At 73.8% G+C, this 107,612-nt stretch carries 82 protein-coding genes and 3 pseudogenes (1 of these 85 running past the window's edge); 47 read left to right on the top strand and 38 right to left on the bottom strand.

Features of this window, described 5'->3' with window-relative positions; all coding sequences use genetic code 11:
- Together ACIQIB_RS06800 and ACIQIB_RS06795 are read right to left on the bottom strand one after the other, a co-directional pair.
- Positions 1–562 (bottom strand): DNA/RNA non-specific endonuclease (locus ACIQIB_RS06800; RefSeq protein WP_400757063.1); only part of this gene is annotated, 562 nt, incomplete at its 3' end.
- 509 nt (positions 563–1,071) lie between these two features.
- Positions 1,072–1,542 carry an SUKH-3 domain-containing protein gene (locus tag ACIQIB_RS06795; RefSeq protein WP_400757062.1) on the bottom strand — a complete coding sequence of 157 codons (471 nt, stop codon included), beginning with the start codon at positions 1,540–1,542 and terminating at the stop codon, positions 1,072–1,074.
- A gap of 158 nt (positions 1,543–1,700) precedes the next feature.
- On the opposite strand from ACIQIB_RS06795, the gene ACIQIB_RS06790 reads away from it, so the two are divergent.
- Entirely contained in the window at positions 1,701–2,060 is a 360-nt protein-coding gene (locus ACIQIB_RS06790; RefSeq protein WP_400757060.1) for a hypothetical protein, read from the top strand.
- Positions 2,061–2,394: 334 nt separating this feature from the next.
- Positions 2,395–6,228, top strand: coding sequence for a phosphodiester glycosidase family protein (locus ACIQIB_RS06785; RefSeq protein ID WP_400757058.1), 3,834 nt, complete (start codon positions 2,395–2,397; stop codon positions 6,226–6,228).
- A gap of 149 nt (positions 6,229–6,377) precedes the next feature.
- Here the strand turns inward: ACIQIB_RS06785 and merB are convergent, their stop codons facing one another.
- Complete coding sequence (gene merB, locus ACIQIB_RS06780; RefSeq protein ID WP_363606118.1) at positions 6,378–7,037, bottom strand: organomercurial lyase; 660 nt, start codon at positions 7,035–7,037, stop codon at positions 6,378–6,380.
- A 989-nt stretch (positions 7,038–8,026) separates the two neighbouring features.
- Between merB and ACIQIB_RS06775 the strand changes: the two genes are divergently transcribed.
- The 4 genes from ACIQIB_RS06775 to ACIQIB_RS06760 all read left to right on the top strand — a co-directional run bounded on the left by ACIQIB_RS06775 (position 8,027) and on the right by ACIQIB_RS06760 (position 14,073).
- On the top strand, positions 8,027–9,799 hold the full coding sequence (locus ACIQIB_RS06775; RefSeq protein WP_400757056.1) for a trypsin-like serine protease: 1,773 nt from the start codon (positions 8,027–8,029) through the stop codon (positions 9,797–9,799).
- 91 nt (positions 9,800–9,890) lie between these two features.
- Positions 9,891–11,564 (top strand): trypsin-like serine protease, encoded by a 1,674-nt coding sequence (locus ACIQIB_RS06770; protein WP_400757054.1) that lies wholly within the window; start codon positions 9,891–9,893, stop codon positions 11,562–11,564.
- 537 nt (positions 11,565–12,101) lie between these two features.
- The gene (locus ACIQIB_RS06765; RefSeq protein ID WP_400757052.1) at positions 12,102–12,722 is read left to right on the top strand and encodes a choice-of-anchor C family protein; all 621 of its coding nucleotides are present in this window, start codon (positions 12,102–12,104) and stop codon (positions 12,720–12,722) included.
- A gap of 214 nt (positions 12,723–12,936) precedes the next feature.
- Entirely contained in the window at positions 12,937–14,073 is a 1,137-nt protein-coding gene (locus tag ACIQIB_RS06760) for a peptidoglycan recognition family protein (protein WP_400757050.1), read from the top strand.
- Positions 14,074–14,128: 55 nt separating this feature from the next.
- Here the strand turns inward: ACIQIB_RS06760 and ACIQIB_RS06755 are convergent, their stop codons facing one another.
- The gene (locus ACIQIB_RS06755) at positions 14,129–15,352 is read right to left on the bottom strand and encodes an alpha/beta hydrolase family protein (protein ID WP_400757048.1); all 1,224 of its coding nucleotides are present in this window, start codon (positions 15,350–15,352) and stop codon (positions 14,129–14,131) included.
- A gap of 295 nt (positions 15,353–15,647) precedes the next feature.
- A complete protein-coding gene (locus ACIQIB_RS06750; RefSeq protein ID WP_400757047.1) occupies positions 15,648–16,004 on the bottom strand; it encodes an ArsR/SmtB family transcription factor in 357 nt (118 codons plus the stop codon).
- Between the two features lie 139 nt (positions 16,005–16,143).
- Here ACIQIB_RS06750 and ACIQIB_RS06745 point away from each other — a divergent pair, with 139 nt between their 5' ends.
- From ACIQIB_RS06745 to ccsB, 3 genes are all read left to right on the top strand, one after another.
- Complete coding sequence (locus ACIQIB_RS06745; protein ID WP_363608185.1) at positions 16,144–17,343, top strand: MFS transporter; 1,200 nt, start codon at positions 16,144–16,146, stop codon at positions 17,341–17,343.
- A 209-nt stretch (positions 17,344–17,552) separates the two neighbouring features.
- Positions 17,553–17,957, top strand: coding sequence for a MarR family winged helix-turn-helix transcriptional regulator (locus tag ACIQIB_RS06740; RefSeq protein WP_400757076.1), 405 nt, complete (start codon positions 17,553–17,555; stop codon positions 17,955–17,957).
- A gap of 498 nt (positions 17,958–18,455) precedes the next feature.
- Positions 18,456–19,589 (top strand): c-type cytochrome biogenesis protein CcsB, encoded by a 1,134-nt coding sequence (ccsB, locus tag ACIQIB_RS06735; protein WP_400757075.1) that lies wholly within the window; start codon positions 18,456–18,458, stop codon positions 19,587–19,589.
- A 450-nt stretch (positions 19,590–20,039) separates the two neighbouring features.
- Here the strand turns inward: ccsB and ACIQIB_RS06730 are convergent, their stop codons facing one another.
- From ACIQIB_RS06730 to ACIQIB_RS06695, 8 genes are all read right to left on the bottom strand, one after another.
- Positions 20,040–20,612 carry a hypothetical protein gene (locus ACIQIB_RS06730; protein ID WP_400757045.1) on the bottom strand — a complete coding sequence of 191 codons (573 nt, stop codon included), beginning with the start codon at positions 20,610–20,612 and terminating at the stop codon, positions 20,040–20,042.
- Positions 20,609–22,003: a hypothetical protein gene (locus tag ACIQIB_RS06725; protein ID WP_400757044.1), complete on the bottom strand. Its 1,395-nt coding sequence runs from the start codon at positions 22,001–22,003 to the stop codon at positions 20,609–20,611. Before ACIQIB_RS06725 ends, ACIQIB_RS06730 begins: the two co-directional genes overlap by 4 nt.
- On the bottom strand, positions 22,000–22,809 hold the full coding sequence (locus ACIQIB_RS06720) for an ABC transporter ATP-binding protein (RefSeq protein ID WP_363608188.1): 810 nt from the start codon (positions 22,807–22,809) through the stop codon (positions 22,000–22,002). The genes ACIQIB_RS06725 and ACIQIB_RS06720 overlap by 4 nt, the downstream gene beginning before the upstream one ends.
- A gap of 32 nt (positions 22,810–22,841) precedes the next feature.
- The gene (locus ACIQIB_RS06715) at positions 22,842–23,666 is read right to left on the bottom strand and encodes a zf-HC2 domain-containing protein (protein WP_400652615.1); all 825 of its coding nucleotides are present in this window, start codon (positions 23,664–23,666) and stop codon (positions 22,842–22,844) included.
- A complete protein-coding gene (locus ACIQIB_RS06710; RefSeq protein WP_400652747.1) occupies positions 23,663–24,166 on the bottom strand; it encodes an RNA polymerase sigma factor in 504 nt (167 codons plus the stop codon). The genes ACIQIB_RS06715 and ACIQIB_RS06710 overlap by 4 nt, the downstream gene beginning before the upstream one ends.
- Positions 24,167–24,667: 501 nt before the next feature.
- The gene (gene pgm, locus ACIQIB_RS06705) at positions 24,668–26,317 is read right to left on the bottom strand and encodes a phosphoglucomutase (alpha-D-glucose-1,6-bisphosphate-dependent) (protein ID WP_400757043.1); all 1,650 of its coding nucleotides are present in this window, start codon (positions 26,315–26,317) and stop codon (positions 24,668–24,670) included.
- 182 nt (positions 26,318–26,499) lie between these two features.
- Entirely contained in the window at positions 26,500–26,799 is a 300-nt protein-coding gene (locus ACIQIB_RS06700; protein ID WP_400757041.1) for a YciI family protein, read from the bottom strand.
- A 240-nt stretch (positions 26,800–27,039) separates the two neighbouring features.
- Positions 27,040–28,092, bottom strand: coding sequence for a serine hydrolase domain-containing protein (locus tag ACIQIB_RS06695; protein ID WP_363608193.1), 1,053 nt, complete (start codon positions 28,090–28,092; stop codon positions 27,040–27,042).
- 895 nt (positions 28,093–28,987) lie between these two features.
- Here ACIQIB_RS06695 and ACIQIB_RS06690 point away from each other — a divergent pair.
- Entirely contained in the window at positions 28,988–30,523 is a 1,536-nt protein-coding gene (locus ACIQIB_RS06690; protein WP_400757039.1) for an FAD-binding protein, read from the top strand.
- Positions 30,524–30,758: 235 nt separating this feature from the next.
- Here the strand turns inward: ACIQIB_RS06690 and ACIQIB_RS06685 are convergent.
- The 3 genes and pseudogenes from ACIQIB_RS06685 to ACIQIB_RS06675 form a co-directional block, all read right to left on the bottom strand.
- Positions 30,759–31,042: pseudogene (locus tag ACIQIB_RS06685) on the bottom strand (transposase); the annotation flags it as partial.
- A 222-nt stretch (positions 31,043–31,264) separates the two neighbouring features.
- Positions 31,265–32,329: a substrate-binding domain-containing protein gene (locus tag ACIQIB_RS06680; RefSeq protein WP_400757038.1), complete on the bottom strand. Its 1,065-nt coding sequence runs from the start codon at positions 32,327–32,329 to the stop codon at positions 31,265–31,267.
- 122 nt (positions 32,330–32,451) lie between these two features.
- The gene (locus ACIQIB_RS06675; RefSeq protein ID WP_400757036.1) at positions 32,452–34,242 is read right to left on the bottom strand and encodes a beta-galactosidase family protein; all 1,791 of its coding nucleotides are present in this window, start codon (positions 34,240–34,242) and stop codon (positions 32,452–32,454) included.
- A gap of 281 nt (positions 34,243–34,523) precedes the next feature.
- Between ACIQIB_RS06675 and ACIQIB_RS06670 the strand changes: the two genes are divergently transcribed.
- Positions 34,524–35,639 (top strand): substrate-binding domain-containing protein, encoded by a 1,116-nt coding sequence (locus ACIQIB_RS06670; protein WP_363608198.1) that lies wholly within the window; start codon positions 34,524–34,526, stop codon positions 35,637–35,639.
- A gap of 99 nt (positions 35,640–35,738) precedes the next feature.
- Here ACIQIB_RS06670 and ACIQIB_RS06665 read toward each other — a convergent pair whose 3' ends face one another.
- Together ACIQIB_RS06665 and ACIQIB_RS06660 are read right to left on the bottom strand one after the other, a co-directional pair.
- Positions 35,739–36,521 (bottom strand): sugar phosphate isomerase/epimerase family protein, encoded by a 783-nt coding sequence (locus ACIQIB_RS06665; protein ID WP_400757035.1) that lies wholly within the window; start codon positions 36,519–36,521, stop codon positions 35,739–35,741.
- 6 nt (positions 36,522–36,527) lie between these two features.
- Positions 36,528–38,489: a DUF2264 domain-containing protein gene (locus ACIQIB_RS06660; RefSeq protein ID WP_400757034.1), complete on the bottom strand. Its 1,962-nt coding sequence runs from the start codon at positions 38,487–38,489 to the stop codon at positions 36,528–36,530.
- Positions 38,490–38,815: 326 nt separating this feature from the next.
- Here ACIQIB_RS06660 and ACIQIB_RS06655 point away from each other — a divergent pair, with 326 nt between their 5' ends.
- The 5 genes from ACIQIB_RS06655 to ACIQIB_RS06635 all read left to right on the top strand — a co-directional run bounded on the left by ACIQIB_RS06655 (position 38,816) and on the right by ACIQIB_RS06635 (position 44,376).
- A complete protein-coding gene (locus ACIQIB_RS06655; RefSeq protein WP_363608201.1) occupies positions 38,816–40,162 on the top strand; it encodes a sugar ABC transporter substrate-binding protein in 1,347 nt (448 codons plus the stop codon).
- The gene (locus ACIQIB_RS06650; protein WP_400652634.1) at positions 40,159–41,100 is read left to right on the top strand and encodes a carbohydrate ABC transporter permease; all 942 of its coding nucleotides are present in this window, start codon (positions 40,159–40,161) and stop codon (positions 41,098–41,100) included. The genes ACIQIB_RS06655 and ACIQIB_RS06650 overlap by 4 nt, the downstream gene beginning before the upstream one ends.
- Complete coding sequence (locus ACIQIB_RS06645) at positions 41,097–42,002, top strand: carbohydrate ABC transporter permease (RefSeq protein ID WP_363608202.1); 906 nt, start codon at positions 41,097–41,099, stop codon at positions 42,000–42,002. The genes ACIQIB_RS06650 and ACIQIB_RS06645 overlap by 4 nt, the downstream gene beginning before the upstream one ends.
- A gap of 152 nt (positions 42,003–42,154) precedes the next feature.
- On the top strand, positions 42,155–43,135 hold the full coding sequence (locus tag ACIQIB_RS06640; RefSeq protein WP_363608313.1) for a hydroxyacid dehydrogenase: 981 nt from the start codon (positions 42,155–42,157) through the stop codon (positions 43,133–43,135).
- 89 nt (positions 43,136–43,224) lie between these two features.
- Positions 43,225–44,376: a Gfo/Idh/MocA family protein gene (locus tag ACIQIB_RS06635; protein ID WP_400757031.1), complete on the top strand. Its 1,152-nt coding sequence runs from the start codon at positions 43,225–43,227 to the stop codon at positions 44,374–44,376.
- Between the two features lie 136 nt (positions 44,377–44,512).
- Here ACIQIB_RS06635 and ACIQIB_RS06630 read toward each other — a convergent pair whose 3' ends face one another.
- Positions 44,513–45,142, bottom strand: a complete 630-nt coding sequence (locus tag ACIQIB_RS06630) for an RNA-guided endonuclease TnpB family protein (protein ID WP_400757030.1) — start codon at positions 45,140–45,142, stop codon at positions 44,513–44,515.
- Between ACIQIB_RS06630 and ACIQIB_RS06625 the strand changes: the two genes are divergently transcribed.
- Genes ACIQIB_RS06625 through ACIQIB_RS06615 form a run of 3 tightly spaced genes read left to right on the top strand, consistent with a single transcriptional unit; the run spans position 45,025 to position 48,070 of the window.
- Positions 45,025–46,140 carry a dihydrodipicolinate synthase family protein gene (locus ACIQIB_RS06625; protein ID WP_400757074.1) on the top strand — a complete coding sequence of 372 codons (1,116 nt, stop codon included), beginning with the start codon at positions 45,025–45,027 and terminating at the stop codon, positions 46,138–46,140. The two genes, ACIQIB_RS06630 and ACIQIB_RS06625, sit on opposite strands and share 118 nt — an antisense overlap.
- A complete protein-coding gene (locus tag ACIQIB_RS06620; RefSeq protein ID WP_400757029.1) occupies positions 46,137–46,991 on the top strand; it encodes a sugar phosphate isomerase/epimerase family protein in 855 nt (284 codons plus the stop codon). The genes ACIQIB_RS06625 and ACIQIB_RS06620 overlap by 4 nt, the downstream gene beginning before the upstream one ends.
- Positions 46,988–48,070 (top strand): glycerate kinase, encoded by a 1,083-nt coding sequence (locus ACIQIB_RS06615; protein WP_400757027.1) that lies wholly within the window; start codon positions 46,988–46,990, stop codon positions 48,068–48,070. Before ACIQIB_RS06620 ends, ACIQIB_RS06615 begins: the two co-directional genes overlap by 4 nt.
- A 487-nt stretch (positions 48,071–48,557) precedes the next feature.
- Here the strand turns inward: ACIQIB_RS06615 and ACIQIB_RS06610 are convergent, their stop codons facing one another.
- A complete protein-coding gene (locus ACIQIB_RS06610) occupies positions 48,558–49,316 on the bottom strand; it encodes an MFS transporter (RefSeq protein WP_400757025.1) in 759 nt (252 codons plus the stop codon).
- A gap of 52 nt (positions 49,317–49,368) precedes the next feature.
- Between ACIQIB_RS06610 and ACIQIB_RS06605 the strand changes: the two genes are divergently transcribed.
- The gene (locus tag ACIQIB_RS06605) at positions 49,369–49,893 is read left to right on the top strand and encodes a winged helix-turn-helix domain-containing protein (RefSeq protein WP_400757023.1); all 525 of its coding nucleotides are present in this window, start codon (positions 49,369–49,371) and stop codon (positions 49,891–49,893) included.
- Between the two features lie 55 nt (positions 49,894–49,948).
- Here ACIQIB_RS06605 and ACIQIB_RS06600 read toward each other — a convergent pair whose 3' ends face one another.
- Complete coding sequence (locus tag ACIQIB_RS06600; protein WP_363608209.1) at positions 49,949–50,260, bottom strand: hypothetical protein; 312 nt, start codon at positions 50,258–50,260, stop codon at positions 49,949–49,951.
- Positions 50,261–50,797: 537 nt separating this feature from the next.
- Here ACIQIB_RS06600 and ACIQIB_RS06595 point away from each other — a divergent pair.
- Positions 50,798–53,989 carry a discoidin domain-containing protein gene (locus ACIQIB_RS06595; RefSeq protein WP_400652651.1) on the top strand — a complete coding sequence of 1,064 codons (3,192 nt, stop codon included), beginning with the start codon at positions 50,798–50,800 and terminating at the stop codon, positions 53,987–53,989.
- Between the two features lie 53 nt (positions 53,990–54,042).
- Here ACIQIB_RS06595 and ACIQIB_RS06590 read toward each other — a convergent pair whose 3' ends face one another.
- Both ACIQIB_RS06590 and ACIQIB_RS06585 read right to left on the bottom strand, forming a co-directional pair.
- Entirely contained in the window at positions 54,043–54,216 is a 174-nt protein-coding gene (locus ACIQIB_RS06590; RefSeq protein ID WP_363608211.1) for a hypothetical protein, read from the bottom strand.
- 83 nt (positions 54,217–54,299) lie between these two features.
- Complete coding sequence (locus tag ACIQIB_RS06585) at positions 54,300–56,117, bottom strand: hypothetical protein (RefSeq protein ID WP_400757022.1); 1,818 nt, start codon at positions 56,115–56,117, stop codon at positions 54,300–54,302.
- Between the two features lie 362 nt (positions 56,118–56,479).
- On the opposite strand from ACIQIB_RS06585, the gene ACIQIB_RS06580 reads away from it, so the two are divergent.
- Entirely contained in the window at positions 56,480–56,884 is a 405-nt protein-coding gene (locus tag ACIQIB_RS06580; RefSeq protein ID WP_400757021.1) for a hypothetical protein, read from the top strand.
- A gap of 129 nt (positions 56,885–57,013) precedes the next feature.
- Here ACIQIB_RS06580 and ACIQIB_RS06575 read toward each other — a convergent pair whose 3' ends face one another.
- Positions 57,014–57,955, bottom strand: coding sequence for a helix-turn-helix domain-containing protein (locus ACIQIB_RS06575; protein WP_363608213.1), 942 nt, complete (start codon positions 57,953–57,955; stop codon positions 57,014–57,016).
- A gap of 71 nt (positions 57,956–58,026) precedes the next feature.
- On the opposite strand from ACIQIB_RS06575, the gene ACIQIB_RS06570 reads away from it, so the two are divergent.
- A complete protein-coding gene (locus tag ACIQIB_RS06570; protein ID WP_363608214.1) occupies positions 58,027–58,659 on the top strand; it encodes an HD domain-containing protein in 633 nt (210 codons plus the stop codon).
- Between the two features lie 96 nt (positions 58,660–58,755).
- On the opposite strand, the gene ACIQIB_RS06565 is transcribed toward ACIQIB_RS06570, so the two are convergent.
- Positions 58,756–59,400: an MFS transporter gene (locus ACIQIB_RS06565; RefSeq protein ID WP_400757019.1), complete on the bottom strand. Its 645-nt coding sequence runs from the start codon at positions 59,398–59,400 to the stop codon at positions 58,756–58,758.
- Positions 59,401–59,653: 253 nt separating this feature from the next.
- Here ACIQIB_RS06565 and ACIQIB_RS06560 point away from each other — a divergent pair, with 253 nt between their 5' ends.
- Complete coding sequence (locus ACIQIB_RS06560) at positions 59,654–60,028, top strand: hypothetical protein (RefSeq protein ID WP_400652657.1); 375 nt, start codon at positions 59,654–59,656, stop codon at positions 60,026–60,028.
- Between the two features lie 147 nt (positions 60,029–60,175).
- Here the strand turns inward: ACIQIB_RS06560 and ACIQIB_RS06555 are convergent, their stop codons facing one another.
- Entirely contained in the window at positions 60,176–60,595 is a 420-nt protein-coding gene (locus ACIQIB_RS06555; protein ID WP_400757017.1) for a GNAT family N-acetyltransferase, read from the bottom strand.
- Between the two features lie 65 nt (positions 60,596–60,660).
- Here ACIQIB_RS06555 and ACIQIB_RS06550 point away from each other — a divergent pair, with 65 nt between their 5' ends.
- The 13 genes and pseudogenes from ACIQIB_RS06550 to ACIQIB_RS06490 all read left to right on the top strand — a co-directional run bounded on the left by ACIQIB_RS06550 (position 60,661) and on the right by ACIQIB_RS06490 (position 75,592).
- Positions 60,661–61,014, top strand: a complete 354-nt coding sequence (locus tag ACIQIB_RS06550; RefSeq protein WP_400757015.1) for an ArsR/SmtB family transcription factor — start codon at positions 60,661–60,663, stop codon at positions 61,012–61,014.
- A 481-nt stretch (positions 61,015–61,495) separates the two neighbouring features.
- A pseudogene (locus ACIQIB_RS06545) lies at positions 61,496–62,536 on the top strand (polyketide synthase); the annotation flags it as partial.
- Entirely contained in the window at positions 62,472–62,843 is a 372-nt protein-coding gene (locus ACIQIB_RS06540) for a phosphopantetheine-binding protein (protein ID WP_400757073.1), read from the top strand. The pseudogene ACIQIB_RS06545 and the gene ACIQIB_RS06540, both read left to right, overlap by 65 nt.
- A 51-nt stretch (positions 62,844–62,894) precedes the next feature.
- Positions 62,895–63,122 (top strand): annotated as a pseudogene (locus ACIQIB_RS06535) (alpha/beta hydrolase); the annotation flags it as partial.
- Positions 63,123–63,148: 26 nt separating this feature from the next.
- Positions 63,149–63,292, top strand: coding sequence for a hypothetical protein (locus ACIQIB_RS06530; RefSeq protein WP_363608325.1), 144 nt, complete (start codon positions 63,149–63,151; stop codon positions 63,290–63,292).
- A gap of 28 nt (positions 63,293–63,320) precedes the next feature.
- A complete protein-coding gene (locus tag ACIQIB_RS06525) occupies positions 63,321–64,370 on the top strand; it encodes a ketoacyl-ACP synthase III family protein (protein WP_363608225.1) in 1,050 nt (349 codons plus the stop codon).
- A 210-nt stretch (positions 64,371–64,580) separates the two neighbouring features.
- Positions 64,581–66,470, top strand: a complete 1,890-nt coding sequence (locus ACIQIB_RS06520; RefSeq protein ID WP_400757013.1) for a hypothetical protein — start codon at positions 64,581–64,583, stop codon at positions 66,468–66,470.
- Positions 66,463–68,253: a SagB family peptide dehydrogenase gene (locus ACIQIB_RS06515; protein ID WP_400757012.1), complete on the top strand. Its 1,791-nt coding sequence runs from the start codon at positions 66,463–66,465 to the stop codon at positions 68,251–68,253. Before ACIQIB_RS06520 ends, ACIQIB_RS06515 begins: the two co-directional genes overlap by 8 nt.
- Before the next feature lie 159 nt (positions 68,254–68,412).
- Positions 68,413–68,595 carry a hypothetical protein gene (locus ACIQIB_RS06510; protein ID WP_363608231.1) on the top strand — a complete coding sequence of 61 codons (183 nt, stop codon included), beginning with the start codon at positions 68,413–68,415 and terminating at the stop codon, positions 68,593–68,595.
- A gap of 90 nt (positions 68,596–68,685) precedes the next feature.
- Positions 68,686–70,746 carry a TOMM precursor leader peptide-binding protein gene (locus ACIQIB_RS06505; protein ID WP_400757010.1) on the top strand — a complete coding sequence of 687 codons (2,061 nt, stop codon included), beginning with the start codon at positions 68,686–68,688 and terminating at the stop codon, positions 70,744–70,746.
- A 13-nt stretch (positions 70,747–70,759) separates the two neighbouring features.
- Positions 70,760–73,423 (top strand): lantibiotic dehydratase, encoded by a 2,664-nt coding sequence (locus ACIQIB_RS06500; RefSeq protein ID WP_400757009.1) that lies wholly within the window; start codon positions 70,760–70,762, stop codon positions 73,421–73,423.
- Positions 73,410–74,426, top strand: a complete 1,017-nt coding sequence (locus ACIQIB_RS06495) for a lantibiotic dehydratase C-terminal domain-containing protein (protein ID WP_400757008.1) — start codon at positions 73,410–73,412, stop codon at positions 74,424–74,426. Before ACIQIB_RS06500 ends, ACIQIB_RS06495 begins: the two co-directional genes overlap by 14 nt.
- The gene (locus ACIQIB_RS06490; RefSeq protein ID WP_400757006.1) at positions 74,423–75,592 is read left to right on the top strand and encodes a thiopeptide maturation pyridine synthase; all 1,170 of its coding nucleotides are present in this window, start codon (positions 74,423–74,425) and stop codon (positions 75,590–75,592) included. The genes ACIQIB_RS06495 and ACIQIB_RS06490 overlap by 4 nt, the downstream gene beginning before the upstream one ends.
- A gap of 16 nt (positions 75,593–75,608) precedes the next feature.
- On the opposite strand, the gene ACIQIB_RS06485 is transcribed toward ACIQIB_RS06490, so the two are convergent.
- Together ACIQIB_RS06485 and ACIQIB_RS06480 are read right to left on the bottom strand one after the other, a co-directional pair.
- On the bottom strand, positions 75,609–78,407 hold the full coding sequence (locus ACIQIB_RS06485) for an AAA family ATPase (RefSeq protein WP_400757004.1): 2,799 nt from the start codon (positions 78,405–78,407) through the stop codon (positions 75,609–75,611).
- A 161-nt stretch (positions 78,408–78,568) separates the two neighbouring features.
- On the bottom strand, positions 78,569–80,128 hold the full coding sequence (locus ACIQIB_RS06480; RefSeq protein ID WP_400757002.1) for a hypothetical protein: 1,560 nt from the start codon (positions 80,126–80,128) through the stop codon (positions 78,569–78,571).
- A 341-nt stretch (positions 80,129–80,469) separates the two neighbouring features.
- On the opposite strand from ACIQIB_RS06480, the gene ACIQIB_RS06475 reads away from it, so the two are divergent.
- The 3 genes from ACIQIB_RS06475 (at position 80,470) to ACIQIB_RS06465 (ending at position 83,135) form a co-directional block, all read left to right on the top strand.
- Positions 80,470–81,753, top strand: a complete 1,284-nt coding sequence (locus ACIQIB_RS06475; RefSeq protein WP_400757000.1) for an ABC1 kinase family protein — start codon at positions 80,470–80,472, stop codon at positions 81,751–81,753.
- Between the two features lie 154 nt (positions 81,754–81,907).
- On the top strand, positions 81,908–82,498 hold the full coding sequence (locus ACIQIB_RS06470; protein ID WP_363608247.1) for a hypothetical protein: 591 nt from the start codon (positions 81,908–81,910) through the stop codon (positions 82,496–82,498).
- The gene (locus tag ACIQIB_RS06465; RefSeq protein WP_363608249.1) at positions 82,491–83,135 is read left to right on the top strand and encodes a copper resistance CopC family protein; all 645 of its coding nucleotides are present in this window, start codon (positions 82,491–82,493) and stop codon (positions 83,133–83,135) included. Before ACIQIB_RS06470 ends, ACIQIB_RS06465 begins: the two co-directional genes overlap by 8 nt.
- 56 nt (positions 83,136–83,191) lie before the next feature.
- On the opposite strand, the gene ACIQIB_RS06460 is transcribed toward ACIQIB_RS06465, so the two are convergent.
- On the bottom strand, positions 83,192–84,034 hold the full coding sequence (locus ACIQIB_RS06460; protein ID WP_363608251.1) for a helix-turn-helix transcriptional regulator: 843 nt from the start codon (positions 84,032–84,034) through the stop codon (positions 83,192–83,194).
- A 101-nt stretch (positions 84,035–84,135) separates the two neighbouring features.
- On the opposite strand from ACIQIB_RS06460, the gene ACIQIB_RS06455 reads away from it, so the two are divergent.
- Positions 84,136–85,551 carry an MFS transporter gene (locus tag ACIQIB_RS06455; protein WP_363608253.1) on the top strand — a complete coding sequence of 472 codons (1,416 nt, stop codon included), beginning with the start codon at positions 84,136–84,138 and terminating at the stop codon, positions 85,549–85,551.
- Between the two features lie 189 nt (positions 85,552–85,740).
- Positions 85,741–86,622, top strand: coding sequence for an alpha/beta hydrolase (locus ACIQIB_RS06450; protein WP_363608255.1), 882 nt, complete (start codon positions 85,741–85,743; stop codon positions 86,620–86,622).
- A 75-nt stretch (positions 86,623–86,697) separates the two neighbouring features.
- Here the strand turns inward: ACIQIB_RS06450 and ACIQIB_RS06445 are convergent, their stop codons facing one another.
- A complete protein-coding gene (locus ACIQIB_RS06445) occupies positions 86,698–87,399 on the bottom strand; it encodes a DUF899 domain-containing protein (RefSeq protein ID WP_363608257.1) in 702 nt (233 codons plus the stop codon).
- Positions 87,400–87,649: 250 nt separating this feature from the next.
- Between ACIQIB_RS06445 and ACIQIB_RS06440 the strand changes: the two genes are divergently transcribed.
- Entirely contained in the window at positions 87,650–88,831 is a 1,182-nt protein-coding gene (locus tag ACIQIB_RS06440) for an acyl-CoA dehydrogenase family protein (RefSeq protein ID WP_400652699.1), read from the top strand.
- Positions 88,832–88,914: 83 nt separating this feature from the next.
- Here ACIQIB_RS06440 and ACIQIB_RS06435 read toward each other — a convergent pair whose 3' ends face one another.
- Positions 88,915–89,760, bottom strand: coding sequence for an SDR family NAD(P)-dependent oxidoreductase (locus ACIQIB_RS06435; protein ID WP_400756998.1), 846 nt, complete (start codon positions 89,758–89,760; stop codon positions 88,915–88,917).
- 247 nt (positions 89,761–90,007) lie between these two features.
- Positions 90,008–91,357 carry a carotenoid oxygenase family protein gene (locus ACIQIB_RS06430; RefSeq protein ID WP_363608263.1) on the bottom strand — a complete coding sequence of 450 codons (1,350 nt, stop codon included), beginning with the start codon at positions 91,355–91,357 and terminating at the stop codon, positions 90,008–90,010.
- Positions 91,358–91,436: 79 nt separating this feature from the next.
- On the opposite strand from ACIQIB_RS06430, the gene ACIQIB_RS06425 reads away from it, so the two are divergent.
- Positions 91,437–92,078, top strand: a complete 642-nt coding sequence (locus tag ACIQIB_RS06425) for a TetR/AcrR family transcriptional regulator (protein WP_363608265.1) — start codon at positions 91,437–91,439, stop codon at positions 92,076–92,078.
- Positions 92,079–92,151: 73 nt separating this feature from the next.
- On the opposite strand, the gene ACIQIB_RS06420 is transcribed toward ACIQIB_RS06425, so the two are convergent.
- Positions 92,152–93,114, bottom strand: a complete 963-nt coding sequence (locus ACIQIB_RS06420) for a hypothetical protein (RefSeq protein WP_363608267.1) — start codon at positions 93,112–93,114, stop codon at positions 92,152–92,154.
- Between the two features lie 195 nt (positions 93,115–93,309).
- Here ACIQIB_RS06420 and ACIQIB_RS06415 point away from each other — a divergent pair, with 195 nt between their 5' ends.
- A complete protein-coding gene (locus tag ACIQIB_RS06415; RefSeq protein WP_363608269.1) occupies positions 93,310–94,290 on the top strand; it encodes a DUF1702 family protein in 981 nt (326 codons plus the stop codon).
- The gene (locus ACIQIB_RS06410; RefSeq protein ID WP_400756996.1) at positions 94,287–95,645 is read left to right on the top strand and encodes a cytochrome P450; all 1,359 of its coding nucleotides are present in this window, start codon (positions 94,287–94,289) and stop codon (positions 95,643–95,645) included. Before ACIQIB_RS06415 ends, ACIQIB_RS06410 begins: the two co-directional genes overlap by 4 nt.
- 192 nt (positions 95,646–95,837) lie before the next feature.
- Here ACIQIB_RS06410 and ACIQIB_RS06405 read toward each other — a convergent pair whose 3' ends face one another.
- The 5 genes from ACIQIB_RS06405 to ACIQIB_RS06385 form a co-directional block, all read right to left on the bottom strand.
- A complete protein-coding gene (locus ACIQIB_RS06405; RefSeq protein WP_363608317.1) occupies positions 95,838–96,350 on the bottom strand; it encodes a flavin reductase family protein in 513 nt (170 codons plus the stop codon).
- Between the two features lie 144 nt (positions 96,351–96,494).
- Positions 96,495–96,980 carry an acyl-CoA thioesterase gene (locus ACIQIB_RS06400; RefSeq protein WP_363608273.1) on the bottom strand — a complete coding sequence of 162 codons (486 nt, stop codon included), beginning with the start codon at positions 96,978–96,980 and terminating at the stop codon, positions 96,495–96,497.
- Positions 96,977–102,853, bottom strand: a complete 5,877-nt coding sequence (locus ACIQIB_RS06395; protein ID WP_400756994.1) for an SDR family NAD(P)-dependent oxidoreductase — start codon at positions 102,851–102,853, stop codon at positions 96,977–96,979. Before ACIQIB_RS06395 ends, ACIQIB_RS06400 begins: the two co-directional genes overlap by 4 nt.
- The gene (locus ACIQIB_RS06390; RefSeq protein WP_363608277.1) at positions 102,850–103,878 is read right to left on the bottom strand and encodes a hypothetical protein; all 1,029 of its coding nucleotides are present in this window, start codon (positions 103,876–103,878) and stop codon (positions 102,850–102,852) included. The genes ACIQIB_RS06395 and ACIQIB_RS06390 overlap by 4 nt, the downstream gene beginning before the upstream one ends.
- Positions 103,875–105,854 carry a CRTAC1 family protein gene (locus ACIQIB_RS06385; RefSeq protein ID WP_400756992.1) on the bottom strand — a complete coding sequence of 660 codons (1,980 nt, stop codon included), beginning with the start codon at positions 105,852–105,854 and terminating at the stop codon, positions 103,875–103,877. The genes ACIQIB_RS06390 and ACIQIB_RS06385 overlap by 4 nt, the downstream gene beginning before the upstream one ends.
- A 283-nt stretch (positions 105,855–106,137) precedes the next feature.
- Between ACIQIB_RS06385 and ACIQIB_RS06380 the strand changes: the two genes are divergently transcribed.
- Positions 106,138–107,612 carry the 5' portion of a GMC family oxidoreductase N-terminal domain-containing protein gene (locus ACIQIB_RS06380; RefSeq protein WP_363608281.1) on the top strand. Its footprint extends 79 nt past the window's final position, so the window shows 1,475 of its 1,554 coding nt (coding positions 1–1,475); its start codon is at positions 106,138–106,140; its stop codon lies beyond the right edge, outside the window.

The raw sequence follows: 107,612 nt of genomic DNA, 5'->3' as shown, positions 1-107,612 counted from the left end.
GCCCCTCAAACGCGCCCAACACCGCAACTGGCCACCACCCCAACCAGCCACCGTCACGATCACCAAGCGAGACACGAATTAAGTCACCGGCATTGGGGCTAGACCATGAGTCAACATCAATCATTTCGCGAAAATAAACCCGTCTCATCTCACCATCCCAAGCTACAGGAACCACAGACAGGTTTACTTTTTCCTTTGGTTCGTTATTATTCATCACCAGACAGTCCACATTGAGACCGAGCATGCCGTGCGCCTCAATATGAATAGATTTGGGTACTCCCGACTTCTTCCCGTCATAGATGGCCAGGACTTCATATTTCACTTCCTGTCCACCCTCCTTAATCACTCCGGCCACATCCATCTCGACACCCTTCATGACGTCGCGGTTGGCGATCGCCCAGAGCGGCACCAGATTGCGCAGATTATCACCCGAACCACCATACTGCCTGCCCATCAGGTGGCCACGAGCTCGCCGCCCTTCGGGCAGTGTCCAAAAATCCGGAGGAGCCACCATAGGCCTCTGCGGAAGATTTCTCCACGCCGCGCCTGTATCGTCCTCCATATCTTGCGCTCCCGAAAAGTAGCCTACTGCGCCAGTCGCCCTGCACCCATCAAGACCAGGCCTGAAGCGCTCCCTGGGAAAATAAGTGATATTCCCATGCGCATTTTGAGCGGTGTCTCTCGGGCCATCGTCGCAACGATCCTCAGAGCCCGGCTACTGGGGCCAACAGCCGGAACCTCCTGATCCTCGGCCTCCACATCGGGAGTGGCATTCTGATCCGAACTCGTCGCGATCAGGGAACTGCCGAGCCACGCCCACATCAGCGTCACCGCCACGGTGTACGCCCACGTCCGCCTCCGCCTCCGGCGCCAAGCCATCGACCTCCTCGGCCGCGCACTCGGCAAGCCCGCGCAGGCTGCCACAGACCCTGCCGACGGTGACGGCCCGCCTGCTTGTGCAGCTCCCGTCCGCTGACGTTGCCGTCAGCTACTGCCGTCAGACGCCACAGAGGCCCCGCGGGAAATAAATCCAGCGGGGCCTCTGTCAATCCTTCATGAAGCTAACAATCCCTATAGTTCCCAGGCTCCTACAAGCTGTGGCCTGGATCCATCGACGAGCTTCGCAAAGAATTCGTCGGCACAGCCCGAATATGCGAATACCGAAGAATCCATTCCGGCAAAGAACTTGCCGGAAGGCGACATGTAGATAGTGAAGTGAAACCCATCAATTCCCAATGGGCACAGCGATCCACCGGCCACCCTTGAGCATAGGGTTGCAATTCTCGCATCGCGCTCAGTGCATACCCGCATCGGATCGAATTCGGTCCAGCAGAATATGTCTTTGCCGTCTATGTTGATGCTTGGCAGATGCTCGATCCGCAGGCGCCAGAACACTTCTAGGAACCTATGCGCTGCAGTTGATACGTCGAAGCCAACGCGTCTCATCTCATGGATAAGTCCAGAGATGTCGACCGCGCGCTCCGGGCTCCAGCCTGCTGCTTCAGCCAGGCTGCGACCTCGACCGCGGACAGCGAAGTCCATGCTCACCCTCTCGATAGGTCGGTCGCGCCACGCCGCACAAGCGCGCTCTGACAGGATAGGCATGCTGGCTCTGGTGCGCCAGTAGAGCTTCTGACCGTCAGAAATTCGATGTCACTGAGTTGTAGCGGGCGCCCGAACGCTTCCTCGAAATCTGCTGCATGATTAGCAAAAAGGGCACTGCACGCGCGCATCTCCGCGCAGTTTGCCGCGTCGCCCCCGAACATCTGCCCGCCGTCGGCGGCGGCCTCCTCGATCTCAGGCTCAAGAAAAGCAGGACGAGAGGAGGGTCCGGAGTAGCCGGGTTCGGTGATGTTCGTGTTCCTCCACAGGCCGACGCCGGACAGATCACCGCCAACTACGCCGAACGGGAACCGGAATACGGCATCCAGACACACCGTGCCGAAGTCAGCACCCGCTTCTCACACTGGCTCAGCAACCAAGCCCGCCGGCACGCCCTGCCCGTAATCGACTGCCGCCCCTGGGACAACCTGCCCAACCGCCTCCACACCGCCGGCTGAAGCCTGCGGGCTGAAACTGCCGGGTGAAGCCACCGAGTAGGGCCGCCAGGTGAAGCCGTGGCCGAAGCGGTGCTCCGGAACGCGGCGCCCGGAAGCCGGTGACCGGAACGCGCCGGCTGCGGCCCGTTGGCGCGGGGTCCGGGGGTTTTGTTCGCGGGGGTGAACGCGAGGGTTCACCGTCCGGTGGCGCGGAGGCCTTTCGTGGGCGATTGGCTTCGGTCGGCCCGGTGATCATGGACCCGGGCCCCGCCGTTCGCGGCGGCCACCGGGTGCGCCCTGCGCGCGTGCCCGGCGGCCGCCGCACCCGCAACCGTCCGAGGAGCTGAACCCCCCGATGCCACCCCCCGTCACCGGCACGCCCCGGTCCCGCCGTCCCGCCGCCGTGCTCGCGCTGGGCGCGCTCCTGGTCGCGGGCCTGCCCGCGCTCGTCCCCGCCACCGCGCACGCGGCGCCCGCCGTCTCGGCGGGCACCCCGGAGCTGGTCCTGGACCGGCCGGGCGAGTCCGTCGTCACCCGGCGCGAGGTCACCCCGGTCGCGCCGGGCCTGACCATGACCTCCTTCGACCGGCTCGGGGCCGGCGGCTGGATCCGCGGCAAGGTGCTGGTCGCCGACCTCACCACCCAGGGCCTGAGCGTGGACTACCTGTCCTCCGGCAAGGTGACGACCCGCCAGGGCGTGACCGAGATGGCCAGGAACGCCGGCGCGGTCGCCGCGATCAACGGCGACTACTTCGACATGAACGCCTCCGAGGCGCCGCTGGGCGTCGGCGTCTCACGCGAGGGCGGCCTGATCCACGCACCCGTCGAGGGCTGGAACCAGGCCGTCACCGTCGGCACCGACGGCCTGGCCCGGATGGCCGAGGTGTTCCTGGCGGGCCACGCGAACCTGCCCGGCGGCCGCGAGGTGACGCTGGCCGGCGTCAACACCTACGGCCTGCCCGCCGACGGCGTCGGCCTGTTCACCCCCGCCTGGGGCAACGCCTCGCGCGCGAACTCCACCGGCGGCTCCGGCGAGGTCGCCGAGGTGGAACTGCGCGAGGGCAAGGTCACCGAGGTCCGCGACCACGTGGGCGCCGCGGTGCCCGAGGGCGCCACCGTCCTGGTGGGCCGCGAGGCCGGCGCCCGGGCGCTGCGCGACCTGAGGCCCGGCGACCGGGTCGACGTCGGCTACCGCCCGCGCGCCTCCTTCGGCGAGGTCGCCGTCGCCATCGGCGGCTACCAGGTGCTGGTGGCCGACGGCGTCGCCCGCCGCCCCGGCGACAACGACGGCAACGAGCTCAACGCCCGCACCGCGGTCGGCTTCTCCGCCGACAACAAGCGCATGTACCTGGTCACCGTCGACGGCCGCCAGGCCGACAGCCCGGGCATCAGCCTGCCCGACCTCGCCGTGCTGATGCGGGACATGGGCGCCCACAACGCGCTCAACATGGACGGCGGCGGCTCGGCCGCGATGGCCGCCCGCCTGCCCGGCACCGAGCGGGCCGGCACCGTCAGCAGCCCCTCCGACAACGGCGGGGAGCGGGCGGTGGCCAACGGGCTCGGCCTGTTCAGCGCCCCCGGCTCCGGGCAGGCCCGCGGCCTGCGGCTGCGCCCGGCCGAGGCCGTGTCCACCGCCACCCGGGTCTTCCCCGGCCTGCACCGCACGGTGCGCGCCCTGCCCCACGACGAGACCTACGGCCCCGTCACCGGCGCGGCGCCCGCCGTGCGGTGGTCCACCCCCGACGGCGCCAGGGCCGCCGTCGACGGCCGGGGCACCGACGCGGTGGTCACCGGCCGCGCCTGCGGTCCGGTGACCGTCACCGCGAGCGCCGACGGCGCCGAGCCGGCCGCCCTGGCGCTGACCGTGCTCGGCACCCCGGTGCGGATCACCGCCGGCACCGACCCGGTCGCCCTGGAGGCCCCCGGCGCCACCGCCTCCGTCGCGGTCACCGGCTTCGACGCCCAGGGCCACGAGGCGCCCGTCGAGGCCGCGGACCTGACCGTCACCGGCGGCGAGGGCGTCGTCGAGGCCACCCCCGCGCCCGACGGCACGCTCACCCTCAAGGCGCTCGCCGACGGGAGGTCGGCCACGCTCAAACTGACCGCCGCCGGTCTGGAGACCGCCGTCGCCGTCACCGTCGGCATGGCCGAGAAGCCGTTCGCCGACTTCTCCGACGCCGCCGCCTGGACCTCCGGCAACGACCGCGCCCCCGGCGGCGGCGTCGCCCCGGCCCTGGGCCACGACGGCACCGCCGGCCTGCGGATGACCTACGACTTCACCCAGTCCACCGGCACCCGCGGCCAGTACGCCATCGCCCCGCAGGGCATCACCCTGCCCGGCCAGCCGCGCTCGCTCACGATGTGGATCGAGGGCGACGGCAACGGCGCCTGGCCGCGCATCCAGTACCGCACCGCCGCCGGCGTCACCGCCAACCTGGACGCCCCGATGGTCACCTGGACCGGCTGGCGCAAGGTCGAGTTCCCCGTCCCGGCGGGCGTGCAGTACCCGCTGACCTTCCAGCGCTTCCGGCTGATGGAGACCGGCGCCGGCCGCTCCTACACCGGCGCCCTCACCCTGTCCGACCTGCGCGTCAAGGTCGCCCCCGACGTCGAGCTGCCCGCGCGCCCGTACGTCACCGACCCGGTCGTGCTCACCAGCGGCACCGTGGACCACAGCCCGCTGCGGGTGGCCGTCATGTCGGACGCCCAGTTCATCGCCCGCAGCCCCGACAGCGACATCGTCCAGGCCACCCGCCGCACCCTGCGCGACATCGCCGCCGCCAAACCCGAACTCCTCGTCATCGACGGCGACTTCGTCGACGAGGCGGCCCCGGCCGACTTCGCCCTGGCCCGCACCCTGCTCGACGAGTTCGACCAGCTGACCGGCCACAGCGTCCCCTGGCACTACGTGCCCGGCAACCACGAGGTGATGGGCCCCGGCACCATCGACAACTTCAAGGCCGCCTTCGGCGACACCAAGCAGGTCTTCGACGTCAAGGGCACCCGCTTCGTCACCCTGAACAGCTCGCTCGGCAGCCTGCGCGCCGGCGGCTTCGACCAGGTCGCCGGCCTGCGCTCGGCCCTGGACGACGCCGCGAAGGACCCGGACGTCACCGGCCTGCTGCTGTTCGAGCACCACCCGACCCGCGACCCGCTGCCCGACCAGGGCAGCCAGCTCGGCGACCGCAAGGAGGCCGCCCTCGTCGAGCAGTGGCTGGGCGACTTCCGGGCCGCCGGCAAGTCCGCCGCCATGGTCACCGGCCACGTCGGGGCCTTCCACGCGAGCAGCGTCGACGGCGTGCCCTACCTGATCAACGGCAACGCGGGCAAGGGCCCGGCCTCCGAGCCCGGACGCGGCGGCTTCACCGGCTGGACCATGCTCGGCGTCAACCCCGCCGCCGGCAAGGTCACCGACCCCTACGCCGTGCCCGACGACGCCTCCGCGTGGCTGCGCGCCGAGGTCAGGGCCCGCGCGGACGCCGTCGCCCTCCAGGCGCCCGCCGCGCTCGGCCTGCTCGACAGCGCGCCCGTCACCGCGACCCTCACCCAGGACGGCGACCGCACCGTGCCGGTGGCCTGGCCGGTCACCGCCCAGTGGGGCGGCGAGCGCGTACACATCGGCCCCGCCGCCGGCGCCCCGCGCACCGCCGTCGCCGCCTACGACCCGGCCGCCCGCACCCTGACCGGGCTGCGGCCGGGCACCGCGACGCTGACCGTCACCGTCGGCGGCATCACCGCCCGCCAGGACGTCACCGTCGGCACCGCGCCCGTCTGCACCACCACCGTGCGCGGCACCCGCAGCAAGCCGCTCGCCGTCACCTCCGGCGTCACCTGCCTGGACAGCGCCACCGTCACCGGCCCCGTGCTCGTCCAGCCCGGCGCCGCCCTGGTGGCCACCGGCTCCACCGTCGAGGGCCCGCTGTCGGCCCGCGGCGCGGCCGCCGTCGTGCTGAGCGACACCCGCATCACCGGACCGGTCTCGGTCAGCGGCAGCACCGGACCGGTCGCCGTCCTGTGGTCCACCGTCACCGGACCGGCCCACCTGGCCCTCAACCAGGGCACCACCCTGCTCGCCGGCACCACCGTGAACGGACCGCTCGACTGCTCCGGCAACACCCCCGCCCCCACCGACGGCGGACACCCCAACACCGTGCACGGCCCCGTCTCCGGCCAGTGCGCGGCACGGTGACACCACCCGCGGCCGGCTGAGAACGGCCCGCCACCACCGAGGCCCGTGCGGGCGCCGTCCCCCGGCACCCGCACGGGCCCCGACCGTTCGGGCCCCGCGTTCAGGCCCCGCCCGTTCGGGCGACGGCCCCGGCGCGAAGGGAGCGGGGGTCACAGACCCCAGAAGGAACCGGTCAGCCCGACCGAACGCAGGTAGCCGGCCGCGGCGGCGGGTTCACGGCGCACGTACGGGCTGTGGAGGCGGCCCTCGTACCAGTGCGAGGCCAGACGCCACAAGGTGGGCAGGTTCAGGACGTAGCCGCGGTCGCGGCCGGTGGCGGCCAGCCAGCTGTCGACGCAGTCGGTGGAGCAGAAGAGACGCTGGTGGGCGCAGGTGTGCCGGACGTCGTCCCACATCCGGGTGGTGGGGACGAGGAAGTGGGCGACCTGGTCGCCGGCGGGCGGGGCCTCGCGGGTGACGGTCCAGGCATGGGGCCGGTCACAGGCCGGACAGGTGGTGGCGACCAGGGCCGGGGAGGCGCCGCGGACCAGGTGCGGCAGCGCGAAGGCGTCCCACGCGCAGCCGCCCCACCACAGGGTGGAGCCGCTCATGACGGAGAAGGCCGTCGGGACCGCCGAGAACGGGTGGGCCATCACGATCTCGTCGCGCTCGTCGATCACCAGGTGCCGGGTGAGGGCGAGTTGGCGCAGCCCGTTGCGCAGGGTCGATGAGTTCAGCCCGAGGGTCCTCACCAGTTGGTCGGGCTGCGGAGGGCGCCCGGTCTCGGCGAAGGTTCGATAGATGCTCTGGCGCAGCCGTTCCAGTTCCACGGCGCCAGCATGCCACAGGCGTGGCAGGCGTGGTGACAGTTCGTCAGAGTGTGTGGTCTCCGGCGGGGTGGACATCGGTACGGGTGGGTGTCTGCGCGAACGTGCTTGGGTGGGCGGGTGGTTGAGGCGGGGCGCCTCGGGTCTCCGGGGTCCTGGCGGGCGGGTGTCGGAGCCGGAGGTCCGGGCCTGCTGTCCCCCTGTCCCCCGCCGGTGGCGGTGGCCGCTGCCTCCTTCGACACCGGTCCCGTGCATCCCGATCGTTCGCAGGACCCCCTGTGCGCACAAAACGGCTGCGCCGTGTATCGGCGCGGCAAGCATAACGGGAACTGGTTAGCAGGCGGAAGGGTTCTCATCAGAATCCTTGTATTCCAATCCAGTTGACCGATCGGGGGGCACCTGGACGGCATCAGGCACTTCACCGCAATGCCCGATATTGACCGATGATCCCCCTTGCTCCGATTGTGGATCTTTGACCGCCGGCCAGGACAAAGTGACTCTCCTTCACATCCGTTGGGGGGCTTGCCAGGTGATCTAGACTTTGGCCCGGCATTACCGACTTGATGGATCAGGCCGACCGGAAGGGCAGGAAGGTGCTGGAGAGTTCGCTTCACCATGCCCGTCGGACCGGTTTCCACAAGGCGGGAATCGGCCGTTTCCAGCCCCCGCCCTCTCCGACCCTCGTCAAGCCGAACCGGAGGGATATGTTTGATGAACAGTCGTATACGCAGGTGTGTGGCGACCGGGTGGGCCGGCAGTTCCCGCGGCCGCAGCCGCGCTCAGTGTGTCGGCCTTCGTATCCGCCGGTACCGTGCCCGTGGGCGACACCGCCACCCGGGCCCCGGACGTGCCCCGTGGGCGGCTTCCCGGAGCGTCGGTAAGAGCCCCGGAAATGCCCCGGCCGCCGTCGTCGGACGCGGTGTCACCGGCTGGCCGAAATCCTTCCTTCATCATCTGACTTCGTAGTCACTCTGTTTCTAGGAACTGAACTCATGCTTCGTAAGACCTCATCCCGCACCTGGCGGGCGGGCATACTGGCCGCCGCCGTCGGCGCCGGTGCCCTGACCACCTTCTCCGCCGCTCCGGCCGGTGCCGTCACCGGCACCCCCGCCGCCGACGGCGCCTACGCCTACACCGCCCGCCTGGACATCGGCAACAACGTCCGTGCCTGCACCGGCGCGCTGATCGACCCGTACTGGATCATCACCGCCGCTTCCTGCTTCGCCGACAACCCGGCCCAGCCCACCGCCCTGGCGGCCGGCGCGCCGAAGTGGAAGACCACCGCCACCGTCGGCCGCACCGACCTCACCACCACCGGGGCCGGCAAGACCGTCGAGGTGACGGAACTGGTGCCGCGTCAGGACCGTGACCTGGTCATGGCCCGCCTGGCCACCCCGGTCGACGGCATAGCCCCGCTCGCCCTCGCCACCACCGCCCCGGCGACGGGCGAGAGCCTGCGGGTGGCCGGCTACGGCCGCACCACCACCGACTGGGCGCCGGTCAAGCTGCACTCCGGCCTGTTCACCCTCAACACCGTCAAGCCGACCGCCGTCGACACCACCGGGGTCAACGGCGCGGCCGTGTGCAAGGGCGACACCGGCGCCCCCACCATCCGCGAGGTGAACGGCAGGGCGGAGCTGGTGGCCGTCGCCTCCCTGTCCTGGCAGGGCGGCTGCCTCGGCACCCCCGCCACCGAGACCCGCACCGGCGCCACCAGCACCCGCACCGACGACCTGGGCGCGTGGATCAACAAGACCCGCCACACCACGCCGTCCGGCACGGTCGTCACCGGCACGCCGTTCACGATCGCCGACCCCGCCGACGGGCACCTGGTCACCTACCTCCAGGACAGCAAGAACCACCTGTGGTCCGTCGACCCCAACGACGAGGGCTGGACCGACCTCGGCGTCTACGCCGCGTCCTCGCCCACCGCCGTCGTCAACCCGGCCGACAACCACGTCGTGGTCTACGTCAACGGCCCGGACAACAAGCTGTACTCGTACGACACCCGGACCGGGCAGTGGACCCCGTTCGTCCTCACCACCTCCGGTACCGCCCTGGCGCCCGACGCGGTGCCGCGCACCGTCGTCGACCCCGCCGACGGGCACCTCGTCACCTACGTCCGCGACACCGCCCACCACCTGTGGTCCGTCGACCCGCAGGGCGAGGGCTGGAAGGACCACGGGGCGCTGGCCGCCACCGACCCCGTCCCGGTGATCAACCCCAACGACGGGCATGTCGTCGTCTACGTCAACGGGCCGAACAACCAGCTGAACTCCTTCGACGAGCGCGGCGCCGGCCGTGTCGAGTTCGTCCCCACCCCGGCCGGCACCGTGATGGCCCCCGACGCCGTCCCGAGCACCGTCGTGAACCCCGCCAACGGGCACTTCACCACCTTCGTCCGCGACACCAACAGCACCCTGTGGTCCGTCGACCCGCTGGGCTCCGGCTGGGTCAGCCACGGAACGATGGCCGCCACCGACCCGGTCGCCGTCGTCAACCCGGCCGACAACCACGTCGTGGTCTACGTCAACGGGCCGAACAACCAGCTGTACTCCTTCGACCTGCAGACCGGGCAGTGGACCCCGTTCGTCCGCACCCCCGCCGGCACCGTGCTGGCCGCCGACGCCGTCCCGCAGACCGTCGCCGACCCGGTCACCAGGCACCTGGTCACCTTCGTCCGTGACACCAACAGCACCCTGTGGTCCGTCGACCCCCAGGGCCCGGGCTGGATCCGCTACTACGGCGGCCCCTCCGCCCCCTGACCCGGCCTCACACACCACCTCCGGGCCGGTGACCACACGGCCACCGGCCCGGCACCAACCGGCTCTTCGTGTCCCGAGAGGAACTGAACTCATGTCTCGCACGGCTTCGCCCCGCATCTGGAAGGCGGGCATGCTGGCCGCCGCCGTCGGCGCCGGTGCCCTGACCACCTTCTCCGCCGCTCCGGCCGGTGCCGTCACCGGCGACGCGGCCGCCGACGGCGCCTACGCCTACACCGCCCGCCTGGACATCGGCAACAACGTCCGTGCCTGCACCGGCGCGCTGGTGGACCGCAACTGGATCATCACCGCCGCTTCCTGCTTCGCCGACAACCCGGCCCAGCCCACCGCCCTGGCCGCGGGCGCGCCGAAGTGGAAGACCACCGCCACCATCGGCCGCACCGACCTCACCACCACCGCCGGGAAGACCGCGGACATCGTCGAGCTGGTACCGCGTCAGGACCGCGACCTGGTCATGGCCCGCCTCGCCACACCCGTCGACGGCATAGCCCCGCTCACCCTCGCCACCACCACCCCCGCCGCCGGCGAGAGCCTGCGGGTGGCCAGCTACGGCCGCACCACCACCGACTGGGCGCCGGTCAAGCTGCACTCCGGCCTGTTCACCCTCAACACCGTCAAGCCGACCGCCGTCGACACCACCGGGGTCAACGGCGCGGCCGTGTGCAAGGGCGACACCGGCGCCCCCACCATCCGCGAGACCAACGGCAGGGCGGAGCTGGTGGCCGTCGCCTCCCTGTCCTGGCAGGGCGGCTGCCTCGGCACCCCCGCCACCGAGACCCGCACCGGCGCCACCAGCACCCGCACCGACGACGTCGCCGGCTGGGTGCAGCAGGTCCGCGCCACCGCGCTGGGCTGGAAGACCCAGGCCCTGGTCAAGGGCGACACCGGCCTCTACCAGGCCACCCGCCTCTACGACGGCTCCTGGACCCCGTTCGAGGACGTCCAGGCCAAGGCCGGCAGCACCGGCGGCGTGCGCGTCGCCTCCACGGCCGGCATCAACGGCGACACCCACATCGTCACCCTCGGCGGCGACGGGCGCCTGCACCACGCCATCCACCGCCTCGACGGCACCTGGCAGCCCTTCGGCGACGTCAACACCGTCGCCGGCAACCTCAACGACATCACCCAGGTGGCCACCGCCAGCGTCGGCGGCGACCTGCACGTCGTCGTGGTGGCCGAGGGCGGCCAGGTCTTCCACACCGTCCGCCTCGCCAACGGGACCTGGGCCGGCTTCGGCCCGGTCTTCGGCGCCACCGGACCGCTGAGCGGCATCACCACCGTCGCGGCCGCCGGCGTGGGCAACGACCTGCACGTCGCCGCCGTCGCGGACGGGAAGCTCTACCACACCCGGCGCACCGGCGACGGGACCTGGAGCGGCTGGGGAGCAGTGGCCTCCGAGGCCGGCGCCACCGGTCCCGTGACCTCCGTCGCCATGGCCCGCCAGGGCGACGCCGTCAACGTCGCCGTCCTCACCGACAACGGCGCCAACCAGTACCACACCATCTGGTTCCCGAACCAGACCTGGCAGCCCTTCCGCTCCCTGAGCGGCGTCCTGGGCCAGGTCACCGCCACCTCCATCAGCGCGGCACCCGTCGACCAGGACGTCCAGTTCGCGGTCGTCACCAACGACAACCGCGTCCTGACCACCGCCCGCCTCGCCGACGGCGGCTGGAACCCCGCCACCGCCCTCAACCTCCAGGGGATCACCGGCAACCACACCGGCACCGCCCTCACCGGCACCCTCTGACACCGCCCCACGACAGGCCCGGGGGCGGACGGCCACACGGCCGCCCGCCCCCGGGCGCACCGAACACACCGAACGCGCCGACATGGCCCCGGGCCCGGGTACGGGCCGCCCCGGCCACGGACCGGGCGCGGCCCGGCAGGACACCGCGCCCGCGTGGCCGGGCGCGGGGGGCCGTGGCACTGCCCGGCCGCGGCGCTGCGTTCCGGCAGGCGTCGCCGGCCCCGGGACTTCCCGGGGCTCCCGGTCCGCGTGGCCGGGGGTGTTGGAGGCGCGGGCGGGGCGTACGCGTCGCCGACGCGCTACCGGGGCCCCGGTGGTGCGGGCGGAAGAACGCCCGCCCCGGGGCCTCGGTCGCCGGCCCCGCGCCGCCGGTGGCGGGCGGCGGGCGGCCAAACCGGCGTGTGAGAGCCCACCGGTGGCGCCCCGCACCACGAGGCGCCGGCGCACCGGTCTTGGCCCCGTCTCCCGGCAGGCCGCAGGATGTGCGCTGTTCAGCCGACTTCAGGCTCTCGTACGGCTTCCACCTGGGAGGATCCCATGCTGACCTCGCGCGCCTGCGCCGCTGCCGTCACCGCCGTCCTGCTCGCCGCCAGCACCGCCGCGACGGCGCTGCCGGCCCACGCCGCCGGTCCGAGCGGCCGCCTGGCCGCCCTCAGCCGCTTCGACGACGGCAGCTTCGAGACCCCCAAGGTGGCGGCCAACACCTTCCAGGACCTCGTGGCGGGGCAGACCATCGGGCCCTGGCAGGTCACGAGCGGATCGGTCGACCTGATCGGCGCCGGATTCTGGCAGGCCGCCGAGGGCGACCAGTCCGTCGACCTCAACGGCTCCGCCCCCGGGTCCGTCTCCCAGGCCTTCACCACGGTGCCGGGGGCGGCCTACACCGTGACCTACTCCCTCGCGGGCAACCCGGACGCGGCACCGGCGGTGAAGACCGGCCAGGCCCTCGTCGACGGCCAGGACTTCCAGGACTTCACCTTCAACACCGCCGGCCGCAACCGGGCCGCCATGGGCTACGTGACCCGCCAGTTCACCTTCGTGGCGACCAGCGCCGCCACCACGCTGGCGTTCGCCAGCACCACCCCCAACAGCGCCGCCGGACCGGTCGTGGACAACGTCCAGGTCCAGCGGTGCGCGCCCTGCCCCTCCTGCAACTGACCGTGCCCCCGGGGGCAGGCGGCACGGTCCGCCCGCCCCCGCCGGGAGCGGGGGACGGGGCACTTCGGTGAACGTCCGGAAAAGCGGAACCCGCAGTAGCGTTTCCGCGGATAGATTCGGGTACTGATCGACCGTCACCGGGGGGACGGCGTCCCCGGTTGCGGGCCGTGGCCTCCCACGTGCCGGTTTCGGCCCGCGCAGAACAGGACTGCCCATGACCCACGCCCAGCCCGCCCTGCCCCGGCGCACCGTCCTGGGGGCGATAGGCGCCGGCGCCGTCGCCCTCGCCGTCACCCCCGCCGCGTCCGCCGCCGCGCCCGCCCCCGCCGCCGGGACCCCGGGCGCCGCGGGCGGCGGGCTCGCGGGCGGTGTGCCGCAGACCCGGGCCATCTCGCCGGCCGGGACGGCCGCCACCCGCGTACGGGCCGGCTTCCCGATCCGCTACGCGGCCGTGAGCTGGCAGGGGCCGCGCCGCGGCGCCTCGATCCGCTTCCACCGCGCCGGCGAGGCCGGCCCGTGGCAGCCGCTGCCGGCCGGCTGCGCCGGCGGCCCGGACGGACACGAGAGCGCCGGCGCGGGCGCGCTGGTCGCCGCCGGCGGCGCGGACGGCTACGACCTGCACCTGCCCGACGGCGCCTCCCGGGTGCGCAGCGCCGCGATCGACACGGCGCACGGGCCGGTGCGCGCGCAGGCCCGTGCGGTGGCCGGTCCGCTGTCGTTCTGCGGGGTGGAGTACCTGTCGCGAGCGGCGTGGGGTGCGGACGAGTCGAAGCGGTTCAAGGACGGGGTGGAGAACTCCCCCGTCAAGTACTACCCGCTGCAGACGCTGACGGTGCACCACACGGACACCGTGAACGCCGACCCGGACCCGGCGGCGAGTGTGCGGGCGGTCTACGAGTACCACGCGGTGACCCTGGACTGGGGCGACATCGGCTACCACTTCCTGATCGACGAGGCCGGGCGGGTCTACGAGGGCCGCTGGTCGGGCGATGACGGCATCCCGGCACACGACGCGGCCGGGAACGTGGTGACGGCGTTCCACACCTCGGGCTTCAACTCGGGGAACCTGGGCATCGCGCTGCTGGGCACGCTGAGCGGGCAGGCGCCGACCGGAGCGGCCCGGCGTTCGCTGACGGTGCTGCTGGGCGCGCTGACCCGGGCGCACGGGCTGGACCCGCGGGCACACACGACGTTCGTCAATCCCGTCAACGGGGTGACCAGGCCGGTGGACATGATCAGCGGTCACCGGGACTGGCTGGCCACCGACTGCCCGGGCGGGGTGATGTACGCGTCGCTGCCGCAGCTGCGTGCGGACGTGGCGGCGCTGGGCCGAGCCGTTCGCGGGGGTTGAGCGGGGTGTGCCGGGGCCGCCCGTCCGTGGTCCGGGCGGGCGGCCCCGGGCCGGTTCAGCGCTGGAGGACGATCTCGGGGTAGCGCGGTGACGGGCCGTCGAACAGGACGGTTGGACGGTGGCGCAGCTGGAGGTCGAAGAAGGCGGCCAGGTAGGCGCGTTGGGCGGTGATGGCGTGCGGGCCGTCGCCGGTGCCGAGGAAGTGGTCGAGGTCGGCGGCGGTCCAGGCGATGGCGGGCCGGGCCCGGGGCAGCAGGAGCTCGAAGTCGGTGTAGGACAGGTGCCCGGAGCCGGTGAGGTTCAACTGGCGTCGCCAGCCGGTGAGTTCGGGCCACAGGGTGTCCCACATGGCGTCGCGGGCGGGGCTGTCCCAGGCGGAGCTCATGAGCAGGACGGGCCGGGTCAGGCCGTCGGTGGCGGGGGCGCCGAAGACGGGGCCGTCGAGGCTGGCGCCGGCCTGGACGCGGGGGTCGTCGTGGAGGGTCTGCAGGGTGGTGGCGCCGCCCATGGAGTGGCCGAACATGCCGACGGTGGCGGGGTCGAGGGCGGCGGCGAGGCCGGGGGGCGGGGGACGGTGGCCGGCGTCGGGACTGGTGCCGGTGGCGGCGAGGGCGGTCAGCCGGTCCAGGACGAGGCGGGTGTCGGCGGCGCGGTAGGCGACGATGCCGGCATCGGTCATGGCGTGGACGGCGGCGGTGTTGCGGACTTCGAGGCGTCCGCCGGGGAATTCGACCTCGCCGGAGTCGAAGGTGTGGTCGATGGCGGCGACGATGTAGCCGCGGGAGGCGAGTTCCTCGGCCAGGGCGGTGTCGAAGCCGCGGTCGCCGCGTGAGCCGGGTGAGTAGAGGACGACGGGGTGGCGGGTGGTGTGGTCGGCGGGGGCGTCCTGGTGGCCGTGGGTGAGCGGCCAGGTGAGGCGGCCAGCGGGGGCGCCGAGGTAGTCGGATTCCAGGTGGGCCGTTTCGGTGGGGGTCGCCCAGGGGGCGGCGGGGTGGCCGGCGGTGGTGGTGGCGGGGTACCAGAGCTGGGTCTTGAGTTCGCGGGGCCGGGGGGTGGGGGCCCAGAGGTCGGGGCGGGTGGGGTCGGTCAGGTGCAGGGTGGTGGTGCCGACGGGGTGGGGTCCGGTGGGCGGGGGCAGGGCCAGCTGGATCGACATGGCCCCGGCGGGTACGGATGCCGCAGCGGCGGCGGTGGCGGTGGGGAGGGTGGTCAGGAGGGCGGTGGCGGCGAGCAGGGCGGCGGTCAGGGTCCGCTCGGGCCTGTGGTGACGGGTCGTCATGGTGGTCTGTCCTCGGGGTGGCTGGCGCGTGGTGGCTGGCGCGTGGTGCGGGTTCCACCGTGCCCGGGGTGCGGGGGCGGGCGCGTCCGGCCACGGCCGGGGATCGGGGCGGCGGGTACGACCCGGGACATAGGCCTGTGGTGCGATGCGAGGGGGTGTGGGGCGTCGCCGGGCCGGCGCGACGGCCACCCCGGGGGCGGGGCCGGCCCGCGCGGCCGGGGCGGGGCGGGGCGGTGTGCGGGCGGGGCGGTGGGCGCCGGCGGGCCGGGCCTGACCGGTGGCCCGGGCCGGGGGCTCACGGCGTGCGGGGCTCGGCGGCGGCCGGGGGTTCGGCGGGTGCCAGGGAGGCCAGGAGGGCGTCGAGGAGGCCGGGGAAGCGGGCGTCGAGGTCGGCGCGGCGCAGGCTGACGAAACGGTTGCGCCCGGCCACACGGGTGCTGGTGACGCCGGCCTCACGCAGGACCCGCATGTGATGGGAGACGGTCGACTTGTGGAGGTGGTCCAGGCCGAGGTGGCGGGGGTCGCAGGAGTGCTCGGCGCCGTCGGCGTAGGAGGCGAGCAGGCGCATCCGGACGGGGTCGCCGAGGGCGTGCAGCACCGCGACCAGGTCGATGCCGTCGCTGTCGGGCTGGGGCAGCCGTTCGTCTTCCATGGCCGGTCGTCCTCCTGTGGCTCCTGCGGCGGCTCCCCGCGGCGCGGTGGTGGTGCGCGATGGTTTGACAATCATCCACCAATCCCTAATGTTTGACGAGCGTCAAACTGTTGCCCGTTCGTCCAACAGGGGGGAACCCATGCCCGTACGCCTGCTCCTGCTCGCCCTCGGCACCTTCGCCATGGGTACCGATTCGATGGTGATCGCCGGGATCCTCGGCCCGGTCGCCGGCGATCTGGGGGTCTCGGTCCCGGCGGCGGGCCAGCTGGTCACCGTGTTCGCGCTCGCGTACGCGCTGCTGGCGCCGCTGCTCGCCGCGCTGACCGCCCGCTGGCCCCGCCGGCGGCTGCTGCTGAGCGCGCTGGCCGTGTTCACCGCGGCCAACGCGCTCAGCGCGCTCGCGCCCGGCTACGGGTTCCTGCTGGCCACCCGGGTGCTGGCGGCGGCCGGGGCCGCCCTCTACACCCCGACCGCCAACGCGGTGGCCACCACACTGGTGGGCCCCGAGCGGCGCGGGCGGGCACTGGCCACGGTACTGGGCGGGATGACGGTGGCCACCGCGCTGGGCGTGCCGCTGGGCACCTGGGTCGGGCGCTCCGACTGGCGGCTGACGATGTGGCTGGTCACCGCACTGGGGGCGGCCGCGTTCGCCGGACTGGCGCTGCTGCTGCGCGGCCTGCCCGCGCCCGCCGCCGCACCCGGGCTGCGGGCCCGGCTGGCCCCACTGGGCGAACGCCGGGTGCTGGGCGCGGCCGCGACCACACTGGTGTTCTTCCTCGCCTTCCAGTCGGTCTACATCTACCTGGCCACCGCCGTCGCCCCGGCCACCGGCGGGCGCTCCGAGCGGCTGAGCCTGGTCCTGCTGGTCTCGGGCCTGGCCTCGGTGGCGGGCAGCTGGCTCGGCGGGCGTCTGGTGGACCGGATCGGCGTGCGGCGGGTACTGCTGTGGGGCTCGACGGTGGCGGCAGCCGCATTCACGGCACTGCCCTGGGCGTCGGCCAGCATGCCCGGCGCGCTCACATACGCGGCGGTGACCCCACTGGCCGGCTGGGCCGTGTCGGTGGCACTGCCACACCGGCTCGCCTCGATCGACCCGGCCAACGCACCCCTGCTGATCTCCCTCAACAGCAGCGCCCTCTACCTCGGCACCGCCGCCGGCGGCGCAGCCGGCAGCGCGTCCATCGCACTACTGGGCGAACGCTGGTTCCCGCTCGCGGCCACCGCCCTCGCCCTGACGGCCACAGCCACCGCCGCAGCCACCACCCGCGGAGAGAACCAGACCCACCCGTCCACCTCCACCCCGGCCACACCCACCCCCGCCCCCGCCGCCCGGCCATAGGGCCTGCGGCGGGCGGGCGGGCGGCGGGCGGACGGCGGAAAAATGCGTGCGTTACGCACGCTTCTCGCACCCTACCCGAGGAACGCGTGCGCCACGCACGCTACGATCGGGGGGTGGACCCCGCACACACCCCTGGCACCCGGACCCCCTCCCCCGGACCCTCGTCCTCGACCACTCCCGGGGACACCGTCGCCGACGCCCTCGCCGTCCTGCTCAAGCGCGGCACCCGCACCCACCTGTACCGGCAGCTGACCGAGGGCCTGGGCGAGGCCGTGGACGAGGCCACCTACCCCGTGCTGAGCGGCCTGGCCCGCACCGGGGCCCGCAGCGCCGCCGAACTCGCCACCGAGATCGGCCTCGACCGCTCCGGTGTCAGCCGGCGCGCCTCCCGTCTGGAGGCCGCCGGGCTGCTGCGCCGCGAGGCCGACCCCGGCGACCAGCGGGCCACCCTGCTGGCCCTCACCCCGGCCGGGCACGACGCCGTGTCGGTGATGCGCCGGCGCCTGGCCGGGCGGATCACCGCCACCCTCGCCTCCTGGCCCCCCGGGGAGGCCGAGGCGTTCACCCGCGGCCTGCGGCGCTTCGTCGAGCAGGGCCCGTTCACCGGGCCCTGAGCCCCCGCCCCCGGGACGTGCCGGCCCGAAGGACAGGGCGGCGGGGGTTCACGATCCGTTCCGGGCGGCCCGGGAAGCCCCCGCACGACAGGCCGGAGGCTCCCCGGGCCGCCGGCGCTCAGACGCCGCCGGACACGGTCCCGGGGCCAGGAGGGGTAGAGCGAGAAGAGGTCGGCCCGGCTCCTGTACTGGGCGGTCCGGTCGCTTCCACGGTCGCGATCCACATCCGGATCGTCGCGCCGACCCAGGCGTCTTCCGGCGGCGAGCCCCCATGGCGGGTGGGGCGACAGAGGGCGGGCCGCACGATCCGCCGGACGGATCCGGTCACGGAATCAGCAGAGTAAAAATCAATTATCTTACAGCATCAACGAGTTGAGCATCTTCGACGAACGAGGAGGCGCCGCATGGGCACCCGGGGGTGCGTGCAAGAATCACCTCGGAGCGGCGGGCAACCACCTGGACCTGCCCGCTCTTTGACTGCTATTCAGGGAGCCTATGGTGAGCTTGTCTGCAACAGTTGACCTTCAACTCGCCCGCTTTTCCAATGTTTTGATCTACTCTGCGGTATCCGTGTACCTCCTGGCCATGTTTGCTCACATCTTCGAGTGGACTTTCGGCAGCTCGGGCTCGGTCGCGCGTCGCTCGGCCGAGCAGACCGGCCTCGCTGACGCGGCTACCGCCCCGGAGAGGGCCGCGCGCCGCGAGGTAGCGGTGACCGTTGCCTCGTCCGATGGGGGAACCACCACCCTCGTCCGCCCTCTTCTGGCCGGTGCAGGAGCCGCCAGCGTGACATCGGGCCGAGGGGACGGCGGCGGAACAGACGGGCCCGGTGCGGCGGGGACGAGTGCCAGGGGTGACCTCGCCGGCCGGATCGGCGTCTCCCTCGCTGTGCTGGGGGCGCTGCTCCACGTCGGCGGGGTTGCCACCCGGGGCATATCGGCCGCGCGGTGGCCGTGGGGGAACATGTACGAGTTCTCCTGTGCCTTCTCCCTCGCGACCGTGCTGATCTATCTGGGCCTCCTCGCCACGAAGAAGCCCGTCAGGTGGCTGGGGCTGCCGGTCACGGGAGCTGTGGTCCTCACCCTCGGCCTCGCGGTGACCGTGCTGTACACGGACACAGAGCAGCTGGTACCGGCCCTGCACTCCTACTGGCTGGCCATTCACGTCACTGCTGCGACAGCGTGCGCCGGCGCCTTCTACACCGCTTTCGCGGCGACGTTACTGTTCCTGGGAAAGGATTCGTACGAGAGTCGGCGCGCTTCCGGCCGGCCGGACGGCCCATGGGGGACTTCGGCACATGTCTGGGAACGTCTGCCGGCCGCGGCAACCCTCGACAAGTTCTCGTACCGGATGAACGCCGTGGTGTTCCCTCTGTGGACCTTCACCATCGTGGCGGGCGCCATCTGGGCCGAGGCGGCATGGGGAAAGTACTGGGAGTGGGACCCCAAGGAGACGTGGTCCTTCATTACCTGGATCGCGTACGCGGCCTACCTCCACGCGCGTGCCACCAGTGGCTGGAAGGGACGGAAGGCCGCGTATCTGGCGCTGGTCGCCTTCCTCTGCATTCTCTTCAACTACTACGGCGTCAACATCTTCGTGACTGGCAAGCATTCGTACGCCGGAGTCGGCTGACGGCCGACGGGAGAGGGAGGCGCGCGTGCCTCCCTCTCCCGGTATCACCTCGACCCGGTGGAACCGGGTCTCAGGAATCCCTTCGCTGGAGCACTGCGCCGACACCCGCCAGCAGGACGAACGGATAAAGGACGGTCGCGATCCACGCGGGACCGGCAGGGTCCGCGCTCCGGGGGGCTTCAGGAGGCCGCCCCTCGAACTCCCGCCCCGGGTGCTGTCATGGCGGCCTCTCGGGGCGGGGCACCGCCTGCCGGGAAAGGCCCGCCGCGTGCCCTCCCGTGTGGTCGGCCGTGCGGCGGCGCGGGGCCGACCGTCCGCGGACCGGCCTGCCGGGCGGCCGGACCCCCAAGAGGCGACACCCCCCGCTGGAGGAAAGGTGCCGCTGCCGCAGACCGTCCGGTACCCGGCAGGCCGCGCCGGGCCGACCGGGGCACGGGGCGGGCGGGCCCGTTACCGTCGCGGTCCTGCCACGGCGTAGACCGCGGTGCCGGTCACCAGCAGGGCCCACGCCGTCCCGGTGGCCGCCGCCGTGCCGGGGGGAAAGATCATCCAGCTGGCCACCTCTCCCGCGGTGCCGCGCAGAGCCGGGACGAGGAGGGCGTACGCGAGCCAGCCGGTCGGCAGGGTCCACGCGAACTGCGCCCCGCACAGCACCGCACCGAGCGCGGCCAGGCCGGCCAGGCCCGCGCTGTCTCGGACGACGACCCAGGCGGGGGCGAGCTCCGCTCCCGCCGTCTGGACCGCCAGCAGCGCCGCACCGGCGGCCGCGCCGGTCAGCAGCACGTGCGCCGCCCGCCGGGGTGCCCACCGGATCGCGGCCGTCCGCTCCAGCGCGGCGTCCTGCCCGCCGAGCCCGACGGAGGCGGCCGCCACGTTCGCGGCCAGGACCAGGACCGCGATCCCCAGGTCCATCGGGCCCGGGCCGCCCCGGTTGAAGGCCCACACCGCCGACGCGACGAGCAGGACCGCGGCGGCCGAGGCGGGCACCTGCCGTGAACGCGCGTACAGCATCAGCCACCTCATCGCGACGCCTCCCCCGCCAGCACCGCAAGCTGCGTGTCCGCGCAGGAGAGCGCGGCGCCGTGCACCTGGGCGATCCGCGAGCGCTGCTCGGCCGGAGGCAGGGCCGTCAGCTTCTCCCAGGCGGCTTCGGCGTCCGCCCAGGCACGGCGCGCGTACTCGTCGGCCTCCGGCTCCCGCAGCGGCCGGAGTTCGTGATCGCCGAGGGCCCAGCTCGCAACGATGCTCTGGACCGGGACGCCGGCCAGCCCCCCGCCCTCCCAGACGGTACGCGGTCGGCAGTTCGGTGCCAGACCCTGGGCGACCAGCCGGCGGGTAAGTTCCGGCCCCGCCGCCCCGGTGAGCAGTGGGTCGTCGAAGTCGATCAGCACCACGTCGCCGGAGAGTTCGCGTTCGCCGGCGATCGCGCGCAGCGTGGTCTCCTCCCGCACCGAGACCGGCGCCCGGTCGCCCAGGGCGTCGTGCAGCACGCGCAGCGCTTCCCTGCCGCGCGGGGCGAGTTCGGGCAGGTGTGAGCGGTGCGCCCGCGTCACGCACACCGGGCCGTCGCAGACCAGGGTGGCGGCGGCCTTGTCGACGACGTAGGTGTCGCGCGCGGCCGCCGGGAGGATCAGCAGGGCCAGGGCCGCGCCGGCCAGGACGGGGGCCACCGCGAGGAGCCGGGCCCGGCGGGTCGCGGCGATCAGCAGTGCGATGCCGGTGGCGAGCAGGCCGAGCAGCCAGAGCGTCTGGCCGAGGTCCACGGCGCCGGACAGGGTCAGCAGCATCTGCCGTGGCATCTCGGTCACCGGGGACAGCAGGCAGAGCCGGTTCGGCAGGTGGCCCGACGGCAGTGCCCCGTCGGTGAACAGCCGCAGGAAGACGGTCGCCGCCAGAAAGAGCACCGCCAGGAGCGGCGGGGTGAACACGGAGGGCAGGGCCCGCGCGACGCCCATGCCGAACACGGCCCCCGCGACCAGGGCCAGCACCGCCACCAGCGAGATCACCGGCCAGGACGGCGGCGTGTAGGTGGCAGGGCCGAGCGCCACCTGGACCGCGCCCACCAGGACGAGGAGGCCGAAGCCCGACGCCAGTGTGATCGCCGTCGCGCCGACCGGCAGTGCCGCGCGGTGCCAGGGCGGCCGTGGTGTGGTCGTCAGCAGTTCGGTCATCCGTGAGCGGGAATCACGCAGCCCGTGCACCGCCCCGAAGCCCACCGCGAGTGGCCACATGAAGGCCAGCATGCACCGGGTCGTCAGCGCCATCGACGTCCACTGGGCCGTCCACGCGGCGGCGCCCCGCCACCACATTCCGTCGATCAGGCAGAGGAACGCCAGGCTGCCGCCCAGGACGACGACGCCGGCCCACGGGGCGACGGAGCGTTTCAGCTCGGTACGCAGGACACGTGTGTTCACCAGGTGCCTGCCTGCCGGCCGCGGGTGCTCAGCAGCGCCGAGTAGCCGCGCTCCAGGGGGCTGTCGCCCGGGTGCTCGGTGCCGCCCGCCGCGGCCAGATCGTCCGGTGTGCCCTGGAAGACGAGGCGGCCGTCGGCGAAGAGCACCACGTCGGAGCAGGCCGCCGCGACGTCCTCGACCAGGTGGGTGGAGACGACCACGCAGGCCTCGCGGCCCAGTTCCTGCAGCAGTTCGCGAAAGCGCAGCCGCTGTGCCGGGTCCAGGCCGGCCGTCGGCTCGTCCAGCAGCAGCAGGGCGGGGTCGTTGACGATGGCCTGGGCGATGCCGGCGCGGCGCACCATGCCGCCGGACAGGGTCTTCATCCGGTGGTCGGCGCGGTCCGCCAGGCCCACGCGTTCCACGGCGCGCTGGACGGCCGCGGGGATGTCCGTCTTCGGGACCTCCTTCAGCCAGGCCATGTACTCGACGAACTCGCGTACCGTGAAGCGCTTGTAGTAGCCGAAGTCCTGCGGCAGGTAGCCGATGCGGCGGCGCAGGGCCCGGTGGTCGCCCACCCGGCCCACCGGGGTGCCGAGCAGTTCCAGTTCGCCCCCGGCGGGGGGCAGCACGGTGGCCAGTGCCCGGATCAGGGTGGTCTTTCCCGCCCCGTTGGGTCCCAGGAGGCCGTGGGTACCGGTGCCCAGGCAGAGGTCGAGCCCGTCGACGGCCGTCTTCTTGCGTGCGGCGCGCACTTTCAGGGCGCCGGCGCGGATCTCCCAGGCGTAGGTCTTCGGCGCGGTGTCGGCCGCGCTCGTCACGGGTGTCATGCGGTGGTGCCTTTCGGGGGTCAGTGGTGGTTTCACAGCGTTGAGTACGCGTTCCTGCGGGCGATCACGGCGGCGGTGGCCAGCGCGAGGAGCAGTGCCCATACGGGCAGCCGGTCCGGCTGCAGGGCGAGTTGCAGGGCGTAGGGGGTGCGGCCGGTGGCCCAGGCGGGTGCCACGACGACGGCGCCCCACGCGGCCGCCAGGGCGGTGGCGGCGCGGGCGGGGCCGATCACGCTGCCCAGGGCCAGGGCGGTGGAGGTGAAGGCCAGGGAGGGCAGCAGCCACTGGGCGGCCGTCATGGTCCCGGTCAGCCACCCCCCCAGCAGGAGCCCGGGCAGGACGACGAGGAGGACCGCCGTGGTGCGCCGCAGGAGCAGGGGCAGGCCGGCCCGGGCGGTCGAGGCCGTCAGTTCGTGTGCCGGGTCCAGGGCGCGCGACCACGAGGCGGCGACGCCGCACAGCGGCAGCACGGGCGCGATCAGCAGCACGGGTGAGGCGTCGCCGAAGACCCTCGCCGGCGCGACCGCGTCCAGCAGCAGCGCCATCAGGGTGACGGCGGCGGTCATCGCCAGCCACGGGGTCATCACCGGTGTCAGCCACGCCGACACCCACCTCGGGCGGCGGCGCGCGGGTGCCGGCACGGCCGCGTCCAGTTGCGGTTCCAGACCGGCCCGGACGGTGTCGACGAGCGCGGCGACGCCGGGTACCCCGGTGGCCACGCTGGCCGCCAGGCGGCCACGGCACGGCGCGCACGTCTCCAGGTGGGCCTCCAGCGCCCAGACCGTGTCCGCGGCCATCGCCGTGTCACCGCGCGCGTAGTCGTCGATCAGCCGCCCCGACGCGTGTTCCCCGCTCATGCCAGCGCCTCCCGCATCGCGATCCGGGCCCGGCGGGCACGGGTCTTGACCGTGCCTTCGGGCAGTCTGAGCAGGACCGCGGTCTCCCGGACGGAGAGCCCGTCGAGGACCGTGGCCTGCAGTACCTGTCGCAGTTCCGGTGCCAGGCGCCGCAGGGCATCGCCCACGTCGCCGCCGACAGCCTTGGCGAGTGCCTCCTCCTCCGCCGCGGGCACCACCGCCCGTTCCGCGGCGGCGACGGGCGGCTCGGCGTGGTGGGCGCGGCGCCGGAACGCGTCGACGAGACGGCGAGCCGCGATCGTCCACAGCCACCCGACGGCCGACCCGCCGACCGCGCTGCCGGCGAACGCGCCCGCCGCGCGCCACACCGCCAGATAGGTCTCCTGCATGACCTCCGCGACGATCTGCTCGTCCGCGCAACGGCGGCGCAGCCGCACCGCCAGCCACGGCGCCGTACGCCGGTACAGCTCGTCGAACGCCCCGCGGTCGCCTCTGGCCACCAGCCGCAAGAGGTGTTCCTCGTCCAGCCCGTCCGGTGTTCTCCTGCGTGATCTCACACCAGCCAGACGCCGGACACGGCGCGCGGGTTCTGCGCCCGCCGTGATCTGCGTCACGACGCCGGGAGGGGTGGCCGAGGACAGCGGGGGGCGGCGGGGGGTGCGGTCCGTGACGGCGACCGGGCCGGGGCCGCCGACAGGGGCCGGTCACCGGGGAGGTGATGACGGGGGGTTGATGACGGCGGGGTGGTGTGCCGACCGGGGGTGTTCACGGGCGTGCGGCCGACCGCAGGACGCGGGACCCGGGCGTGCCGGCCGCCCACGGGGCGTGGGACCCGGGGGTACGACACCTGTCGGCCGCCACCGCGGGCTGTTGCCCGCGCGGCGGTTCCGGCAGGAGCGGGCGAGACCGCCCCGCCACGGGCACGGGACGCCCGGCCGGGGGTTCCGGCCGGGCGTCCCGTGCGGGCGGCCGCCCGGTTCGGCGGCCCGGGCGAGGGGGTGTCAGGTGGTGGGGCCGGTGAGGACCTCGCCGACGAGCCGGCGTGCCTCGTCCTGGACCCGGGCGAGGTGCTCGGGGCCGTGGAAGGACTCGGCGTAGATCTTGTACACGTCCTCGGTGCCGGAGGGGCGGGCCGCGAACCAGGCGTTCTCGGTGCAGACCTTGATGCCGCCGATGGCCGCGCCGTTGCCCGGGGCGTGCGACAGGACGGCGGTGACCGGCTCGCCGGCCAGTTCACCGGCGCGTACCCGCTCCGGCGACAGCCGGGCCAGCAGCGCCTTCTGCCCGCGGTCGGCGGGGGCGTCCACCCGGGCGTAGGCGGGGGTACCGAAACGGGCGGTCAGGTCCTGGTAGTACTGGCTGGGGGTGCGGCCGGTGACCGCGGTGATCTCCGAAGCCAGCAGCGCGAGCAGGATGCCGTCCTTGTCGGTGGTCCACACCCCGCCGTCGCGGCGCAGGAACGACGCCCCGGCCGACTCCTCGCCACCGAAGGCGATCGAGCCCTCCAGCAGCCCGTCGACGAACCACTTGAAGCCCACCGGCACCTCCACCAGCTCGCGCTTCAGGTCGGCGGCGACCCGGTCGAGCATCGAGGAGGACACCAGCGTCTTGCCGACCGCCGCGTCCAAGGGCCACTCGCCGCGGTGACGGTAGAGGTAGTCGACGGCCACCGCCAGGTAGTGGTTGGGGTTCATCAGGCCCCCGTCCGGGGTGACGATGCCGTGCCGGTCGGCGTCCGCGTCGTTGCCCGTGGCGATCGCGTACTCGTCACGGCGCCCGATCAGCGAGGCCATCGCGAAGGGCGAGGAGCAGTCCATCCGGATCCTGCCGTCCCAGTCCAGCGTCATGAACCGCCAGGTGGGATCCGTCAGGGGGTTGACCACCGTCAGGTCCAGGCGGTGCGTCTCGGCGATCCGCCCCCAGTACGCCACCGACGCCCCGCCCAGCGGGTCCGCACCGATCCGCAGGCCCGCCGCCCGCACCGCGTCCAGATCCAGCACCGACACCAGATCCTCGGTGTACGCGGTGAGGTAGTCGTAGCGGCCGGTGGTCGCCGCCGCCAGCGCGCGGGCGTACGGCACCCGCTTGACCCCGCGCAGACCCTCACGGATCAGGGCGTTGGCACGGTCCTGGATCCACCCGGTGGCCTCCGAGCCCGCCGGGCCGCCACTGGGCGGGTTGTACTTGAACCCGCCGTCACGCGGCGGGTTGTGCGAAGGCGTCACCACGATACCGTCCGCCAGCGCCTGCGGATGGCGGCGGTTGTGGGCAAGAACCGCATGCGAGAGAGCCGGAGTCGGGGTGTAACCGTCCGCGCTGTCCAGCAGCACACTCACACCGTTGGCCGCCAGGACCTCCACCGCGGTCACCCTCGCCGGCTCGGACAGCGCGTGGGTGTCCGCACCGAGGAACAACGGACCACTGACCCCCTGCTCCGCCCGGTACTCACAGATCGCCTGCGTGGTCGCGGCGATATGGTCCTCGTTGAACGCCGCGTCCAGCGACGACCCGCGGTGCCCCGAGGTACCGAACGCCACCCGCTGCCCCGGCTCCTGCGGATCCGGATGCAACGCGTAGTACGCCGTCACCAGCCGCGCGACATCCACCAGATCACCCGGCTGCGCCGGCTGTCCGGCCCGTGCGTGTGCCATACGTCTTCTCCCGCCAGTTTCCCTGCCCGCACGCGTGGCCCCCACGGCCCCGCGCATCCTTCCCCCGCGCTCACCGATCGTAACCAGCACACGACCCCACCCAACGCACGGGGCACCACAGCACACCAGGCCCGGACCCGGACAGAGTCCGGACGGGGCCCGGGCAGGGGCCCGGGCGGGTGTCAGGCGGGCGGCTGCTGGCGGTGGGCGTCCAGGGCGGGGGCGGTGGTGGTGGCGAGGAACTCCGTGACCCGGTACGAGGCCAGGCCCTCACGGGCGAACGGGTCGGTACGGGTGAGCTCCTCGACCGCCGCCCGGTCCCCGCCGACCGCGATGATGACACCGCCGTCACGGGGCACCTTACGGCCGGAAGCGAGAAACGTGCCCGCCTCGTAGTGCTCGCGCAACCAGTCGACGTGCCGCGCGAGCGCGGCGTCGACGCGATCCAGGGAAGCGGTATAGGTCAGCTCCAGAACGAACATGACACCAAGGCTAGCCCCCGTCGTCCGCCCGGAGGGCGGGCGTGACGACGCTGGGATGCGTGCATCGCAAGGGCGGAGGAGGGACGCGATGCGGTGGGGGCACCTCCCGGCCGAAAGCTGGGGGCGTCGGCGCGCAGGCGGGAGGTTTGACGACAGGCCCCCGCCCGCGACGCCCCGTCAGCCGGTGCCGCACCGGGCCCGCGCCGGGTCCGTGGGCCCGGCCGGGCGCTGTGCCGGGCGTTAGGCCGGGTGCCGTGCCGGGGGTTCGCACAGGGCGGTGTCCACGACGGCGACGAAGGCGGCGACGCTCTCCTCGGTGGTCGGGGTCTCGTTGACGGCGACCGTCAGGTGGCGGCCGCCGGGCGCCATCGCGGTGATGGCGTGATGCCCGGCCCGGGTCGACCCGGTGTGACCGCTCCACTGCCCGCCGCAGGACAGCGGGGAGGTGATCAGCCCGAGTCCGTAACGGCCGCCCGGGCCCAGCCGGCCGGGATCGCCGGGCACCGTGTCCCGCATCCGGGCGAGCTGCCGCGGGGACAGCAGCCGCCCGCCGAGCAGGGCGTCGAGGAAACGGTTGACGTCGGAGGGCGTGGAGACGAGCGCGCCGCCCGCGCCGCCCGCGGAGGTGTTCCAGCGGGTACCGTCCACCCGCACCGCCGCACCGTCCCGCTCGACGGTGAAGTAGCTGTGGGAATGCCGCCCGCGGATGACCTCGGAGCCACCGGGCCAGTAGGTGTCACGCAGCCCCAGCGGCCGGATGATCCGCCGCTCCGTCTCGCTCTCGTAACTGCGGCCGGTGACCCGCTCGATCAGCAGACCCGCCAGGACATAGTTGGTGGTCGAGTAGTGCCAGGTGGTGGCGGGAGGGGGAAGCCGCAGCGCCGCCTCGACGAGTTCCCTGGGCGTGAAGTCGTGGTGGCGCAGCCAGTCGGTGTCGGCGGTGGCGAACGCGTCGGCGTGGTCGGGCAGGCCGCTGGTGTGCTGGAGGAGCTGGCGCACCGTGATGGTGCGGCCGTCGTAGCCGTTGCCGCGGACCAGTCCGGGCAGGTAGTCGTCGACGGTGGCGTCGAGGGAGAGCCGGCCCTCGTCGACGAGCTGGAGGACCACGGTCGCGGTGAACGTCTTCGTGATGCTGCCGATCCGCAGACGGTCCCCGGCACTCGCCGGTCGCCCGGTGTCCAGGTCGGCCCGGCCGGAGGCCAGGCTCCAGCGTCCGCAGACGGGATCGGCCACCTCCACGACCGCTCCGGCCAGCCGGTACTCGCCGGTGAGCCGCTCCAGTGCATGCGCCACGGCACGGTGGTCGCCGCAACCGGGTCCGTTCGCGTCCGGTAAGGGCCCGGCGGCGGCCGGGGCGGCGCCCGTCACAAGACAGACGAGGGAGACAAGAGAGATGGCCAGTACGGGTGTCCTCATGGACGCCCACGCTAGACCCGGACACGACCACACCACACGGCAGCGAACACCCGGATCCACACGGCAGAACGCTGCCGCACCACACAACACCGGACACCCGCCTCCGCACCACAGGACGCTGCCGGGCGCCGGGCACCGAACCGGGCCCGGTGAGCATGTCAGGCCCCCTCCTGCCAGGTCACAAGGCTCTGGTGACAGGACACAGCGCACGCCGGTTCCGCCTTGCCCGGCAGTGGCGGGCAGGCGCGGACTCATCGTCACCCACTCCCCCGACCCCGTACCCGCACCCGCACCCGCCCGCCGGAAGCCGGCACGTGTGCCCTGCCGCCCGGCCCCGGAAGAGACGCGAAGGAACGAGGAGGAACATGACGGTGGACCAGGACCTGACGTGGCAGGCACAGACGCTGCTGCCCACGTGCGACCGGCGGGTGCCGCGCAGGCGGGCGCGGATGCACGGTGGGTGTACCGGCTGCTGACGGAGGTCAGTCCGCGGGTGTACGGGTCGAAGCTGGCGTACGTGCTGATGGGGGCCTGCGAGTGGCCCGAGGTACGGAAGCTGCCGCGGGCCCGGTGGGCGCTGCTGGAGGAGGCCGGGCGGGTGGCGCGGGCGCTTCACGAGGCCCCCGTACCGGGCGAAGGTGCTCGCCCGGGCGCTGGAGGCACTGGCGCGGCTGGAGTGGTCGGAGCGGCTTCAGCGACGCGGGGATTGCGCGGGTAGGTGCCTGCTGCGGTACAACAATCCCTCTTTGACGATTGATCGGAGGATCCTGATATGAGCAGGTCGGATCTGCCGCGCCGCGGTCTCCTCGCCGGAGCGGCGGCCGCGGTGATCGGCTGGAACACCGCCGGGCGCACATGGGCCCTCGCCCCCGGCACCCCCGGTGCCCCCGGTGGCGGGGAGTCCGGCGCGGGCGTGCCGCCGGGAGTCGCGGCACTGCCGCGCCTGGACGGGACGATGGTCACCGGAGGCACTGAACTCGCCCGGTTCGCCGGCGACTTCGGACACCTCGTGAACGCCGCGCCACGCGCCGTACTGCGCCCCGGATCGGTACGCGACATCGTGGAGGTGGTCGGCTTCGCCCGCCGCCACCGGATCCCCGTCGCCATGAACGGACAGAGCGGGAACCCGGACACCGGCACCGGCGCGGCGCAGTTGGAGTCGCACTCCAGCTACGGGCAGGCCGGTGCGCCCGGCGGTGTCGCGATCGACGCCCGGGGTCTGGACCGGATCGTCTCCCTCGCCCCGGGGCGGGCCGTGGTGGAGGCCGGTGTGACGTGGGCGCGGCTGACGGACGCGGCGCTGGCGAAGGGGTGGATGCCCCCGTGCCTGACGGACTATCTGCACCTGTCGGTGGGCGGGACGCTGAGTGTCGGCGGGATCGGCGGTGGTGTGCAGCGGTTCGGACTGCAGGCGGACACGGTCGAATCGGTCGACGTGGTGACCGGGCAGGGACAGCTGGTGACGGCCAGCGTGACACGCAACCGGGAACTGTTCGACGCGGTACTGGCCGGCGGCGGTCAGGTCGGGATCATCGTACGGGCGACGGTGCGGCTGGTACCGGCACGGGAACGGGCACTGGTGTTCAACCTGTTCTACGACGACCTGGGCACGTATCTGGCGGACCAGGAACGGCTGATGGCCGAGGAACGGTTCGACCTGCAGGTCGGCGAGGTGGTACGGGACACGGCCGGTACCCGGTGGCGGTACAAGGTGGAAGCGGTGGCACACTACGACGGCACGACGCTACCGGACCGGGATGCGCTGCTGCGGGGACTGCGGTGCGCGGCGGGTGAGACGACGGTGACGGACCAGGGGGTACGCGAGTACGCGTTCCGGGTCGACGCTTTCGCGGGATACCTGAAGGCGGCCGGGTACTGGGGGCTGCCGAAGCCGTGGCTGAGCCTGTTCCTGCCGGCCTCGCGTGCGGAAACGTTCATGCGGGAGGCGGCGGAGGTGTTGACGCCGGAGGATCTGGGAGCGGGGATCCTGTTGTTCTACCCGTACACGGCGAAACGGTTCACCCGCCCACTGGCGGTGATACCCGACGAACCGGTGGGCTGGCACTTCGACCTGCTGGCGTTCCCCGGCCCCGACACGGATACCGCAGCTATGCTCACCCGCAACCGACGGCTGTACGAACGAGCGGTAGCACTGGGCGGCAAACGCTACCTGATCGGAGCGATCCCGGGGATGACGGGCGCGGACTGGGGCCGACACTACGGGGCGCGGTGGTCGTCGGTGGTGGCGGCGAAGCGGCGTTTCGACCCGGCGGGGATCCTCACCCCGGGGCAGGGCATCCACGCCTGACGGGCGCGCCCTGTGTCCGCCCCGGCCGTTGGGCCGGGGCGGACACAGGGGGGTCGGACCAGGCGGTGCGTGCCCGCCGTGAGGTGGTCCCCGGGATGCGGACGTCGGGGTTGTGCCGCGAGTGGGAGCTCGGGCGTCGCGTGGTGCTGCCGTCCGAGTCGAAGATGCTCGTCCTCGGCGGGCACCCGGCAGACGGGATCGGCCCCGAAGCCGTCACGAAGGTGGTCGATCACCTGCTCGGCCTCGTCCGGGGACGGCCGATCTCCTGGGCAAAAAACACGCTGGCGGCCTTCAGGATCTCCTTGGCCCGCCTCAACTCGGCGGCTTCCCTGCGGAGTTCCTTCAGCTCGTCGCGCTCGACGGTGGTGAGGCGGTCGTCCCGCTCTCCGGCGTCGGCCTCGGCCTGCCGGACCCGGGACCGCAGGGCCTCCTGGTGGATGCCGAGGTCGCGGGCCACATGGGCGACTCGCGTACGGCGCGCTCGCGGAGTTCATCGGGGTACTTGCGTGGTGCGGGCACTGCTCGTGGTTCTCCTTACACCTGGATCGCAACAAACCCAGACATCAGGGACTCCACGAAGGCCGGAGCAGCTCACATCCTGCACCGGGAGAGCGCCCAGGACCCCGACGTCCTGCTCTCCTGCCGTGCCGGACAGGACCCCACGGGGGCATTCGCCGGTCCTGGGCCGCATCAGGTCCTGGATGGCGTCGAGGACTCGGTAGCACAGTGGCCCGGCCGCGGTCAGGCTCCGGAGGACTCGCGTACCGTCAGGGTCGGGAGGAGGTCCAGGTGGTGGACCGGCAGGGCGGGTCCGGTGGCGGCCAGGCGTCGGAGCAGGAGGTCGACCGCGGCGGCGCCGACGGCGCGTTTGGGCGGGGCCACGGCGGTCAGTGGCGGGGCGCCGAGGGCGGCGAACACGTCGTCGTAGGTGACCAGGGCGAGATCCTCGGGGACTCGCACGCCCCTGGCCCGCAGCAGGGGAAGCAGTTGCAGGGCGTCCTGGTCGTTGTGCACGAGCGCGGCGCCGACGCCGTCGGCGACCGCCGCGGCGAGCCGATGGGCGACGCCGTCGACGCCGTCGGCCAGGGTGCGGACGTCGATGACGGGTTCGGCGGGCAGGTCGAGCGTGCGGCAGGCCTCGGCGTAGCCCAGGCGGACCTGGTGGGCCGTCCAGGTGTCGGTGCGGGCCGCCAGGGCCACCCGGCGGTGGCCGAGGGCGGCGAGGTGGCGCAGGGCGAGCAGGACGCCGTGCCGGTGGTCGGAGCCGACCGCGTCGAGGGCGTCGGCGGGGCTGCCAGCGGCCGGCCGGCGTTCCAGCAGGGCGGCGGGGACGGGGAGTTCAGCCACCCAGGCGTGGTCCTCGGGGCGGTCGGCGGCGGTCCAGTTCGGGGCGAGCAGCAGGCCCTGGACGCCGGAGGCGAGGAGCTGGTCGACCTGGACGCGGTCGGCGCTGGCCTCGTACGAGGAGATGCCGAGGACCAGGTGGACGCCGGCCTCGGCGGCGGCGGTGCGCGCGCCGGTGATCACCTCGTCGAAGTACTGCACCACGGCGGGGACGAGCAGCCCCAGGGTGGGGGCCTCGGCGGGGCGGGCCGGCGCGGGGGCGGCCGCGGCCGCAGGGCCGCCGAACGAGACGGAGCCGTGGGTGCGGCGGAGCAGGCCGGCGTCGGCGAGGGCCGCGACGTCCCGGCGGACGGTGACGGCGGGCAGGCCCAGCCGCTCGGCGAGGTCCACCACCCGGACGGTGCCCAGGCCGCGCACCGTGTCGAGGATGCGGGCGCGGCGATCGTCCGCCGGGATCGGCATGGCACTCCCTGTCGGTGGGCCGGTCTGTCGAAGTGGACAGGAACCTACCACTCGGTCAGCGGACGGACGGCCGGTGCCCGCCCCGCGGGGCGGGCCGGCGCGCACCCGCGGGGCGGGAGGGGTCAGGAGCCGTACCGCTCCTCGGGGACGACCGGGCCGAGGTCGGGGCCCTCGACCAGTTCGACGTGGTCGCCCGGGCGGTGGAGTTCGAGGATCAGCAGGTCGTTGGCGCCGGCCCGCCAGAGCGGCGCCGGGGCGTAGAGGGTGCGCTGCGGGCCGCGGTCCCAGTAGCGGCCGAGCGCGAAGCCGTTCAGCCAGACCATGCCCTTGGTGAATCCGGGCAGGGCGAGGAAGCCGTCGGCGGGGGTGTCGACGGTCAGTTCGGCGCGGTGGAAGGCGGGCCCGTCGACGGTGGAGGGCGCGCCGAGGGCGAGGGCCGTCGGGTCGTCGAGGGGCAGCGGGCGCACCTCCCAGCCGAACTGGTACTGCCGGTCGACCCGGACACCGCCGGTGATGCCCTTGGGATCGCGCAGCAGCGGGCCGTAGTTGATCCGGCCCAGGTTCTCGACGAGCAGGTCGAGCACGGCGCCGCCCTCGGGCACCCGCAGCGGCAGGGCCTGCTCCGGGTGGTTGCGGTCGAGGACGCCGAGCGGCTCGCCGTCGAGGAAGACCTGGGCGCGGTCGGCGAGGCCGTCCACGCGCAGGTCGCCGTGGGCGAGCGGGCCGCGCAGGCGGGTGCGGTAGTGGATGAGGCCGAGGTTCTGGCCGAGTTCCTCCATCGGGCGGGGCTCGCGGAGGCGGTGCGCGGTGGAGAGTTCACCGAGGGCGCCGAGCAGCGGGCGGCTCGCGGTGACGGGGGCGGTGCGGGGGGCGAGGCGGGCGGGCAGCGGCGGCAGCGGATGGGGGTTGGGGCCGAGGTGGCGTTCGATCACCTCGCGGAAGCGGTGGAACTTCTCGGTGAGTTCGCCGGCCTCGCCGACCGGGGCGTCGTAGTCGTAGCTGGTGACGTCCGGCTGGTAGGTGGTGCCGTCGTGGTTGGCTCCGTTCCACCAGCCGAAGTTGGTGCCGCCGTGGCCCATGTACATGTTGACCGAGGCGCCGGCGGCGAGCTGGGCGTCGAGCACCGCGGCGGCGTCCTCGGCGTCGCGCACGTGGTGGGGCGTGCCCCAGTGGTCGAACCAGCCGCACCAGTACTCCATGGTGACCAGCGGGCCGACCGGCTGGTGACGGCGCAGGCAGGCGAGGGACTCCTCGGGGCGGGAGCCGAAGGTGCCGGTGGTGAGGAGTCCGGGCACCCGGCCGCCGAGCTGGAAGCCGTCCTCGGCGCCGTCGGCGGTGAACAGCAGGACGTCCACGCCGCGGGCGACCAGGGTGTCCCTCAGGTGTTCGAGGTAGGCGGTGTCGTTGCCGTAGCTGCCGTACTCGTTCTCCACGGCGACGGCGACCACCGGGCCGCCGCGGGAGGAGAGCAGCGGGAGCAGCACGGGCACCAGGTGGTCGAACCAGGCGTCCACGGCGGCGAGGAAGGGCGGATCCAGGCGGCGCAGCCGCATCGCGGGGTCGGCGAGCAGCCAGCCGGGCAGGCCGCCGAACTCCCATTCGGCGCAGATGTACGGGCCCGGGCGGACGATGACGTCGAGGCCGAGGTCGCCGGCGGCGCGGACGAAGGCGGCGAGGTCGCGGTCGCCGGTGAAGTCGGCACGGTCGGGCGTGGGCTGGTGGAAGTTCCAGGCGACGTACGTCTCGACGGTGTTGACGCCCATGGCGCGCAGCCGGGTGAGGCGGTCGGTCCACTGTTCGGGGCGGATGCGGAAGTAGTGGACGGCGGCGGAGACGATCCGGTGCGGACGTCCGTCGCGCAGGAAGGTATCGCCGTCGGTGGTGAGGGCGGGGTGGGGGGCCTGGTCGGCCATCGGGTCCTCCGCGGGAGGGGAGCGGGAGTGAGGGGGGTGACGAGAAGGCGGGAGTGAAGGGCGTGGGACCTCGGGTGGGTCCGGGCGCACGGCCGCGCGGGTGGCTGCGGGCGCGGCGGCCACCGGGGACACCCTAGGAGCTCGGTGATCGCACGGTCAATCGATCGGCAATCACCGGCATTATTGATCAATTTTCGATCGAACGATACTCTTCGATCGGAATATCATCGGCGGACCGCTTCCGGACGACGCTTCGGCGGGCACGAGAGAGGGAGGCCAGGATGGCCGTTTCGGGGGAAGAGCGCCGCAGGCTGATCGTGTCGGCCGTCGGCGAGCTCGGCGGGCGGGTCCGCCTCACGGAGCTGGCCGACCGGCTGGACATCCCGGCCGTGACGGTCCGCCGCGACGTCGCCGCGCTCGCCGACGCCGGCCGGCTCTCCCGCTCGCACGGCTTCGTCTCCCTGGAACGTCCGGACGCCGCCGGACCGCCGATCGCCCCCGGCCCCGGAGAGGGCCGCGCCCTCGGCCTGCTGGTGCCCTCGGTCGGCTCCTACTTCGACGAGGTGATCGCCGGGGCCCGGGCCGCCGCCGCGACCGCCGGGGCCCGGCTGGTCCTGGGCATCGCCCCGTACGGGGCGGGCGGTGACCGGCTGCAGGCCGAGCGCCTGCTGGAGTCCGGCGCCGAGGGCCTCCTGCTGGCCCCGGGGCTGGTCCCCGGCCGGGCGGTCGAGGACTACGCCTGGCTGGACACCCTGCCGGTGCCCGCCGTGCTGGTGGAACGCCGCTCCCCCACCCCGGACGGCCCCGGGTCCGGACTGGACACCGTGGCCTCCGACCACCGCCACGGGGTGCTGAGCGCCCTGCGCCACCTGGCCGGGCTCGGCCACCGGAGCGTGCTGCTGGCCGCCCGGGGCGACTCCTGGACGGCCGCCGAGGTGCGGGCCGGGTACCAGGAGGGCACCCGGCTGCTCGGGCTGCCCGCCCTGCCGGCGCTGGACACGCTCGGGCCCGGCAACGTGCCGGCCGACCCCGAGCTGCTGGTGGCGCGGATCGCCGAGGCCGTGCGGTCCGGGACCCGGGCGGCGCTCGTCCACAACGACCAGGACGCGCTGCGGCTGGCGCCGCTGCTGCGCGCGGCCGGTCTCGCGGTGCCCGCGGACGTGGCGCTGGTCGCCTACGACGACGTCTTCGCCGCGCTCGCCGCACCCCCGCTGACCGCCGTCGCCCCGCCCAAGCGCGCGGTGGGCGGGGCCGCGGTCGACCTGCTGCTGCGCCGTCTGGCGTCCGGCGCCGACCTGCCGGTGCACCGCACCGCGCTGCTCCCGGTCCTGCACGTGCGCGCCTCCTGCGGGGCCGATCGGGCGGCACCACGCGCAAACGCCGCGCCCCTGGTGTGAGGGGCGCGGCGGGCGGGTACCGGGACGCTTCGCGCACGGCACACCCGCACCGGGTGTGGCTGGCCGGGACGACCGACCCGGCCGGCCCCGCCGCCCCGGCTAGCCCGGAAGCAGCGCGGACAGGTGCCGCGCCCCGGGGCCCAGCTGCGGCGCGAGGGGCGCGGCGCGCGGGTGCCAGGGGGCCTCGTACTCCCAGGCCGCCCAGGCACCGGGCGGCAGCAGGTGCAGGCAGTCGGCGATCGGCAGCACGCCCGCGCCGAGCGGCAGCGGGGTGAGGTCGTCCGCCGAGGCGACGTCCTTGACCTGCACGTACCCCAGGTGGGGGCCGAGCGCCCGGTAGGTCTGCGCCGGGGTCTCGCCGGCCAGCCAGGTGTGCAGCAGGTCCCAGAGCGCGCCGACCGCGGGGTGACCCACCCGGCGCAGCAGCGGTGCCAGCGCGTCGCCGGCGCGGTGCGAGTCGTGGGTCTCGACGAGGATCCGCACGCCGAGGGCCGCCGCCTGCGGGGCCGCCCCGCGCAGCCTGCGGACCGCGCGTTCGTCGGCCTCGGCCGCCGGGCCGGGGCCGCCGTGCGGGAAGACCCGCAGGCGGCGGCAGCCGAGGTCGGCGGCCAGCCGCAGGTGGGCGGTCAGCCCGGCGAGCACCGGCGCGTCCGGCCCGGGGGCGGCGACACCGACGTAGGAGGCGAGGGTCAGCGGGACGACCCCGGCGGCGGACAGCAGCCGGGCCGTGCGCCGGCGTTCGTCCGCGTCCAGCCCGAGGCGGACCGGCTGGCCGTCGGCGCAGCGCAGTTCGAGGCCGTGCCAGCCGTGCTCGGCGGCGAGGGCGGCGGCCCGGTCCAGCGGGAGCCCGGGCAGGCCGAGGGTGGCGAGGGCGAGGGGCACGGCGGTTCAGTCCCGCTCGGCGGGGAGGACGGTGACCGCGCCGGGTGCCAGCCGGATCCACAGGCCCGGGGCGCCGGTGGGGCGGACGATCAACACGACGGCCGCCGGGTCCCGCTCGTCCGGCCGGACCTCCAGGGTGAGGGCGTCGGCGAGGGCGGGCGGCTGTTCGGCGACGGTGAGCCTGGCGGCGCAGGCGAACAGGGCGGGGCCGTCGGTGGGCAGTTCCCCGGTGAGCCGGGGCAGCGCCGCCTCCGGGCCGAACGCGGTGCCGCCGGGGACCCGTTCGCTGTCTGCGGCGGTGAAGCCGGACAGGGCGTGCAGCTCGGAGACGAGCCGACCGTCGGCCCGGACGCCCGCGCCGGCGTGTTGCCCGGTGCGGACGCCCGTGACGGCGTGCTGCTCGGTGCGCCGGCCCGCGACGGCCCAGCCGGTCTGGGTGACCGGGGTGCCATCCGGCCCGCCGGTGACCAGGTGGGCCCGGACCTCCTCGGCGCCACGGGCGAGGGTGAGCGAGGTGACGGTGACACCGGGCAGTTCACGGCCGCCGACGCGCGGGTGCCAGCGGGAGGCGGCCCAGCCGGGCCCGGTGCCCAGGGGGTGGACGCGGCCGCGTTCGGTGGGTCCGGCGTCCGTCAGCAGGGCGAGGTGGTTGTCGGCGGGGCCCTCGAAGGCCGGCCCGGTGGCGGTGGAGTGGGCGAGCCGCGCGTAGTGCGGGTCGTCGGGCCCGACGGCGTCCGCGGGCTGGTCGTCGCTGCCGTGGTTGTGCAGCCGGACCAGGCCGTCGGCGGCGGTGGACTGCACCAGCCAGCCGGGCCCGGGCAGGGCGAGGACGGTGTCGCGTTCCTCGGCGGGTGCGGGCCCCTCGGGCGCGGTCCACACCGGGTGGCCAGGCGGGAGCAGCAGGCCGAGGAAGGCGCTGCCGGCCCAGTACGGGGAGGCGGGGCCGGAGTAGACCTGGACGAGCCGGAGGTCGGGTCCGTGCCAGCCGAGGGTGAGCAGGCCCCGGTCGTCGACGGCGCCGCGGTCGACGAAGTGGCGCAGGGCGCCGGAGGCGAGGCGGCGGGTCGTGCCGGGGGCGAGCGGGGTCTGGCCGGTGAGGGCCCCGGCCCACAGGGGGGCCGTGGCGGCGAAGCGGTAGGTGAGCGAGCGGCCCTGGTGGACGGGCGCGCCGTCGGCCCCGAAGGTGTGGGCGTAGCCGGCCAGGTGGGCGGCGAGGCGTTCGCCGTACTCGGCGCGCAGGGCCCGGTCGTCGGCGAGGTGGGCGTGCAGGACGGGGTAGAGGTGCAGGGCCCAGCCGTTGTAGTGGTCGAAGGCGCGGGGGCGGCCGTCGGTGTACCAGCCGTCGCCGAGGTACCAGCGGTCGATGTGCTCCAGCCCGCGGCGGACCGCGGCGCGGGCCTCGGGTTCGGCGATGCCGGCCTCGGCGAGGAAGCCGCCGACGGACAGCGGGAAGAGCCACCAGTTGTTGTCGTTGGGCGCGCGGTGCAGGGCGTCGGCGAGCCAGCGGCCGACCCGGTCGCGGACGGGTCCGGGCAGCCGGTCCCACAGCCAGGGGCGGGTGAGGCGCAGCGCGAAGGCGATGGAGGCGGCCTCGACCATGGCCTGGCCCCGGTCGGTGATCAGCGGCCAGGACTCTCGGTCGCCGTCGGCGAGGTCGCGCTCGCCGGTGGGGGTCCGGGTGCCGGCGTCGAGTCCGGCGGCGTAGTGCGCCAGCAGGCCGTGCGGATCGGCGCCGCCCGCGCCCGCCACCCGCAGGGCGGCGGGCAGGAAGGTGCGGGCGAAGCCCTCCAGTCCGTCGGAGCGGCGCCCGGAGCGGCTCGGGCGGGGGCCGGGCAGGTCGATCAGCGCTCCGGCGGGACTGGCGTACGGGCGGACCGCGGTCAGCAGGGCGTCGGCCACCGCCTCCCAGTGCTCCCTGGTCCAGCCGGTGTACGGGCTGAGGTCGCGGTCCTCCGGGGGCAGGCGCATGAGGTCCTCCGTGATCGGGTGGTGAGCCGGAATCTAGGCAGCACTTGATCATTCGTCAAGCCACGGCGATCAAATGAGCGGCTTGATCGGATTGTGATGTTGCCGCCCCAGGGGCCATCTGCCCCGACTTTTCGGGATTTCCCGAGGTCACGGCGACTCTGCCGACGACCGGACGGGTCGATCAGGTCAGATCATTTGATCCAAATCTCTTGACTCCGATCGCCGACCTGCTCAGGATGACAGCCAATCGCCCCCACCCTCTGCGGGTCCCCGGTCGGAGCCGACCGTCCCGGGGCCCGCGCACCCTCGCCGTAAGGAGCCCACCCATGCGCTCGACCCCCATCTCCCGGCGCAGAGCCCTCCGCGCCGCCGCTGCGGCCACCTCGGCCGCGCTCTGCGTCACCCTGCTCGCCGCCTGCGGCAGCAGCGGCGACGGGGCCGCCGCCGCGGACGACGGCAAGCCGGTCAGCCTGACCTTCTGGGGCTGGGCGAAGGGCACCAAGGACGTGGTCGCCGCGTTCAACGCGAGCCACCCGGACATCCAGGTCACCTTCGAGGAGATCCCGGCGGGCGCGGCCGGCGGCTACGCCAAGCTCTCCAACGCGGTCAAGGCCGGCAACGCCCCCGACGTCTTCAACGTCGAGTACCCGCAGCTGCCGGACTTCGTCAGCCAGGGTGCCGTCCAGGACATCAGCAAGCTCGTCGGCGACGACCTCAAGGCCAAGTACCTGCCGCAGGCCGTCGAGCTCACCTCGCTCGGCGGCCGGACCTGGGCCCTGCCGCTGGACGCCTCCCCCCAGGTCTTCTACTACCGCAAGGACCTCTTCGCCAAGGCCGGCATCACCGTCCCCAGGACCTGGGACGAGTTCCGCACCGCGGCGCAGCAGCTGAAGGCGGCCCAGCCCGACACCCGCATCGCCACCTTCTTCCCCGACGACCCGACCACCTTCGAGGCGATGGCCTGGCAGAACGGCGCCCACTGGTTCGCCGCCGCCGACGAGGCCTGGAAGGCCGACCTGACCGGGCCGGAGACCCGCAAGGTCTCCGAGTACTGGCAGAAGCTGGCCGACGAGGACCTCGTGCGCGTCATGCCGTCCTTCAGCCAGCAGTGGACCGCGTCCCTGCAGAAGGGCGAGACGGCCGGCTACCTCGGCGCCACCTGGGGCGGCGGCGTCCTCAAGGCCAACGTCGGCACCACCCCCGAGGTCAACGGCACCTGGGCGGCCGCGCCGATGCCCAGCTGGGACGGCAGCCCCGCCAGCGGCATGCTCGGCGGCACCACCTTCGCCGTGTCCAAGGACAGCAAGAAGGCCAAGGCGGCCGTCGAGTTCGCCACCTGGGCGACCACCACCGCGGACGGCTTCAAGGCCCGGATCTCCTCCGGCACCTCCTCCGCCTACCCGGCCGCCGCCGAGCTGGTGCCGGTCGCCAAGCAGGCCTTCAACACCGACTTCTACGGCGGCCAGGACCTCTACGCCCTCTACACGGACGCCGCCAAGTCCGTCAAGCCGGGCTGGACCTGGGGACCGGCGATGGGCGTCACCAACGGCTCGCTGAAGGACTCCTTCGGCAAGGTCGCCGGCCGGACCGGCACCATCGACGAGTCGCTCACCACCGCGCAGCAGGCCACCCTCGCCGAGTTCAAGAACCGCGGACTGAAGGTCGCCCAGTGACCTCCGGCACCCATCCCGGCCGTACCGCCCGCGCTGCCGGCCGGCGGAGCGGGCGGTACGGGGCACCGGCCGTGCTGCTCGCCCCGTTCCTCCTGCTCTTCACCGCCTGCACGCTGATCCCGATCGGCTACGCGATCAGGCTCAGCCTGTTCACCGAACGCCGCTCCGGCCTCGGCTTCGGCGACGCCGAGACGGTCTTCACCGGGCTCGGCAACTACACCCGGGCCCTGAGCGACGAGGCGTTCCGCGGCGGGTTCCTGACCGCCGCGCAGTATTGCCTGCTCTACATCCCGCTGATGACCGGCCTGGCGCTCGTCCTGGCCCTGCTGCTGGACTCCACGCTGGCCCGCGCCCGGCGCTTCTTCCAGCTGACGCTGTTCATCCCGCACGCCGTGCCCGGCATCATCGCCGCCCTGCTGTGGATGTACCTGTACACCCCCGGCATCAGCCCCGTGCTCGACGCGCTGGAGGCCCTGGGCACCCAGCCCGATCCGCTCGGCCACCCGCTGCCCGCCGTGGTCAACATGGCGCTGTGGCAGTGGACCGGCTACAACCTGGTCATCTTCTACGCCGCGCTGCAGGCCATCGACCGCACGGTGCTGGAGGCCGCCGTCGTCGACGGCGCCGGACCGCTGCGCACCGCCCTGAGCATCAAGGTGCCGCTGATCCGGCCGTCGATCGCGATGGTCGGCCTGTTCACCGTCATCGGCTCGCTCCAGCTGTTCACCGAGCCGGTGATCCTCTACGGCACCTCGCCGGGCGTCACCTCCTCCTGGACCCCGAACATGTACGCCTACACGGCCGCCTTCGAGCGCCACGACTACGGGCTCGCCGCCTCCTCCTCGGTGCTGCTGGCCCTCGCCGCGGCGGGGCTCTCCTTCGCCGTCACCCGGCTCACCCGGGGCCGCTCCGGACCCCGGCGGGAGGCCGACGCATGACCACCACCGCCACCCGCCCCAACACCGCCCCGCCGGGCCGGCCGACCCGGGCGCACCGGCCGCGCCGCCCCTGGACGCTCTCCGGGACCGCCGTCAACGGCACCCTCGTCCTGGCCACCGTCTACACCCTGTGGCCGCTCGGCTGGCTGCTCACCGCCTCCGCCAAGAACACCGCCGACCTGCTCGGCGGGAACGCCCTGGGCGCCGACAACTTCCGGCTCGGGCAGAACCTGCACGACCTGGCCACCACCGGCGACGGCATCTACTTCCGCTGGTACCTGAACTCGCTGCTGTACGCCGGGATCGGCTCCCTGCTGTGCGCACTGGTGTGCGTCGCGGCCGGCTACGCCTTCCACGTCTACCGCTTCCCCGGCAAGGAGAAGCTGTTCGGCCTCGTGCTGCTGGGCGTGCTCGTGCCCACCACGGCACTCGCCCTGCCGATGTACCTGCTGGCCTCCGAGCTCGGCATCGTCAACACCTTCTGGGCGGTCTTCCTGCCCTCGCTGGTCAACCCCTTCGGCGTCTACCTGGCCCGGGTGTTCTGCGCCGGCTACGTACCGAACGAGGTCCTGGAGGCCGCCCGGATGGACGGCGCCGGGGAACTGCGCACCTTCTGGTCGATCGGGCTGCGGATGGTGATGCCCGGCTTCGTCACCGTGCTGTTGTTCCAGTTCACCGCCATCTGGAACAACTTCTTCCTGCCGCTGGTGATGCTCTCCGACAACCGGCTCTTCCCGGTCAGCCTCGGCCTGTTCAGCTGGAACGCCCAGACCAAGGCCTTCCCCGAGTACTACCCGCTGGTCATCACCGGCTCGCTGCTCGCCATCGTGCCGCTCGTGCTCGCGTTCGTGCTGCTCCAGCGGCACTGGAAGGCCGGACTGACCGCAGGGAGCGTCAAGTGAACCCGAACCCCGCCACCGCCGTGACCGGCACCGCCTGCGTGACCGGCACCCTCTCCGTGACCGCGCCCGCCCCTACGCCCGCCCCTACGCCCGACCGGGAGACCACCGTGCCCGACGGCCGGCCCGCCCACCGCCCCCGCGCCGTCCTCGCCATGCACCGCGAGCTCGCCGGCCGCCTGATCGACCCGCACACCCTGGCCCGGCTCACCGCGCTGGCCGACCTCGACCCCGCGCTCGTCCTGGACGACTTCACCACCCCCGAGGCCCGCGCGGCGCTCGCCGGCGCCGAGGTGATCGTCTCCAGCTGGGGCTGCCCGCCGATCGACGAGGAGGTGCTGGCCGCCGCCCCGCGGCTGAGCGCCGTCATCCACGCCGCCGGCTCGGTCAAGCACCACGTCACCGAGGCCTGCTGGCGCCGCGGCCTGCAGGTCACCTCCGCGGCCTGGGCCAACGCCCTGCCGGTCGCCGAGTACACCGTCGCCGTCGTGCTGCTCGCCAACAAGCGGCTGCTGCCGATCCGCGAGGAGTACCGGCGCCGCCGCGCCCCGCACGACTGGCAGCTGGCGTACGCCGCGGCGGGCAACTACCGGCGCACCGTCGGCGTCGTCGGCGCCTCCCGGATCGGCCGACGGGTGCTGGAACTGCTGCGCCCGCACGACCTCGACCTGCTGCTGCACGACCCCTACGTCGACCCCGCCGAGGCCGCCCGGCTCGGCGCGCGCGCCGTCGGCCTGGACGAGCTCTGCGCCGCCTCCGACGTGGTGAGCGTGCACGCCCCCGAACTCCCGGCCACCCTGCACCTGATCGACGGCCGCCGGCTCGCCCTGATGCGCGACGGCACCACTCTGGTCAACACCTCGCGCGGTTCCCTGGTCGACCAGGAGGCGCTGGTGCGCGAGGTCGCCTCCGGGCGCCTCGACGCCGTCATCGACGTCACCGAGCCCGAGGTGCTGCCCGCCGACTCCCCGCTCTACGACCTGCCGAACGTCTTCCTCACGCCCCACGTGGCCGGCTCCCTCGGCGGTGAGCTGCACCGGATGGCGGCCGCCGCCGCGGACGAACTCGCCCGCTACACCGCCGGGCAGCCGTTCGCTCACCCCGTCCTCGCCGAGGACGTCCACCGCACCGCGTGATCCCGCGCCGCGCGGCCCCGCACCACGTGCACACGCATCGCGTGCCCCCGCATCGCGTCCCCGCACCAGCAACGAATCGGAGAACCCCCATGCCCCGCAGGGTGATCGGCATCGTCATGAACGGCGTCACCGGCCGGATGGGCTACCGCCAGCACCTGGTCCGCTCCATCCTCGCCATCCGCGACCAGGGCGGCCTGCCGCTCGGCGACGGCGAGACGCTGTGGCCCGAACCGATCCTGGTCGGCCGCAACGCCGCCAAGCTCGAGGACCTCGCCGACCGGCACGGCCTCACCCACTGGACCACCTCGCTCGACGAGGCCCTCGCCCACCCGCTCGCCGAGATCTACTTCGACGCCCAGGTCACCCCCGCCCGGGAGACCGCGCTGCGCACGGCGATCGCCGCCGGCAAGCACATCTACACCGAGAAGCCCACCGCCGAGTCGCTGGAGGCCGCGCTCGACCTCGCGCGCCTCGCCCGCGACGCCGGGGTGTGCAACGGCGCCGTGCAGGACAAGCTCTTCCTCCCCGGCCTGCGCAAGCTCAAGCGGCTGGTGGACGGCGGGTTCTTCGGCCGGATCCTCTCCGTGCGCGGCGAGTTCGGGTACTGGGTCTTCGAGGGCGACTGGCAGCAGGCCCAGCGGCCGTCCTGGAACTACCGCGCCGAGGACGGCGGCGGCATGGTCCTCGACATGTTCCCGCACTGGCGCTACGTGCTGGACGGCATCATCGCCCCCGTCCGCTCGGTGTACGCGCACACCGCCACCCACATCCCCGAGCGGACGGACGAGCACGGGCAGGTCTACCGGGCCACCGCCGACGACGCCGCGTACGGCGTCTTCGAGCTGGAGGGCGGCATCACCGCCCAGATCAACTCCTCCTGGGCGGTCCGGGTGGACCGCGACGAGCTGGTGGAGTTCCAGGTGGACGGCACCGAGGGCAGTGCGGTCGCCGGACTGCGCGAGTGCCGCTTCCAGCACCGCGCGGCCACCCCCAAGCCGGTCTGGAACCCGGACCTGCCGGTGACCGAGCCGTTCCGCGCGCAGTGGCAGCGAGTGCCGGACAACGAGGAGTTCGACAACGGCTTCAAGACGCAGTGGGAGCTGTTCCTGCGCCACGTGACCACCGGCTCCCCCTACCACTGGGACCTGCTGGAGGGCGCCAAGGGCGTGCAGCTCGCCGAACTCGGCCTGCGCTCCGCCCGCGAGGGACGCCGGATGGACGTCCCCGAACTGTCCCTGTGACCGCCCGGCGGCCGCACCCGGGCCGGCCGGCCGGCACCCGGCCGCCGGGGACCCGACCGCCCCGCAGCCGCCCGCCGACGAGACGGATGCACTGACACCTTGACTTCCTTCCCCTCCTGAGGAGAGGGAGGTCCCCTCAGCCTCGCGGCTGAGCCGCTGCGCGCGAGCGCGGCGGTGGGACTACTTCCTGCTTCACCGACGACCGCCCGCCCGGAGTACTGCGTTGAGGTCTTGCACCGCCTCCACAGGCTGCAACCGCCAGCCCGGCGGCAACGATGTTGCGTGCCGCGTTCACGTCCCGGTCATGGGTCGCACCGCAGCCGCACGTCCACTCACGGACGTTCAGCGGCATCCTGCCCCGCAGGATGCCGCTGGCCGAACACAGTTCAGACGAGGGGAACCAACGGTCCACGGCCACCAGGTCCCGGCCGTACCAGTCGGCCTTGTACTCCAGCATGGACCGCAGTTCGGCCCAGCCCGCGTCCGAGACGGCACGGGCAAGCGTCCGGTTCCTGAGCATGTTCCGGACGGTCAGATCCTCGATCACGATCGTTTGGTTCTCACGAACGAGCCGCTCCCCCGGCCAAAGCCGAGAGTATCCACGAAGGAATTCCGATGACCGAGATCGACCTGCCCGGCCACGGCCGGATCCGGCTGCGCGAGCCCGCGGCCCTGCCCGCCTCGCCCGCCCCGGCCCGCTCGCGGGTGGCCTTCGCCGCCGCCCACGTGGTCGCCGACCCGCTGGGCGACAACGCCCCCGGCGCACCCGCCGCCGTCGACTGGGACGCCACCCTTGCCTTCCGCCGGCACCTGTGGTCGCTGGGCCTCGGCGTGGCCGACGCGATGGACACCGCCCAGCGCGGCATGGGCCTCGACTGGCCGGCCACCCGCGAGCTGATCACCCGCTCCGGGGCTGCGGCCCGCGCCTGCGGCGGCCGGCTGGCCTGCGGCGTCGGCACCGACCAGCTCGCCCCCGGCACCCACCCGCTGAACGCCGTCCGGGCCGCCTACGAGGAGCAGCTGACCGTGGTCCAGGAGGCCGGCGCGCAGCCGATCCTGATGGCCAGCCGCGCCCTGGCCGCCGCCGCGCGCGGCCCGGAGGACTACCTGGAGGTGTACGGCGCGCTGATCGCGGGCTCCGAGCGCCCCGTGCTGCTGCACTGGCTCGGCGAGATGTTCGACCCCACCCTGGCCGGCTACTGGGGCTCCACCGACCTCGACACGGCCGCCGCCACCGTGCTGGAGCTGATCGGCGCGCACGCCGACCGGATCGAGGGCATCAAGGTCTCGCTGCTGGACGCCGGCCGGGAGATCGCCCTGCGCCGCGCGCTGCCGGCCGGCGTGCGGATGTACACGGGTGACGACTTCCACTACCCCGAGCTGATCCGCGGCGACGAACTCGGCCACAGCCACGCCCTGCTGGGCGTCTTCGACCCGATCGCGGCCACCGCCGCGGCGGCGCTGCGGGCGCTGGACGAGGGCGACCTCGACCGCTACGAGGAACTGTTCGCGCCGACCGTGCCGCTGGCCCGGCACCTGTTCGCCGCACCGACCTTCCACTACAAGACCGGCGTGGTCTTCCTCGCCTGGCTGGCGGGCCACCAGGACCACTTCACCATGGTGGGCGGTGCGCAGAGCGGGCGTTCGGTGCCCCACCTGGTGGAGCTGTTCCGGCTCGCCGACGCGGCCGGGGTGCTCCCCGACCCCGACCTCGCCGCCGGGCGGATGCGCCGGCTGCTCGCGGTCGCGGGGGTGACGGCATGAACGGCGCCGACGCGATGAACGGCCTCGAAAGGCTGTCGCTCAACCAGATCACCACCCGGGGCTGGAGCCTGCCGCAGGCCGTGCGGGGCTGTGCGGACGCCGGCATCCCGGCCATCGGGCTGTGGCGCGACAAGGTCGCCGAGACCGGCCTGGCCCGCTCCGCGAAGCTGTGCCGGGACGCCGGACTCGCCGTCAGCAGCCTCTGCCGGGGCGGTTTCCTCACCGCCGACGGGCCCGGGGAACGCCGGGCCGCGCTCGCCGACAACCTCCAGGCCGTCGAGGAGGCCGCCGAACTCGGCACCGACACCCTGGTGCTGGTCGTCGGCGGCCTGCCGGCCGGCAGCCGCGACCTGGTCGGCGCCCGCGCCGCCGTCGCCGACCTTCTCGCCGAACTCGCCCCGCACGCGGGCGACTTCGGCGTGCGGCTGGCGATCGAGCCGCTGCACCCGATGTTCTGCGCCGACCGGGCGGTGGTCTCCACCCTGGGTCAGGCGCTCGACCTCGCCGCCCTGCACCCCGCCCGGCAGGTCGGCGTCGTCGTCGACAGCTACCACGTCTGGTGGGACCCGGCCCTGCGCGAGCAGATCGCCCGCGCCGGGCGGGAGGGCCGGATCGCCTCCTACCAGGTGTGCGACTGGACCCTGCCGCTGCCCGCCGACGCCCTGCTCGGCCGCGGCCACGTCGGAGACGGCCACATCGACTTCCGTGCCCTCACCGACCTGGTCACCGCCGCCGGGTACGAGGGCTGGATCGAGGTCGAGATCTTCAACCAGGAGATCTGGGACACCCCGGGCGAGCTGACGCTGCGCACCCTCATCGAGCGGCACCGCACCCACCTGGCCACGCCGTGAGGGTCGTCGTCGCGCCGGACTCCTTCAAGGGCACCGTCACCGCCCGGGACGCCGCCCTGGCGCTGGCCGCCGGCTGGCGCTCGGTGCGGCCGGGCGACGAGCTGCTGATCCGTCCGATGGCCGACGGCGGGGAGGGCACCCTCGACGCGCTCGCGGCGGCCCTCCCCGGCGCCGTCCTGCACCTGGTCCCCTGCTGCACCGGCCCCGACGGGCGGCCGGTCGCCGGACGCTTCGCGCTGTTGCCGGACGGCACCGCGCTGGTCGAACTGGCCGACACGGGCGGCCTGCCGCTGCTCGGCGACGCCCTCGCCCCGCTCACCGCCGGCACCCGCGGCACCGGCGAGACCATCGCCGCCGCGCTGGACGCCGGCGCGCGGCAGGTGACCGTCGCGCTCGGCGGCTCCGCGTCCACCGACGGCGGTGCCGGACTGCTGGCCGCCCTCGGCCTGCGGCTGCTGGACGACACCGGCGCCGACCTCCCGGACGGCGGCGGCGCCCTCACCCGGGCCGCCCGGCTCGACCGAACCGCCCTGCGCCCCGCCCCGCCCGGCGGCGTCCGGCTGCTGACCGACGTCACCAACCCGCTGCTCGGCCCCACCGGGGCGGCTGCGGTCTACGGCCCGCAGAAGGGCGCCGACCCGGCCCGGATCGCCCTGCTGGAGGCGGGGCTGCGGCGCTTCGCCGACCTGCTCGGGGGCGACCCGGACCTCCCCGGCTCGGGCACGGCCGGCGGCACCGCCTACGGCCTGGTGAACGCCTGGGGCGCCCGGGTGGTCCCCGGTGCGGCGGCGGTGGCCGGGCTGACCGGACTCGACGCGGCCCTCTCCGGGGCCGGCCTGGTGATCACCGGCGAGGGCCGCTTCGACCTCACCAGCCTGCACGGCAAGGCGGTCGGCGAGGTCCTCGCCCGCGCGGAGCGGGCCGGCGTCCCCGCCCGGGTCGTCGCCGGCGAGGCCTCCGACCCCGGCGCGCTCACCCTCACGGCACTGTCCGGCGACCCGGCCGACGCCCGCCACCGGGCGGCCCACTGGCTCACCGCCGCCGGCGCCCGACTGGCCCGCACCCACAGCGCGGGCTGACGCCCGAGCAGCGCCCCCGGGCGCCCCCGCGTGGTGCCCGCGGTGGGAGCAGCGGACCGGAAAGCGGGTCGCGTCGACCAGCACCCGGGCCGGCTTCGATCCGTACACCTCGGGCGAGACCTGCGTCAGCACCCGGTAGGCCCACAGCCCCCGCCGCCCCCGCAGCACCCGCCGGTCCGTGCCGAGCAGCCGCATCCTCGCCCGCAGTACCGCATCCTGATTCACCGTGTCCCCCTTCGTCGTCGCCCCCTCCCCGGCGGCCGCGCAGGGCAGCACGACGTACGTGCCGGCGCCCGGGAGCGGGCGCCGGCACGGAGCCGGGGAGAGTGGATGACGTCGAGTCTGCGCGTCGCCGAGGCGCCGGACAAGGGCGATCGGCTGTGCTCCCGGTCCTACCGGACAGGCCCCCTGACAGGCCATGATGAAGTCGACACTTTTCCGGACCCCGCGGGCGGGTGCCCGGGCAAAGGGCGGCCCTGGGCCGCGACTACGACGGGGTTGCGGTGTGCCAGGTGGCGATCCAGCAGGCGGTCGCCAAGGTGGCGGCGCCGGCCGCGGCCATCGCGGCGCCGGTGCCCGCCACGGTCGCGAGCACACCGAAGCAGGCGGGGCCGACGCCCTGCAGGGTCATGGTGCCGGAGTGCAGCAGCCTGAACGCCTGACCCTGGGCGGCGGCAGGCACGGCGTCCAGGAAGGCCCGCTGCAGCCCCAGGGAGTAGGCGAAGCCGGTCCCGGCGCAGAGCAGCAGGACCGCGCTCAACCCGGCGCCGGGACCGGCCGCGAAGGCCAGCAGCGGAAGTCCCATCACTGCGGCGAGCGGGGCCACCAGGCGCTCCCGCACGGGCGGCCGCACCAGGCGGCCGACGACCAGGGCGCCCGTCAGCATGCCGGCCGGCACACAGGCCATCAGCAGGGCGTAGGTGCCGGGGGCGAAGTGCCGCTGCCCCGCGTAGGCGACGATCAGCGCCTCGACGCCGGCCGTGGCGGCGCCCGGCAGCCACTGCGCGAGCAGCAGCCGTCGCGGGCACCGGGTGCTCATCAGGGCTGCGGTCCCGCGCAGTCCGGCCTTCGCCACGGAGCCGGACGGACCGCTGCCGGGGTCGATTCGCGGCAGGCCCAGACGCACCGCCACCGCGGCCGTGAGGTGGAGCGCGGCGCCGACGGCGAGCGCCTGGCGGGTGCCGAGGGCCGCGACGGCGGCCCCGCCGACGGCCAGGCCCGCCAGTTGGGCGACCGAGGAGGCCATGCTGTTCAGTGACCGCCCCAGCACATAGGCATCGCCGGTCAGCGAGCGGGACGTGGTGCACCGGGTGGGCCTGATCGGCGAACAGGGGCGGGAGGCCGTGATCGCCGGCCTGCACGACGGGGTGTCGTGGCGGGACGGGGCGATCGAGGTCCGCGTTGCTGCCGGCGACACCGTGGCGCTGGCCGGGGAGGGACTGCTGCTGATCCCCTCGGTCTTCATCGTCCCGACCGTGGCGGCGCACACGGCGCCGCCCTGGCCGAAGACCCTGATCTACCCCGCCCGCGGCACCGCCGCCCTCCTGGGGACACCGCCCGCCGGCCCGCCCCAGGCCCTCGGCGCGCTGATCGGGCGTTCGCGGGCCCGGGTCCTCGCCGCGCTGGACACCCCCGCCAGCACCAGCCAGCTCGCCCGCCAGCTCCGGCTGGCGACCGGCGCGGTCGGTGACCACCTCGCGGTCCTGCTCGATGCCGGCCTGCTCAGCCGCGCCCGCTCGGGGCGCTCCGTGCTCTACCAGCGCACGGCGCTGGGGGACGCCCTGGCCTCAGGTGCGGGCGCCACGCTCTCCGATACCCGATGACGCCCCGGCGCTGTCGCGGCAGCGGCCGGGACCGGCGGAGCCCGAGCCGCCCCACTCAGCCGGCGGACAGGTCCAGCTTGAAGGGCGAGCCGCTGGAGCTCGGCGTCCAGCCCTTCGAGCGCGCCGCCCGGATACCGGCGGCGACCTCCCCCGGCAGGACGACCTGGTCCGGCACCAGGTCCGGGGCGACGAAGGCCCGCCGTCCGGTCTCCACGACGAGCGTCGCCCCCGGGCGGGCCGCCTCCTCCGCCACGTAGCCCAAGGTGCCGCCTTCGTAGTCACAGCACAGGTGCCGCCTGCTCACCCGCCAGCGGTACTCGACACCGTCGACGACGATGCGGCGGGAACCCTTCTTGGCCAGTGCCACCGTGTTACCCCTCAGCCTTCGATTGTCCGTGTCTCCGCAGACAGTCTCCTTGCGTAACCCACGCGTGTCACCGGGTTTGCTCCGGCCCGGCCCGCACGGTGCACAACAGGCCGATCTCTGAATGATCGTTTTCGGGTGGATATGCCGAACGGTCAATCCCGATCTGTTCGGAGCTGATCACCATCGCTAGGGTGCGGCGCGTCCCCGCAGTTACGCCCGCCCCCGCCGCCCCCCGCGGCCGGGCAGACAACCGATCGGAACGGTGTCGCCGTGACCAGGATCCTCCGTCAGCACGTGCTGACGAACTACGACGGCTGGAAGCCGGCACCACCGGTGACCGGCTCCCCCTCGACCCGGCCCCGGGGCGCCGTCCGCGGCAACGCTGAGGAAGATCCCGCTTTTCTGTCAAAACCTCAAACAACCTGCTCTTCATGCGATATGACTTGCAGCGCCACGGATCGACCGTGCGCGGAGCAGTATGAATACGATGAAGGGGATGTCGTGGGGAAACTGTCCACAAGGGCTTCGACAGCGGCATTGGCGGCGTTGGTCGCGGCCTCCGTGCTGCCCGGTCAGGCCGGGGCCGCCGCCCCGCCCTCGGTCTGGGTCGCCAGCGGCGCCGACCATGTCTTCTCGTCCTCGCCGGCCCCCCAGCGGCCGACCGGTCCGGTGACCATGTTCGCCGCGCGGAACGAGGTCCAGACCGCCCAGATCGCCGTCCGCTCCGGGGGGAGCCTGACCGGTCTGTCGGTGCAGGCGAGCGACCTCACCGGACCGGGCGGGGCGGTGATCCCGGCCTCCAGGATCACCGTCAACCGGGAATACAACCACCCGAACATCTCGAAGAACAACAGCCCGCACCGCCAGGACCCGCCGAACGGCGGCAACGAGTACTACGACGCGCTCGTCGGCAACGACCCCTACAACCTGGCGACCAACACCACCCAGCCGTACCACTACAGCGTGGCGGTGCCCCCCGGGCAGGCGCCCGGCACCTACACCGGGAAAGCCACCGTGAAGAGTTCGGCGGGCCCGGTGGACGTTCCGGTCTCGGTGACGGTGTACGCGGCCGAACTGCCCCCGACGAACCGCTCCACCTTCCGGCTGAACAACTGGTTCACCTCGGTCGGCTGGGACTACACCCTGACGGCCAGTTCGATACCCAGCCAGTACGGAGTGGACGCGTACTCCCCCGACTGGTGGACCCTGATGGGGAACATCGCCAAGAACCACGCCAAGCACCGCAACAACACGGTCTTCGCGGACTTCCAGGCACTCGCCATCCCCGGCACCACGCTGGTGAACGGCACCTACACCTTCGACTGGACGACCTTCGACCGCTTCGTCCAGCTCTTCCAGGACGCCGGAGCGCTCCAGTACATCTACACCCCCCACCTCCTGGAGGACGACGGCTCGAACGTGGAGGTCCTCGTCCCGGACGGCAGCGGCGGGGTGCGGATGGCCCGCGTGGCACCCGGCTCGGACCAGGCCGAGAAGTACCTCGCCGCCGCCCTGCCCGCGCTCAAGGCCCACCTCGACACCAAGTGCCTGGACGCGGGAACGGTCTGCGCACCGGGCCGCCGGTGGAGCGACGTGTTCTACCTCTCCGCGTCCGACGAGCCCAACCCCGCCAACACCGGCTGGGCGGCCAACTCCAACTGGCTCTACCAGCGCTTCCACCAGTACTTCCCGCAGGGCATGACCAACGAGGCCCACCTGTGGACCGGGCCCTCCGTCGACAACACGCTCTCCACCCTCACCCCGCACGTCGACGACGACTACGACGCCAACGCCGCCTACTACCAGGACAAGCGCCTGGCCGGCAAGGACCTCTGGCTCTACTTCAGCGGCAGCCCCGAGGACGGCCACGCCAACCGCCTCATCAGCTACCCCCTCTCCGACTCCCGGCTGACGCCGTGGATGGTGTCGGCGATCGGCGGTAACGGCTTCCTCCACTGGGGCTGGAACATCTGGTCGGAGTGGGACGCCAACGCCGGCAAGTACAAGGGCGTCGACACCTTCAACGGCTGGACCAGCGGCGACCCGTTCCTGGTGCGCCCGAACCCGAAGCCCGGTGCGCCCGACGTCTTCGACAGCATGCGCAGCGAGGCCCTGCTCGCCGGCGTGCAGGACTACGAGCTGCTCAAGCAGCTCGCCGCCACCAAGCCGGTCCTGGCCCACGCCCTGACCTCGTCGCTGATCACCAGCTCCACCGAGTTCACCACCTCGGGCACCGAGATCGACTACCGCCACAAGCAGATCCTCGACGCCCTCACCTCCCCTGGACCCGACGCCTCCTACCCGTTCACCGACGACTTCTCCTCCGGCGCCGACACCCAGTGGCGCCACACCCACGGCTCCTGGTCCGTCACCGGCGACCAGGGCTACGCGCAGACCAGCGCCGGTGACGAGTGGAACAACGTCGCCGCGGTGGCCGGACGCGCCTACGGGGACGTCGCCGCCTCCGTCGACGTCCGGATCACCGGGACCAACGCCAGCGGTGGCAACGCGAACTGGGCCGGCCTGACCGTCCACAGCCAGAACCCGGTCGACCGCCAGACCGGCTACCTGGTGGCGCTGCGCAACAACGGCGAGGTCTTCGTCAACCGCGGCAACACCATGCTGCGCACCGCCAACGTGCCCGGCTTCACCCCCGGTCAGACGGTCACCCTGCGGGTCGTCACCCGCGGCTCGACGCTCGACGTGTACGCGGGCGCGACGAAGCTGATGTCCGTCGACGACTCGGGCTACCCGGTCGGCAACATCGGGCTCGTCACCGGCGGCGCCGCCGCCCGCTTCGACAACGTGCGGCTCAACCCCGGCACCGACCCCGCCGAGGCCGCCGCCGTCTCCGCCACCAGCAGCTACGAGGCCGACGGCTGGAGCAGCGCCGCCCTCACCGACGGCCGCCGGTCGCTGCCGACCGGCACCCTCGGCTGGAGCAGCATCAACAACGTGTCCACCGACCACACCGAGTCGGTCACCGTCGACCTCGGCTCGAACCGCCGGATCAGCCGGCTGGACCTCTTCGCCCGCGCCGACGGCGCCAACACCGGCCTGGGCTTCCCGGTCGACTACACCGTCCAGGTCTCGACCGACAAGAGCACCTGGACCACCGTCGCCGACCGGCACGACCAGCCGCGGCCCGACGCCTCGGCCCAGGCCGTCGCGTTCGCGCCCACCGACGTGCGCTATGTCAAGGTCACCGGGACCAGGCTGCGGACCGACCCGCGCGGCAACTACCACATGCAGCTCGCCGAGATCGAGGCCGCCGGCGACAACCTGGCCGCCAACCGGCCGGTGACCACGTCGAGTTCGATCGAGGGCTCCGGCTGGGGCCGCGCCGCGGCCACGGACGGCGTGCTGAACTCCGCCGCGGGCTACTCGATGGGATGGAGCAGCCTCAAGTCGCCCACGGCGGCGGCCAACGAGTCGGTCGTCGTGGACCTCCAGGGCGCGAGCCGGATCGAGCAGGTCCGGCTGACCCCGCGCACCGACGGCGCCAACACCGGCCTCGGGTTCCCGGTCGACTACACCGTCCAGGTCTCGACCGACGGCACCACCTGGACCACCGTCGAGGACCGCCACGACCAGCCCCGCCCGGGCGGCACCCTGACCTTCCCGTTCGCACCGGCCACGGCCCGCTATGTGAAGGTCACCGGCACCCGGCTGAGCACCGACCAGTTCGGCGACCACTACCTGCAGCTCGGCGAGATCGCCGTCTCCTGACGGTCCGAGGCCCTGTCGCTCTACCGCTCGGCCGCCCTGCCGCCCTGTCGCGCTCAGAGCGCGGTGCGGCAGGCCTCCCGATGCTCGGCCACCTCCTTCGGGTGGCCGAGCATCGGGCAGTGGTCGCCGGACAGCTCGTCCGGTCGCAGACCGAGGCGCTCGGCGACCCCCATGAATCCGGCCGGGAAGAAGCGGTCGTCGGCGGACAGCAGGAACCTGGTCGGCACGTCCGGCCAGGCGGCCGGCGGCCACGGCCGGGCGAACGGGGCCGGCGAGGCGGACCGGCGGTCGACGGCGCGTGCCCCGGGGGTCAGGGCCGGGGCGTGGCCTGGTCCTGGACGCGGCCCTGGAGCGCCTTGGAGAGCTCCGCGACGCAGGCCGCGAGCTGCCCGGTCGTCAACTTCCCCGGGTCGTCGCCGCATCCGCCCGCCGGCGGAGCCGCGGGCGCGGAGGGCGAGGCCGGGCTCGGCGACGAGGACGGGGACGGGGCCTGGGGAGGCCGGCCGCCCGGCGCGGTGATACTGCCGTTCAGCGAGACCAGATTGGGCGTCACCCGGGCGTCGCCGGAAAGGTCGATGTAGTCCTGGGTCTGCCCGTTGAAGTCCACGAAACCGCGCCACTTGTCCCGGCCGAACGGGATGATCTCCTGCAGCGCACCGTCCTTCCCGGCACTGATGGTGATCGACGTCTGCTGCGCCATGTACGACACCATCCGGCTGGCCAGCACGTCCAGGTTCACCGACGGGTCGTCGTCGCCGCGCACGTACACGTGCAGGTCGTTGAGGCCGCCGCCGGCGCGGTCGGCCTGCACGACGGCGAAGGCCACCACCAGTTGCGAGGAGCTGTCCCTCGGCACCAGCGGCGTCACGTAGTAGAGGTGCCCGTCCGCCTTCGAGCGCAGCAGGAACTCCCCCGGGTTGGTGGCGTTGGTCGCCGCCGAGGTGTGCGCGTAGCCGAAGCCTCGGTCGTCCTTCGCGCCGCGCCCACCGAGCCACTGCACCTCGTGGATCTGCGAGCGGACCACCGAGGCCGGGTACACCGCCCCCGGGAGTTCGCCCGGGGCCACGTTCGCCCGGTAGGACACCTCCGGGCGGCCGTCCGGCGAGCCACGCAGCACCAGCACACCGGCCGGCTCCAGCACCGTGCGCTGCCGGAAGCCGGTCTGCCGCGCCACCGAGATGACCACCACCGGCTGGGCGGTGCGCGGGTCGGTGCCGTCGCAGTAGCCCCAGATGTCCTGGTCGCTGTAGACCAGGCCCGGGAAGCGCTCGGCGAGCAGGTTGCGCAGGCTGACGGCCCCCGTCCCGCCGAAGGCCCGGCGGAAGGCGTGGTCGCCGCGGAAGGCACAGGTGACCACGGAGTTCGAGCGGCCGTCCCAGACGGCGACGCCCTCCATCGGCTGCTCGCCGGAGCCGTCCAGGACGGCCGTCCACACTCCGCCGCCCGCCGAGTCGTCGGGCAGGTAGTGCAGGCTGTGCCCCAGCAGGTGGATCCCGGAGGTCAGGCCGGCGCTGTCGGTGAGCGCCTTGGTCGCGGCGGCGTAGGAGGCGGTGCGCGCCTCGAAGTCGAAGTCCGGCATCGGCGCGGTCTTCACACAGGCCGGCACGTCCGCGGTGCCCACCAGGTCGCAGCGGCCGCCGTCGCCGGGGCGGGTGTGCTCGGTCACCGGCAGCACCGAACGCGGTGTGCCCGCGCCGCCGGCCGGGATGTCGAGCACGGTCGCCGCCGCGTAGAAGCGGCTGGCGTCCTTGTCGGCGTCCCACAGCCCGGTGCCGGCGCGCGCCAGCGAGCCGGCCATCGCGACCACGACCACCGCCACGGTCAGGCGTACCCGCCACCCGCCGAGGCCCGCCCCGGCCTCGTCCGCGATGTGGACGACCCCCCACACCGTGCCGCACAGCCCCACCGCGACCCAGAACCAGAACAGCGGCGCCGCGTCCAGTGGACCGCCGTTCGGGAAGAACTCCCGCTCGATCAGCAGCAGATAGCTCTGGTCCTGCTGCCCGAAGCCGCCGAACGCGACGTGCTTGACCAGCCGGACGACGAACGCGAGCAGCGGCATCCACAGCCACCAGACGGCCAGCCCCACCGCCCCGCCCCGCACCGCATGCCTGACACGACTCGTCACACGCCCCCCACTCCGCGCCCCGCCGCCCGCTCGCTCCCCCGTATCCGGGCCTTTGCCCCGTCCTTCCCACCCCGCCCGTCCGGCAAGCCCGGCGGCGGCGGTTGATCGGCGGGCGGGCGGCTCCGTTCGCGGGTCCCGGACCTCAGTCGTAGGAGGGGACGGCGCGAAGGCTCGGTCGGTTCCGGGAACACCGGAACGGGGTGGCGCGGCGGGCGCGGCAGAACGGCGCAGGCCGGCCTGCCCGGGGTGCGGGTCGGGCCGACGACCAGCAAGGCCCGCACGGCCGTCCCCGAACACGGCCCTGCGGTGCGCCATCAGCCATGCCTTCCGCGGTCGAGGCCCCCCACATGCTAGGAGCCTCGATGAAACGCGGTGCTACCGCAGGCCGGTTACTGACCGCGGCAACCACCCTGACCGTGCTGGCCGGCACCATCGCCGCCACTGTGGGCCCAGCCACCGCCGCGCCCACCCCCGCGCCGCCCAGCGCCCTGGCCGCCGCCGTCAACGCCGCCGACGCCGCGGCCGCCGCCGGCCTGGATGCCCTCGCCAAGGGCCCGGACGAGACGTACGAGCGCACGAACGTCACCCCCTGGGTCGGCGGCCTCTACTCCGTCGCCTACGAGCGCAGCTACAAGGGCCTGCCCGTCGTCGGCGGCGACGCCGTCGTGCTCGCCGACTCCCAGGGCAAGGTCCGCGGCCTCCAGGCCGCCGCCTCCGGCCGCATCGGCGGCGCCACCACCGCCCGGATCAGCGCCCAGAAGGCCTAGAAGACCGCGCGCACCAAGCTCGCCGTCGTCGACTCCGTCGACTCCCGCCGCCTCGTCGTGCGCGTCAAGGACGGCGACAGCGGCCGCCTCGCCTGGGAGACCGTACTCAGGGGCGCGGACGCGGCGGCGTCAGGCGCGGAACGTGGTGCGGTAGTCCGTCGGGGAGGTGCCGACGTGGCGGTGGAAGGCCGCCCGGAAGGCGGCGGGGCTGCCCAGGCCGCTGAGCCGGGCGACCTGTTCGACGGGGGCCGCGGTCGTCTCCAGGAGCTCGCGGGCCCAGTCGATGCGGGCGGCGGTCAGCCAGGCCATCGGCGAAGTGTCCGTCTCCTGCTGGAAGCGCCGGATGAAGGTCCGCCGGGACATGTGCGCGCGGCGGGCCAGTTCGTCCACGCTGTGGCGGTGCGCGAGGTTGTCGAGCATCCAGGCCCGGACCGGGGCGAGTTCCTCCCCGCGGTCGGCGGGCCGGAAGCGTTCGATGAACTGCGCCTGGTCACCGGGCCGTTGGGGCGGGGCGACGAGTGCCCGGGCGCGGTTGTTGGCGGCCGCGGCGCCGTGGTCGCGCCGGATGATGTGCAGGCACAGGTCGATGCCGGCGGTGACTCCCGCCGAGGTGAGGATGCCGCCGTCGTCGACGAAGAGCCGGTTCGGACGTACGTCGATCCGGGGGTACCGGCGCTGCAGGGCGGCGGCGTCCCGCCAGTGGGTCGTCGCGGGGCGCCCGTCCAACAGCCCGGCGGCGGCCAGCGCGAACGCCCCGGTGCAGATCGACACCAGCCGTGCGCCTCGGGCGTGCGCGGAGCGGATCGCCGACAGCGCGGCGGCGGGCGGCGCGGCCTGCGGGTCCTCGTAGCCGGGGACGACAACGGTGTCCGCGTCCCGCAGAGCTTCCAGCCCGGCCGGTGCGGTGACGGTGAACCCGCCGCTGCGGACCGGCCCGGCCGCCGGGTCCGCGCAGACGGTGACCCGGTAGTGCGGGTCCGTGCCGAAGGTCTGCACCGGGATGCCCAGGTCGAGCGGGAGCACCCCCGGAAGCGCCAGCACCGCGACCCGATGCTCCTCCACAGCCGACATGGCACGATCCTAGCGGTACCTGCCTCGCGTGCCACTGTCACCGGCCGGCGGAGCATTCGTAGTCTGCGCCCATGGACTTCTCACTCGACCTGCCGTCCGGCCCCCTGGCCGAAGCCGTCCTCTCCACCGTGCGGGCCTCCGAGACCCCCTCGGTGGCCAATCACAGCGTGCGCAGTTTCCTCTTCGCCGAGCTCGTCGCCGCCCACGAGGGATGCCTGGAGGACGCCGCGTACGACCGCGACCTGCTGTTCGCCGCGACCGTGCTGCACGATCTGGGCGCGGGTGACCTGGCGCCGGGCGCGGCCCGCTTCGAGGTGGAGGGCGCGGACCTGGCGGCGGATCTGCTGCGGCGGCACGACGTTCCCGAGGCCGACGTCGACCGGGTGTGGGAGGCGATCGCCCTGCACACCTCGCCCGGTATCGCCGAGCGCCGCGGCCTGCTGTGCTACCTCACCCGCGAGGGCGTGGGCAGCGACTTCGGGCGCAACGCCGCGGTCGTCTCCCCGTGGGAGAAGCGGATCCACGCCGCCCATCCGCGCCTGTCGATGGTCCGCTCCCTCGTCGACGCGATCGTGGAACGGGCCGCCCGGTCGGACGCCGCGTCCCCCCGCTACTCCCTCGGCGGCGAACTGCTGCGGGAACGCCGAGCCGACGGCGTGACCGAGTTGGAGCGCGCCGCGGCCTCCTGCCCCTGGGGGGAATGACCCGGGGTGGGGTGCGCGGCCGGGCGTAGGCTGTCGGGGTGGAACCACCGCCCGCCAGCCCGTAGGCCGGCAGGCAGGCGGCGGTCACGCCGCTGCTCAGGCCCGCGTCGGCTTCGAGGACGGGGCGGACGTAGGTGTAGCCGGCGAAGTGGCCGAGCACGACGAAGGCGGTGACGGCGATTCCCACGGCCACGCCGCGGTGACGGCGATTCCCACGGCCACGCCGCGGTGGCGCAGCGCGGCGGCCGGCCCGCCCGGCCGTCCGCCTTCGGGCACCGGCGGTGCGGGCAGCACCGGCACGACGGCGGCACAGGCGGCGCCGAGGGCGGCGAGCGTCCAGAACGCGAAGCGCCAGTCGAGCAGCGCGGCCAGGAAGGTGCCCAGCGGGACGCCGAGCACGGAGGCGATGGAGACGCCGGAGAAGATCAGCGTCATGGCGAGGGCGATCCGCAGGCCTTCGGCCAGGCGCGGGCCGAGGCTCGTGACCAGGCCCCGGACGATGCCCATCGCCGCACCGAGCAGGATCCGGCCGACGGCGAGGACGGCGAAGTTCGGCGCCAGGACGGCCCTGCGCTCGCGCCGGGCGACCAGCCTCGGGGTGAACGGGGCGAGGGCGGCGGCGATCAGGCCGGTGAGGGAGAGTCCGGTGACCCCGCCGCTGACCCCGAGGCCGTGCGCCATCGCGGTGAGCAGACCGACCGGCATCATCTCGGAGGACACCACGGTGAAGATGGCGAACACGACGGCGAGGACCGGCGACCAGCGCTACGGGATGGCGGGCGGAGCGGCCGGTGGTGCGATGGTTCGCGGGTTCGTCATGCGATCAGCCCATCAGCCGGAGGAAGGGCCGAACACGATCGATGGGCTCACCGATCGTGAGGCGCGCCGCCCCCCCCGGTCGCGTGTCACCCGTCGCCGGGAGCCGGGTACCGTGACCTCCGAGGCCGGCTGCGGCAGCGGCAGCGGCACCGATCGACGGAGAGGCGGAGAACGGATGACCCTGGAGGAGGGCCGCCGCGTCAGGCTGGCCGAGGACCTCGGGATCGGTGAGGCCCTCGCCGGGGAACCCGGGGCCGTCATCGGGTTCCTCGCGCTGGGAGCCGGGATGGAAGGCACCGTCGAGCGGGTGAACGGGGAACTCCCCCAGAGCCAGGAAGTCCGCGAGTACCAGCGACTCAAGGCGCTCTTCGAGGACTACGGGCACACCATGCCGGAGGCGAGCCGCGAGCGGCTGGAGGCGGAGATCGCCGAACTGGAGCCGCAGTGGGCCGCGTACCGGGGGCGGGGCGGGCGCGTGACGGTCCGGGTCCGGTGGGACAACGGCCTCGTCCTCGACCAACTGCACGAGGACGTCCTCTCCGTGCTGTGACGGGGCGCGGTCGGCCGTCGCCCGCGACACGGGGGATCAGAGGTCGGGCTCGGTCCGGGCCCGGCTCTTCCCGTTGTGGAAGTAGGCCGCCGCGTCGCGGATGCCCGCGGTGCGGAAGGGGCGGCCGTGGTCGTCGACGCGGGGGTGTCAGACCAGGCGGTGCATGCCGACCGAGTGCGGGGCGGTCCGGGTGAAGCCGTAGTGGGCGTAGAGGCGGTGGGCGTCGCCGTCGGCGATCAGGGAGACGTAGGCGCCGGCGGGGGCGCGGTGTTCGAGTTCGGCGGTCAGGTGGGCCATGATGCGCCGGCCCAGGCCACGGCCCTGGTGGGCGGGCAGGACGCAGACATCGACGATCTGGAACACCGCGCCGCCGTCGCCGACGATGCGGCCCATGCCGACGGTCTGCTGCCCGAGGTGCGCGGTCACACCGTGCCAGGTGTGGGGCAGTCCGGCGGCGACCGCCCCGGCGGGGCGGTCGCTCATGCCGGCGGCGGTGCGCAGGTGACGGAAGGTGTCGACGCTCGGCACGCCCACCCGCAGCTCGTAAGGGTCGGTATTAATGTTCACTCGTTACAGGGTAGTGCGTGCCGGGGCCAGGGTCGCAGGCGGGACGGTCGCGGTACGGTGGGACCATGATCTACCGCCACCCCGAACGGGACCAGATCCGGATCGAGGACGTCCTGTCCGCACTCGGCAGCCCCGTACGACTGGCCGCCGTACGGGTCCTGGACAGCGGCGGGGAACACAACTGCGGCAGCGTGCTCACCACCATCGGGGTCACCGCCAAGTCGACGATGACGCACCACTGGCGGGTACTGCGCGACAGCGGCGTCATCCGGCAGCAGCCCTCGGGCCGGGAGAACCTGCTGCGGCTGCGCCGCGAGGACCTGGACGCCCGCTACCCCGGACTGCTGGACGCCGTCCTGGCCGGCGCCCGCGACGACGAGACGCTCGAACCGGCCACCCTCTCCCCCGCCACGGACTGAACCCGGCCGGCCGTCAGCCGCTCTCCGGCTGCGCCATCACGCCCGTCGCGGAGCGGTCCAGCAGACGGCAGCGGTACGGGCAGCGGCCACGGCAGGCATCGAGGGCGGTCTCCGGACTTCCAGAAGGAACGGGACGTCAAAGCTCCGGCAATCGCACAGCTTCGGGAAAACGCCCGAGCCGGGTTCACGCCATTCCAAAAACGCTGGACCCTGCGCCGGAAACCCGCGACCGACCATCCGTCAATGACACCGTTGACCGACTGGACAGATCCGCCGCGAAGGCGATCGCCGATCGCGACGTCCCTGCCCGCCTCCGGCCGCCCGCTCGGCAAGGCTCCGCACCACCGGTCGCGACATTCCGTGTTCCGTGTTCAAGCCCCCTCGCCAGGCCCCCTCGCCAGGCCTCCCCGCCACCGCCCCCGAGCCGGATCGGCCCTGCGGAGTAATCTGAAACTGGTCGGCGTGGAGGAGGCGAACTGCCATGCGCGAACTGTCCGAGCACATCACGACGCCATCCAACGGAGCGGACACCCCTGTCGCGGTTATCGGGGCAGCATGCCGGTTCCCCGGAGGAGCCACGGATCCCGCCTCGTTCCGGAGACTCCTCGCGGACGGCACCGCCACGATCGGCCCGGTGCCGGAAAGCCGCTGGACCCAACGGCAATTAGCGGGGCTCGACCCGGACATCGCGGAGCGTCTGCGCTGGGGGTGCTTCCTCGATTCCGGCATCGGCGGCTTCGACCCCGGACTCTTCGGCATCAGCCCGGACGAAGCACCCTGGCTGGATCCCAACCACCGGCTCTCTCTGGGGGTCGTCTGGGAGGCGTGCGAGCATACGGGAATTCCGGTGTCCTCGCTCGGCGGGGCCCGTACGGGCGTTTTCGCCGGCGTTTTCTCCCGCGACTACACGCTGTGGGCCCGGCGTCCCGCGGGCCGCACGAGCGCCTGTTTCGGCTTTTCCAGCCACGGCACGCTGGTGTCTTTCCTGTTGGATCTGCACGGTCCGGGCATCGCCGTGGACACGGCCTGTTCGTCCAGCCTCGTCGCCATTCACCTGGCGTCCCAGAGCCTCCAGCGGGACGAGTCGGACCTCGCCCTCTGCGGAGGTGTGCAGCTGATCCTCGCGCCCGGGCCGGGGGTCTCCTACGCCCGGTGGGGGATGCTCTCCCCCACCGGGCAGAGCCTGCCGTTCGACGCGGAGGCCAACGGGTTCGTCCGTGGTGAGGGGGGCGGAGTCGTCGTCCCGAAACGCCTGGCGAACGCCCACCGTGACGGGGGCCGGGTCCTGGCCGTCATCCGGGGAACGGCGGTGAACCAGGACGGGCGCTCCGCAAGGCTGACCGCTCCCGCGCAGGCCGCGCAGGAGGCCGTCTTCCGGCGGGCTCTCGACCGGGCGGCCGTCGAGGCGTCGCGCATCGACATGGTCGAGGCCCACGGACCGGGGGCTCCGGTCGGCGATCCCATCGGGTTCGCCTCGACGGCGGCGGTGTACGGCCAGGGTCCGAGTCCGTGCGCGCTCGGCTCGGCCAAGGGGGGACATCGGGCACACCGAGGCCGTCTCCGGTGCCGCCGGACCGCTGAAGACGGTCCTCGCGCTGCACCACGGCATGATTCCCCCCTCGGTGGGCTTCCGGCAGCAGAGCCGGGACCTCGCGACGGACGGCACCCGGCTGTCGAGCATCGGTCCGGACTCCCTCATGGCGCTCGCCCTGCGGAACAGGCTCGAACAGAGCCTGGGGATGAAGATCCCACGCACCGTGATCCGGACCTCGCCCTCGATCTCCGCGCTGGTGGAGAACATCCTCATGAACATCGAGCCGACGGTGTGAACCGTGCGTACCGGGATCAGCCCCGCAGGCCCCGGACCAGGGGCGGGCGGGATGAGAGCCTCCTCCGTCGACCTCCCCGCCGGCCGGTTCCGCTACCGCCACTGGACCGGTGCCCGGCCGGACCACCCGCCCGCCGTCCTCCTCCACGGTGCCAGCCGCTCGTCCCTCACCTGGACCCGCACGGCGCGGGACCTCTCCCGCCGGGGCGAGGTCTTCGCCCCGGACCTGCGCGGCCACGGGGAGAGCGTCAAGCCCGCGGACGGGCACTACGGTCTGCGGACCATCGCCGATGCCACCGCCTGGGCATGCACCTGGCCCGGCTCGAACTCGCGATCCTGCTCCGGGAGCTGTTCACCCAGCTGCCCGGAATCCGCTCCACCGCGCCTCCCCGGTCCTTCCAGCTGGGCGGTGCCCTGTCGGTCTCCGAACTCCCCTGCGACATCGCATAACTGGCCTATGAAACCGGGTGAATGAACCATGAAGTGGAACGAACTGACGATCACGGGCCTGGGCGTCTTCATGCCGCCGGCCACCCCGCTCTCCGAGGCCGTCGAGACGGGCCGCTACGACCCCCGTGACAACCGGCTGAACCAGCTCGTGGCAACCCGGATCTCCGCCGCCGAGTCCGCACCGGACATGGCCGTGTCCGCCGGGCGCCTCGCGCTCGGCCGGTCCGGGCACGAACCCGGCGAGATCTCACTGGTCCTGCACGCCAGCCTCTACCACCAGGGACAGGACTTCTGGACACCTGCCTCCTACATCCAGCACCACACGGTCAGCGGGGGCGGCCCCGCGGTGCACATCCAGCAGGGGTCCAACGGAGGACTCGCGGCATGGGAGCTGGCAGCGTGCTTCATGGCGGCGGACAGCAGCCGGAGCGCGGCCCTGGTGACCACGGCGGACCGCTACTGCGATCCGGGATTCGACCGGTGGAACAGCGACATCGGAGTCGTCTACGCGGACGGCGCGACAGCGACGGTGCTCTCCCGGCGGGCCGGCTTCGCACAGATCTGCTCCATGGTCTCGACCTCGGACCCGGAGCTGGAGGAGATGTGCCGGGACACGACCGGCTTCACCGATCGCCCCCACCAGGACGACAGACCTCTCGACCTGCGAACGCGCAAGCAGCGCTACGTCCAGAAGGCGGGCTACGGGTGGATAGCCGAGCGCCTCGTCTCCGGAACCGAACGGAACATCCGGCAGGCGCTGGACGAGGCGGACACCGACCTGCGGTCGATCCGCCGGGTGGTGCTTCCGAACCTGGGCAGGGGGACCCTCGAATGGGAGTTCCTGGAACCGATGGAGATCGGGCCCGAACGCACCCTCTGGGACTGGGGACGGCACGTGTCACACCTGGGCGCGGGAGACCAGGCCGCCGGCCTCGCCCACCTGGCCGAGACCGGGCAGCTGCGCCCTGGGGATCACGTGCTGCTGGTCGGCGTGGGGATCGGGTTCAGCTGGACGAGCGTGGTGGTCCGGATCGACTCTCCCCCCGTCTGGCCCGAGCAGTCCGCGGCCGCCCCTTGAGTACGCCCGCGCGGCACCTCCGGGCCCTCGCCCCGCCCGGGCCGGGCCGCTCGGATCGGCCGACGGGTAGGGCGGGAAACGGCTTCGGTGGGTCCGGTGGGTCATGGGGCGTCCTGGGGGCGGTCCTGCGGTCGATCCTGTGGTGGGACCGTCAAGACCGGTACGGGTCAGGCCGTGATACTCGGGTGATCACCGATCCGAGGGCTGGCGATGCGACCGAAACTCAAGTCCGACGTGCTCTATGTGCCCACCAGCGACGGCGTGCACGTGTTCGGCGCGGGAGCCGACATCGCGCTGAACGGCCGGTCCGCCTACCAGTGGCTGGACCGCCTCGCACCGCATCTCAACGGTTCGACCGAGCTCGACGACCTGGTCCGCGGCCTTCCGGAGGAGAAGCGGGGCGTCGTCGACACACTGGTGCGGCGGCTGCACGAGGCCGGCTGCCTGGTGGACGCCGCCGAGGACCTCCCGCACGGCCTGACCGCACGGGAGCTGGAGACGTACGCGGCCGAGATCGCCTTCGTCGAGTACCACCGGGACTCCGCCGCCCGGCGGTTCGAGTCGTACCGCGACAGCGCGGTGGTGGTGCTGGGCGCGGGCCCGGCGTTCGTCGCGCTGGTCTGCTCCGCGCTGCACTCGGGGGTCCGCCGGCTCCGCGCCGTGCGGACCCCGGAGACCGCGACCGACACCGCCCGGCTGGCCGAACTGGCCGCCGAGGCACGGCAACGCGACCCGGGACAGACGCTGACCCAGGTCGAGCTGTCCGACGCGGAGCTGGCCGGGCTGGCCGGTGCGGACGTGGTGCTGCACGTGGCCTCGGCCCACGGGGTGGAGCGCGCCCTGCGGCTGGACCGGCTGTGCCGGGCCTCGGGCACCCTGCTGGTGCAGGGCGTGGTGCTCGACGACGTCGCCTGGCTGGGGCCGGCCGGTCCGGCCTGGGAGTCGGCCTGGCTGCGGCTGGGCGCCCACGGCCCGTACCGGGAGGGCGAGTTCCTCACCGGTCCTGCCGCCGCCGTCGTGGCGGGCCACCTGGGGCTGGCGGCGTTCCGTGCGGTGACGGGCGTCGCCGCCGCCGAGGACGGCAGGCTGACCAGGATCGACCTGGAGACCCTGCGGACCTCCACCCACGCGTTCCTCCCGCATCCGGCGACCCGGCCGGCCCAGCCGGAGAGCGAGACGGCGTTCACCGAGCGGATCGACCGGCTGAGAAAGGCCGGACCGATCGACGAGCAGGAGTTCTCCGCCCGGGCGTCCCGCTGCTTCGACCCGCACGTCGGCGTCCTGCGCCGGCTGGACGAGCGGGACTTCACCCAGCTGCCGCTGCACGTGACCGAGGCCGTGCCGCACACCGCCGGTGCGGCCCGGGTGTTCGGCGCGGGCCTGGACTTCGCCGAGGCGCGGCGGTGTGCCGCGCTGCGCGGCCTCGCGCGGTACGCGGCGGTCTCGGCCGACCCCCGCAGGTTCGGCCCCGGCGCCACGGTCCGGGGCTGGGATGTCACCGGCCGGAGGGCGAGGGCGGTGCCCGCGGCCGAGGCGTTCGTCCGGGGAACGGGGCTGGCGGCACAACTGAGCTGGGACGACGCCGTGACCGACGGCATCGCGCAGCACTGCGCCGCCCTCGCCACCGCCGATGTCCTTCTCGGCCGGGCGCGGCCGCTCGCCCTGGACCTGGCCGGAGCGGCGCCGGATGCCAGGGCGCGGCGGTACCTGGGCCTGCTGCGGTCGGCGGGGGGCTCGGTCGCCGTCGCCGACATCGGCGGCGCCCTCGGGATCGCGGTGCTCGCGTGGTGGCAGGAGGGGCGGCCGGTCGCGGTGACGTGCGGTCCGGGAGCGGTGGCCGAGGGGCTGGAACGGGTGCTGCTGGACCGCCAGGCCGCCCTGACCGGCGAGCGCGCCTACGCCCCGGCCCTCGTCCCGGGGCTGGGCCCGGCGCCTGATCCGACGCCCGGCACCGATTGGCCCGACCTGCCGGAACTCCTTGACATGGCAGATGCATTGACTGGGCGTCACCTTCGCCCGGTGGCGGTGCCGCTGGACCACGATCCCGCCGTCCACGAGGTCCTGCCCGCCGTGCTCCGGGTGGTGCTGACCGATGGGTGAGGCCACGTGGACGGGTGAGACCGTACCCGCCCCGGACCTGGTCGGCTCGGCCGGTCTCCGGTTCTGGTGGCGCACCTTCGAAGCGGTCCAGGAGCTGTTCGCGGAGGGGCACGGGCAGGAGGGCGACGAGGACGACCCGCTGCCGGCCAAGGTCTTCCGCGGCCTGCCGCGCCACGTGCTGAGCGAACCGGCCCGCCGGATCGGTGACGCGCGGTGGTCCTTCCCCGGGTTCCTGCGGGCGCACGCCGGGAACGCGCCCCGCCTCACCGCGCTGGACGAGCCAGACCTGTCGGCGCTGCTGCAGCACGCCTACGGGCTGGTGCGGATGGAGCTGGGCCCGCACGCGGCCTGGCCGTACCACCGGGCGGTGGCGTCCGCGCGGTGCTTCCACCCGGTGGAGCTGTATCTGTGGCTGGCCCGTCCGGCCGGCGCGCTGCCGGCCGGCTGCTACCACTACGACCCGGCGCACCACGCGTTGACCGGGCTCAGGCCCGGTGGCCTCCCGACGGAGCTGCGGGCCGCCACCGGCGCGGGAGGCGAGGACACGCTCGCCCTGGTGGTGGCCGCGGTGTGCTTCCGCAAGTCGGCCTTCCGCTACCGCGATTACGCCTACCGGCTGTGCGCGCAGGAAGTCGGCATGACGGTCGGGAACGTGCTGCTGGTCGGCGGTGCGCTGGGTCTGCGCGCACGTGTGCACCACCGGTTCGACGATGCCGTCGTCAACCGGGCGCTCGGCCTGGACGGGGTGGAGGAGACCGCCTTCGCGGTACTCGACCTGGGCCCCGCGCGACCGGCCGAGACCCGGGCGACGCCCCTGGACGGCGAGCCCACCGAACCCGCCGAGCCCCGGACGCCGCTGACACTGGCACCGCTGCCACCGATCCGGCCGTCGCACCTCCGCACCAACACCGTTGATCCGGCCGCCTGGTCGGGCCTGGCCGAACTGGACCGGGCCGGCCGGCTGACCGGCACCGGCGCCGGCCTGGCCGCGCCGGTGGAGCCGGCCGCCTTCCACCTCCCGGCCGACCGCCCCCGTTCCGCGCGTCCGATCCCGGCCTCGGGCGAGGAACCACCCGCCGGGGGCGTCGAGTTGGCGCGGGCCCTGCGGGCGCGTGACTCGGGCGGGCGGATGTTCCTGCCCGATGGCGCCGCCCTGCCCGCCCGCGAGCTGGCCGGCCTGCTCCGGTACGCGCTGGAGCCGGTGGCCTCCGACCACACCGAGGCGGCCTGCCGGCCGCTGGTGGACTGCCATGTGCTGGTGCTCAACGTCGACGGCGTGCCCGCCGGCCTCTACCGGCTGGACGCCGAGCCCTCGTTGGAGCCGGATCCCTCGTTGGAGCCGGATCCCTCGTCGGAGCCGGAGCCCTGGCGGGGCCCGGGGCCCCGACCGGACGCAGGTCCCCGGCCGGTCGCCGCGCCCGAGCTGGTCCCGCTGCCGGGTCGCGCGTGGCACGGCGTGGTGTCCATGCTCTGCGACCGGACCCCCGCCGTGAACACGGCGAAGGCCAACGCGGTGGTGTTCCTGAGCGTCGACCGGGTCCAGGGAGACCGCTGGTTCGGCGATCGCGGGTACCGGATCCTGCACCACGAGGGCGGCATCGTCGCGCAGCGGATCAGCGTGCTCGCGGCCGCCGCCGGTCTCTCCGCCCGCATCACCAACGGCTACCACGACGGTGCCGTCCGCGCGCTGATCGGCGCCGGTCCCGCGCAGGTGCCCGTCTTCACCCTCGTCCTGGGCCGCCGTCGCGCCACCGCACAGTACGAACCGCCGCTGACCTGGTGATCTCGCGGACCGAAACCCCCGGCCCGCGAGATCCTACGGCCCGGTCTTCGGTCCGACCGTCAAGACCGGGGGCCGCCCGCCGACACAGGATTCGGGGTGGGTGGACCGGATCCGGTCCACCCGTCACAACACCCGACAACCGGGAGAAAGGGGACACCGATGGAGACGAACCTGGTCCTGGACCTCGCTGACCTCAGCGTGGACGAGCTCGACATCCTGCCGACCTCGCCGGGCGCGAGCCTGGAGTCGATCAACGTCGGCCACGCCATGGTCGAGATCGGCGCGTCCAACTGCACCTCGACCGGCACGCCCGCGAGCTGCTGCTCCTGTTGCTGCTGCTGACCTGACCGCATGACCGTGCCTGGCGGGCAGCCAGTCCGCCGGGCACGGGCGTGTGCCACCACCCCCGGCGAGAGAGGAAGAGGCGAGACGATGACCCACGCCGCCCCGGGCACGACCCACCCGACCGGTGTCGCCGTGCTGGGCACGGGCCTGCTCGCCGCCGCGATCCGCGCCACCGTCCACCGCACGCACCGGCGGGTCGCGGACACGGACGCCGACTGCGCCGCGATCGTCACCGCGGACGACGGCTGGACCACCGGTACGGCCCCGCACCGGTCCGACGCCGGCTGGCTGCCGGTCCGGGTCGAGTTGGGCAACGTCGTCATCGGCCCGTACGTCACGCCGGACCGGCCCGGCTGCGCGCGGTGCGCCCGGACCCGGCGGGAGCGTGCGCTCGGCCCGGACAGCCCCCGGGCCGCGCTGGTCCACCGGTTCGGCGACCGGCTGGCCGACCGCACCACGCCCTTGCTGTCGGCCTGGGCCCGCGACGCCGTCGGCGGACTCGTGGCGGCGGAGCTCGTGGCACACACCGAACACTCCGAACACGCCAGACGCGCCGGCCCGGCCGCGCCGCCGCGCCGCCGCACCACCGACGGCATCCTGGTGCTCTCGCTCACCAGCCTGGCGGTCGACGCCCACCCGTTCCTCCCCGATCCCTCCTGCTCCCAGTGCGGCGGGCTGCCCCCGGACGAACCGCCCGTCCTGATGGGGGCGCCGCGGCCGAAGCTCGGCCGGGACACCTACCGGGTCCGCGACCTCGGGGCCGGCTGGGACGGGCTGGTGAGGACCTACGTGGACGGCCGCACCGGAGTGGTCCGCCAGCTCGACGTGCGCACCGACTACCGCTACCCGATGGTGTCCGCGCCGCTGCACCTGCCGGGCGGCGAACAGGAGGCCGGGTTCGGCCGGGATCTCGACTACGCCGGCTGCGAGCGCACCGCGCTGGCCGAGGCGCTGGAGCGGCTCGGCGGTGCCCGGCCGGGTGGCCGGCGCACGGTGGTCCGGGCCGGCTACGGCAGCGTGGCCGAGCAGGCGCTCTGCCCGACCGAGCTGGGCCTGTACCCGCCGGAACGGTACGCGGAGCCGGACTTCCCCTATCCCCCGTTCGATCCGGACCAGGAGCTGAACTGGGTCTGGGGGTACTCGTTCGCCCGCGACGCGCCCGTGCTGGTGCCCGAGGACTACGCCTACTACCGCACCCGGCACGGCAATCCGCTCGCCCGGCCGCTCGCCTACGAGGTGTCCAACGGCTGCGCCCTGGGCGGCTGTCTGGAGGAGGCCGCGCTGCACGGGGTGGTGGAGCTGGCGGAGCGGGACGCCTTCCTGCTCACCTGGTACGCCCGGCTGCCGGTGCCCCGGGTGGACCTGGCCACGGTGACCGAGCCGCGGGTGGCGATCCTGGCCGAGCGGATCAGGCAGGACAGCGGTCACCGGGTGGTGGCCTTCGCCACCACCCCGGAGCACGGCATCCCGACCGCCTGGGTGATGGCGGTGCACCCCGGGCCCGGCCCTGAACCGGCCGCGATCTGCGCGGCCGGTGCGCACTTCGATCCCGAACGGGCCCTGCTCAACGGGCTGTTGGAGCTGGCGGCGAACCTGGGCTGGAACCGGTCCGCCTACCGCGCCGAGTCGGCCAGGATCGCGGCGATGGTCGCCGATCCGGACCTGGTTCGGGAGATGCGCGACCACGCCCTGCTGTACTGCCACCCTGCCGCGTTCGACCGCTTCGGCTTCCTGTTCGGCGGCGATCCGGAAAACCCGGGCGACCCCGGTGACTTCGGCAACTCCGGCGACGGCAGGAGCACCGGTACGGGCTCGGGCGCCGCCCTCCCGGTGGCCGAGGCGTTCGCGCGGGCCACCTGCCGGCCCCGCGGCGAGGACCTGCGCACCGACCTGGCCGAGGTGGTCGCGCGGTTCACCCGCCGCGGCCAGGACGTCGTCGTGGTGGACCAGACCACGGACGAGCACCGGGCCGGCGGCCTGGCCTGCGCCAAGGTGATCGTCCCCGGACTGCTGCCGATGACGTTCGGCCACCGCATGCGCCGCACCACCGACCTGCCCCGGCTGCGCCACCTCCCCGCCGAACTCGGCTACCGGGCCGGGCCGTTGGCGCCGGAGCAGGTCAACCCCCACCCGCATCCGTTCCCGTGACCGGAGTCGACTCATGCCCCAGGACTTCTCCACCCCGGACACCTTCGGCATCCGGCTCGGCGGGCTGCCGGTGTCGATGCTGGACGACATGCGCTCACCGGAACTGTGGCAGCGGGTCGAGGCGGTGCTCCGCGCCGACCGTGAGCTGACCACCGCCGAGGCCGCGCTCTCGGACGCGCTGTTCGAGGTGATCGGACACCGGCCGGACGGCCGGCCCCTGCTGGTCGCGCTCCGCCGGTCGGTCCACAACCGCCGGCCGCCGACGCCCCGGTGCTGGAACGACGACGTCCGCGCGCTGCTGCCGCCCGCCCTGGCCGACGGGGTGCGGTCCTGGCTCTCCCGGGTGGCGACGTACCAGAGCGATCTGACCCGCCTGGACGAACTGGTCGAGCACCACACGAAGGCCCCGTACGCGCTGCTGCGGAAGGCGGCCGGCGATCCCGCCTTCCAGCACGGGCTGGTCCTGAGCAGCCCGGTGCTCCACGACCGGCTGCGCACCTGGCTGGCCCAGCCGGAGGAGACCGCCCCGGACCGCCGGCTGGCCCTGCGGCTGGCCAAGTACCTCGCCCGGATCACCACCAAGACCAGCCCGTTCAGCACCTTCACCGTCAGCGGCCTCGGCACCTGGCAGGACCGGGCCCCCGCGGCTGCGGCCCTCGCGGCTCCGGCCCCCACGACTGCGGCGCCCGCCGGCTTCACGGTGCGCAGCGTCACGGAGATCAACGTCTGGGTGGTCCAGCAGCTGGTCCGGCGGCTGAGCGGGCATCCGGTCCTCGCGGCCCGCCTCCGGCTGCGGCTCAACCCGAGCGCGCTGCTGGTCGGCGACCGCTGGGAGTTCCTCGGCGCGGGCTCCGAGGAGCCGCTGCGCGCCCTGCCGGCGACCGCTGCCGTCCGGGCCTGCCTGGACGCGGTGGGCGAGGAGGGCCGCGCCCGCGCCGACGCCGCCGAGCGGTTGGCGGCCCGGACCGGCAGCACCCCGGCCGCCGCCGGCGCCTACCTCGGCCGGCTGGTGGAGCTCGGGCTCCTGGAGGCCGAACGCCCGTTCGCCGACCAGGCCCTGGATCCGCTCGCCGAACTGCGCTCCTGGGTGGACGGCGCCGGGCCGGACCTGGCCGGGATCGGCGGCGAGCTGGCCCGGCTGGCCGAGCACCTGGACGGCTACCCGGCGGCCGCGGACCCGGAGGACCGGCTGCGGCGCACCCGGGGAGTCGAGGCCGCCCTGCGGCGGATCAGTCTGCTGGCCGGACCGGAACGGATCGAGCTGCCCGCCAAGAACAGCGTCATCGAGAACGCCCTGCTGGTCGCACCGCCGCCCGGGCCGGACCGGCACGCCTGGGAGCCGGTGCTGCGCGATCTGGACGTGGTGCGGCGCTGCTACGCCGTCCTGGACCCGGCCCTGCCCGGCCGGGTGGCGCTCGCCGAGGCGTTCGCCGAGCGGATCGGCCCCGGCGCCACCGTGCCCTTCCTCGTCTTCCACCGGGCGGTGCAGGAGTGGCTGCGCGAGGACGCCGGCCTGCCGGGCCTGCTCTCCATCGGCACGCACGGCTACCAGGCCCTGACCCACCACCGGCTCCCCCGGATCCGCGAACTGGCCCTGCTGCGGGCCCGGCTGTGCGCCGAGGCGGCGGACGGGCGGGCGGACGGACACGGTGTGCTGCGGCTGGACCCGGACCGGCTCTCCGCGCTGGCCGACCGGTGGCCGGTCTGGATGCGGCCACCGGACTCGGTCGCCTTCTACGGCCAACCGATCAGCGGCGGAGGCGGCGGCGGTGAACCCGGCGACGACGGGCCCCGGTTCGTGCTCAACGCCGTCAACTCCGGTCACGGCCGGGGCCGCGACCGGATCCGGCGGCTGCTCGCCCAGGCCGGGATCACGGCCGAGGCGGCCACCGCGCCGCCACCCGACGGCGTGCTCGTCGCGGACACCTGCCGCCACTACGGCAGCAACGTCGGGCTGCGCACCTCGGCGCTGGCCGTGGAGATCGACTACCCCGAGGGGCCGAGCCTGCGCGGCACCGGCGACCGCCTTCCGCTCGCCGACCTCGTGGTGCGGCACGACCCGGCCCTGGGTCTGCTCACCCTCCGCTCGCGCGACCGCGACGCCGTGGTGCGCCCGGTCCACCCCAACCTCATCGCGGAGCTGTGGCTGCCGCCGGCGATCAGGCTGCTGATGCAGGCGTTCGGCGCCACGGCCAACCTGCTCATCCCGGGCCGCCGGATGTTCGGGGACACCTCGCTGGCCCGGGTCGACGGCATGCTGGCCGAACCCCGGGTGGTGATCGGCCGGACGACGGTCAGCCGCCGCCAGTGGGTCTTCCCGGCGGACGCGGTGCCGGCCCGGCTGAAGGGCGAGCGGGACCGGCCCTATCTGCTGCGGCTGGCCGCGTGGCTGCACGAGCACGGGATGCCGCAACGCTGCTTCGTCCGGGGCCTGGACCCGTCCTCGGTGGTCGGCGGCAGCGTGTGGCGGATCAAGTCCCGCAAGCCGCTGTACGTCGACTTCGCGAACCTGCTGCTGGTCGGCGTCTTCGAGCGGATGCTGGCCGACCGGGGGCATGTGCTGTTCCTCCAGGAGGCCCTGCCCGACCCGGCCGACACCCCGGACTACGGGGACCACGGTTCCCGGGTGACCGAATACCTCGTCGAGATCAATGGAGGACACGATGCTGAGCGGTAGCGGCCGGCTGGACCCGGACACGGCGGAGGACTCCGACTGGGTGTGCGCGCACATCTTCTACGACACCGACCAGGACGCGCTGCTGGCCGGCTGCGTCCGGCCGCTGGTCGCGGCGCTGACGGCCGAGGGCCTGGTGCAGCGCTACTTCTTCCTGCGCTACTGGGAGGGCGGGCCGCACGTCCGGCTGCGGCTGCTTCCCTCGTTCACCGCCGACCGGGCCGAGATCGAGCACCGGGCGGCCCGGCGGATCCGCGCGTTCCTGGCCGCCGCCCCGGCCGCGGACGTCGTGGACCGGACGCGCTTCGCCCAGGTGGCCGAGGGCCTGGCCGGCCTGGAGGGCCGCGCCGGCCATGACGAGGCGGTGCGGCCGAACAACTCCGTGGAGTTCCTGCCCTACCGGCGCGAGCACGGGGACTACGGCTACGGTCCGGCCGTCGCCGCCGTCGAGCGGCACTTCCTGGAGTCCAGCGAGCTGGCGCTGTCCGTGGTGGCGGCCGGTGCGTCGGTGGAGCAGCGCGCGCTGCTGGCGTTCGACCTGGTCGTCGGGGTGTTCGCGCTCTGCGACGAGGTCCGCGACCGCTGGGTGCGGCACGGCGGCCCGCCGCTGCCCTTCGGCAGCGGTCCGGAGGCGGCCGATGTCGAGCCGCGCTATCTGGCCCAGCGGGAGAAGCTCCAGCAGCGGGCGCGGCGCACCTGGCGGCTGGCCGCCCGGCCGGACGGCGGGGACCACCGCGCGTACTGGCTCGCGTCGGTGCGCCGGCTGCGGGAGGACCTGCACGCGCTGGAGGACACGGGCGGCTTCACCTCCGAGTGGGCCGACTCGCCGCTGGCCGAGCCGCTCCATCTGGCCGCCACCGACCACCCGGCCACCAGCCTGGTGCTGCTGCGCTGCGCCCACCTGGTCAACAACCGGCTCGGGCTGACGCTGTGGCAGGAGAACCAGCTGCGGTTCCTGGTCGGCCGGGTCCTCGCGGAGCTGCCCGAGGCGCTGGCGGCCTCGTGAGCCGGCCGTCCGCCCGCTGGCACAGTCTCCACGTCCACCACCACGACGAGCGGACCGAGGCCGCGCTCGTCCTGGACGCCGTCCGGCCCGCGTTCGAGGCCGTGCGCCCGCTGGTCGACGGCGCCTGGTTCGGCCGGCACTGGCTGCGCGGGCCGCACCTGCGCCTCAACTTCCTGGTGTCCGGGGAGGACTGGGCCGCCCTGGTGCGACCGGCCGTGGCCGCGGAGATCGACGCCCATGTGCGGGCCCGTCCGTCCACGGCCCGGCTGGACGAGGCGACGCTGGCCCCGGTGCACGAGCGGCTGGCGGAGCTGGAGATGGAGACCGGGCCGCTCCGCCCCTGGGTGGCGGACAACACCGTCGTCGAGCGGCCCTACGACCACCGGCTGCCGGTCCTGGGCTCGATGCGGGCCAGCGAGCTGCTGGCCGGGTTCCTCGGCGACACCAACGACCTGGCGTTCGGGATGTACGACCACCTCCGGTCCGGCGGGGCCCTGGCGCCGCTGGCGCTGGACCTGATGTGGGCCACCGTGTCGGTGGCCGCCGTCCCGTTCGACGAGGGAGGAGCGCCGATCGAGCGCGGTTTCCTCTCGCTGCGCTCACACGCCGACGCCTTCCTCTCCCGGACCCAGGACCCGGCCGGGTACCGGGCGGCGTTCGACGGGCGCTACCGGCGGCAGGCCGACGCGCTGGCCGAACGGCTGCGCGCGGTGGAGGCCGCGCTGGCCGGCGACGGGGGCGGCCCGCCGTTCGTCCTGGAGTGGGCGGAGGCGGTCCGCCGCTGCCAGCGGGCGGCGTACCCGCTGCTGGTGTCCGGCGAGGTGTCGCTGAGCGGGGCCGGGCGGGCGCCGCGGATGCCGACCCGGCAGGTCAGCGAGTTCCACCGGCTGCTGCAGAGCGACCACGGCCACGCGGACTTCCTGCGCACCGACCACTGGTTCGCCTCCTTCCGGCTGGTGGTGAACTACCTGTACGTCCACCTCAACCGCCTCGGGCTCGGACCGGTGGACCGGGGGCTGCTCTGCCATCTGGCGGCGAACACCGTCGAGACGGTGCACGGGGTCTCCGCGGTCGGCAGCTTCCAGCGGTACGTGGTCGCCTCGCCCGCCACCGGCGTGCCCGAGTGGGCCGGCCTCGGCGAGCAGTGGGCGGACGGGCTGGGCTGAGCCGGCGCGGCGCCGCCTACCGGGGGTGTGCGTGCCCCGGCCGGGCGGCCGTCCCGGTGGCTGCCGCTCTGGCCGTCGCCGTGGCCGGCTCCGTCGCCGGGATCACCTCGGCGAGCTGCTGGCGCCCGGCGATGCCGAGCTTGCGGTAGGCACCGGACAGATGGAACTCGACGGTCCGCACCGTGACGTACAGCCGGTCGGCGATCGCCCGGTTGGTGTGGCCCGCCCGGGCCAGGCGGAGGATCTTCAGCTCCTGCGGGGTCAGCCGGCCCAGGAGCGGATCCACCGGCTCGTCCGCGTCCCCGGGGCAGACCGCCTGCCGGGCCGCCGTGATCCGCTGCACCAGTGGCCGCGCGGCGCAGGACCGGGCCGTGGACAGCGCCGCGGTGAACTCGGCGCGTGCCTCGTCCACCCGGCCGGCCGCACCGAGGACGATGCCCAGGTCCAGCCGGGCGGACGCGAGTTCCAGCCGGGCCGGGGAGCCGGCCAGGGTGGCGACGGCGTTGGTGAGCAGACCGGTCCGCCGCGCGCCGGTCTCGGCCAGCGCGAGCGCGTGCTCGGCGGTGCCGATGGCGCGCGGGGTGCCCCAGCGGCGCGCGTCGTCCAGCTCGGCGGCGGCGAGCCGGGCGGCCTCGGGGAGTTCGCCCGCCTCGACGAGCAGCCGCGCGGCGCGCGACCGCCAGGGCGCCACCGCCGGATTGCGCACGCCGCACTCGGTCAGCAGCCGGCCGGCGGCGAGATGGTCCTCCACCGCGCGCGGCAGATCACCGGTCTGCTCCCACAGCACGGCGCGCGCGGACAGCACCGCGGGGGTGTCCTGCCGCAGTGGCAGGTCGTGGTCGAGCCCGCAGTCGGCGAGCAGCGCACGGGCGGCGTCCGGCTCCCCCATCAGGGCCCGCGCCTCGACCAGCGCCGACACGGCGAGCACGGCCAGCAGCTGGGACGCGGACGCCGCCGCGCACAGCAGCTCCGCCATCGGGGTCAGTGCCCCGGCCGCGCCGGCCAGGTCGCCGCGTGCCCGGCAGATCACGGCCCGCAGCAGCTCCGCCGCGACGTCCTCCCACCGCCCGGGCGGCGCCCCGTTGGCCAGGCGGGCCCGGCCGCAGTGCGTCCACGCCTCGGTCAGCTCGTCCGCCAGGACGAGCGCGCTACAGCCGTACCACAGGTACCTGGCCTGGCCGTCCGCGCGACCGGCCAGCGCCTGCCGGGCATGGCACACGGCCGCCGTCCGGTCCTCGCCGGCGTTGACGGCCTCGGCGGCCCGCAGCATGGACAACTCGCGGCATTTCTCTCCCGGCTGGGGAGCCTCGGCGACGAGGTCGTCGACCCGGTCGGCGCTCCGCGCCAGCCAGGAGGGGCCACCCGCGCAGATGAACGCCCGGTGCAGCCGCAGACGCCAGCTCTGTACCGGGGCCGCCCCGCCGAGCCGTTCCGCCGTGTCGTCGAGGACCGCCACGGCGTCCGCCGGCCGCCCGCACTCGGTCAGCAGACCGGCCAGGGCCACCGCGTAGTCGGTGGTGATCTCGGGCTCCTCGGCCTCCTGCCGGGCCGCGTCCAGCTGGCGGGCGGCGAGGTCCGGATCGACGAACGCGTCCAGCGTGGCGAGTTCACGCCGCACCGCCGACCGGACGCGCGGCCGCAGCCGCTCGCGGAGCACCCCGCGCAGATGCCGGGCGGCGTCCTCGGGCCGGCCCTCCCGGGCCAGTCGGCGCGCGGCGATCCTGAGCGGCCGCACCGTCCAGCCCAGGCCCAGCGGTCCTGCGGCGACCAGCTGCCGGGCGACGCCGGTCACCCCGTAGTGCCCGTCGCGCAGGATCTCGGCGGCCCTCAGGTGCAGGGCGGCCCGGCTGCCGACCGGGATGCCGCTGACGACCATGGTGGCCAGCAGCGGGTGGCGGAAGGCCGGCGGGGTGCGGTTGGCCAGCAGGCAGCGGCCGACCAGGACGTCCAGCCCGGCCAGCGCCTCCCCGACGGTCAGCCCCGCCAGTTCGGCGGCCAGCGCGATCTCCGCATCGACCCCGAGCACGGCGACGGCCCTGGCCAGGGCGAGCGCCGGCTCGTCCAGGCCGCCCAACCACCGTTCGGCGTCCGGGAGAAGCGTCGGACCAGCGGTGGCCCGGACCTCCTCCGCGGTGGGCGCGGCGCCGGTGTGGGCGGACAACAGGGCCACCAGCAGACCGGGGTTTCCGCCCGTCAACTCGCGGCACGCGGCGGCGGATTCCTCGTCGAGCTCGACACCGCAGCGGGCCGCGGCGAAGTCGGCGAGGGCGGCCGTGGGCAGCCCGGCGAGACGGATGTGCTCGGCGCCCGCCGCGAGTTCGGCCGTCAACGGGGGTTCGTGGCCGGAGCCGCAGTCACCCGCCGACAGCGCGATCACCAGCGGAGTGGGGAGCGCGGACTCGGACAGGGCCGACAGCCACCGCAGCGACCAGGGATCGGCGTGGGCCGCGTCGTCCAGACAGACCGCGATCGGTGTGCGCCGGGCCTGCGCCCGCACCAACCCGGCGAGTTCGCAGAGGAGTTCGTCTGATGGGGCCCGCTGTGCGGGCAGTGCGGCGGCGCTCGGCAGCAGGCCGCCGAGGAGACCTTCGACCGCCGCGAACGGCGTGTCCGGACTGTTGCGCGCCTTGGCGACGGCCACCTGGAAGCCGGCTTCGGCGGCCATGGTGGCGAGTTCCGCCAGGGCCGCCGACTTCCCGCTGCCCGGCTCGCCGTCAAGCAGTACGGTGGTCGGCCGACCGGTGCGCGCTCTCTCGACGACGGCCCTCAGCCGCGCCAGTTCGGATCCACGACCGGCCCCCGACAACGAGGTCATCCGCCCTCCCGCACCGCCTACCACGGCCTCGGCACCGCGCGGTCCGCCGCCGGCCGGGCGCCGCGATGATCGGCACTCGAACGCAATAGAACGCGGTCACTCTATGACAAGGCCCGACAAATACTCATGACGCGATCATCACTCCCCATGTCATATGTACTTCAACCACCCGTCTCCGCAGGTGGCTTGTTCACGCACCCCGTACCCGGCACCCGGCCACCCGCCCCGGCCTCCGGAAGAACGGCCCGGCCCACCGCGCCGGAGGCCGCCCGGTGGGCGCACCCGCAGGTCCGGGCACACCGCGGCAGCGGGGCGGGCGACGCATGGAGCAGCCGCTCGACCGAGCGCACCTCGGTGAACGCGGCCATACAGGACACGCATTCGCGCATGTGACGCTCCTGAAGCCGCGACGCCTGGACGCCGAGGCCGCCTCGGGCGTGGGTGCCGAACCTCTCGATGAACCTGCGGCAGGCCTCACCGCGGGCCCCCGCGTGCTGGCTGAGATAGGCGCGGCGCAGCCCCTCCCGGGCGCGGTAGGCCAGCGCGGAGACCGCCGAGGGCGACAGCCCGAGCACGCCCGCGGCCTCGGTGGCGGCCGCACCCTCGACCGTCGACGGAACATCCGTCACCTTCACCCACGGACCCGCACCACCCGACTGACAGTCAGCAACCGTCGTCGACCCACAAACCTCCTTGTCGATCGTCAACGACGGCACATTCGCCGTCGCCGAAGACGGCGGAGTCGTGACCGGAGGCGTCCCCGGCGGAGAACCCGGCGGCACGAACGACGCCGTCACCAAGTTCGTCGTCGAGGTCGTGATATTGGCACTCGAGCAGAAGAACTGCATGCTCGCACCAGCGGCCAAGCTGAACGTCCCGGCGGCCGTCACACAGGACGGGGCGACGCCGTCGTTCAGCGTGATCCCGGTGAGGTTCACCTGGCCGGTGTTGGTGGCGGTGATCCGCCAGTACGCCGTCCCGCCGGAGGGGACGGAGGTACTGGATGCCCATGGTCCGATTCCGCCGCTTTGACAGTCGGCCGGGTTCGAGCTGGTGCAGACCTCCTTGAGCACGGTCATCGCCGGCTGGCAGCCGGCGCCCGGGGTGACCTGGAAGGTCACCGTGTTCGAGGTGACGGCGGGCAGGGTGCCGGTGACCGAGGTGGCCTGGTTGGAGACCGAGGTGATGGAGCAGTCGGTGCCCACGGTGGTGTCGAAGCAGACCTGCGGCGGGTCACCGACGAACGAGACCACGGTCATCGGGTGGTTGGTCGGGGTGAACGACGAACCGTTGAGCAGCGAGATGTTGGAGTCGACCGTGATGGGTGACGTCGACACGGGGATGGAGGAGATGTCCGCCGTCCCGGTAGTGGGGTTGAACGGGAACGTGCCCAGCACGTTGCCGCTGGAGTCCTTCACGGTCACCGACGAGGCCGCGAAGTTCACGGTGGTCGGATCGATGTCCGCGAGTGACACCGTGCCGTACGAGGTCACGTGTCCGGTCTTCCCGTCGCAGTAGAACTGGGCCGGGTTGAGCATCGAGACGGCGGTGAGCCTCAGGCAGGGGGCGGCGCCGGTGACCGGGTCCATGGACCACAGGTAGCCGCTGTCGCCCAGGCCGTACTTGCACTGCCCGTCGTAGGCGTAGCCGTAGGGGCGGGTGACGCCGTGGACGTGACATCGCGCCGGAAAGCACCCGTCCGGCCCTACCCGAGCCCTCACCGTCAGGTCCGCATGCCACGGCCTCGAATGACTGTCACTCAGACCGACGGTCCATCAGGACGGTGGAGGGTGCGGGGAGGCCGGTCCGCGACAGAGAGGGCAATACCGAAGATTGCCGCTGGATTCGGGCCCGCAATACTCATGGCGGACAGGGGGCGCGACCCACGGCCGTACGACGTGCCGGGCCGGCCGTCCTCCTCCGGCATGCCGTCGCGGCGGTTCCCGGGCAGTCGTACGGCGCCACGGAGCGGTTCGGACCGGGCCTGCCCGCCCGAGGGCGGGCGGGCGGCGGGGCCGGGGCCGCTCCCCCACTGATGACGGAAGCGAGGCGACGGATCACCATGACAGGACAGCCCAGGAAAGTCGGCCGGTGGGACCTGGTCGCGAGGTTCTGCCAGGTCCTGCTGATCGTCGGCCGCCATCTGCTCAGGGCGGCGGCCCGGCGACTCTCCCCCGGCCGCGGCAGGGCCGCCCGCGCCGACTCGGCGCTGCCCGCGCTGCTGATAGCGCTCGGCCCGTTCTTCGTCAAGGGCGGGCAACTGCTGAGCACCCGGCGGGATCTGCTGCCGGCTCGGATCTGCCAGGCCCTGGGCGGGCTCACCGACGCGGTGCCCGCGCCGCCGGCGGCCGCGATCGAGGCGGTCGCGCGCGCGGCGTACGGGCCGCCGGAGCGGTGGCCGTTCGCCTCGGTCGGCTGGGAGCCGGTGGCGGCCGGGAGCATCGCCACCGTGCACCGGGCGGTCCTGCTGGACGGCCGCGAGGTGGCGCTGAAGGTGCGGCGCCCCGGCGTCGCCCGCGCCCTGGAGACCGACCTGCGGCTGATCACCGCCGTCGTCCGGGCCGGCCGGTGGGTGCCCTCGCTGCGCAAGCTGCCGGCCGAGGAGATGGTCCGCCAGGTGGGCGGGGCCATCCTCGGCCAGCTCGACCTGACGGCGGAGCTGGCGTCCCTGCACACCCTGCGCCGCAACCTGGCCGGGGTGGCCGGCGTCCGGCTGCCCGAGCCGTACGACGCGTTCTGCTCCGAGGAGACCGTGGTCATGGAGTTCATGACGGGTCTCGGCCGGTTCAGCCCCGACGCGCGCCCCGCGCCGGAGCGCCGGGAGATCGTGCGCACGGTCCTGCTGGCGGTGTACCGGATGCTCTTCCTGGACGGGACGGTCCACTGCGATCTGCATCCGGGGAACCTCTATCTGACGGACCGTTCGGAGGTCGTCGTCCTGGACGCCGGGTTCGTCGTCCGCCTGCCGGACCGGGTGCGGCGGCTGTTCGGCGAATTCTTCCTGAACATGGCGCTCGGCCGGGGCCGGCGGTGTGCGGACATCACCATCGAGAGCGCCGCCGTGGTGCCGGAGACGTGCGATCTGGAGAGCTTCCGGGCGGCGGTGGAGAAGCTCGTCGCCGAGGCGACCGGGGCCCTGTCCGGCGACTTCGACCTGGCGGCCTTCGCGCCGCGGCTCTTCCGGGTCCAGCGGGACCACGGGATCTTCGCCGCGGCGGAGTTCGCCTTCCCGCTGCTCTCCATGCTGGTGATCGAGGGGATGATCAAGGAGTTCGACGCGGGGGTGGACTTCCAGGCGGAGGCGGTGCCCGTCCTCATGGAGGCGCTGCGGGCCCCGGCCGACTGACCCGGCACCAGGTGACTTCGCGCCACCTGGGCAACCTCGAAGAAGCCGGTCGCGGGCGGCTCGGGCACATTGGTCCGGGCGCCGCGCGGCCCCACGGCGTGTCCGCCGCGGCCGGCTGGGCCCCCTCACCCACCTACGCCCCACTGGAGTTCCTGTGACGAAGACCGGGGAACCGAGAGCCACCGGCAGCAGTCTGCTGGACCGCCTCAACGGATCGCATCACCGCGCAGCACTGAACGGGTTCCTGCTGATCGTCCTCGGGCACTGGGCCGAACACATCACGCAGGCGTACCAGATCTGGGGCCTCGGCTGGCCCGTGCCGAAGGCCAAGGGCGCACTCGGCCTCGCCTATCCCTGGCTGGTCACCTCCGAGTGGCTGCACTACGGCTACGCGCTGGTGATGATCATCGGTCTCTTCGCGCTGCGCCGCGGCTTCACCGGGCGCAGCCGGACGTGGTGGACGATCGCGCTGGGCATCCAGTTCTGGCACCACATCGAACACCTGCTGCTGATCATCCAGGCGCAGACCGGCCACTACCTCTTCGGCAAGTCGGCACCGACCAGCGTCCTGCAGCTGCTGATCGCCCGGGTGGAGCTGCACCTCTTCTACAACACCATCGTCTTCATCCCGATGGTCATCGGCATGTATCTCCACCTGCGGCCGAGCCAGGCCGAGCTGGCGGAGATGACGTGCAGCTGCCGGGCGCAGGAGCCGTCCCGGACGACGGTCGCCAGCCATGCCTGAACTGGTCGGCGCCCCGGTGGCGGACCAGCAGGCGGAACAGGAAGCGGACCGGCGGGCGGACCCGGCCGACCGGCCCGAACGGCGGGCCGCCCGGTCGTTCCAGCGGACGATGGCGGTCGGGATCGCCCTGCTGGCGGTGGTGCTGGCGGCGGTGGCGTGGATCAGTTCGGCGGAGCCGGTCCGCCTCGGCCGGGCGAGCCCCGCGGCCGGCGGCACGGTCGAGCTTGCGCCCACCGAGGTGTCACTGGACTTCGACGGCCCGGTGCGTTCCTCGTCCGTGATGCTGGCGGTGAACGCGCCGGACGGCGCCTCGGTGACCACCGGCAGCCCGGTGCTCGACGGGGGCCGGCTGTCGGTGCCGGTCGCCGTCTCCGGGCCGGGCACGTATCTGGTCACCTACCGGCTGGGCCTGGACCGGGGCCGGGTGGTGTCGGGGACGACGGAGTTCACCGTCGGTTCCGGCACCGGTTCCCGGTCCGCCGACCCGGACGAGGACGATTCGCAGGAGTCGGCGGCGGGTGGCCACAGCCACGGTCACGACATGGAGGGGCCGTTCAACATCGGCCTGCTGGTCGTGGACGCGGTGCTGCTGGCCGTCGTGGTGCCGCTGGTGGTACGGCGCCCGCGCGCCAGGTGAGGGGTGCCAGGTGAAAGGCGCCCGGTGGCCGGGGCACACCCCTGGCGGGCGCGCCCTCAGGCGACCGGCACCCGCCGGTCCAGCGGCGTTCCGGCGGCGGCCAGCCGTCGCAGCGCCGCCTCCGAGGGGGATCCGGGCTCGACGGTGAAGGCCACCACCATCAGCTCCGGGTCGTCGCCACGCAGCACTTCCTGATGGACCGTCAGCTCGCCCGCCAGCGGGTGGCGCAGGACGTTGGTGAAGGAATCACAGGTGGCCACCGAGTGGTCCTGCCAGAGGGAGGCGAACTCCGGGCTGGCCCTGAGGAGTTCGTTGACGAGTGCGCGGACCCGCCGGTCGCCCGGGAGCCTGGCCGCGACCATCCGGAGGTGGGCCACGACGGAGCGGGACTTCTCCGGCCAGTTGACGAACAGCTCGCGGGTCCGTGGGTCGAGGAAGACCATCCGGGTCATGTTCGGCAGCTCCGTGCGGTGGCCGGCGAACAGGGCGTGCGCGAGGTCGTTCCAGGCGAGTACGTCCGAGGTCGGGGAGAGCACCATGACGGGCACCCCGGCCATCATCGCCAGCAGCCGCTCCAGGCCCTCGGGCAGCGGGCCGTCCTCGCGGCGGGCCGCTCCGGCGGCCGCCCGCCGGGGCCGGGCGAGCACCGCCAGGTGGGCGCGCTCGGCGGCGTCGAGCCGCAGCGCGCGGGCCAGCGCGTCCAGTATGGCGTCCGAGACGTTCTGCCCCAGCCCCTGCTCCAGCCGGGCGTAGTAGGAGACGCTGACCCCGGCGAGCTGGGCGAGCTCCTCGCGCCGCAGGCCCGGTACGCGGCGGCGCTCACCGTAGCGGACAAGTCCGACGTCCGAGGGACTGATGCGGCCCCGACGGGACTTGAGGAATGCGCCTAACTCATCCATGGCTTCATTATGCTGAAGGTACGACTGGGAAGGCTAGCCTTCCTGGTGAGACGAACGACAAGAGTCTGGCTAGGAGTCGGGTCTTCTCCCACCCTTGCTCCATGACCACGCATCCCGACTCGCGGCAGCGCATGAGCACCCGGCTGAAACTCACGCTTTTCGTCCTGCTGGGCGCCCAGTTCATGCTCTCCGTCGACTTCTCCATCCTCAACGTCGCGCTGCCCCAGATCGGTTCCGGGATCGGGATGTCCAGCGAAGACCTACCGTGGGTCGCGTCGGCGTACGCGCTGCCCGCCGCGGGCTTCACCCTGCTGTTCGGCCGGATCGCCGATCTCTTCGGCCGCCGCCGGCTCTTCCTCGCGGGCATCGTCCTGCTGACCGTCGCCTCGGTGCTCGGCGGGGTGGCGGACGACCCCGGTCTGCTGCTCACCGCCCGTGTCCTGCAGGGCCTTTCGACCGCGATGGCGGCTCCGGCGGCGCTGTCCCTGCTCACCACCTCGTTCTCCGAGGGCGCGATGCGCGAGCGGGTGCTCGGCCTGAACGGCGCCCTGCTGTCCGGCGGGTTCACCGTGGGCGCCCTGGTCGGCGGCACCCTGGTCGGCCTGCTCAGCTGGCGCTGGGCGTTCCTGATCAACGTCCCGGTCGCGCTGGTGATCCTGGTGGCGACGCCCCGGCTGATCGAGGACAGCCGGGCACCGGAGAAGGTCCGCCTCGACGTGCCCGGTGCCGTCACGGTGACCGCCGGCCTGCTGGCCTTCGTCTACGGCGTCATCGACAAGAGCATCCTGATCTCGGCCGTCGGCGTGCTGCTGCTGGGCGTCTTCTGGCTGATCGAACTGCGGTCGCCCGCACCGCTCGCGTCCGTCCGGATCCTCAAGCGGCCCAGCGTGAAGTGGGGCAACTTCGCCGGTCTCGTCGTGTTCTCGATGGAGAGCGCGCTGATCTTCCTGATGACGCTGTACTTGCAGGACGTGCTGGACTTCGCGCCGCTGACCACGGGGCTGATCTTCGGTGTGCCCGGCCTGGCCGCCGTCGCCGCCGGTGTGGTCGCCGGCCGGGCGATCGGCCGGTTCGGCACCCGGAACGTACTGGCGGTCGGTCTGGCGGTGCAGGGCCTGGCCACCGCCCCGCTGGTCCTGGTCGGCAGCGACCGCGTGATGCTGGCGGTGGCGCTCCCCGCCCTGTTCATCAGCTTCTTCGGCCATGTCACCTCGATCGTCGCCTACACGGTGACCGCCACCTCCGGGCTGCCGGACTCCGAGCAGGGCCTGGCCACCGGCCTGGCCGCGCTCAGCCAGCAGGTGGCCGTGACGATCGGCATCCCGATCCTCAGCGCGGTCGCCGCCACCCGCAGCGTGCAGCTCGACGGCATCCACCTCGCGCTCGGCGTCGACGTGGCCGTCACCCTGGTCGCGGTGGGCCTGCTCTGGGTGGGGCTGCGCAACCGCTCCGGGGCCGCCTCCCCGGCCGCCCAGGAGCCGCCGGTCGAGGTGGGCGAGCGGGCCGCCAGCCACTGAGACCGGGTGGTCTCAGCACATTCGGAGAAGATATCCGTCCGATTTCCCGGGATTATCGAACAGCGCCCCCGGCACGGAGAAACCCGCGGCACGGTCCGCGGGTTTCTCCGTGCTTCGCGTGACCGCGTTCCGGCCCGAACCGGACCGGCCGACACCCTCTCTTTTCCACCCCGAGGAAACGGACCACCTGTGGCAGTCAAAAGCATCGCCGTCAACGGAATCGACATCTCCTATCTGGAACTCGGCGAAGGGCCGCTGGCCCTACTGATGCACGGGTTCCCCATGTCCCCGGCGACCTACCGCCACCTGATGCCCGCCCTGGCCGGGGCGGGCTACCGGGCGGTCGCGCCGTATCTGCGGGGGTTCGCCCCCTCGGCCGTCCCGGCGGACGGCGGCTTCGCCATCGCCGACCTGGTGGCGGACGTCAACGGCCTGCACGAGGCGCTGGGCGGCGACGGCGACGCCGTGCTGGTCGGCCACGACTTCAGCGCTCCGGCGGTGTGGGGCGCCGCGCAGGCCGCCGACCGCTGGTCGAAGCTGGTGGTCTGCGACGTCCCCCCGCTCCCGGTGTTCGGCCCGATGGTGCTCACCCCCCGGGGCACCGACGCGCTGAGCCACTTCTGGTTCTTCCAGATGGCGGTGGCGGAGCAGGTGATCGCCGACGACGACATGGCCTATCTGGACTGGGTCTACCGGAAGTTCACGGCCGAGGGGTTCGACGCCACGGAGGACGTGGCGCACGCCAAGGACACGCTGCGCGCGCCCGAGAACCTGCGGGCGGCGCTCGCGCTGTACCGCACGGCCTTCCCCCCGGCCGCGTTCGGCACCCCTGACTGGGCCGCCGAGCACGGCGCGGTCTGGGGGGCGCCGCCGAGCCAGCCGGTGCTCAACCTGTTCGGCTCCGAGGACCCGAGTTTCGCGATCACCCCGGACGTCCTGGCCGCGATCGCCGAGGCGCTGCCGAAGGGCTCGCACGCCGAGGTCGTCCCGGGGGCCGGCCACGTCGGGCTGGTCGAGAAGCCGGCCGAGGTCAACAGCCTGATCCTGCGTTTCCTCGCCGGGGAGCTCTGACCGGCGGGTGCACCGAAACGGCCCGGGCGGCCGGCTGTGGAGGCCGGCCGCCCGGGCCGTTCGGTCGACGCCCGCTCAGGAGCTGAACTTGTCCTGGCCGTTCCACCAGTTCTGGCCGGGGCCGACGGCGTTGGCGTCCTCGTAGCGGTCGTGGTGGCGCCACCAGTCCCAGGGGTGCTCCAGCCCCTCCTCCTGCCGGCCCAGCACCGTCATCTCCAGGTAGTTGTAGGGGCTGAGGGTGGCCTCGCCGCCGCGGTCGAACACCGAGTTGGTGTGGAAGACCTCGTCGCCCTCGCGCAGGAAGGTGCTCACCCCGGGGATCTCACCGCGGTCCGTGGTGACGTGGAAGTCCCGGTTGAACTCGGTGCCGTAGGACGAGACCCACGGGATGTCCCAGCCCATCCGCTCGCGGAACGGCTCGATCCTGGCGATCGGCGCCAGGGCGACCATCACGAAGGAGGTGTCCCGGGCGTGCAGGTGGGAGAGGTGGCCGACCGAGTCGGCCTGCATCGAACAGCCCGGGCAGCCCTGCTCCCAGGACGGTTCGAACATGAAGTGCCGGACGATCAGCTGGCGGCGGCCGGCGAACAGGTCGAGCAGGGTGGGGTTGCCGCCCGGCGCCTCGAAGACGTACTCCTTCTCCACCTTGACCACCGGCATCGAGCGCCGGAGCACCCCGACCTCGTCCCGGAAACGGGTCAGCTCCTTCTCCCGCTCCAGCAGCTCCTTGCGGGCCGCGAGCCATTCCTCCCGGGTCACGACGGGCGGCATAGCCATGTTGTCCTCCTGGGGACGAATCCGCCCACCGGGACGGCATGGGCGGGAACGAATGCGTCGGTCCAGCGTGGCACGCGGGACGCCGCCGTGTCTTCCTCTCGATTGCCCTGACCGAAAAACAGTCCGGCCGGGTTCGGCAATTCTGAAGATGCCCACCCGGGCGGCCCGGTGGAATCGTTTCCCCGGTGACCGCCCGCACCGTACGGAAATACGGTCAGGTCACCCATCCCCAATCGCCCAGGAGGCCATGATGTCGTCCAGTGGAATACCGACGCGGGAAGAAATCGTCGACCGGGTCGCGGCGCTGGTGCCCGTCCTCCGGGAGCAGGCGGTCTGGTCCGAGGAGAACCGACGGCTGAGCGACGCGACGATCGCCACCCTGGCGGAGGCCGGCGTCTTCCGGCTGCGCACGCCGCGGCGCTACGGCGGGTACGAGTGCGACACGACGACGCTGGTGCAGGTCGCCATGGAGCTCGGCCGGGCCGACGGGGCCATCGGCTGGACGTCCTCGGTGTACTGGATCCCCACCTGGATCGCCGGGCTCTTCCAGGACAGCGCCCAGGACGAGGTGTTCACCACCCCGGACCCGCGGGTCTGCGGCACCAACAGCCCGACCGGCACCGCCGTCCCGGCCGAGGGCGGCGTCGTGCTCAACGGCTCCTGGAAGTTCATCAGCGGGGCCTGGCACGCCGGCTGGCAGGAGGTCGCCGCCGTGCTGCTGCGCCCGGACGCCGAGCCGGAGCCGCTGATGCTGCTCGTCCCGATGTCCGACCTGGAGATCGCGGACGACTGGCACACCGTCGGCCTGCGCGGCAGCGGCAGCGTCACCACGCTGGCCGACCACGTCTTCGTCCCGCAGCACCGGATCATCCCGATGAGCGCGGCGATGCGCCCGCAGGGCCTCTCGCAGGCCAACGCCGACTCCCCCGTCTGGCGCACCCCGGCCACCCTGGTCGCGGCGGCCTCCGGGGTGGGCGTGGCGGTCGGTCTGGCGAAGGCGGCCAAGGAGGTCTTCTTCGAGCGGCTGCCCGGCCGGCAGATCACCTACACCGACTACACCGCGCAGAACGAGGCCCCCGTGACGCACCTTCGGGTCGCGGAGGCGGTGAACCGCATCGACCAGGCGGAGTTCCACGCCCTGCGGGCCGCGGCCGTGGTCGACGCCAAGGCGGCCAGCGGGGAGGAGTGGAAGATCGAGGAGCGGGCACGGGTCCGCAACGACCAGGGCGAGGCGACCCGGCTGGCGAAGCAGGCCGTCGACACCTTCGTCAGCATCAGCGGGGGTTCCGCGATCTACCTGGACGTGGCGCTCCAGCGGATCGCCCGGGACATCCAGGCCGCCGGTCTGCACGCGCTGATCAACCCGGACACCAACGCCGAGCTGTACGGGCGGATCCTCTGCGGTCTGGAGCCGAACACCCTCTACATCTGAGCCGTCCGCGGCCGGACCAGGGCCCGCCGTCCCGCTTGCCGGGGCGGCGGGCCCGTCGCCGTCGGTACCCGGCCGTCCCGCCGTCAGTGCGCCGCCATGCCGCCGGTCAGGTCGACCAGGGCCGCCGTGGTCGCGTCGGCCCGCTCCGAGGCCAGGAAGGCCGCCATGTCGCCGACCTGCGCGAGCGACGGCCCGCGGTCCAGCAGGCTGCGGGCGGCGGAGCGGCGGTTCCAGCCCTCCGCCCGGCCCGGCAGGTCGGGCAGGTCGGTCGCCAGCGTGCTCTCGATACTGGCCCGCGCCTCCGGCGAACCGGCCGAGTGCAGGCAGAGCACCCGGACACCGGCCGGGCCGACCTCGGCGGCCAGCGTCCGGGAGAACGCCTCCACCGCCGCCCAGGCCGGGCCGAAGCCGGCCGTGTAGGGGTAGGGGATGCGCGAGGGCACCGCCGTCGCCATCATGATCACGCCGCGCCCGGCGGGCACCATCCGCGCGGCCGCCGCGTTGGCGGTGGTGAACTGCGCCCGGGTGAAGTCGATGATCGGCAGCGCGAAGTCGTCGAAGGACAGCTCTCCGAGGGCCGCGCCCTGCTCCCCGCCCGGGCGGTGCGTGGAGGTGGCGCAGAACGACACGTCCAGCCGGCCCGTGCGCTCGACGACGGAGTCGACGAAGGCCTCCACGGCCTCCCGGTCGAGCGCGTCGACCTGCGCGGTGACCAGCGAGCCCGGCCCCGGCCCGGCCCCGTCGGCCGGCTGCTCGTCGGCCGGTTGCTCGTCGGCCAGTTGCTCGTCGGCCAGTTGCTTGAGCGCCGCCTCGCCCCGGCCCGCCACGAACACCTGCGCGCCCTCGCGGACGAACGCCCGGGCCACCGCACCGCCGATCGCGCCGGGTCCGTAGACCACCGCCGTCTTCCCGGCCAGCAGACTCTCCATCGGGTTTCACCTTCCCTCGGGCGAGCCGGACACGCGGCCCGCGGGACTTCGGCACCGCCGTAACGGCGGACACGTCCGATCCACGCTAAGGAAGGTCCGGGCGGGCCGCGAGCCGAGCGGGTCCCGGTCCGCGCCGCGCTCCGGGCGACGCCGCAGGCCGCGGCGGCCGCGCGGGCGGTCCGGTCCGGCGGGCGGTCCGGCGGGCCGTCCGCTGACGCACATGCGTTCGGGCCCGGCCGCGCCCGGTTCAGCCGCCCGGCACCCAGGCCGTGTGCCCGGCGGCCGGGAGCCCGTCCGGCAGCAGCACCTCGGCGACGGGGGCGCCGGTGAAGTCGGCGGTGTCGACCACCACCAGCGAGCCGCTGTCCCGCTCCCGGTCGTGCACGAGGCCCAGCACCCAGCCGTCGCCCTCCGGCGCGCCGGGGCCGCGCGGGACGAACACGCCCTCCCCCACGGTGCGGCCGGCGCCGACCCGGTGCACCGCCGTCCGCCCGGTCAGCAGGTCGTGCCGGAGCAGCGCCGTACCGGTGGCGGCGCCGCGGCCGTCCGGCCGGACGGCCGTGGTGAAGGCGTAGCGGTGCGGCAGGCCGCTGCGGCGGGGGTCGATGCCGGGCAACTCCTCCACGAAGTCGTCGAGTTGCTCCTCCAGCACGGTGCCGGAGAGCCGGTCCACCGTCCATCGCCACAGGCCCGGCGCCGCCTGCCCGGGGTCGAGCGGGTGCGCCCCGGGGCGGGGCGCCGGGTGGCGGATCGCGTCGATGACGAGGTGCCGGCCGGTCTCGTAGGCGTTGACGGGGTGGAAGACGTAGCAGGGCTCGATCTCGATCCAGAGGATGTCGTCGTCGCCGCCGTCGCGGGGCAGCAGGCCGAGCCGGGCGCCGTGCCGGTCGTCCCACTGGTAGCGCGGGCCCGGTCCGGGGCCGTCGGCGACGACCGGCAGGTCGTAGAGGACGGCGTACCGCTCGGTGAGCGAGAAGGCGTGCATCATCGGGGACTGCTTGACGGTGATCCGGCGGGCGCGCCGCACCCGGCCGGTCCGGTCGACGGCCACGTGCTCCACGTAGGGGCGGCGGTGGTCGAAGGCGACCGCGTGCAGTTCCCCGGTGACCGGGTCGAGCACCGGGTGCGAGGCGAAGCCGTTCGGCAGCGTGCCGTCGAAGTCGCCGCGGGCGACGGTGTCCAGCTCCGGGCCGAGTTCGACCGGCAGCGCGCCGTCGTCGCCGAGCGCCAGGATCCGCCCGCCGTGGCCGACCAGGGCGGCCCCGGCGTCGTCGGCGAGGGCGCGGCGCGGTCCGGGGACGGTGAGCTCGCCGAGCCGCCGGCAGGCCCGGTCGGTGCGCAGCCAGCGGCTGCGGTACCACTGCGCCTCGCCGTCGCGCAGCCGCAGCCCGTGCACCAGCGGGTCGCCGCCGTGCAGGTGGTGGCCGGCGTCCGGGCCGGCGCCCGGGCCGGCGCCGGCCGCCAGCAGCAGGCCGTCGAGTCCGGCCGGGAGTTCGCCCCGGACCCGCGGGGCGTGCACGGTCTGTTCGCCCGCGACCGGCCGGGGTTCCCGGCGGGTGGCGCGAAGAAGGGTGTCGGACTGGCTCTGCGTCAACATCGCTACCCGCCATGGCGTCTCGGCGTTACGTAACACTGTTACTATTCAGGTGTACCGCTGCCATGACAGCATGTCAACGGTGAGTCCCCGTCAAGCAGACCCCAGACTCGGCGCGCAGCTCATCGAGGCCGCCGCCCGCCTCCTCGCCGAGGAGGGCCCGCTGGCCCTCTCGACCCGCCGGCTGGCCGCCGCCGTGGGCACCTCCACCACCGCGGTCTACACCCACTTCGGCGGCATGGACGACCTGGTCCGGGCCGTGGTCCACGAGGGCTTCGTCCGGCTCAACGGCCGGATGAGCGCCATCGGCGAGGGGCCCGACCCGGTGACCGACGTCGCCTCGCTCGGCCACGCCTACCGGGACAACGCCCTGGAGCACCGCTACCTGTACGGCATCATGTTCGGCGGCGCCGGCCTGGGCGGCTTCGCCCTGACCGACGCCGACCGCCAGCACGGCCGCTACACCCTGGAGATCCTGGTCCGGGCCGTCGTCCGGTGCATGACAGCCGGCCGCTTCCGGGCCCACGACGCCCAGCTGGTCGCGCACCAGATGTGGATCGCGCTGCACGGCCTGGTCACCCTGGAGCTCGGCGGCTACCTGGTCGAGCCGTACGACGCGGACGCCTGCTTCGAGGCCCAGGTCTGCGGCCTGATCGTCGGCGCCGGCGACAAACTCGCCGACACCATGGCCTCGTTGAAAACAGCGCGGGAGCTCCGGGCCTGATCTCCGGGGCCCGGGGCTCCCGCGGTCGCGGCCCGTCGGCGGGCCGTGCGGAGCGTGCGGAACGCGCCGGGGGTCAGTTCCAGGGCGCCGTCGGGAACCAGAGGTAGCCGAGCCGGCCCAGGATCCGGATGTCCCAGTAGACGATCGTGAAGACCCCGGCCACCAGGAAGGCGGCGGCGGTCAGCGCGCTCGCCCGCGCGGGCCTGGCGGCCAGCCAGCCCCGCAGCCGGTCGCCCAGGGTGACCGAGAGGAGCACGAACAGCAGCCCCATGACCACGATGTTGCCGATCGACTGGAGCACGAAGGCACCCGCGCCGTAGAACGGGTTGTGGGTGTTCGCGGCATGCCGGAAGAGGTCCCGGAAGAGCGGGTACGGGCGCCCGATCAGGAAGCCGCCGACCAGCACGCCGATCAGCACCAGCGGCGCGTTGGGGAACCGGCGGGAGAGCGCCGCCAGCGGATCGCGGACCACCCCGGCGGCGGCCAGGCCCAGCACCACCATCGCCAGGCCGATCAGACCGTAGGTGGTCATCGACTGCGCCGCCCGCGGCGAGAGGCCGCTGGTCGGGGCCGTGGCGAACTGCGGGAGGTGGGTCCCGGCCAGCCCGACCAGCGCGCCGTAGGCCGCCGAGACCGGCACCAGCCCGGCGCCGATCCACAGCAGCGGACGCACCGTCTGGAGGAGTCTGGCCCGGCGGGTCCTCTCCTGGCCGACCAGCGGGCCGACCGCGCCGAAGACCGCGATGTTGCAGGCGGTGAAGGAGCCGGCCAGGCCCGTGACGAACGCGAACAGCACCCCCGAGGCGATGCCTGCGATCGGGGTGCCGTGGGCGTCGTGCCCGAGCAGGGCGGTGGCGGTGTTGAAACCGATCTCGCGGTCGACCAGTTCGGAGTTCCAGGCGTACGCGATGAACAGGCCGCCGAGGACGCTCAGCCCGAGCGTCAGCCCGAGCCGTCCTGGGCGGTGTCCGTTGACGAACAGGGAGGTGGGAACCGCCGGACGGACGGCGGACCGGGCGTCGATCACCTTGCTCATGGCTGTGGGCCTCCTGCGGGCTGGCGGGACAGGGCGTTTGGAGTATGGGGCGCCACCGGGCGGCGGACTTCTTCCGTCCTGCCCAGTCCGCCGGCCGACCGGGTCGGGCACGTTCGGAGTAGGCCCGCCGCGTCCGCCGCCAGCACGATGTGAAGCCGGATCACCGCGGTCCACCCCGCCCCGCTGGAGGGAACGTTGGCCGGTTACTGGCGCGCGCTGCGGCGCCGCATCCTGACGCCCGACATCTCGGAGACCCTGCTCTCCACCCGTGGCTTCCACGAGAAGGACCCCGCCGCCCGGCACCTGCTGGAGAACGTCGGCGCCACCTTCCTCACCGGCTACGCGTACGCCGCCGAGGCCCGCACCCCACCCGACGCCGAGCGCCGTCTCGAACAGGTCCCGGAGGAGTTCCGGGGCTTCGCCTACGAGGGCGCGGCGATGGCCCTGGCGATGCTGGACGGCCTGCCGCTGGGCGGCCGCAACCACGTCCGCGGGCTGCTCGCCGGGCGCGGCCGGGACCACGTCTACATGGCCTACGTCGGGGTGGGCTGGGCGATGGCCCGGCTCCCCCGCTTCCGCTGGCCGGCGCTGTCCCTGGACGACCCGCTGCTGCGCTGGCTCGCCCTGGACGGCTACGGCTTCCACCAGGCCTACTTCCGCACCGCCGAGTACGTCCACGGGCACCGGCGGGACACCGATCTGCCCTGGCCCTGCGACGGACCCCGCGACTACGTCCCGCACGCCGTCGACCAGGGGGTCGGCCGGGCCTGCTGGTTCGTCGGCGGCGCCGACCCCGAGCGGGTGGCCGACCTGCTCGACCGGTTCCCCGAGGAACGCCGGCCCGACCTCTACAGCGGCGCCGGGCTGGCGGCCACCTACGCGGGCGGCGGCGACGAGGCGGAGCTGCGGGCCTTCCTGCGGCGGGCGGAGAAGTACCGGGGCGAGGTCGCCCAGGGCTCCGTCTTCGCCGCCACCGCCCGGATCGAGGCCGGGCTGGTCACCGAGCACACCCGGCTGGCCGCCCGCGTCCTGTGCGGCCTGACCCCGGAGGAGGCCGCGGAGTTCAGCACCGCCGTCCGGCCGGTGCCGGTGGTGGACGGCGAGCTGCCCGCGTACGAGGTGTGGCGCCGCACGATCGCCGCCCGGTTCGCATCCCGCCCGGGCGCGGTCGTATGAGCACCGTCGCCCGGCCCGGCGGACGGCCGCCGGGGCCGTCCCGCCGGCGCACCCTGGACCTGCTGACCCGGATGGCCCGGGACCGGCTCTCCGTGATGACCTGGGCGGCGCGCACCTACGGCGACGCCGTCCGGCTGCCGCTCGGCCCGAAGACGCTGCACTTCTTCAACCATCCGGACCACGCCCGGCGGGTGCTCTCCGACAACGGCGCCAACTACCACAAGGGGATCGGCCTCACCCACGCCCGGCGGGCGCTCGGGGACGGGCTGCTCACCAGTGAGGGCGCGCTCTGGCGGCAGCAGCGGCGGACCATCCAGCCGGCCTTCCAGCCCAAGCGGCTGGCCCAGCAGGCCGCCGCCGTCGGGGAGGAGGCCGAGAAGCTGGTCGCCCGGCTGCTGGCCCGGCCGCCCGGGGAGCCGGTCGACATCCGGCAGGAGATGACCGGTCTGACGCTCGGTGTCCTCGGCCGGACGCTGCTCGACGCGGACCTCGACGCCTACGAGGGCATCGGCGAGCACTTCGAGACCGTCCAGGACCAGGCGATGTTCGAGATGATGTCGCTCGGGGCGGTGCCCACCTGGATCCCGCTGCCGGGGCAGACCCGGTTCCGCCGGGCCCGCGCCGAGCTCGAACGGATCACCGCCACACTGGCGGCCGAACGGGCCTCGGCGTCGACCGGGGGCCGGGACGACGTGCTCTCCCGGCTGGTCGAGTCCAGCCGGGACGACCCGCCGGCCGTGCGCCGGCTACGGGTGCGCGACGAACTGGTGACCCTGCTGCTGGCCGGGCACGAGACCACCGCGTCCACCCTGAGCTGGACCTTCCACCTGGCGGCCCGGCACCCGCAGGTCTGGGAGCGGCTGCACGAGGAGGCCGTCGAGGTGCTCGGCGACCGCCCGGTCGGCATCGGGGACGTCCACCGGCTCGGCTACACCACCATGGTGCTGCAGGAGGTGATGCGGCTCTACCCGCCGGTCTGGATCCTGCCCCGCAAGGCGCTCGCCGAGGACGAGATCGGCGGGTACCGGGTGCCGGCCGGCGCCGATGTGCTGATCTGCCCGTACACCCTGCACCGGCACCCGGAGTTCTGGGACCACCCGAACCGCTTCGACCCGGAGCGGTTCACCCCCGAGCGCGCCGCGCACCGCTCCCGGTACAGCTATCTGCCGTTCGGCGCCGGGCCGCGGGTCTGCGTCGGCAGCGGGCTCGGCATGATGGAGGCCGCCGTCGTCACCGCGGCGGTCGCCCGCCGGGTGCGGCTCACCGAGGTGCCCGGGTACCCGGTCGTCCCCGAGCCCATGCTGACCCTGCGGGTGCGGGGCGGGCTGCCGATGACGGTCCGGCCGGTCGGCTGAACCACCCGTACGAGAAGACCCCCGGGCCCGCCGGCCCGGGGGTCTTCTCGCGGTCCTGACGCCCTGCCGGCACCCGTCCGGACAGCACGCAGGCCCGGCCGTGCAGCGGCCCTCCCGGTGAGGGCCGCTGCACGGCCGGGCACAGCCGCCCCCGGCCCTCCCGATCGGGACCGGGAGGGCCGGGGAACAGGCTCAGGAACGGCCGAGCGGGTGGAACCCGCCGGCGTGGAAGACCAGCGCCGGCTCCGCCTCGCCGCGCCCCAGTCCGAGGACGGACCCGACCAGGATCGAGTGGTCCCCGCCGTCGTGCACGGCGGCCAGCCCGCATTCCAGCCAGGCCAGCGCGCCGGTGAGCAGCGGCGCGCCGGTGTGCCGCCCGGGGGACGCCGGGACGCCCTCGAACTCGGCCGCGCCGCGCGGCCGGTGGCGGTCCGCGAAGTAGCGGGCGAGCTTCTCCTGGCGGTCGGAGAGCACCGACACCGCGAAGCCCCCCTCCGCCAGGATCCGGTCGTGCACGGCGGCCGTGCGCACCACGCACACCAGGACGAGCGCCGGGTCGAGCGAGACCGAGGTGAACGAGTTCGCCGTCATCCCGCACGGGTTCTCCCGTCCGGCCGTCAGCACGGTGACGCCGGTGGCGAAGGCGCCGAGCGCTCCGCGCAGGGCCGAGCGGTCGTGGACCCCGCGCGGGAGGCGCTCGGACAGCCCGGCCGGCTCAGGCGGCCCGGCCAACTCGGCCAACCCGGACAGCCCAGGCAGCCCGGACAGCCGGGCCGGTGTCCCGGGCGCCGCCGGTACGGGCGGTGCGGTGAGCCCGGTCAGGGACCGGCCGTCAGTGGCGCCCACGGCCTACACCCCGCTTCCGCTGCGGACCGGAACGGGCTCCGGGACGTCCGGGACGGCGCCGGCGGCGTAGGGCGCCAGCGCCAGCCGCAGCGGCTCGGGCACCCGGGCCGGGCGGGTGTCGTTGTTCGGCCCCCGCATGCAGGCCACCCGCTGCCGGCCCCGCGCGACCAGGTCCTCGCCGCCCTCGCGGAGCCGGACGTAGTCGAAGGTGAAGCCGATCTGGGTCTGGGTGAGGTCCTCCAGCCGCATCCGGATCGACAGCTCGTCGAAGGCGGTGATCTCGGCGAAGAACTCGCAGTCCACCTTGAGGGTGAACAGCTTCAGGTCGTCGCGGATGTCCGCCAGCACCTCGGGCGCCCGCTCCCGGAGGAAGAGCTCGCGGCAACGCCCCTGCCACCGGACGTAGTTGACGTAGTAGACGTTGCCCACCAGGTTGGTCTCCTCGAAGCCGACCAGATGGCGGTGCTCGAAGTACGGCCGGTCGCTCACTCGTCCCCCTCGGTCAGGATGGCGAACACCACGGGCTCCCGGAGCCCGCGCAGTGCGGTCGGAAAGGTCGCGACGCGGGCGGCGCCGGAACGCAGCACCAGCCAGCCGTCCAGGCCGGTGGCCGGGCCGGTCGCGGGCCCGGTCGCGGGGTCGGCGGTGAGCCGCCCGAGCGCCCGGCCGTGCTTGCGCAGGCACTCGACCGCTCCCCAGACCCGGGTGGCGGCCACGGACAGCTCCTCGGTCTGCTCGGCCGCGATCAGCCGGGCCAGGGCGAGGCCGTCGGCCCCGAGCAGGCCGGCCCAGTCCTCGGCGGTGCGCTCGTCGACGGTCTGGACGTCGCAGGCGACCGGCCGCTCCCCCGCCACCGCGAAGGTCACGCCCGCGCCGTGCGAGGAGGAGACGGTGGGCCCGCCCTCGATCTCGGGGCGGCCGTCCGGGCGGTAGCGGACCGTGGCCGGTCCGCCCACCAGCCGGGCGACGGCCTCGGCGGTGCGCTGCCGCCGTTCGGCGGTGCCCCGGGGCGGGGCGCCGTCGTCCGGGTGGACGACGCAGTCGACGGCGGCGGACAGCAGGAGTTCGGCCCGGCGCTCCAGGTAGGGGCCGAGCAGGACGGGCTCCCACGGACCGCGGCCGTCCTGCTTGCGGACGGCCTGGAGCCGCAGCCCCCGCCAGCTCTCGACCAGGGCGTCGTCGTGGTCGCGGACGTCCAGGTCGTAGAGGTAGGTGTCACCGTCGCGCAGGCGCTCGACGGCGTGCAGGACGAGCGGGCCGGACGCGCCGGCCCCCGGGCCGGCGGGGTGCAGCCGCTCGACGCCGACCGGCAGCAGGGTGGCGTCCGGGACGCAGCACTGGATGGCGTGCATGAGGGTGTCCCGGGCGCCGGGGTCGCCGAGGACCAGGCCGTCCGGCAGGTAGCCGGCGAACCAGGGGGCGTCCGCGCGGGTGGAGACCTCGGCGACGCACTGCTTGGCGGCCAGCGCCCGGTAGCCGAGCAGCCGCTGGAAGCGGCCGCCCTGGAAGAGCACCGGTCCGTAGAGGTCGCGGGCCGGGTCCAGCGGGACGGCGCCACCGGGTGCCGTCCCGAGGGCGGCGGGGGCGGGGGCGTCGAACCGCAGGGTGGCGCGGAAGTGGTCGGCCTGGTAGCCGGTCTCGCTGCTGCGGATGACGGTCCGGACCGTGCCGTCCTCGGCGGCGAGGACGGCCACCCGGATGGTGGTGGTGCCGTCGGTCGGCACCACGATCGGCCGCAGGAACTCCGCGTCCTGGAGCGCCGGCGGTGTGCCGTGCCCGGTCAGGGCGGCGGCGCACTGGGTCATCGCCTCCATGCCGAGGACGGCGGGGAAGAGCAGCGAGCCGTCGAGCAGGTGGTCGCCGAGGTAGGGGTCGGTGGCGTCCGACAGGTCGGTCTCGGCGACGAGTTCGACGCCGGGGTGGTGCACCAGGAGGCGGTCGAGGAAGCGGTACAGCGGCAGTTCGGCCGTCTCGTGGGTGAGGGTCGGCAGGGATCCGGTGCGGCCGGCCACCACCAGGGTGCCGGGGGCCGTCCGGTCGGCGAGCAGACGGCCGAGCAGCGCGACGCCCTCCTCGGCCGGGATGGGTTCGATGCCGGCCCGGAGCAGCGACTCCAGGACGCCGAGCCGTTCGCCCATGCCGGTGCCGGACCAGACCGACCATTCGAGCGCGAGGCAGCGGCAGTCGGGGTAGTCCTCCCGGACCCGGTCGGTGAGGTCGGTGAGCCAGTCGTTGGCGGTGGCGTAGTCGCCCTCGCCGCGCAGTCCGGCCCGGCCGATGATGCTGCCGAAGGTGACCAGCAGCCGCAGGGAGGCGGGGTCGGTCACCGCGAGGACGTTCTCCAGGCCGGTGATCTTGGTGGCGAGGGTGCGCCGGAAGGACGCCTCGTCGAGGTCGGCGAGGGCGTGCGGCACATTGCGGCCGGCGCCGTGCAGGACGGCAGTGACCGGGCCCAGGACGGCGTGGATCCGGGCGACGGCCGTCTTGACCTCGTCGGCGGCGGTCACATCGGCCCGGACGTAGTGGTAGGAGACGCCGGCGGCGGCCATCCGCTCCAGGTTGGCGGCGAGTTCGGGGTCGTCGTCCGGGTCGGAGCGGCCGAGCAGACCGATGGCGGTGCCGGTGGCGCGGGCCAGCCCGAGGGCGCACTCGGCGGTGATGCCCTTGCCGCCGCCGGTCACCAGCAGGACGTCGCCGGTCCCGAGGCCGAGGTCGGCGCCCTCCTCGGCGGCCGCGGTCGGGTGGGGGCGCAGGACGGGGACGCGGCGGGTGCCGTCGGGGTCGTAGTGCACCTCGGCGAAGCCCCGGGTGGCCGCGACGTCGGCGACGATCCGGGCGACGGTGTCGGCGCCCGGTCCGGCGTCCGGGCCGGTGTCCCGGCCGGGCGCGAGCGGCAGGGTGATCACGGTGGTGGCGACCGCGGGCGCCTCCAGGTGCAGGGTCCTGGCCAGTCCGGCGGCGCCGCGCCGGTCGCCCACGGCGACCAGGCGGACCGGTCCGGCCGCGGAGAGTGCCGCCCGGGCGGCGTCGAGCATCAGGCCGGCGTGCCGCTCGTCGCAGTCGGCGGGCAGGCAGAGCAGCACGCCGTCGCCGAGTCCGGCCCGGCCGAGGGCGCGGTGCAGGTCCTCCGCCAGCGGGTGGTGGGGGGTGCTGAAGAGCTGCCAGTCGCCCCCCGGCCGGGGGGCGCCGGCCGGTCCCGCGGCGACCGGGACGAGGTCGACCGCGTAGGCCCGCACCCAGGGGGCGACCCCCTGGACGGCCGCCGCACCGTCCGTCCCGGGGCCGTCGCCGTCGCCGAGCTCGTCGAGCAGTCCGGCGAGTTCGGCCAGGGTCGAGGTGGCGAAGGCGGAGGTGGCCATCGGCACGGACCGGCCGAGTTCACGGGCGGTGTCGTTGACGATCTGGCCGACCGTGATGGAGCTGAGGTGCAGCTCGTCCAGCGGGTTCATGCCGCCGTGCACCGCCGCGAGCGGCAGCTCCGCGCGCTCGGCGGCGAGCCGGAGCAGGACGGCGAGCGTGTCGTCGCCGCCGTCGGACGGCGTCTCCCGGTCCGCCGTCCGGGCGCGTTCGCGGGCCGGGGCCGGCTCGGAGCGCTCCGCCGGGCGGGCCGCCGCCGTGGTGCCGAAGTCGCCTTCGGGGGCCTCCTCGCAGGGGCTGGCGAAGAACCGGAACTCCTTGTCCAGCGGCAGCGGGCGGACCAGCCGGTCCGCGAAGAGCGCCGCGTGCTCGACGGGCGCGCCCATCGTCCAGGCCGCGGCCGTCGCGCCGAGCAGGCCGGCCAGCGAGGTGCCGTCGGTGTCGAGCGAGAGCACCGGGACGGTGGGCGCGATCTCGGCCGCCAGGCCGCGCAGCACCCGCCCGGGGCCGACCTCCAGCAGCAGGTCGGTGTCGGCGGCCAGGGCGGAAAGGGCCTCGGCGAAGCGGACCGGGTCGAGCACCTGCCGGGTCAGCAGGGCACGCGGGTCCGTCCCCTCGGCCAGTTCGGCGCCGGTGACGGTCGAGAACATCCGGCCGTGCGGCGCGGTGAACGGGACGGTCGCCAGGTGCTCCGCGAACGCGTGGGCGGCCGGTTCGACCGCGGGCGAGTGGAAGGCGTGCGAGACGTTGATCCGGTTGCTGCCGAGCCCCTGCCGGGAGGCCCGGGCGCAGACCCGTTCGACCGCGTCGACCGGGCCGGACACCACCGTCTGGGTCGGGCCGTTGTATCCGGCGACGACCACCGGGAGCCCGTCCAGCAGCGGCTCGACCTCGGCGGGCGGCGCGGCGATCCCGGCCATCGTGCCGTTGCCGTCACTGGCGTGTGCCATCACCCGGCCGCGCACGGCGACGGTCTCCAGCAGGGCGGACTCGTCGAGGGCGCCCGCCCAGTGCAGCGTGGTGAGTTCGCCCAGGCTGTGCCCGACGGCACCGACCGCCTCGATGCCGAGGGCGGCGAGCACCCGCAGGCCGGCGACGGAGGAGGTCACGATGCGCGGCTGGGCGACGTCGGTGGCGACCAGGTCCCCGTCGGCGGGCAGCCGCAGGTCGCGGTAGAGCGCGTCGACGGTGGCGAACCTGCGGCGCAGCGCGCCGCCGTCGCCCCGGCGTCCGGCGCCCTGCCCGGGGAAGAGCAGGCCGATCCGGGGCCGGGCCGAGCCGACCCCGAGGAACACCCCGCCGGCCGGGTCGACGACGGCGCGGGTGCCGCCGTCGAGGAGGCCGAGCAGGTGCTCGAAGCGCCGGGCGGCCTCCTGCGGGTTGGCCGCGAGGACGGCCGCCCGGACCGGTCGGCCGGCCAGCCGGGACTGCAGGGTGGCGGCGAGGTCCGCCAGTTCGGCGTAGGAGAGGCGGGCGGTCAGGTCGGCGAGGTGGGCGGCCGAGGCCCGCAGGTCGGCCGGGCTCGCGGCGTCCACGAGCAGCAGCTCGCAGTCCTGCCGGGAGCGGACCAGCCGTTCGGTGGTCCGTCCGAGGGCGCTCTTGCGGACGCCGTCGGCGTGCTCGACCACCACGTGGGCGTTGATGCCGCCGAAGCCCATGGAGGAGACCCCGGCGCGGATCGGCGCCTCGGCCGGCCACAGTTCGGCGGTGTCCGGGACGCGCAGCGCGGGCTGCTGTCCGGTGAGTTCGGCCTGCGGCTCGGTGTGGCCGGTGGCGGGCGGGATGATCTGGTGGCGCACCGCCAGGATGGCCTTGAGCAGCCCGGCCACCCCGGCGGCGGCCTTGGTGTGCCCGATGTTGCCCTTGATGGTGCTGATGGCCGCGGGCGGGGCGGTGGCGTCGGCGGCCCGGCGGGCTTGCGAGAAGGCGCGCAGTTCGGTGGCGTCGCCGACGGCCGTGCCGGTGCCGTGGCCCTCCAGGTAGTGGACCGAGTCGATGCCGAACCCGGCCGCCCGGTAGGCCCGTTCGATGGCCAGCCGGTGTCCCTGGACCTCGGGGCGGGTGATGCCGCCGCGGCCGTCCGAGGAGTAGCCCCAGCCGGGCAGGGTGGCGTAGCGGAACCGGCCCTGCGCGCGGGCGTCCTCGTCGCGCATCAGGACGAGCATGCCGCAGCCCTCGCCGGGCCAGAAGCCGTTGGAGTGCCGGTCGTAGACGCGCATCTCGCCGGTGGCGAGGGCGCCGGTCTTGGCGAAGCCGATCAGTTCGAACGGGTCGATGCTGAGGTCGACCCCGCCGGCGACGGCGACGTCGAACCGGCCGTCGGCGAGCGCGTCGGCGGCGGTGATGACGGAGAGCAGGGAGGAGGAGCAGGCCCCGTCGACGGTGAAGCCGCCGCCCTTGAAGTCGAAGTGGTTGCAGATCCGGCCGGCGATCGTGTTGGCCAGGCCGCCGGCCAGGGTGTCCTCGCCGATCGGCGGGAACGGGCTCTTGTAGCGCTCCTCCAGGCCGTCCAGGAACTCGCCGAGCGCGGCGTCGTCCCAGCCCTGTTCGCGCAGCGCGGCGCCGACCGTCCGGCGGACGTAGGGCCAGCGCAGGCGCATGACGTTGGCGCGGCTGAACTCGCCGGTCAGGGTGTTGCCGACGACGACGCCGGTGTTGGCGTCGGCGAGCCCGTGACCGGCCGGGAAGCCGGCGTCGGCGAGGGCCCGGGCGGCGGTGTCGAGGGCCAGCCAGTGCGTCATGTCGGTGGCGCGGAAGGTGCTGCCGGCGACCCGGTGCTCGACCCGGTCGAACTCGAAGCCCTCGATGACGGCCGCGTTGGGGCTGTAGAAGCGGTCCGGTGCGGCGGGGTCGGGGTCGTAGTAGTCGGCCGCCCGCATCCGCTCGTCGGGGATGCGGCGGAAGGCCCGGCGCCCGGCCAGGACGTTCTGCCACAGCTGCTGGGGGGAGTCGGCGTCGGGGTAGCGGCAGGCGATGCCGACGACGGCGATGCGGCGGTCGCTCATACCGACACCGCCTCGGTGCCGGACTGCCGGCCGACCGCCTGCGGGTTGCCGGCCGCGCCGAGCGGGCCGGCCGCGGCGCGCTCGCGGCGTCGCTTGAGCAGGTGGGCGACCCACCAGCCGCCGCCGCGCAGCGCGCAGGCGAGGGAGGTGGCGAAGAACAGCGTGTAGACGACGTTGAAGACCATCAGGAGGCCGTAGATCATGGCCACCCCGGAGCCGAACATGAACTGCGGCCAGGCCTTGGACGGGGTGGTGCCGGGGTCGCTGATCATGTAGTTGGTGAAGAGGACGAACGCCACCCCGGTCATCACGCCGAGCGCGGAGTAGAGCGAGACGTCCCAGATCCAGTGCCGGAGGAACGCCTGGATGGCGAAGCCGCCGAGCCAGCCCACGATCAGCGGGGTGCGCTTGGTCAGCAGGGAGTTGATCACCGTGCCGGCGGTGGCGATGATCAGCGGGATCATCATCCGGAAGAAGGTGTTGGCGTTCTCGGTGAACTCGTAGGGCGGGGCGATGCTCAGCCAGGAGCCGAAGCAGAGCAGCGAGACGGTGATCCCGAAGTTCGACGGGTTCATGAAGTGGCGCATCCGCCCGGCCACCGGGGCCTGGAGGGCGTGCTTGCCGGAGACGCCGACGACCACCGCGAAGAGCATCGCGATCAGCTGGTTGTTGACGTAGAGGAGCATGTTCGCGGCCAGCGCGGTGATGTGCGACGGCAGGAGGAACTCGTAGACGCCGCGCACGCCGTGGCCGAGGAACCGCGGCCCGCGCTTCTGCGCCCAGGCGCTCAGCAGCTCGAAGGCGATCTCGGTGGCGTAGCCGGTGAGCACCGCCAGGATCGGCCAGAGCCAGGGCTGCTCGAAGCCGAGCAGGGTGTAACCGAAGATGTTGAACACGCTGATGGAGAGCGCGAAGTTGCGCAGGGCGAGGTAGCGGGGGTCGGGCTTCGGCTTCGGTCCGGGCGCGGGCGACGGGGACGCGCCGGCCGGTACGCCGCTGACGGGTGACTGTACGGTCGCGGTCATCGGCTCGGGACCTCCTTGATGTCGCTGGTGAGTTCGAGGGTGTGGGTGCCCGGGGTCAGCTGGGTCGTCTTCTGGTGCGGGGTGCCGCCGGCGTCGCGCCATTCGAGGCTCACCGTCACCGGGCCGCTCGTGGCGCCGAGGCCGAAGTGCACGTCGAAGCTGCGGAATCCGCCGTGGCCGCCACCGCCGTCGAGCTGGGAGACCTGGGTGCCGAGGGCCGAGGTCACCTTGACCCGGGCGCCGTAGGCGGGCGATCCGGTGCCCGCCAGGCCCTGGCCGACCGCGCTGTCGCCGGCCGGGCGGTAGAGCTTCAGGTTGAGGTAGTCGCCGCGGTTGGACGCCATGTTGGCGTAGAAGGCGGGCGGGCCCCACTGGCGGGCCACCGCGAAGTCGAGGGCGCCGGTACCGGTGGTGTCACCGGTGGCGATGCCCCGGGTGGGGGTGGGGACGGCGAGGCCGAGCTGCTTGCTGACGTTGGCGTAGACGCCGTTGGCGGTCTTGGCGTAGAAGCCGAGCACGTTGTCGCCGGCGAGGTCGTCACCGGGCTGCACGTGCGGCCACATCCGGGGGTTGGAGAGCAGGTTGTCGTTGCTCATGGCGAGTTCCTGGAGCCACGGCCAGCGGTCGATGTTCCCCTTGACGAAGCCGGTGGCCTGGATGACGGAGAGGTCGCCGTTGTTGAGGAAGTCGCCCATCTTGGCGTCCCAGCCCCAGCCGGTCCAGGCCATGCCGTGCTCCTGGGCCTTCTGGGTGAACGGCGCCGTGCCGCGTTCGAGCTGCCGCTTCATGTCGGCCTCGTCCTTCGCCTCGTTGACCCAGACGAAGTTGCTCTCCTCCAGGCCCCAGGCCTCGGTGATGTTGCTGACGAACATGTCGAAGTTGCCGTTGTGGTTGAGGTCGCCGAAGTCGACGCCCATGCCCTTGAAGGAGCCCTTGCCGAGGACGAACGACTTCGGGGTGGTGGGCGTCCGCTCCCCGGTGGCCTCGGTGAACCGGATCTTCCCCGGGGTGGAGCGGTTGTACAGCAGGTGGGCGTGGCCGAAGTCGTTGGCGATGTAGAGCTCGGGGAGCGCGTCGGAGGTCAGGTCGGCGCCGGAGATGGCCAGCGTCCACCCGGTGGAGGCGTCGTAGGGGATCGCGTCCTTCTCCTCCACGAAGGCGGCGGTGGGGTCGCTGCCGGTGGTGGCGGACACCCAGCGCAGCACGTGGTCGCCGCCGGCGTTGCGGGCGCTGGAGAGGGAGTCGTTCATCGCCACGTTGTTGAGGCCGTGCGGGTCCAGGACGTCGGAGTCCGGGAAGTAGTTGCCGATCACGATGGACGGGTGGCCGCTGCCGTCGAGGTCGCCGACGTAGTCCGCGTCGGTGTTCCAGCGCGGGCCGTGGTACTTGCCGTCCGGCGAGGCGGTGGGCACGACCTCGCGCGGCACGTACGCGCCGGGCGCCGGCTCGGTGGCGTCGGTCCTGGCCATGAAGAGGATCGGGGTCCGGCCCCAGTAGGTGACCAGCAGGTCCATCCGGCCGTCGCCGTTGAAGTCGCCCGGGGTGCAGCCGGTGGGCGCCATCGCGGCGTCCATCGGCAGCGGCGCCGCGTCGAGGACGAAGGGGGTGAAGCGGTCGCCGGGCCGGGCGGTCGGCGTGTAGGTGACGATCACCTGGTCGGTCCGGGTGTCGACGATGCACATGCCATCGGCGACGCCGTGTCCGGTCAGGTCGTTGATGGCGATGCTGGCGCCGACCGAGGAGATCCACGAACGGATCTTGTAGTAGGCCGGGTTGACCTCCCGGACGGTCTTCATCGGGCGGTTCTCGTAGCCCGGTGGCATCGCGATCGGCAGTTCCTGGAAGGCGTACGCGGCGGCTGCCTCGTCACCTCCGGCCACCGCCACGGAGGTCCTGACCGCGAAGAACAGGGAGGCGGCGACCACGATGGTCGCCACCCCCGGTATCATCCGGCGAAACCGCTCACGGAGAGGCATCTCATTCCCTTCGGATCGGGCACGGACGGAACTGCCAGGACCAGTGAAATACCGTCAAAAGAACGGCGGATATGGCCAGGAGTTCGCAGAATGAATGATGGATCGGAGTCCGCGGAAAACGCTTCTCCCGCATTGCCCACCGATACGGCCGATATGGGCACGTTCGGAGAAGACCGCGGCCCGGGCACGTGTGATGCTCTCCGGCAGATCGCCCGAGCGCACGCCCCGTGGATCCACCACGAACGGGGGTGCCGCCACCGGTACTACGCCGCGAGGACATGTCATGACAGAGACGTACGACGAGATCATTGTCGGATCAGGCTCGGCCGGCGCAGCCCTGGCCGCCCGGCTCAGCGCCGATCCCTCCCGCCGGGTCCTGCTGCTGGAGGCCGGCCCGGACTTTCCGGACATCGACGGGACCCCCGAGGACCTCCGCAGCGGCGCCGCGATGTCGCTGGACGAGCACGACTGGAAGTACCGGGCCGAGATCGCCGACGGCCGGCGGGTCCGCTTCCCGCGCGGCAAGGTGACCGGCGGCTCCTCGGCGGTGGGCGCCACCATCGCCCTGCGCGGCGTGCCGCAGGACTACGACGAGTGGGCCGCCGTCGGAAACCCCGAGTGGTCCTGGGAGAAGGTCCTGCCGTTCTTCCGCCGCCTGGAGGACGACGCCGACCACGACCAGGGCGAAGTGCACGGCCGGGGCGGCCCGTACCCGGTGCGCCGCTGGCAGCCCGACGAACTGACCGACATCCAGCGGGGGTTCCTGCAGGCCGCCCTGGACGCCGGATACCCCGAGGTCAAGGACCACAACGACCCCGAGGCGACCGGCGTCGGCCCGATCCCCTCCAACCGGCGCGAGCCGCTGGACGTCCGGGTCTCCACCGCGATGGCCTACCTGACCGCCGAGGTGCGCGAGCGCCCCAACCTCACCATCCGGCCCGGCGTCCTCGTCCACCGCGTGCTGCTGGAGGACGGGCGCGCCACGGGCGTGGAGGTGTCCACCGCGGGCGGCGCGGCCGAGCAACTGCTCGGCCGCCGGGTCGTGCTGTCCGCCGGCGCTGTCAACTCACCCGCCATCCTGATGCGTTCGGGCATCGGCCCGGCCGACGAGCTGGCCCGCCACGGCATCGCGGTCCGGACCGACCTGCCGGGCGTGGGCGCCAACCTGATCGACCACCCGCGGACCGGCGTCTTCATGGTGCCCCGGCCCGGCGCCGTGGACACCGCGGCACCGTTCCTGCAGACCATCCTGCGCACCACCGCCGAGGACTCCGACCAGTTCAACGACCTGCAGTTCTACATGGTCAACCACTTCGACCTGACACTCTTCCCGGACCTCCAGATGCTGGCCGGCGGCATGGTCATCCTCGGCGTCATGGTCGTCCACCAGCGGCCCGAGTCCCGCGGCCGGATCACCCTCACCTCCGCCGACCCCGCGGCCGCGCCCGACGTCCGGCTGAACTTCCTCTCCACCGAGCGGGACATGCGGATCCTCGCCGACGGCGTCCGCACCTGCTGGCAGCTGGCCAACCACCCGGACGTCCGCCCGTACGGCGAGTCCTTCATCGTGCTCAACGAGCGGCTGGTCGAGCAGGACGACATGGTGCGCCAGTACATCCGGGTCAGCCTGGACAGCGCCTACCACCCGGTCGGCACCGCCCGGATGGGGCCGGCCGACGACCCGGGCGCCGTGGTCGACCAGTACCTGCGCGTCCACGGTGTCGACGCCCTGTACGTGGCCGACGCCTCCGTGATGCC

The sequence above is a fragment of the Kitasatospora sp. NPDC092286 genome (assembly GCF_044755565.1).
Lineage (GTDB): Bacteria > Actinomycetota > Actinomycetes > Streptomycetales > Streptomycetaceae > Kitasatospora.
This window is presented reverse-complemented; position numbering and strand designations above follow the sequence as displayed.

Excerpts from the sequence above, each read along its gene's own strand:
- ACIQIB_RS06635 (WP_400757031.1), top strand. The coding sequence starts at position 43,225 with ATGCCCCGCAGGGTGATCGGCATCGTCATGAACGGCGTCACCGGCCGG.
- ACIQIB_RS06700 (WP_400757041.1), bottom strand. The coding sequence starts at position 26,799 with ATGTTCGTTCTGGAGCTGACCTATACCGCTTCCCTGGATCGCGTCGAC.
- ACIQIB_RS06410 (WP_400756996.1), top strand. The coding sequence starts at position 94,287 with ATGAGCACCGTCGCCCGGCCCGGCGGACGGCCGCCGGGGCCGTCCCGC.
- ACIQIB_RS06485 (WP_400757004.1), bottom strand. The coding sequence starts at position 78,407 with ATGACCTCGTTGTCGGGGGCCGGTCGTGGATCCGAACTGGCGCGGCTG.
- ACIQIB_RS06440 (WP_400652699.1), top strand. The coding sequence starts at position 87,650 with ATGTCGTCCAGTGGAATACCGACGCGGGAAGAAATCGTCGACCGGGTC.
- ACIQIB_RS06660 (WP_400757034.1), bottom strand. The coding sequence starts at position 38,489 with ATGCGCCTGCCCCCGGAGGACCGCGACCTCAGCCCGTACACCGGCTGG.
- ACIQIB_RS06465 (WP_363608249.1), top strand. The coding sequence starts at position 82,491 with ATGCCTGAACTGGTCGGCGCCCCGGTGGCGGACCAGCAGGCGGAACAG.
- ACIQIB_RS06570 (WP_363608214.1), top strand. The coding sequence starts at position 58,027 with ATGGACTTCTCACTCGACCTGCCGTCCGGCCCCCTGGCCGAAGCCGTC.
- pgm (WP_400757043.1), bottom strand. The coding sequence starts at position 26,317 with ATGGCACACGCACGGGCCGGACAGCCGGCGCAGCCGGGTGATCTGGTG.
- ACIQIB_RS06560 (WP_400652657.1), top strand. The coding sequence starts at position 59,654 with ATGACCCTGGAGGAGGGCCGCCGCGTCAGGCTGGCCGAGGACCTCGGG.
- ACIQIB_RS06445 (WP_363608257.1), bottom strand. The coding sequence starts at position 87,399 with ATGGCTATGCCGCCCGTCGTGACCCGGGAGGAATGGCTCGCGGCCCGC.
- ACIQIB_RS06495 (WP_400757008.1), top strand. The coding sequence starts at position 73,410 with ATGCTGAGCGGTAGCGGCCGGCTGGACCCGGACACGGCGGAGGACTCC.
- ACIQIB_RS06620 (WP_400757029.1), top strand. The coding sequence starts at position 46,137 with ATGAACGGCGCCGACGCGATGAACGGCCTCGAAAGGCTGTCGCTCAAC.
- ACIQIB_RS06500 (WP_400757009.1), top strand. The coding sequence starts at position 70,760 with ATGCCCCAGGACTTCTCCACCCCGGACACCTTCGGCATCCGGCTCGGC.
- ACIQIB_RS06575 (WP_363608213.1), bottom strand. The coding sequence starts at position 57,955 with ATGTCGGCTGTGGAGGAGCATCGGGTCGCGGTGCTGGCGCTTCCGGGG.
- ACIQIB_RS06430 (WP_363608263.1), bottom strand. The coding sequence starts at position 91,357 with ATGTTGACGCAGAGCCAGTCCGACACCCTTCTTCGCGCCACCCGCCGG.
- ACIQIB_RS06460 (WP_363608251.1), bottom strand. The coding sequence starts at position 84,034 with ATGGATGAGTTAGGCGCATTCCTCAAGTCCCGTCGGGGCCGCATCAGT.
- ACIQIB_RS06755 (WP_400757048.1), bottom strand. The coding sequence starts at position 15,352 with ATGACGACCCGTCACCACAGGCCCGAGCGGACCCTGACCGCCGCCCTG.
- ACIQIB_RS06580 (WP_400757021.1), top strand. The coding sequence starts at position 56,480 with ATGAAACGCGGTGCTACCGCAGGCCGGTTACTGACCGCGGCAACCACC.
- ACIQIB_RS06715 (WP_400652615.1), bottom strand. The coding sequence starts at position 23,666 with ATGAGCGGGGAACACGCGTCGGGGCGGCTGATCGACGACTACGCGCGC.
- ACIQIB_RS06790 (WP_400757060.1), top strand. The coding sequence starts at position 1,701 with ATGATTAGCAAAAAGGGCACTGCACGCGCGCATCTCCGCGCAGTTTGC.
- ACIQIB_RS06390 (WP_363608277.1), bottom strand. The coding sequence starts at position 103,878 with ATGACCGCGACCGTACAGTCACCCGTCAGCGGCGTACCGGCCGGCGCG.
- ACIQIB_RS06680 (WP_400757038.1), bottom strand. The coding sequence starts at position 32,329 with ATGCCGATCCCGGCGGACGATCGCCGCGCCCGCATCCTCGACACGGTG.
- ACIQIB_RS06770 (WP_400757054.1), top strand. The coding sequence starts at position 9,891 with ATGTCTCGCACGGCTTCGCCCCGCATCTGGAAGGCGGGCATGCTGGCC.
- ACIQIB_RS06655 (WP_363608201.1), top strand. The coding sequence starts at position 38,816 with ATGCGCTCGACCCCCATCTCCCGGCGCAGAGCCCTCCGCGCCGCCGCT.
- ACIQIB_RS06530 (WP_363608325.1), top strand. The coding sequence starts at position 63,149 with ATGCACCTGGCCCGGCTCGAACTCGCGATCCTGCTCCGGGAGCTGTTC.
- ACIQIB_RS06730 (WP_400757045.1), bottom strand. The coding sequence starts at position 20,612 with ATGAGGTGGCTGATGCTGTACGCGCGTTCACGGCAGGTGCCCGCCTCG.
- ACIQIB_RS06795 (WP_400757062.1), bottom strand. The coding sequence starts at position 1,542 with ATGGACTTCGCTGTCCGCGGTCGAGGTCGCAGCCTGGCTGAAGCAGCA.
- ACIQIB_RS06435 (WP_400756998.1), bottom strand. The coding sequence starts at position 89,760 with ATGGAGAGTCTGCTGGCCGGGAAGACGGCGGTGGTCTACGGACCCGGC.
- ACIQIB_RS06640 (WP_363608313.1), top strand. The coding sequence starts at position 42,155 with ATGCACCGCGAGCTCGCCGGCCGCCTGATCGACCCGCACACCCTGGCC.
- ACIQIB_RS06765 (WP_400757052.1), top strand. The coding sequence starts at position 12,102 with ATGCTGACCTCGCGCGCCTGCGCCGCTGCCGTCACCGCCGTCCTGCTC.
- ACIQIB_RS06510 (WP_363608231.1), top strand. The coding sequence starts at position 68,413 with ATGGAGACGAACCTGGTCCTGGACCTCGCTGACCTCAGCGTGGACGAG.
- ACIQIB_RS06750 (WP_400757047.1), bottom strand. The coding sequence starts at position 16,004 with ATGGAAGACGAACGGCTGCCCCAGCCCGACAGCGACGGCATCGACCTG.
- ACIQIB_RS06525 (WP_363608225.1), top strand. The coding sequence starts at position 63,321 with ATGAAGTGGAACGAACTGACGATCACGGGCCTGGGCGTCTTCATGCCG.
- ACIQIB_RS06475 (WP_400757000.1), top strand. The coding sequence starts at position 80,470 with ATGACAGGACAGCCCAGGAAAGTCGGCCGGTGGGACCTGGTCGCGAGG.
- ACIQIB_RS06420 (WP_363608267.1), bottom strand. The coding sequence starts at position 93,114 with ATGAGCAAGGTGATCGACGCCCGGTCCGCCGTCCGTCCGGCGGTTCCC.
- ACIQIB_RS06785 (WP_400757058.1), top strand. The coding sequence starts at position 2,395 with ATGCCACCCCCCGTCACCGGCACGCCCCGGTCCCGCCGTCCCGCCGCC.
- ACIQIB_RS06745 (WP_363608185.1), top strand. The coding sequence starts at position 16,144 with ATGCCCGTACGCCTGCTCCTGCTCGCCCTCGGCACCTTCGCCATGGGT.
- ACIQIB_RS06385 (WP_400756992.1), bottom strand. The coding sequence starts at position 105,854 with ATGCCTCTCCGTGAGCGGTTTCGCCGGATGATACCGGGGGTGGCGACC.
- ACIQIB_RS06720 (WP_363608188.1), bottom strand. The coding sequence starts at position 22,809 with ATGACACCCGTGACGAGCGCGGCCGACACCGCGCCGAAGACCTACGCC.
- ACIQIB_RS06775 (WP_400757056.1), top strand. The coding sequence starts at position 8,027 with ATGCTTCGTAAGACCTCATCCCGCACCTGGCGGGCGGGCATACTGGCC.
- ACIQIB_RS06395 (WP_400756994.1), bottom strand. The coding sequence starts at position 102,853 with ATGAGCGACCGCCGCATCGCCGTCGTCGGCATCGCCTGCCGCTACCCC.
- ACIQIB_RS06520 (WP_400757013.1), top strand. The coding sequence starts at position 64,581 with ATGCGACCGAAACTCAAGTCCGACGTGCTCTATGTGCCCACCAGCGAC.
- ACIQIB_RS06550 (WP_400757015.1), top strand. The coding sequence starts at position 60,661 with ATGATCTACCGCCACCCCGAACGGGACCAGATCCGGATCGAGGACGTC.
- ACIQIB_RS06670 (WP_363608198.1), top strand. The coding sequence starts at position 34,524 with ATGGCCGTTTCGGGGGAAGAGCGCCGCAGGCTGATCGTGTCGGCCGTC.
- ACIQIB_RS06455 (WP_363608253.1), top strand. The coding sequence starts at position 84,136 with ATGACCACGCATCCCGACTCGCGGCAGCGCATGAGCACCCGGCTGAAA.
- ACIQIB_RS06610 (WP_400757025.1), bottom strand. The coding sequence starts at position 49,316 with ATGGCCTCCTCGGTCGCCCAACTGGCGGGCCTGGCCGTCGGCGGGGCC.
- ACIQIB_RS06505 (WP_400757010.1), top strand. The coding sequence starts at position 68,686 with ATGACCCACGCCGCCCCGGGCACGACCCACCCGACCGGTGTCGCCGTG.
- ACIQIB_RS06675 (WP_400757036.1), bottom strand. The coding sequence starts at position 34,242 with ATGGCCGACCAGGCCCCCCACCCCGCCCTCACCACCGACGGCGATACC.
- ACIQIB_RS06690 (WP_400757039.1), top strand. The coding sequence starts at position 28,988 with ATGAGCAGGTCGGATCTGCCGCGCCGCGGTCTCCTCGCCGGAGCGGCG.
- ACIQIB_RS06760 (WP_400757050.1), top strand. The coding sequence starts at position 12,937 with ATGACCCACGCCCAGCCCGCCCTGCCCCGGCGCACCGTCCTGGGGGCG.
- ACIQIB_RS06515 (WP_400757012.1), top strand. The coding sequence starts at position 66,463 with ATGGGTGAGGCCACGTGGACGGGTGAGACCGTACCCGCCCCGGACCTG.
- ACIQIB_RS06645 (WP_363608202.1), top strand. The coding sequence starts at position 41,097 with ATGACCACCACCGCCACCCGCCCCAACACCGCCCCGCCGGGCCGGCCG.